This window comes from Nonomuraea sp. NPDC005983 (assembly GCF_040614375.1).
Taxonomy (GTDB): Bacteria; Actinomycetota; Actinomycetes; order Streptosporangiales; family Streptosporangiaceae; genus Nonomuraea.
In genome coordinates, this window is record NZ_JBEXUP010000001.1 from 183,199 (window position 1) to 273,278 (window position 90,080).

Consider the following 90,080-nt stretch of genomic DNA (forward strand, 5'->3'; position numbering starts at 1 on the left):
GTAGTTGTCGGCTGAGGAGTAGAGGGTGTAGGACAGGCCGCTGGCGTGTTCTTTGGTGAGGATGGTGTGGTAGCCGCCGGTGGTGGTGGGGTTGACCCAGGCTTCCAGGGTGAGGGTGTTGAGTTGGAGGCTGGGGCTGTTGGCGATGGTGATCCAGGCGTTGGTGCCGTTGAATGACAGGGCTTTGCCGTATTTGCCGCTGTTGGTCCAGGTGGTGTTGCTGGTGGTGCCGTTGTTGTTGCTGCCGGAGGAGTCGGCCACGGTGGTGCCGGTGCCCTCGTTCATCGCGTACGCCGCCACCAGTCCCGCGCCTCCCGACGTGGGCGCGTACGTCGCCGTATAGGTCGCCGCCGAGGCCGGGGCCGTGATGTTGTGGCTGGCCGCGCCGCCGTCCGACCACGAGCCGAACGTCAGGCTCTGCCCTGACGACGTCTGCGGCGACGGTGCCGAGATCGAGTTGCTCGACCCCACGATGACCGTCCGGGTGAACGGCGTGGTCGTCTGCTCGCTGTTGAACCCGAGCTGCAGGCCCGGCGGGGTGGACTGGAAGGTCAGGTTCACCGTCCTCGGCTGCAGGAGCACGCTCTTGGTGTCGGTCAGGCCCTGCGTGTCCGTCACCGTGAGGCGCAGCTCCAGGTGCGAGGGGTAGTCGTGGTCCGGGGCCTGGAACGAGCCGCTCGCCCCGGTGAACGTGGTGATCTCGTGCTCGTGGCAGGTGCTCGGGCAGTGGTGCAGCACCAGCGTCCACTTCATCCGTGCGCCAGGGACGGTGCCGTCCTGGGCGTCCGTGCCCGTGCCCGAGAAGGTGATCGTCTGCCCGACCGCCCAGGTCGTGGTGGCCGTGGGGGAGTTGATCGTGGCCGTCGGCGCGGTGTTGTTCACGTTGACCGTGACGGACGCGTCACCCTGGCCGCCCTTGCCGTCGCTGGCCCGCAGCCGTACCACGTAGGAGCCCGGCTGGGCGTAGGTGAACGACGGCGAGGCCGAGGTCGAGTCGTCCAGTTCGCCGTCGCCGTCCAGGTCCCAGGCGTAGCTGAGCGAGTCGCCGTCGGCGTCCGTCGAGCCCGTCGCGGAGAAGCTCACCGCCAGCGGGGCGGTGCCCGAGGTGGTGCTCGCGCCGATCACCGCGGTCGGCGGGGTGTTGTTGTAGAGGTAGCGGACGACGGTGCCGTTGTTGTAGTCCACCGCGAACAGGTCGCCGCCCGGGCCGATCTCCAGCTCCGTCGCGCCGATGCCGGAGTCGAAGTTCCTGATGGTCGCCGGGTCGGGAAGGCCCGTCGGGCCCGCGGTCATCACCCAGATGCAGGAGCGGCTGTAGTCCGACAGGAACAGCGCGCCGTCGTAGGAGTCCGGGTAGGCGCCGCCGGTGTAGAACGCCACGCCGCTCGCCGACGAGCCGCCCGCCGGGCAGGGGTCGTTCGGGGCGGGCTGGGTGCTGTGGTTCCAGGAGAAGAACGGCTGCACGTTCGCCCCGGCCCCGGCCGCATAGAGGTTCTCGCACAGCGTCAGGTTGAGGTTGTCGTAGCCGCCCTGCCTGCCGGGGCCCTCGTAGCAGGGCCAGCCGAAGTTGGAGACCGCGGACGTGGGGCTGGCTACCCGGTTGATCTCCTCGAAGGTGTTCCAGCCGACCTCCGACAGCCAGATCTCCGGCGAGCCCGGCCGGTTCGTGATGCGGAACGGGTTGCGCAGGCCGTGGGCGACGATCCTGGCGACGTTGGGGTCGGTGCTGCCGGCGTTCGGATTGCCGGCCGCAGCAGCCCCCGTATCCGGATTTATGCGGATCAGGGTGCCGTCCAGGCCGGCTGGGTCGCCGGACGTGCGCACGTCCTGGGCGCGGAGTGCGCCGCCCTCCGCGGCGGGAGGCGACAGGGCGGTGCCGACGGGCGACGGCGGGTCGCCGCACGGGTTGTCAGGGGTGACGTCCGAGCTGGTCAGATTGTCCTGGCCGTAGTCGGCGAAGTTGAAGCTGGCGCCGTCGCCGCCCGAGGCGTAGAGCATGCCGTCCGGGCCGAACTGCAGATCGCCGATCGAGTGGCTGGGGTGCTGCTGGCACCAGTCGGTGATCAGCGGCGTTTCCGCGCCCGTGGGCGAGATGACCGACAGACGGCCGGTGATCAGGCAGCCGTCCCCCGTCGGTCCCGGCGGGGTCGGGCACGGGTCGTCGGTGGCGCCCGCCGTGCCCCAGCGCGGCGCCACCCCGCCCGGAACCGCGTCGTAGGAGTACAGGACGTACAGCCGCGGGTCCGCCGGGAAGTTCGGGTGCAGCGCCATGCCAAGCAGGCCCCGGTCCCAGAAGTTGTGCACCTGGGTGCGCAGGTCCGCGTAGACGGACGGGGTGGTGTCCGTGAGGGAGTCGAAGACCTTGATCAGGCCGCTCTTCTCAGCGACGAAGACTCGTCCGTCACTGGAGAACTCCAGGTTGGTGGGGTGGTTCAGGCCGCTGAAGACCGTCTGTTTCTGGAAGGCGCCGGGCAGCGCCTGGGCCGCCGGGCTCGCCAGGACCACCAGGCCGACGGTCAGGAGAAGGATCGATGCCAGGGCGCTGCCAAGCCGACTCACGGTTACCCCCAGGTAAGCGCAGCGTCACCCGTGGCGCCCCCGCCGCCTTGGGCCTGATCGATGTATCGCAGTAAATCGATCAGTTGTCACGTGCCATGTCCGATCCCGGACAGGTCGAATTTCGGGGGGTTACGAGCCTGGGGCGTGCATGGGCAGGCGGTGCGGGGGCGGGCTTGGAAGGGCGGCCAGGCGTGGGCTTGGCAGGGCCGCCCTGGGCGGGCCTAGGGAAGCGCGGCCCGGATCGAAAGGACGTCAGGGCTTGGCGCCGTCGACGAGCTTGCGCTTGCCGAGGGGGGACTTGAGGGTGACCGTCGTGGTCTTCTCGATGGCGATCATGATGCAGGAGACGTTCTTCGCCTTCGGGGCGGTGCCCTCGTACAGGGTGATCGTCACCTGCTTCGGCGTCTCCTTGACCTTGACCCGGCCCAGGACGGTGCACGGGGCCACACCTGACCACCAGGTCAGCGCGATCTTGCGACCGTTCGCGATCGGCTTGGCCTTGGTCCAGCGGACCTTGTGGGTGTTGATCGTCTCACCCGTGGGCTTGACCGGCTCCGGTCCCTTGGGCCCGGTGGTGGGCGTCGTCGTCACCGGGGTCGCGACCACGGACGTCGCAGGACCGGAGGACGCCGCGCCCTGCCCGGCGGCGGCATCGGCCCCGCAGCTCGTCGCGAGCGCCAGGCATCCGGCGAGAAGAGTCGCTGTCATAGTCCGCATACTTCTACGACGGACGCGACCGCCGCCCGGTTCAGCACGCCGCCAGGGACCGTCGGGTCGAGCACGCCGAGTGGACTGATTCGGCGTCCAGATAGAGCCGTCGTCCCGCCGGGACGGCTAGGGTTGGGACGTGCTTCGTCAGGCCATGCTCGCCGTCGCCAGGAACGAACGCGCGGAGCGCGTCGTGTCCACCTCGCCGCTCACCAGGGACGTGGTCAGGCGCTACGTCGCCGACGACGTGCACGCCGTCGTGGCCGAGCTGGCCCGCGAGGGCCTGCTCGTCACCGTCGACCACCTCGGCGAGGACGTCACCGACCGGGCCAAGGCCGAGGGCGCCGTCCGGGCGTACCTGGCGCTGCTCGACCGCCTGCCCGCCGGGGCCGACGTGTCGGTCAAGCTCACCGCGCTGGGCCTGCGGCTGTCGGAGCAGCTCGCGCTCGACAACGCGGCAACCGTCTGCGAGGCGGCCTCCGTCCGGGGCGTCACGCTCACGCTCGACGCGGAGGAGCACGACACGATCAACGGGCTGCACTCGGTCCACGCCACGCTGCGCAAGGAGCACCCGGACGTGGCCGTCGTCGTCCAGGCGTACCTGCCCGACTCGGAGGAGCGCTGCCGGAAGCTCGACGGCGCGAGGGTGCGGTTGTGCAAGGGTGCCTACACCGCGCCCGGCGGTTACGGCTCGGCCGCCGACGTCGACCGCTCGTACGTCCGGTGCCTGAAGGCGCTGATGGCGGGCACCGGCTACCCCATGGTGGCCACGCACGACCCGAGGCTGGTGGAGATCGCGTCCGCGCTGGCCGTGCTGAGCGGGCGCGACGCGACGGCCTTCGAATACCAGATGCTGTACGGCGTCCGGCCGGACGAGCAGCGCCGCCTGGCGGCGCTCGGCGCGCAGGTGCGGGTCTACGTGCCGTACGGGTCCGACTGGTACCCGTACCTGATGCGACGCCTGGCCGAGCGGCCCCGCAACCTGGCCGTCTTCGCCCGGTCCCTGCTGAGCCGGTCCTGAGGGGGCGCCACCGGCCTGAGCCCGCGGCAAGGCGTCGCACCAAGGCCTCGCGCGTTAGCCGGGTGAACGCCCGACCGGTAGATGGGTCTTGCAAACGGTCGTTTGTTGGACCCTTCGCACCGTGGGCGCGGCGGGCTGCGGTCTGGGGGGGCGTGTCCATGCCGGGGTCGCGGCAGCACGCCGACCCGGCGATCCACCCGTACACCCCGGCGCAGTACACCCGGCGCCGTGCCGGCACGCCTACTGCGGGGGGGACGCGGTCGGAGTGCCAACCGCTTCGAGGGCGATGACCTGTTCCAGAGCGCGCCGCAGCATGGTGACCTGGTCCCTACCGAGAAGCCGAGACCATCGCTGCTCGACGTCCGCGAGGATCCGGGCGGCTGCGGCCTGGGCCATCCTGCCTTGGTCAGTGAGCCGGATGATCTTCGCGCGGCGGTCGGCCTCGTCGGCGACCCGCTCGAGGTAACCGTGATCCTCTAGTTCGCCGACAAGTTCGCCGATCGCCTGCTTGGTGAGTCCGGAGCGTTCGGCGAGCGTGGTCAGCCGCGAACCTTCGGCGTCGATGTACCGGAAGACCGAGCCGTGGACATACCGGATTCCCTCGAACCCTTCGTCGGCCAGCTGCTGGTGAAGTCCCTCGAGCGCAATATCCCTGACCTGTGTGAGCAGGGTGGGGAGTGGCAGCTTCGGCTCATGTCGCCGCTGCCGCGTTCCTGAACGCGTCGTCATAGTCGTGCGGTCCTTCTTTCAGGCGAGTTCGTCAGGCTGCTTGACAATATTAGCCGGCATGGTGGTAAGGTCACCTGACTGTTAGGGAGCTTGACTAATTTCTGGGGGACGAAATGCCCAGCATTGCCGAACGGCGCGAGCAGTTCGCGGCGATGTTCACCCGGCCCTTGCCTGCGGACGTCGACTCGTCGGCGACGACACTCGGCGGGCGGTCGGCACTGGAGCTGCGGAGGGCGGCGCCCAGCACGGCGGGCGAGGACGTGCTGCTGTATCTCCACGGCGGCGGGTTCGTGGTCGGGTCGGCGCGTGTCACCGCCCACGTCTCCGCCGCGCTGCTGCGGCACTTGGACGGCCGGGCGGTCTCGCTCGACTACCGGCTGGCGCCCGAGCATGCGTTCCCGGCCGCGCCCGATGACTGCCTGGCGGCCTACCGCGAGTTGCTGGACTCCGGTGTCGACCCGCAGCGGTTGGTGGTCGCGGGCGACTCGGCCGGTGCCGCTCTGGCTGTCGTCACCATGATGCGCGCCCGGGACGCGGGCCTGCCGATGCCGGCGGCGGCGGTCCTGTTCTCGCCGGCGGTCGATCTGACCCTCAGCGGCGCGAGCATGCGGTCCAAGGACGGGGTGGACCCGTTCTTCGCTCCGGCCGATCTCGAGTGGCTCTTCGATCGGTACCTCGCCGGCGGTGACGGTGCGGCGCCTGAGGCGAGCCCGGTCTTTGCCGATCTCACCGGGCTGCCGCCCCTGCTGATCCAGGTCGGCTCGAGCGAGCTCCTGCTGGACGACGCCGTACGGCTGGCCGGCCGTGCCGGGGCCGACGAGGTCGCGGTGACGTTGGAGGTGGTTCCGCGTCAACCGCACGTGTTCCAGCTCGACGACGAATCGGCCGAGGCGGCAGCGGCGCTGGAGCGTGCCGGCCGGTTCCTGGCCACCCGGCTCGGCGGCGAGAAGGAGGAATCATGAACCGGCTGGCCGATCAGGTGATGGGGCCGGTACTCGCGCCCCGCGACGAGGGGTACGACGAGGAACGCGCCGGTTGACAGACCGCCCGCCGGCATCGTCCCGACCTGGTGGTGGGCGCCGCCGGACCCGCTGACGTGCAGGTGGCGGTGACGTACGCGAGCGGCCGCGGGCTCCCGGTGGCGGTGCAGGGCACCGGGCATGCCTCGGCGGCCGTCGCCGCCGAGGGCGGAGTGCTGATCACCACCGCGCGGATGAGCGCCGTCCGAGTGGACGCCTATGCCGGCACCGCATGGGTGGCCGCGGGAACACGCTGGGATCAGGTGATCCACAGGGCGGCACCGGCCGGGCTGGCACCCCTGTCCGGTTCGGCCCCGCGCGTGGGCGCGGTCTCCTACACCCTCGGCGGTGGCCTGGCCGTGCTGTCCCGGACCTTCGGTTACGCCGCCGACCACGTGCGCGGCCTCGACGTCGTCACGGCGGACGGCCGCCTGCGGCACGTCACCCGGGACTGCGAGCCGGACCTGTTCTGGGCTCTGCGCGGCGGCCGGGACAACTTCGGCGTGGTGACCGGAATGGAGATCGATCTGATGCCGGTCACCACGCTGTATGGCGGAGTACTGGTCTTTCCCGTTGAGAAGGCCGCCGATGTGTTCGGCACCTACCTGCAATGGGCGGCCACAGTGCCGGAGGCGATGAACTCCTCGGTCGCGCTGATCTCCCTGCCGGACGTTCCAGCGATCCCGGAGCCGTTGCGCGGCCGTCACACCGTCCATATCCGCATCGCCTGCGCGGCCGGCGATCCCGGAGCCGGCGAGCGCCTGGTGGCGCCGCTGCGGGCCATCGGCCCGATGAGAGACACCCTAGGTGAGCTGGCCTATGCCGAAGCCGGGTCGATCTACAACGACCCCGTCGCACCGGGTGCGGTCGAGTCGGGCACGGCCATGCTCGGCGAACTCGACGCCACTGCCGTGCAAGCCATCCTCGACCTGGCAGGCCCCCATGCGCCGGTGCCGCACATCGTCGAACTGCGTCACCTCGGCGGCAGGCTCGCCCACCCGCCCGCCGTGGACAATGCCGTCGGCAACCGCGATGCGCGATACCTGTTCAACGTGGTGTCCCGGCTGGAACGCGCCGACATCACCCAGATCCGGCCGGCGCACGCGCGCATGTTCGAGGCGATCGCGCCATGGAGCACCGGCGGCCAGTTCCTCAACTTCATGAACGGCGAGAACGCCGCCACTCAGGTGCGCTCCGCCTACAACGCCACGGACTACCGGCGGCTGACCGGCCTTAAAGCCGTCTACGACCCGGAGAACATCTTCCGTCTCAACCACAACATCCCACCCGGTCGAGGGCCAATCCGGGATTGAGGGGACTACTCATGGTCAGCAACATCGCCACTGTGCTCGCCCGGACGCCCAGCAGCGGCCCGGCGTGCGGGTAGCGCTTCCCGATCTCGGTCGGCGTGTCGTCGCGGACCAGCGTGACGCGGGTCAGGTCCCGCATCCGGGGCGTCAATGCCTTGCCGACCAGGTCGAACAACGCAAAGTTGATGAGCGTGGTTATGTGGACAAGTCAAGGGGGCGTCGTTGGCGGCCTTGCCGAGGTCCGGCATCCGCATCTGGCCCCCGCACTCAGTCACTGGCCACGGGCAGACCTTGGCCGTCGCCGAGAATGGCGGCGGCCTCCTCCAGGATTCCAGCGAGCTCCACAGCCGGGAGTTCGGCCACGAAGACTGTTCCTGCATGCTCAGGATGCTTGAGCAGGTGCGCCTCGCGCCAGAACTCCAACGTGATCACCAAGTCGTCCTCATCGCGCCAGAGGAACGATGTCACGTTGTCGGTCGTGGGTCCCCAGCCCCAGCGGCCGAAGAATCCGAACTGCTCATACTCCTGTTCGCCGTCCATGATCTCGGCCAGGAGCCACCGGTGGGTGGCCGCTGGAGACAATTCGGCGAAGGGCCGGGCAGGAACATGTCCGGAGCGCACCCCGGCTGCGGTGCGCGCCACGTAGTGGCGGAACTGATTGACATAGGCCATGTTGTCGTCGCACGTCAACCACTGACCGGCGGCCCACAGGTCCACACGGCGCAGCGCCTGGCCGTCCCAGTCGCCGACCTCTACAGCAAACCGGTGCTTGTCACCCAGAAGTCCAGCCACCCGAGCACCTCGACAAATTATCGCCCCACACACAAACGAGACTCGCCCCGTCCGGAACCCCTAAGGCAGGCGCAATGTCGACATCACGCCCGGGATTGATGGCAAGCCTAGATTTGCCGATGATCGAGATCCTCGACAACCTGGACATGTTGTTCCTGCCCCACCTCGACCTCACGACGGTCGAGATGGGTGGGATAACCCTGGGGGCACCGGCGGCCAGGGTTCCACGCCGGAGCATCATCGAGGCTCAGTCCTCCGTAGTCACCCGATACCACAGCGGGGCCGGCTCGCATGGACCCTCGGCGGGCAGACGCAGGCAGTGGCCGAGCTCGAGCTCGGTCTTGAAGAAGTTGGTCTTCAGCCAGTGCACCGCTTCCTCGGGCAGGACGCCGGACTTCACGTCGAGCGCGGCCGGCCCGGCGATGACCGCGCCGGGGGCCAGGACGGACTTGTAGTCGCGCAGGACCTCCTGGTCGCTGATCTGGGCGTAGACGAGCGCCATGGAGACCGAGGAATGACCGAGGACCTTCATGATCGTGTGGAGCTTGGCGCCGCGCTCGGCGAGCTGGGTGTCGACCGTGTGCCGGAAGCGGTGGGCGGAGATGGTGCCCCGGACGCCGGTGCCGTTCTTCTTGCCGCCCGGGACGACCAGCCCGACCTGCATGCAGGCTTGCTGGATCGGGGTGTTGAACAGGTAGTAGAGCGACAGCAGCTTGCCGTGGTTCATGAACAGGTAGCGGACCTGCTCACCGGTGCGAGGGTCGGTGAAGGGACGCTCCGGGCCGTTCTGGCGCAGCTCGATGAGCCTCTGGAGCGCGTCGGCGGCGTCCTGGTGCAGCGGGACCATCCGCTCCTTGTAGGCCTTGCGGCCGGGCAGCCGCAGCCGCGGGGTTCCGTCCGGGTAGTGGTCGAGGCAGTCGACCGGCAGGTGCCGGATCTCATCGCGGCGGGCTCCGGACCAGCGGGCGATCAGCAGTGCCGCCCGCTGGAACGGGCAGGTGATCTGGTTAATGACGGGCATCACCAGGTCGAGTTCGTGGTCGGGGATGAAGCGCGGGATCCGCTGTTGTGTCCTGGGCGCATCGCGCGGGGTGATGGGTGCAAAGCCGGGGACGTCGTCATACTCCCAGGCTGAGGCGTCCCGGAACATCAGGGACAGCGCGGAGATGCGCTGGTTTCGGGTGACCGGGCCCAGTGGCTTGCCTGTCTTCTCGGCGGGGGTCTGCGCCAGCGACTCGGCCCAGGCCAGGCAGTGATCGCGGGTGACGTCGGCATAGGAGACGATGCCGGGATGATGCTCGGCGAGCCACTCGCCGAACTTGCGCAGGGCGATCTCCAGCTTCTCCACTGTCAGGGGTGCGTCGGTGAGCCGCCGGGCGGCCAGCCACTTGTCCGCCACCGCCTCCTCGGCGTCGGCGGTGAAGACCTCGATCGAGAAGCTGACCTGATTCCGCAATATCGACGGCCACCTGCTGGATCTAACCGGGACCCCGAAAGAAGTCACTGAGCGCGTCCCGAATGCTTTTCCCCAGATCTGTGTGAGCGTCGCCGCCTTCCAAAGATGCGACGATAAGCTTTCTGATCAGCAGGGCGTCCGCGTTCAGCCATCGCTCAGGGGCCGCTCTGACAGGCGAAACGCGGGTCGGAGGGATCGGCTGCGTCGCGGCGAGAGATTTCTCCGGGGCCGTGTTGATCCGCGGGCCGCTCGTTCGACGTGTGGGTGCGAGGGCCGAGAGGCGGCCCCGCCGGACGAGGAGAACGCGATGCCGAAGTACCTGCTGATCATGCGGGGCACCGACGAGTCGAACGCGGCCATGATGGCCAACATCGACGAGATGATGGCCATGACCCGCCAGTTCATCGAGGAGATGGCCAAGGCCGGCGTTCTCCTCGCGGCGGAAGGGCTGGACGATCCGGGTCAGGGCGTCGTGGTCGACTTCAGCGGCGAGGCCCCGGTGGTCACGGACGGGCCGTACGGCGAGACCAAGGAACTGTTCGGGGGCTTCTTCCTGCTCGACGTCGCCTCGAAACAGGAGGCGGTTGAGTGGGCCAAGCGGGTCCCGGTGGCCCCCGGCTCCAAGATCGAGGTCCGGCGGGTGCCCGGGAGCAACGAGGTCCCGCAGGTCGACGAGTGATCATCAAGGACTGGGCCGGGCGCGAGAGCAACGGCCAGATCTGATGGGTACGGCCGATGTCGAGGCCGTCTGGCGGATCGAGTCGGCGCGGATCGTCGCCGCGCTGACCCGGTTCACCGGCGATTTCGGGCTGGCCGAGGACGCGGCCCAGGAGGCGGTGGCCGAGGCGCTGGTGTCGTGGCCGCTCGCCTCTCCGGCCAATCCGGCCGGCTGGCTGATGGCCACGGCCCGGCGGCGGGCGATCGACGCGATCCGCCGCCGGACCGCCCTCCAGAACCGATACGCCCTGCTGGCGGTCGACTCGGCGGCTGACGAAGAAATCGATCCCGACAAGATCGATGACGACGTGCTGGCGCTGATGTTCGTCAGCTGCCACCCGGTGCTCTCCCCCGAGGCCCGGGTGGCGCTGACCCTGCGCGTGGTCGGCGGCCTGTCCAGCGAGGAGATCGCCCGCGCGTTCCTCGTACCCGTGCCGACCGTGCAGGCCCGCATCACTCGGGGCAAGAAGACGATCGCGGCGGCCGGGGTGCCGTTCGAGCTGCCGCCGGCCGCCGAGCGCCGGGAGCGGCTGGGCGGCGTGCTCAGCGTCCTCTACGTGATCTTCACCGAGGGGTCGACGGCCACGTCGGGCGATCGGCTGCTGCGCCCCGACGTCGCGTACGAGGCGATCCGGCTGGCCCGTACGCTGGCCGCGCTGCAGCCGGACGAGCCGGAGGTGCACGGCCTGCTGGCGTTGTGCGAGCTGACGGCCGCGCGTTTCCCGGCCCGGACCGGCCCGGACGGTTCGCCGGTCCTGCTCGACGAGCAGGACCGGCGGCGGTGGGACTTCTCGGCGATCCGCCGTGGGCTGGCCGCGCTGGCCAAGGCATCGACTCGCGGCCTCGGCCCCTACGGCCTGCAGGCCGCGATCGCCGCCACCCACGCGTCGGCGCCGTCGGTGGAGGCGACCGACTGGGACCGGATCGTGGTGCTCTACGAGGCACTCGGCCGGGTCGCACCCTCGCCGGTGGTCGAGCTCAACCGGGCCGTCGCCGTTGCCATGGCCTCGGGCCCGGCGCAAGCCCTGGCCATCGTGGACGAGCTGATCGCCTCGGACCGGCTCCACGGTTCGCATCTGATCCCGACCGTACGCGGTGAGCTGCTGGCTCGACTCGGACGGCGACCGGAAGCGCGCGCCGAACTGGAGCTGGCGGCCCGGCTGTGCGCCAACCAGCGCGAACGCTCAGTGCTGCTGCGCAAGGCGGCCACGCTGAGCTGACTTCTCCAGCTCGGCCAGTCGGGACTCAAGCGCGGCCCGGATGCCGTCGATCGCATCGGCCCCCGACGGGCGAATCCCCGAATGCGGACGGCGGGAGCGCGGCGAACCCGGAGAGAAACTCGCCCACGGTCGGCGCGTAGACCTCGTCCGGGACCGACCGTGGCTCAGGTGCTTGTCAGGCCAGGGTGGCGCGATGTCGGTGGCTGAGGCCACTGGATCGTCCCGTAAATGCGTTTCCGGGACGGCCTTGTGGAGGACGGACCGGATTCATCCGGCCGACAGAGCACCCTCTCGCGCTGCGAGTCAGCGCGCCGAGCGCCAAAAGCTACACCGGACAGATTGGGCGCACTGCGCCGTTGCTGGCGAGTAACAGCGGTGGAGGTCAACCGCTCGCACCGCGCGGCTCTGCTAACAGGACTTTTCGTTTGGATGCTCGTAATGCCCCGAGTCGAGGATCGCGATCGCCTTGCTCACCGACATCTGCACGAGGACCAACGCGGTCTCTCAGCAGTCAATCCTGAGGAGTCGGGCGGCCGACCAGGCGCGGGCGAGCCCGAATTCGGCTACGCCGCGGAGAAGGTCGTGAAGGGTCTCCTCGCTCGCTCCGGCGGCGCTGGCGAGCTGGGCGTGGAGCTGGAAGGACTCCTCGAGCGTCTGGTAGAAGACATCAACGACCATGCATGCGAGCGCTCGTTCGCGGACGCTGAGGTAGGGGCGAGCCCATCGCTGGGCGAGTTGCTGCTCGCTGAAGGCGGCAAGTCCCGGGGCGGCGGCTTTCAAGCTCTGTACGACTCCGGCCAACGTGCCGTCCAACGCTCCGCCTCTCAGCGGCTGGTGGTCCCTCGCCTCGGGCAGGCCCAACTCTGTCAGGCGCTGAAAGGCGGTAACCACGATGGGGTAGCCCACGTACGGTGCCAGATGCCGATAGAGCTCCCTGATCGATTCGGGGTCGACCCCGCTGGTCAACGCCATTTGAACGTGCATGGCCAACGGGGTTCCCAGGTGCGGGTGGCACAGGTCGGCGGTCAGGCAGATGAAGGCCTTCTCACGCGTGGTCAGGTTCGGCAGGCCCCACAGGTTATGGCCCGCGCTCAAGGCCATCTGCGCGAAGACAGGGTCGAGTTGCGCGAGGCCGTCAGCTCCGGCGAGTTGCTGCTGCGTCATTGTGGTCTCCTCAGGGAGCGCTGGGTGTTCAGGACAGGCCGAGTGCGCGCATGCGCAGAGTGTCGAGTGCGCGTTGGGGTAGCCAGCGGCCGAGAGTGCTCATCAGCCGGGAGCCCTTGCCCACGGGGTAGCGGACGCGGGGGCGGCGTGCGGTCAGGGCGTGCAGGACGGCGCGAGCGACCACATCGGGGCTGGAGCCAGCGCGCTCCTGCTTGAGGCCGGCGGCGACCATGGTCTGGTAGGCATCGCCGTACAGTCGCCTGCCCTGCTCGCCGAGCGAGGCCAGGCGCGGCTCGACCTCGCCTTCGAGCTTGTCGACCGCGTCGGTGTGGATGGAGCCGGGCTCGATGAGGATCGCCTCGATCCCCCACGGCTTGACCTCCATGCGCAGCGCGTCGTTGAGCGAGCGGATGGCGTGCTTGGAGGAGCACAGCGGGCCACCGAAGGGCAGTGTGATCCAGCTGCCCACCGAGCCGACGGTGACCACGCGGCCGCGTGCGGCGCGCAGCAGGGGCAGCATCGCCTGGGTTACCGCTACCTGGCCGAACACGTTGACCTCGTACTGCCAACGCAGCGCGTCCAGCGGGGCGAACTCCATCGGTCCGGTGACGCCGATACCGGCGTTGTTCACCAGCGCGTCCAGGCGGCCGATGCGCTCGACGGCGTCGACGATCTGGTCAGGGTTGGTGACATCGAGCGTGATCGGGGTGACGGTGGGGCCGAGCGCTTCCCCGTCGGCGTCCTTGCGCACTCCGGCATAGACGGTGAACCCCTTGTGCGCCAACAGCAGGGCGGTGGCCCGGCCGATTCCGGTGGAGGCGCCGGTGACCAGCACGGTCTTGGACATCTTTGGGCCCTTCAATAGTTATGCCAACAGCCGTTGGCATAACTATTGCTGGCCGCGGTCCTGAAGTCAACAAGTGTTGGCCTACACTTGTGGGCATGAGGAGATCGGCAGAAGTCACCAAGGCGGCCATCCTGGCCGCCGCCCGCGAGCGCTTCGCCACCGACGGGTATGAGAAAGCCACCATCAGAGCCATTGCCACCGACGCCAACATCGATCCCTCGATGGTGATGCGCTACTTCGGCAACAAGGACAGGCTCTTCGCCGCCGCGGCCGAGTTCGACCTGGACTTGCCCGATCTGAACGCGACTCCGCGAGACCAGGTGGGCACCGCCCTGGTCAGGCATTTCCTCACTCGCTGGCAAGCCGACGACGCCCTGCAGATTCTCCTGCGCACGGGTGTGACCAACGAAGCCGCAGCCGAGAGGACCCGTGTCGTCTTCGCGGCCCAGCTCGCACCGCTCATCATCCACCTGGTCGGCGACCCCGACCAGGCGCCGACCCGGGCGGCGCTGGTGGCCTCCCAGATGCTCGGGATGGCGCTGTGCCGCTACATTCTGAGATTCCCGCCGGCGGTGGCCATGTCCGACGACGAGGTCATTGCCTGGCTGTCTCCAACCATCCAGAGCTACCTCACCGGAGAACGCCCCGACCCTCATCCCTTATCCCGTACATCAAGCGGGACCTCCAACGCGCCATTTACCGCCGAGTACCGCGCGCCGTTCAACTCCGCGAGTCACAGCTCTGACCTGCGTATCCGTTGAAAATTTCGCCGATACTACCGAAACCCCTGGAAGCGACCAGACCGCCTCCCGGCCCTCGACTGCCGGGGAGGCCGAGATCGGCGCTCAGTGGGCCTCGCAGGCCGCCGATGCGGCGCCCGTGCCCGCCTGGATCATGACCGAGCCCAAAGAGGTCTTCGAGCGGGAGGTACGGCGCCGCCACGAGCTCCCGCACCGGCCTGGCCGGGCCCCGATTCCCGACGACGCCCCGACAGCGGCCATGGACCGGGCTTGGCCGGCCCGTGTGGTGGCGGTCCAGCGAGTGAGGGCGGCCCGGGCCGGGGACGGCCGGTGAACCGCCCGGCATTTGGTCGCACCAAGGCAGCGGGTTGTCAGCCGATGAGTGCTGCCCGCCTACAGCGGCCGGGTCATCGGGGAGATGGTCACCACTTCTCCCACTCGCTCGTCTTGAAGCACTTCATCGCCCAGTAGGCGAGCTTGGACGGCCCCGTCCACCCCACGTAGGGCGCGTGTCCCTGCACGCAGCGCATCTTCTTGATCGTGACGGGCTCCCACCTGCCGTTCGTGCACGCCGGGATCAGCTTCTTGATGACCGGCTTGCCGCACAGCCACCGGATGCTGGGACGCGGGCTGGCGGCTTGTGTCCACGCGGCCGTGACGGTCTGCGCGGAGACCGGGGCGGCGGAGACGGTGGCACTCGCCGCCGCCGTGGCCGGCGTCCCCGCGGACAGCGCCAGCGTGAACGCTCCCGCCGCGACCGCCGTCCCGAGCTTGGTGATCGCCCTCATGACTTCTTCCTCCCTTGTCGTGCCGGACGTTGTGCGAGCACGTTAGGACGGCGGAAGTTGAGTTTCTGTTGAGAATCCGTGCAGGACCGAGTCGGCGGTGCCGTGCCGGGGGAGGACACGGCGCCGGGGATCAGCGCAGCGCGTCCCCAGAGAGCGATGTACGGCCCGCTCAGCACGTCCGAAAACATCGGCCGGACGGTAAGCGGGAAATCTCGGCCGGATATGACCAGCACCCGGGTCAGCACGGACCTGGCGATGTCGTACAGCCGCTGGGGAAGCTGAACCACCTGCGCTCCGTCGGTGGCCCGCGGCTTGGGCGGTCAGTTCTCCTCCAGCGCGTCTGGCAGGTGCAGCCTCTGCTCCCTGGCCAGCTCGAGCAGCGTGGAATGCCGCATCGATCCCGTGAAGTGCAGGTGAAGATGTGCCTTGCGGAGCTTGCCACTCAACCTCGGGCGGGCCTCGTGCGTTGAGGAGGGGCGAAAGGGGACCCTCACTCATGACAGATGACGACGAAGCGGCGTTCGACGACTTCCTCGCCGCTCGGAGCACCTCGCTGCTGCGCACCGCGATCCTGGTCTGCGGAGCGACCGAGCACGACGCTGAGGACCTGGTGCAACACGCGCTGGAGAAGGTCTACCGGCACTGGCCGCGGATCAGGCACGGCAGCCCCGAGGCGTACGCGAGGAAGATCGTCGTGAACGCGGCGATCAGCAAGGCGCGGCGGCGCAAGATCGTTCAGGAGATCGCCTTCGCCCGGCCGCCGGAGACCGCCGCCGACGATCCGGACCTCGACCTGCGCGACACGCTCATCAGGGAGTTACGCAGGCTGCCGCCCAAGATGCGGGCCGTGCTCGTGCTGCGCTACTGGGAGGACCAGACCGAATGGAACACCGCCGCCCTGCTCGGCTGCTCTCTCGGGACCGTGAAGAGCCAGGCGGCACGGGGGCTCGCCAGGATCCGCCGGTTTCCTCATGAAGGGGGCCGAGAGCGTGGACATCAACGGCAAGCAGGCGCGACTGGCTACCCTCTCCGAAGACGGCGAGATCGAACCGCGCTACACGGACAAGGGCACGCTCGCAATGGCCTGGAAGCTCCGCGACGGCTTGGCCGTCAAGCTGTTCTTCAGCATCGACCGCTACATCTGGGCCGGAGGCTCGGCCGAGCTGAAGAAAATGGCGGAAGGCATCCGGGCGACCAAGTGATGGGCGGGGCGTAACCGGGGATCAACAATGCGTGATCTTTGAGGAGCCGGCTTGCCGGCCGGCCGCCGCGACTGCGCACGTCAGACCAGGGGGGCGGCGTGCAATTGTCAGAGAAAAGTCACGCGGGTCGCTTCCTGCTTGCCCTGGGCGAAACCGGCACGGGCGGCGGGGACGCGGGTTGCCGGATCCACCAGGTCGACGCCGGAATCGTGGTCGAACGCAGCCAACTCACCTTGCCAGTCCAGCGCGCGAGGTTGCGCTGTGTGGTCAAGGCGTCGGGGTGGTCGGCGTCGAGGATGCGTTCGCAGCGTCGGGGTGGGGTGTCGCCATCGGTAGGCTGCTTGGGGGAGGTGCGACGTGATCGCGATTCTGGGCGCCGGAAAGATGGGCGAGGCCCTGCTGTCCGGGCTGTTGCGGGCGGGGTTCAAGCCGGGCGACGTCATGGCGACGGTACGCAGGCCCGAGCGGGCGCAGGCGCTGCGCGAGACGTACGGCGTGCGGACGGTGTCCAACTCCGAGGCCGCCAAGACCGCCGACACGCTGATCCTGGCAGTCAAGCCGCAGGACATGGCGACGCTGCTGGCCGAGATCGGTCCTTACGTCCCGGCCGATCGGCTGGTGATCACCGCTGCGGCGGGTATCACGACCGGGTTCGTCGAGCAGCGGCTGGGCGCCGATGTGCCGGTGGTCCGGGTGATGTCCAACACGCCGATCCGCTTCGACGAGGCGATGAGCGTGATCTCCGCAGGCGCGCACGCGGGCGAGGAGCACCTCAGGCACGCCGAGTCGCTGCTGAAGCCGGTCGGCAAGGTGCTGCGCATCCCCGAGTCACAGCAGGACGCCGCCACCGCGCTGTCCGGCAGCGGCCCCGCCTACTTCTTCTACCTGGTCGAGGCCATGGTCGACGCGGGCATCCTGCTCGGCATGCCGCGGGCCGCCGCGCTCGACATGGTCACTCAGTCGATCGTCGGGGCCGCGGTGATGCTGCGCGACTCCGGGGAGCATCCGGTGATCCTGCGCGAGGCCGTCACCTCGCCCGGCGGCACCACGATCGCCGCGATCGCCGAGCTGGAACGGCACAGCGTCCGCGCCGCCTTCCTGGCCGCCATCGAGGCTGCCCGCGACCGCGGCCGCGAACTCGCCTCCGGCTGAGCCCACGAGCTGGTCCCACGAGCTGGTCCCACGAGCTGGTCCCACGAGCTGGTCCCACGAGCTGGCCCCACGAGCTGGCCCCACGAGCTGGCCCCACGAGCTGGCCCCACGAGCTGGCCCGGCGAGCCCGCTCGACGGCGTGGCTCGTTCCTGCGGGTTCCGCTGCGCCTGGTGGCGTGGCCAGTCGGGGGCTCGTGGGGTGGGGCGGATGGGGCTGTCCCTACGATGGGTCGGGTGACGCTCCGTCGCGGCTTACCCCCGCTGCTCGTCCTGCTAACGCTCGCCGGATGCACGGCCGACCAGCCGGCCGCCGTCCAGCTCGGCGACGTCACCCGCGCCCCTGTCACCGAGGTCGTCGAGGCGCCCGCCACGATCGGGGCCAGGGCCACGGCGACCCTGCGCTCGCCCGCCCAGGGCACGATCGCCAAGCTGTACGTGCGCGACGGCGACAAGGTCCGCAAGGGCCAGATCCTGGCCCGCATCCGCTCGCCGCAGGCCGAGGCCCAGCTCAAGCAGGCCCGCCAGGCGGCCAAGCCTCCCGCGGTTCCCCGGACGTCGCTCGGCGTTCCGAACGTCCGGCTGGCGGCGTTCGACGGCCGGGCGTTCGACCGCAAGGTGGCCGTGCACTTCGCCAGGGCCCGCGCGGAGGCGCGGAAGGTCCGCGACGCGCAGGCCCGCAAGCAGCTGCTCAGCGCCATCGACCTGGCGCAGGCCCAGCACAGGGCGCAGACCAAGGCCCTGGCGCAGATCACCGCCCAGCTCAACCGCTCGATCACCAGCGTGCTGTCCGGCGTGACGAGCGGCTTCAGCGGCCTGACCTCGTCGATGAGCTCCCTCCAGGCGGCGTCCGCGTCGCAGGCCAGGGCCGCGGTGAAGGCCGCGGAGAGCACGGTGAAGGGGCTCACGGTCAGGGCGCCGTTCGGCGGCGTCGTCACGCTCGGCCACGCCTCGGGCGGCGGTGGCACGGGCGGCCTGAACGGACTGCTCAGCCAGCTGCCCGGCGGCGCGCAGCAGCAGCTTCCCGCCACCGGCTCGGGGACGGGCGGCACGCCGGTAGCGGCGGGCGTCCCGGTCTCGGCGGGCGACTCGATCGTCACCGTCACGGACGTCTCCAAGCTGACGCTCGCCGCCGACATCGACGAGACCGACGTGCTCCTGGTCAAGCCGGGCACCAAGGCGGCCGTCGAGCTGGACGCGGTGCCGGGCGCGAGCTACGCGGCGAAGGTCACGGGCGTCGGCGTCACCCCGATGGAGGGCACGACGGGCGGCGTCAGCTACCCCGTCCAGCTCACGCTCGGCGCGGGCACCTTCGACGACGGCGCCAAGGCTCCCACCCCGAAGCCCGGCATGAGCGCCGTGGCGCGGCTGACCGTCCGCGAGTCGCCCGCCGCGGTCGCCGTCCCGGCCTCGGCGATCGTCTCCAGTGGGCGTGAGAGCGTCGTCTGGCTGGTCGGCAACGGGACTGCGCAGCGCCGCGTGGTCAAGCTCGGCGCCCAGGGCGAGGCGGTGGTCGAGGTGCTGAACGGCCTGTCGGTGGGCGACCGCGTCGTGGTCAAGGGCGCCGACTCCGTACGGCAGGGCCAGCGCCTGCCATGACCGCCGCCCTGGAGGCAGTGGACCTCACCAGGCGTTACCAGCTCGACGGGGTCACCGTCGAGGCGCTGCGCGGCGTCTCGCTCCGCATCGACCAGGGCGAGTTCGCGGCCATCCTCGGGCCGTCGGGGTCGGGCAAGTCCACGCTCATGCACCTGCTCGGCTGCCTGGACCGGCCCACCTCGGGGGTGCTGCGGGTGAACGGGGTGGAGATGTCCGGCCTGTCCGACACGGAGCTGGCCGAGCTGCGCAACCGGACGATCGGCTTCGTCTTCCAGTCCTTCCACTTGCTGGCCAGGACGTCCGCGCTGGAGAACGTGGCCCTGCCGCTGGTCTACCGGGGAGTCGGCAAGGCCGAGCGGCGGGCCAGGGCGCGGGCCGCGCTGGAGTCGGTGGGGCTCGGGCACCGGATGGACCACCGTCCTTCGCAGATGTCCGGTGGTGAGCAGCAACGGGTGGCGATCGCCAGGGCGCTGGTGGGCGAGCCCAAGGTGCTGCTCGCCGACGAGCCGACCGGCAACCTCGACACCCGCAACGGGGCCGAGGTGATGGCCATGCTGGACCGGCTCAACAGCGAGAGCGGGGTGGCGGTCGTGCTCGTCACGCACGAGCCGGAGATCGCCCAGCACGCCAGGCGGCAGATTCACGTCCGCGACGGGCTGATCGAGCTGGACACGGCGGGAGAGCAGCGGTGAGGGGGCGCGAGGCGTTCGGGATGGCGCTGGAGGCGCTGCGGGTCAACCGGCTGCGCAGCGTGCTGACCATGCTCGGCGTCATCATCGGCGTGCTGGCCGTGGTGGTGCTGGTGGCCATCGGCACCGGCGCGAAGGACACGATCGAGCGGGAGATCTCCGGCCTCGGTACCAACATCATCCTGGTCGTGCCCGGCCAGCTCAGCGTGGGGGCCGCGCCGACGCAGAGCAGGCTGAACCTGGCCGACGTGGCGTACGTCAGGCGGGTGGTGGGCGACCCGGCCAAGGTGACGGTCTCGCTCCAGTCGGGCGAGACCGTCCGGGTCGGACGCACCGAGGCGTTCGTCACCGTCGTCGGCACCGACCAGAACCTGACCAACATCTTCGACCGGCCCGTCGGCAGGGGCCGTCACCTCAGCGAGACCGACGTCGACACCCGCCGCAGGGTGGCCGTGCTCGGCTCGGAGGTGGCCGACAAGCTGTTCGGGGACGTCGACCCGGTCGGCCGTCAGGTGTCGGTGGCCGGGGCGCGGTTCCGCGTGGTCGGCGTCTACGCCAAGGTGGGCCAGACCTTCGGGGTCGCCCGCGACCAGGAGGTGCACATCCCGGTGACGACGGCCCAGCGGCTGCTCGGCATCGCCAGGGTCAACGGCATCGCGGTCGGCGCGTCGGGGCCCGACGAGATCGAGCCGCTCCAGGCCAGGGTGGTGGCCGCGCTCGGCACGCGGTATCCGGGCGAGAAGTTCTCCGCCGTCACCCAGACGCAGCTGCTGGGCACGATCGGCAGCGTCCTCGGCATGCTGACGGGCGTGCTGGCCGCGATCGCGGGCGTCTCGCTGCTGGTCGGCGGGGTGGGTGTGTCGAACATCATGCTGGTCAGCGTGCGCGAGCGGACCCGTGAGATCGGGCTGCGCAAGGCGCTCGGTGCCAGGCAGCGGGACGTGCTGGCCCAGTTCCTCATCGAGGCGGTGCTGCTGACCACGATCGGCGGTGTGGTCGGCATCCTGCTCGGCGTCGGCGGCGCGCTGGCCATCCAGGCGCTCACTCCGGTGCCTGCCTCGATCACCTGGTGGTCGATCGCGCTGGCCTTCGGGGTGTCGGCGGCGGTCGGGGTGTTCTTCGGTGTCGCCCCGGCTCGGAGGGCGGGCAGGCTCGACCCTGTCATCGCCCTCCGAGCCGAGTGACCGTTCACGCGTCGCGCCGCTTCAGCAGAACCGCCGCTGCGATCATCGTGACGGCGATCCAGCCGAGGTAGACGCCGTAGCCCGCCCAGGGGCCGAGCGCGTCGCCTCCGGTCGGCGTCGCCACCTGGATTCCGGCGTTGGTCGTGAAGTACTTGTGCACGGTCGCGCCCCACGTGCCCGGCAGCATGGTGGTGACCTGGGGCAGCACCAGCATCAGCATCATGGCCGCGACGACCGCGCCCGGCGTGTGCCGTACCAGCGCGCCGAGCGCCAGGCCGAACAGCCCGCTCGCCGTCAGGTACAGGCCGACCCCGACGACGGTCCGGAGCGCGCCCGGGTCGCTCAGCGTGGCGGCCCCGAGGATCGCCTGCCCCACCCAGAACGTGACGAAGGCGGTGGCCATGCTGACCACCAGCGACACCGCGGTGAAGACGACGACCTTGCCGGCCAGCAGTTTCAGCCGTTGCGGCACGGCCATGAGGGAGACCCGGATCGCGCCCGTCCGGTACTCGCTGGAGATCACCAGCACTCCGAACGTGGCGATCGCCACCGGCGCGAACATGACGCCCGCGAGGGGGAGCCGGACGCCCGCCGCCGCGTCGGGCGGTGGGGAGGACGAGTTGACCACGGCGACGCACAGCAGGACGCCGATCCCCAGCATCAGCAGCGCGGTGGCGGCCAGCGTCCACACCGTGGACCGGACAGAACGGATCTTGGTCCACTCGGACCGGATGATCTCCATCATGACGAGTACTCCAGGCTGTCCTTGGTCAACTCCATGTAGGCGGCTTCGAGCGAGGGCTGCACGAAGGTCAGCTCCTCCAGCGGCAGACCGGCGCGCGCGGTCATCGTGCCGATCTCCAGCGCGGTCACCCCGGTCACGCGCAGGTGGTCGGGGTGCAGCTCGCCCACCTTGACCAGGTCGGCGACCTCGGCCAGGCGGGGCGAGCGCACCCGGATGTAGCCCTGCGAGCTGCGCCCGATGAACTCGTCCACGCTGGTGTCGGCGATGAGCCTGCCCTTGCCGATGACGACCAGGTGGTCGGCGGTTTGCGCCATCTCGCTCATCAGGTGGCTGGAGACGAACACCGCGCGGCCCTCGGCGGCCAGTTTCCGCATCAGCGTGCGGATCCACAGGATGCCGTCGGGGTCGAGCCCGTTGACGGGCTCGTCGAAGAGCAGGATCTCCGGGTCGCCGATCAGCGCGGCGGCGATGCCCAGCCGTTGCGACATGCCGAGCGAGAATCCGCCGATCCGCCGCCCGGCGACCTCGCGCAGGCCGACCAGGTCGAGGACCTCGTCGACCCGGCCGGCGGCGATGCCGTTGCTCTGCGCGATGGCCAGCAGGTGGTTGCGGGCGCTGCGTCCGCCGTGCACCGCTCTCGCGTCGAGCAGCGCGCCGATCTTGCAGAGCGGACGCCTCAACTGGGCGTAGGGGCGGCCGTCGACGAGGACGGAGCCGCCGGACGGCCGGTCGAGGCCGAGGATCATGCGCATCGTGGTGGACTTGCCGGCCCCGTTCGGCCCGAGGAACCCGGTCACCCGGCCGGGCTCGACGTCGAACGACAGGTCCGACACGGCCACGGTCCGCCCGTAGCTCTTGGTCAGGTTCGTTGCCCGAATCGCGGTCATGTGTCCAGCGTGGCCGCTGGAGAGGGCTTTCTCGTCCTGCTGGAGGACCGTTCCGTCGCGCGGTCTCTGGGAGCCTGCTCCTACTCTCCAGGGGTGATCAGGGCCGCCTCGTAGGCCACGATCACGGCCTGCGCCCGGTCTCTGACGCCGAGCTTGGCGAACAGGCTCGTCACGTGGTTCTTGACCGTGGAGGGGGAGACGTCCAGCGCGTCGGCGATCTCCGGGTTGGACCTGCCGCGGGCGATCAGCACGAGGACCTCCCGCTCGCGCTCGGTGAGCCCGGCCAGCTCCGACGGGCCCGACCCGCGCTTCGGCCCGGACACCCGGACGAAGCGGCCGATCAGGCGGGTGAGCAGGCGCGGCGCCACCGCGGACTCTCCCCTGTGCACCACCCGGACGCCCTCGACCAGTTCCTCCGGCGAGACGTCCTTGGGCAGGAACCCGTCGGCGCCGGCCCGCAGCGCCGCGATCACGTTCTCGTCGAGGTCGAAGGTGCTGAGCGCGAGCACCCTGACGTCGGGCTGCTCGCCGGTGATCCGCCCGGTGGCGCTCACCCCGTCGAGGCCCGGCATGTGCAGGTCCATCAGCACCACGTCCGGGCCGAGCTCCTTGCTGAGGCGCACCGCCTCCGCGCCGTCGGCGGCCTCGCCGACCACGCTGATGTCGGGCTGGGCGTTGAGGATGAGCCTGAAGCCCATGCGCGCGAGCGCGTGGTCGTCCACCAGCAGGACTGTGATCATGCCTTCTCCAGGGGGATGCGGGCGAGCACGCGGAAGCCGCCCTCGGGCCGGGGGCCGGTCCACAGCCGGCCGCCGCAGAGCGCCACCCGCTCGGCCATGCCGCCGAGCCCGAAGCCGGGCGCGCCGGCGGGCTTGGCGACGCCGTCGTCGAGGACCTCCACCTCGACCGCCTCGGGTTCGTAGGCTAATCGGACGCTGGCTCTGGCGCTCAGCGCGTGTTTGCGGGTGTTGGTCAGCGCCTCCTGGACGATCCGGTAGACGGCGTGGTCGACGGCCGTGGGGAGGGGCACGGCGTCGCCCGTCACGGTCAGGCTGGCGGGCAGCCCGGCGGTCTCGGCCTCCTGGACGAGCGACGGCAGCCGGGCCGCGCCCACGCCCGTCGCGGCCCCGGCGGCGCTGCCGTCGTCGGCCCTGAGCACGTCGAGGAGCTGGCGCATCTCGGCCAGCGCCTGGCGGGCCGTCTGCTCGGCGCTGCTCAGGGCGTCGCGGGTGACGTCCTGCTCGGGCTGGAGGGTGGCCCTGGCGCCGCCGACCAGCGCGTTGATCACGCTGAGGTGGTGTGCGACGACGTCGTGCAGCTCCCTGGCGATCCGCCGGCGCTCGGCGCGGACCGCGCTGTCGGCCAGCTCGCGCTGCCTGCGCTCGTTGAGCTCGGCGCGGATCCTGAGGAACTGACCCAGCCCCATGGTGAGCACGGGGTTGACGAGGCCCGCCGCCCAGCTTCCGTGGTTCGGGTTGGTCACCTCGAACAGGACCGAGTAGCCGACCGCCGCCAACCCCGCGGTGATCGCGGTGGTGCGGCCGTGCGTATGGCGCCCCACGCTGTAAAAGGCGATCGACGAGAGCGGGCTGGTGACGCTCGCCATGCCGGTGACGAGGGAGAGGGCGTCCAGCGTGAACTCGACCGCGGCCACGGCGACCGGTCTGCTCCGGCGGACGAGCAGGGGGAGCGTGCCGGCCAGGAAGAGCGACAGGTAGACCACGTCGGCCCGCGTCGCGGAGCTCTGGACGATCGCGAACCTCAGCGCGATCGCCAACGGCACAGCGAGGACGATCACGAGCGTGATGTCCTGGACCTTGGGACGCCGGAAGAATCGCCATGCGGCCTGGAAGGGTCGCACGAAGCGCATGCCCTGAGGCTACGCGAATTTTCCCCGCCGTAAGGGCCGGGACCGTTAGGAGCTTCGCCGTTGACGCTGCGGTAACGTCGGCGCAAGGGCGAGGGACGGGAGCGCGCATGAGCAAGACCGCACGGGTCATCTGGGACGACGCACTCACCTCCTACGACTTCGGCCCGAGCCATCCGCTGGCCCCTGTCAGGGTGGAGCTGACGATGGCGCTCGCCCGCGATCTGGGCGTGCTCGACCGGGTCGAGGTGGCAGGCTGCGCGCCCGCCACCGACGACGAACTGGCGCTCGTGCACAAGCGCGGCTACATCGAGGCGGTCAAGCGCGTGTCCGTCTCGGGGGCCGCCGACCTGTCGGCTGGGCTCGGCACGTCCGACAACCCCGCGTTCGCGGGCGTCCACGAGGCGTCGGCGCTGATCGCAGGCGCGTCCATCGCCGCCGCCCGCGCGGTCTGGGAGGGCGCGGCCGAGCACGCGGTGAACATCGCGGGCGGGCTGCACCACGCGATGGCCGACACGGCCAGCGGCTTCTGCGTCTACAACGACCCGGCGCTGGCCATCGCCTGGCTGCTGTCGCAGGGCGCGGGCCGCGTCGCGTACGTGGACGTGGACGTCCACCACGGCGACGGCGTCCAGGCGGCCTTCTACGACGATCCGCGCGTCCTGACCATCAGCCTGCACGAGAGCCCGCTCACGCTGTTCCCCGGCACCGGGCTGCCCCAGGAGACCGGGGCCGGAGGCACGGCGGTCAACGTGGCGCTCCCGGCGGGGTGCGGCGACTCGGGGTGGCTGCGCGCCTTCGACGCGGTGGTGCCGCCGCTGCTGCGCGAGTTCCGTCCGGAGATCCTGGTCACCCAGCACGGCTGCGACAGCCACGCGCTCGACCCGCTCGCCCATCTGATGCTCAGCGTCGACGGCCAGCGAACCGCGTACGCCGCCCTGCACCGGCTGGCGCACGAGACGGCGGGCGGCCGCTGGGTCGTCACGGGCGGTGGCGGCTACGAGCTGGTGCAGGTGGTGCCGCGAGCCTGGACGCACCTGGTCGCCGAGGTGTCGGGCCACCCGCTCGACCCGGACACGGCGACGCCGGAGAGCTGGCGCCGGTTCGTCAGGGAGCGGACGGGCGAGCTGCCCCCGCTGACCATGACAGACGGTAGAAGCCCGGAATTTACTGGTTGGTCCGCTGGTTATGACCCTGCGGACCCCATTGACCGTGCGGTCATGGCGACCCGGCGCGCGGTGTTCCCCCTGCACGGCCTCGATCCGATGCCCTAGCGAGGAAAGCTGTGCTGAGCCGCGACCAACTCCGCGAACACCTGATCCAGACCCGCATCGCGGGCGACGTCGCGACCCCCCGCGAGAACAACCTCGACCACTACAGCTCGGTGGCCAACCGCGACGCGTACTACATGCTGGGCCTCACCTTCGAGCAGCCGTGGTCCTTCCGCGACGTCCTCGCGCTGATGGCCAAGTCCGCCGGCGTGGTCTCAGACCCGGGGCACCGCTGGGGCCAGGACACCATCGACCCCGACCGGACGATCGACGCGCTCGACGCGATGGCCGACAGCATCGCCGGGGCGCTGTCGCTCGACTCCCCGAGGCTGCTGTTCGCCACCGGCCACCCCACCGGGCTGCTCGCCGTCCACCTGCCGCTCGCCAGGTTCGCCGCCGAGCGCGGTGCGAGGCTGCTGACGCCCGCCGAGGGCTGGGTGTACTCGGGGGCGGGGTTCGGCCGCCCACGCCACATCCGCTACCTGGAGGAAGTGGCGATGCTCAACGAGAAGGGCGGTTTCGTGCACACCCACGACTCGGCCCCGATGGAGCGGATGCTCAGCGAGCTGGACACGCCTCCGGACCTGGTCATCGCCGACCACGGCTGGGCGGGCGCCGCCGGCGAGGCGGGCGTGCCGACGGTGGCGTTCGCCGACAGCAACGACCCGGCCCTGTTCCTCGGGGAGGCGGAGGGCAAGATCGCGGCCTGCGTGCCACTCGATGACAATGTGCTACCGCGTCATTACGCTCCGCTGGTCGAGCGCATTGTCACACGAGTCTCACGAGCCCTTTGAGTCGAATTCGGTCCTCCCGATACCGTCTTTTCGCGCCTGCATTCCAAGAGGCGCGCTGTCCCTTTGCCAACTTTTGAGTCGGCCTGGGCGACTCTAATGATGAGAAGTTGGACAGTTCCAACCGGCTGGGCGAGGGGCTCGAACCGGGTGCTGGCCAGCGACTTTGCTGGTTTGACTGACAGGTGGCTCCGCCGACTGAGAAAATAGGGGGTTTGCGCGCTCGGAGTCCCGACTTACGCTAACGGCAGTACACGTGCGTGAGCAATGGCACCAGTGGGGATAATCCGGATACACGTGCGGAAGAGGCGTCCGATGGGTGCAGGCGAAAGACCTCTCAGCGAGGTGAAGTTCCTGACGGTGGCCGAAGTGGCCACGGTCATGAGGGTCTCCAAGATGACGGTGTACCGACTCGTGCACTCGGGCGAGTTGCCGGCCATCCGCGTCGGCCGGTCGTTCCGAGTGCCGGAGCAGGCGGTGCACGACTATCTCCGGGAGGCCTACATCGAGGCAGGCTGATGGCGGAGTAGCGGCGTTCCCGTACGCCGTGAATACGGTCGCGGGAGAGACCCGGTCGCCGCGGCGCGGCCGGGCTCACCCCCCAAGGGGCGATCTACCGTCGATCGCCGGTAGTCTGTGAGCCGGTGTGCGCTCGCACATCGATTCAGACTTGCTATCAGTACCTGGGGGTCCCGTGGGCTCTGTGATCAAGAAGCGCCGCAAGCGGATGGCCAAGAAGAAGCACCGCAAGCTGCTCAAGAAGACGCGCATCCAGCGGCGTAACAAGAAGTAGACGACGCAGCTGCGAGGCGCTGATGACCCACACCGTGCTCGTCACCGGGGTCTCGCGCCACATCGGCGCCCGGGTGGCGAGCGTTCTCGCTGCGGATCCGGACATCAGCCGCGTCATCGGAGTGGACACTGTGCCGCCGCCCTCGCTGACTCGTGATGGCGGCGCCTCTCTCGGCCGGACGGAGTTCGTCCGGGTCGATCTGCGCAGCCCCGACATCGCTCAGGTGATCGCGGCCGCCGACATCGACACCGTTGTGCACATGAGCCTGGTGAGCGCTCCGTCGCGGAGCGCGGGCAGGGCCGTGATGAAGGAGCACAACGTCATCGGCGCCATGCAACTGCTCGGCGCCTGCCAGCGGTCGGCGACCGTCCGCAGGGTCGTGGTGCGTTCGACCACGGCCGTGTACGGCTCGTCGCCCAGGGATCCGGCGGTGTTCACCGAGGATCTGGAGCCGCAGGACGGCCCCAGCCACGGTTACGCCAAGGACGCGGTCGAGGTCGAGGGCTACGTGCGCGGTTTCGCGCGCCGCCGTCCCGACGTCACCGTGTCGTTGCTGCGCTTCGCCAACTTCATGGGCCCGCGGGTCGACTCGCCGCTGACCCGATACTTCACCCAGCCGGTGCTGCCGACCGTGTTCGGCTTCGACCCTCGGCTGCAGTTCGTCCACGAGGACGACGCGGTCGAGGTGCTGCGGCGGATGGCGACCGAAGACCACCCCGGCACGTTCAACGTGGCCGGGGCGGGCGTGTTGCTGCTCTCCCAGTGCGCGCGCAGGGCGGGGCGGCTGTCGCTCCCGCTGTTCGCGCCCGCCTTCCGGCTGCTCGGCAGCGCCGCGCGCCGGGCCGGCCTGGTCGAGTACTCGCCGGAGCAGCTCAGGCTGATGAGCTACGGCCGCGTCGTCGACTCAGAAAAGCTGGAGTCCGAGCTTGGCTGGAAGCCCAAGTTCACGACCGGCGCGGCGTTCGACGACTTCCTGCGCTCACGGGACCTGCACCCGCTCGGAGGCATCTGGTGACGGAGGAACCCGATCCGCTAGCCGGCGCGCTGGCCTTCCTGCGCAGGCGCATCACGGGCGAGTACGAGGTCGACGACTTCGGCTACGACGCGGAGCTGACCGACAAGGTGCTGCTCGAACTGATCAGGCCGCTCTACCGGCACTGGTTCAGGGTCGAGACCCTCGAGCTGAAGAACGTGCCCGACGAGGGCGGCGCGCTGGTGGTCGCCAACCACTCGGGCACGCTGCCGGTCGACGCGCTGATGATGCAGGTCGCGCTACACGACGAGGTGGGCAGGCCGCTGCGGCTGCTCGGCGCCGACCTGGTCTACCAGCTTCCGGTGCTCGGCCACCTGTCACGCAAGACCGGCCACACGCTCGCCTGCCCCGAAGACGCCGACCGCCTCCTGCGCAAGGGCGAGCTGGTCGGGGTGTTCCCCGAGGGTTTCAAGGGCGTGGGCAAGCCGTTCTCCGAGCGTTACCGGCTCCAGCGCTTCGGCAGGGGCGGGTTCGTGGCCTCGGCCATCCGCGCCGGCGTCCCGATCGTGCCCACCGCGATCGTGGGGGCCGAGGAGATCTACCCGAAGATCGGCGATCTGCCGTCGCTGGCCAGGCTGCTCGGCCTGCCGTACCTGCCGATCACCCCGTTCTTCCCGCTGCTCGGGCCGCTCGGCCTGGTGCCGCTGCCGTCCAAGTGGATGATCGAGTTCGGCGAGCCGATCCGCACCGACGAGTACGAGTCGTCGGCCGCCGACGACCCGATGCTGGTGTTCAACCTCACCGACCACGTGCGCGAGGTCATCCAGCAGCTGCTGAACGAGCTGAGGCTGCGCAGGGGCCACGCGTTCCCGCCCTTCCTCTGACGCAACCGGCGGGGCCGTGCCGGTGTTCTCCACACGTTGGTTGAAACACCGAGCACGGAAGAGGAACCCCCTCATGGATCTGCAACTGTCCGGCCGCGTCGCCGTCGTCACCGGCGCGTCCAAGGGCATCGGCCTGGCCATCGCCCGCACCCTGGCCGACGAGGGCGCCCATGTCGTGGCCGTCTCCCGGACCCGCACCGGCGAGCTGCCGGAGAAGGCGGTGCACGTCGCCGCCGACCTGATGGACCCGCAGGCGCCCGCCCAGGTGATCGACCACGCGGTGCGGGAGTTCGGCGGGCTGGACATCCTGGTCAACAACGCCGGTGGCCCGCCGCCCGGCGTGACCCTGCCCCGCTTCGGCTTCCTGCCCCTGGAGGACGCCGACTGGCAGGCGATGTTCGAGTTCAACCTGTTCTCGCCGATCCGGCTGATCCGCGCCGCCCTGCCGGTGATGGTGGGGCGCGGCGGCGGCTCGATCGTCAACGTCTCCAGCAGCCTGGCCTGGCAGCCGGGCGCGCTGAACGTCGACTACGGCGCCGCCAAACTGGCGCTGGCCAACGTGGGCAGGGCGGTCGCCGAGGAGTACGGCCCGCAGGGCATCCGGGTGAACACGGTCACTCCCGGGCCCGTCCTCACCGACTGGTGGACGAAGGAGGGCGGCGCGGCCGACGTCATGTCCGGGATGGTGGGAACCGACAGGGACAGCGTCATCAACCAGGTCGCCCCCGAGATGATGAAGCTGTCCACCGGCCGCCTCGTCGACCCGCAGGAGGTGGCTGACGCCGTCGCGCTGCTCGTCTCACCCCGTTCCGGCAGTACGACGGGCGCGGACCTCGCCATCGACGGAGGAGCGCGCAAGGAGCTGTGAACCACAAGGGCGGGTTGTGGCGAGACATCCTTGACCGGCTCCCCACAGAAGGGCGGAGATGATCACGCAACCCGCCACCAGGAGTGTGGACTCGGACCTCGTCAGCGCCTCGTTAACGGAACCCGAGGCGTTCGCCGAGCTGTTCGACCGCTACTCCGCCATGCTCTACAGGTACGTCTCCAAACGGCTCGGCCCCGAGCCCGCCGAGGACCTCGTCGGCGAGACGTTCCTGGTCGCCTTCTCCCGCAGGAAGAGCTACGACCTGGCCTACCCCGACGCCAGGCCGTGGCTCTTCGGCATTCTCACCAAGCTCATCTCCCGGCACCGCCGCACCGAGGGAGCCCGCTACCGCGCGTTCCAGCGTGCCCCGGTCGACGCCGAGGTGGAGTCGCCCGCCGACCGGGTGGCCGCCGGGGTCACCGCGCAGGCGTCCAGGCCGGAGCTGGCCCGCGCCCTCGCCGCGCTGCCCGCCAAGGACCGCGACGTGCTGCTGCTGATCGCCTGGGGCGATCTCAGCTACGAGGAGGTCGCACGGGCGCTCGACATCCCCGTGGGCACCGTGCGCTCCCGCCTCAACCGGGGCAGGCGGAAGGTGCGCGCCGCCCTGGGCGACACCAACCCCATGCTGGAGGAGGCGTGACCATGGACGACCTGAAGATGCTCCGCGACCTCGGCAGAGACCTGGAGCACGAGCCTCCGGTCACGCTGGCGCGCCAGCGGCAGCGCCTGCTGCGGGAGCGCCCGCGCCGGCTGCGGATGGGCTGGTTCATGGCCGGGCTGGTCGCCGTAGCCACCGCGCTGGCGGTCGCGGTTCCCACGCTGGTGCTGAGCGGGCGCCAGACCGTGCCGCCGCCGGTGGGCGCGCGTCCCGCGAAGCTGACGGGCGCGTTGAACGTGCTGGTGATCGGCTCCGACACCCGCCAGGGCGAGGGCAACACCAGGTACGGCCCGGCGCAGGCCCGTTCGACCGGAGGCGGGGGCGCGCGGTCCGACACCATGATGCTCGTGCACCTGCCCGAGGGCGGCGGCGGGGCGACCGTGATCAGCTTCCCGCGCGACTCGATGGTGCAGATCCCCTCGTGCGGATCCGCGCCCCCCAGAAGAGACATGATCAATTCCGCGTTCGACACCGGTGGGGTGTCGTGCGCCGTCGCCACGGTGGAGAAGCTCACGAAGGTTCGCGTGGACCACTTCGTCGTGGTGGACTTCACCGGCTTCAAGAACGTGGTCGACGCCCTGGGCGGAGTGGAGGTCAAGCTCAGGACGCCGGTGAGCGACAAGGCGTCCAGGCTGAAGCTTCCGGCGGGCACCAGCCACCTGAACGGCGAGCAGGCGCTGGGGTACATGCGGCTGCGGCACTACGGCGACGGATCCGACATCCAGCGGATCAAGCGGCAGGTGACGCTCCTGCGCGTGATGTTGGCGAAGGCGAGGAAGGGGCTTACCGACCCGGCCAAGCTCCGGCCCTTCCTCGACGTGGTCAGCCGGTCGGTCGTCACCGACGGGGACCTCGATCTGGAGGTGATGTACGGTCTCGCGAGCAGGTTGGGGCGCGGCCAGCCGTCGTTCGTCATGGTCCCGTGGCTCCCCGATCCCAAGGACCAGAACAGAATCGTGTGGAAGCAGCCGGACGCGCAGAAGTTGTTCGACCGGCTGAAGTGAGGCATGCCGGGGTGGCCCGCCCAAAGGCGCCCCGGCGCCTGCACAGGCGGGCGCCTTTCCGGTGCCGTCGGGCGTGAGACGCGGCGCTACTGGGGGGTGCGGTAGTGCCTGCGGAGCGCGATGCCCGCGGCGATGCCGCCCGCCACCGCGCCGATGCCCGCGGCGATCGGCAGCGCGGTCAGCGTCGCTTTGCGGCCGGTGCGGAAGTCCTTGACGGGCCAGCCGTGCTTCCTGGCGTGCTCGCGCAGCTCGCCGTCGGGGTTGATGGCCACGGCGTGGCCGACCAGCGACAGCATGGGCAGGTCGTTGGCCGAGTCGCTGTAGGCGGTGCACCTGGTCAGGTCGAGGCCCTCGCGGCGGGCCAGCGCGCGCACCGCCTCGGCCTTGGCGGGGCCGTGCAGCAGGTCGCCGACCAGCCGCCCGGTGTAGACGCCGTCGCTGGTCTCGGCGACCGTGCCGAGCGCGCCCGTCAGGCCGAGCCGCTGGGCGATCACCCGGGCCAGCTCGACGGGCGTGGCGGTCACCAGCCACACCCGCTGGCCGGCGTCCAGGTGGCTCTGGGCGAGCGCGCGGGTGCCGCCCCAGATGCGGTCGGCCATGACTTCGTCGTAGATCTCCTCGCCGAGCCGCACCACGTCGTCGACCTTGGCGCCCGCGACGAACGCCAGCGCCGTCTCGCGGGCGACCTTGATGTGCTCGGGGTTCTCGTTGCCGCCGAGCCTGAAGACCGCCTGCCCGACCGCGAACTTGAGCAGGTCGGACGTGGTGAACAAGCCGCGCGTGGCCAGCCCTCTGGCGAAGTGGTAGATCGAGGCGCCACGCATCATCGTGTTGTCGACGTCGAAGAAGGCCGCCGCCTGCAGGTCGGGCTCGGCCGGGGGAGCCGTGACAGCGGCAGCCGCGGCTGCTTCGCCGGCGATCTCCGCCTCCACGTCATGCCGTCGTCGAATTAGCCGCCACATGCGCCTCAGCTTACCTAGCCCGGCGCCTCCAGCCCCTGGATGTAGTCCAGGTAGCCCGTGGCCTGGTCGTGCTGTACTTCGTTGAGCTGTTCCAGCATCGGCTCGACCATGTTCTTCTGGTCCCGGGCGAAGCGCTTGATCTTGGGGGAGCGCGGTTCGACCCGTTCCAGCCTGTTGATGCCGGAGCGGGTGGACTCGTCCATGTCCTTGAGCGTCTTGGTGACCAGGGGGCCGTCGTTGGACGAGCCGAGGAGCCGGGCGACCTCGGAGGCCCTGCTCTTGGCCGAGTCGAGCTCGCGCTGCGCCCGTTCCACGTCGTCGTGGCTGAGCCGCACGAGGGTGCTCTCGGCGGCGCGCTTGAGCGGGTAGAGCGTGTCGCCGGGCACCGACTGGTAGGTGGCGAAGGCCGACACCATCATGACGGCCGCCAGAGCGAACGTGGCGAGCTGGGAGAACGGGGACAGGCGTCGTCTGGCGGGGAGGCGGTGGCCGTGCCTGGCGGGCCTGACGGGGTCGGGGGCCTGCGCCGAAAGGAGCTCGTGACGCAGCCGGTCGCGGAATGCGGCCTCCGGGCCGCCGCCGAGCGGCCGCCTTCCCAGCTCCGACAGCTGGTCCAGCACGCGTTCGCGCGATCTGCGCGCCCTACCCATGACTGCTCCCTGAGGCCCCCGCGAGAATACCCGGCCGTGACACCTGCCTAACGAAGCGCCTCAGGGGGAGGTTACGCGGCGTGTCCCTGGACGCTCCCGGCCGCGGCCGGGACGGGTCATTCGAGGTCGTTCTTGAGCGCTCTGGCCAGCGCGCGGATCGCCCGGAACTGCAGCGCTTTGATCGCTCCACTCTTCTTCCCCATGATCAACGCGGTCTCCGCCAGTGACAGGCCGTGCAGGAACCGGAGGACGACGCACTCCTGCTGCTCCGGGTTGAGGTCCCGGACGGCGCGCAGGATCCGGTCGTTGACGATCGCCGTGACCACGGCGTTCTCCGGGATGTGCGCGCCGTCGAGCGGGACGTCGATCACCTCTCCGGTGGAGATCTCCAGCCGGTAGCGCCCGGACTTGAAGTGGTCGGTCACCAGGTTCCTGGCGATGGTCACGAGCCAGGCGCCGAAGTCGCGTCCCTGCCAGGTGAAGTCGGTGATGCGGCGAAGCGCGCGCAGGAAGGTCTCGCTGGTCAGGTCCTCGGCGAGCTGGTGCGAGCCGACCCGGAAGTAGATGTAGCGGTAGACGAGGTCCACATAACGGTCGTAGAGCGTGCCAAAAGCCTCCGTGTTTCCGGTCTTGGCGCGCAGCACCAGCGTGCGCTGGTCGTCGGAGACCACCTCCGCGCTGCTTTCTGCGCGGACGTCTTCGCGCACGGCAAGCTCGCTCGTCCGGGCGGGGCCAGCGAGCGCTGGAGTGAGTAGCCCGGCGAACGGCCACGAGTCAGGCATCCGGTATCCCTACGGGGTAAGGGGTGCGGCTGCTCGAACACTCTAGAAATCAACCGGAAATTCCACAATCCGCTTGGGCTAGGCAGGACTAGCCGTAATCGGCGGATACCGTGTTGGACCGACCCGTTCCCTCTTCGGCTACCGGCTGGGAGGCATCGTCCGGCAGCATTGGAGTCACCATGGAGATCCTTGTCGCTGTCATCGCCTTCGCCGGTGCCCTTCTCGCCGCGATCGCCGCGGGTGCCCTGATCAGAAGGTTGCGTGACGACCCTGAGGGGTGGCTGATCGCCTGGACCGTTGCAGCCGTGGCGCTCTGCGTGTCACTGGGCGTGATCGGTGTCGGCTACCTCATGGGGTTCGGCACGGCCACGTTCAAGATCTATCAACTCACCGGATCGCTGCTCGCTCCCCTCTGGCTGGGAATCGGGCTGATCCAGCTCCTGAGCGAAAAGGCCCCCCCGAAATTCGCGGCCTGGCTCTACAGCATCGCGATCACCATCACCGCCTCGGTGATCCTCGTCGCCGACCCGCTGCTCAACAGCGGCAAGATGACCAAGCTGCTGCCCACGGGCTCCGGTCACTGGGGGTTGATCCCCGACAAGCTGCTGCTCGGCGTGCACATCGTCGACGTGCTGGTCCTGCTCGCGGCCGCGGTGTTCGCCGGGCTCAAGTGGCGCAACGGCGACGAGTACGACACCGACAACCTGCACGCCGTCGCCGTCATCGCGCCCTCGGGCATCGCGCTGATCGGCGCGGTGCGGTTCTCCGTGCCGGGGATCTTCACCACCGCGCTGTTCGTGGTGGCCGCCGCCGCCATCTGGTACTGCGTGCTGCGCCCGCTGGCCCCGTACGAGGACGACGAGGACGAGGTCGAAGTCGAGCAGGAACGGCGGCCGTCGCCGCGCCGCGCCGCGGCAGCGGAGCAGCAGGCGCCCACCGTGTCGTCGAGATCGCCCATGCCTCCGCCCGTCGTCGCGCCCGAGATGCCGCCGCCGGCCGTGCAGCCCCGCAGGTCGGGCCTGGGCGACCTGGTGGCCGAGTACCGGGCGGGCGACCAGGAGGTCGACTACGCGGCCCGGATGACGTCCCCGCCCGAGGCCGGCCCGTCGACGGGCTACATCATGAACGGCAGGCACGGCGGCCCCGCCCAGCAGGACGTGCCGCGCCAGGAGTACTCCATGCCCGGCGCCGACGCCGTCTACCCGGGGGCCGAGCTCTTCTCCACCGGCCCGCACCAGGCGCAGCAGCGCCAGCAGCCACAGCAGCAGCCCGATTCCGGCAGGCCCTCGCCGAGCATCTACGGCCTGCTGACCGTCTTCACCCTCATGGACGGCTCGGGAGCCGCGTTCGACCGCCTCGCCGAGCAGACCGTGGAGGTCGTGCGACGTAGCGAACCCGACACACTTGTCTACGCCTGCCACGCGGTCAAGTCGGCGCCGTTGCAGCGCATCGTCTACGAGCTCTACCGCGACGAGGTGGCCTACCGCGACCACCAGCGCCAGCCGCACGTCGAGCGGTTCCTCAACGAGCGCCAGGCGATGGTGCTGGCCACCAACGTCATCGAGCTGAACGTCAACGCGGCCAAGGTGGTGCCGCTGCCGACCGCGATGTACTAGGCGAGCTGACTAGGCGAGCGGACTAGCTAGGCGAGCGCGGCCCGCAGCCGGTCCTCCGAGACGCGCCAGAAGTCGTGCTGGACCCCGTCGACCAGGGTGACGGGGATCATCTCGCCGTACTTGTCGCGCAGCTCGCCGGAGGAGTCGATGTCGATCTCCTCCCATGTCACTCCCAGCTCGTCAGCCACTTTGGCGATGACCTCGCGGGCGTCCTCGCAGAGGTGACAGCCGGGCCTGCCGAGCAAGGTGATGTGGTGCATGGCTCCCACCGTAGCGCCCCTGCCTCGGTGACTTTGTGCATCGCTTCACAAAAGGATTAACCTGAAAGGCGGTTCGCTTCCATTCACGCGGCCCCCAAGGCCGCCCGTTCCCCTGGAGCTCCGGCACGTGAAGAGCCCGACGCAGTCCCGTGACCGTGGCATACCCGAGGCAACGGTCGCCAGGCTCCCGTTGTATCTGCGGGCGCTGCACGGGATGGCGGAGCGCGCGATCACGACGGTGAGCTCCGAAGACCTGGCATCGGCAGCCGGGGTCAACTCGGCCAAGCTTCGCAAGGACCTGTCGCACCTGGGCTCGTACGGCACCCGTGGTGTCGGCTACGACGTCGAGTACCTGGTCTACCAGATCTCCCGCGAGCTCGGCCTGACCCAGGACTGGGCGGTCGCCATCGTCGGCGTCGGCAACCTCGGCCGCGCGCTCGCCAACTACGGCGGGTTCGTCTCCCGTGGCTTCCGCATCGCCGCTCTGGTCGACGCCGACCCCGAGGTCGTAGGCGACGACATTGCGGGGTTGAATGTTGAGCACATCGACGAACTGGAAGCCGTGATCAAACGGCGTGGAGTTTCGATCGTGGTTCTGGCGACGCCGGCGGAGGCGGCTCAGGGGCTGTGTGACCGCGTGGTAGCGGTAGGGGTGACCAGCATCCTGAACTTCGCCCCCGTCGTGCTCGCCGTGCCTGAAAGCGTCGATGTCCGTAAAGTCGACCTATCCATAGAACTACAGATCCTTGCGTTCCACGAGCAACGCAAAGCTGGGGGGCCGCTCATGGCCGTGGACAGTCAATGAGTGTTCTGACCATCGGACTCAGCCACCGGACCGCTCCCGTGGCTCTGCTCGAACGCGTCTCGGTAGCCGGTGACGCGCTCGTCAAACTGCTGCACGACGTGCAGCAGGACGTCTGCGTGGCGGAGACCATGGTGGTCTCGACCTGCAACCGGGTCGAGGTCTACACCGCGGTCGACCGCTTCCACGCGGCCGTCAACTCCGTCAGCCATCTGCTGAGCGTCCATTCGGGCGTTCCGCTCGACGAGCTGACCCCGCACCTGTACGTCCACTACGAGGACCGCGCCGTCGAGCACCTCTTCTCGATGGTGTGCGGCCTCGACTCGATGGTGGTGGGCGAGGGCCAGATCCTCGGCCAGGTGCGCCAGGCGCTCAAGCTGGGGCAGAAGCAGGGCACGGTCGGCGCGACGCTGAACGAGGTCGTCCAGCGGGCGCTGCGCGTCGGCAAGCGCGCCCACACCGACACCAGCATCGACCACGCCGGGGCCTCGCTGGTGACCGCCGGGCTCGCGCTGGCGGGCGAGCTGGCGGGCCGCCGGGCGCTGGTGGTGGGCGCGGGCTCGATGAGCTCGCTCGCCGCCGTCACTCTGGCACGGGCGGGCGTCACCGACATCGTGGTGGCCAACCGGACGTACCAGCGCGGCGTGCGCCTTGCCGACCAGGTCGGCGGCAGGGCGGTGGAGTTCTCCGCGGTTCCCCGAGAGCTTGCGGCGGCCGACCTCGTCATCACCTGCACCGGCGCGGGCCACCACCTGATCACCCCCGACATGCTCAGCAGCGGCGTGTTCCTCCTCGACCTGGCGCTTCCCCACGACATCGACCCCGAGGTCCGGGCCGTCCCCGGCGTGACGCTGGTCGACCTGGAGACCATCCAGCAGTCGGGCATCGGCTCGCGTGAGGGCGACTCCGTCGCCTCCGTCCGGGAGCTCGTCGCCGAGGAGCTCGCCGCCTACCTCGGCGCGGAGCGCGCGTCCAAGGTCACCCCGACCGTGGTGGCGCTGCGCACCAAGGCGGCCGACGTGGTGGAGGCCGAACTGGGCCGTCTCATGATGCGCATCCCCCACCTCGACGCGAAAACCCGGGACGAGGTGACCCTGACCGTGCAGCGTGTCGTCGACAAGCTGCTTCACGAGCCGACTGTGCGTGTCAAACAGCTCGCCACCTCCCCGGGAGGCGATCATTATGCGGAAGCGCTGCGCGAGCTGTTCGACCTGGATCCGAAGATGCCCGAGGCCGTGAGGGAGATGGAGCTGTGACCCTACGACTCGGAACCAGACGCAGCCTGATGGCGACCACGCAGTCGCAGATGGTCGCCGACGCCTACACCGAGCGCACCGGGCGGGCTGTGGAGCTGGTCGGCGTCACGACCTTCGGGGACGTGACCAAGGCCCAGCTCGTCCAGCTCGGCGGCACCGGCGTGTTCGTCAGCGCGCTGCGCGACAAGCTGGTCGAGGGCGGCATCGACTTCGCCGTCCACTCGCTCAAGGACCTGCCGACCACCCAGGACCCACGCTTCACGCTGGCCGCGATCCCCGCCAGGCACGATCACCGCGACGCGCTGGTGGGCCCCGTCAAGTTCGACGACCTGGCGCCCGGCGCCAGGGTCGGCACCGGTTCGCCGCGCAGGATCGCCATGCTGCGCGCCCTCAGGCCGGACCTGGAGTACGTCCCGATCCGGGGCAACGCCGACACCCGCATCGGCAAGGTAACCTCAGGCGAGCTCGACGCCGTCGTGCTCGCCTCGGCGGGCCTGACCAGGATCGGCCGCGACTCCGAGATCTCGCAGATCTTCGAGATCGAGGAGCTGCTGCCCGCCCCTGGCCAGGGTGCGCTGGCCGTGGAGTGCCTCGCGGACCGCGCCGACCTGGTCGGCTTCCTCGGGGTGCTCGACGACCCGCGGACCCGTTCCGCGGTGACCGCCGAGCGTACGGTGCTGTCCGCCCTCGAAGCCGGGTGCTCTGCTCCTGTGGGTGCTTTCGCGGTCGATGACGGGCACACTTTGAACCTGACCGCCACTGTCGTCGCTCTCGACGGCAGGCAGGCGGTCCGCAAGTCCACCGCCGGTGCACCTTCGGCGGCTGAGAGCCTGGGGCGCCTGCTGGCGGCCGAGATGATCGCCGAAGGGGCCGACAGATTGATGGGGGAGCAGTCTCATTGAGCTCCGATAGTCCAACCTCCGGTTTCGTCGCGTTCGTAGGCGCGGGTCCCGGCGACCCGAACCTGCTCACGCTTCGCGGCGCCGAGCTCCTCGCCAAGGCCGACGCGGTCGTCCTCGACGAGGAACAGTTCGGCCCGCTGCTTCGTCACTGCCGCGAGGGCGTGGAGGTCGCGCGCGGCGACCTCGTCAAGCGCGCCCTGGCGGGTCAGCTCGTGGTCCGTCTGTGTGAGGGCGACCCGATGCTGTTCTCCTCGATCACCGAGGAGGTCGCGGCGTGTGCCGCGGCGGAGGTGGACTTCGAGATCGTGCCCGGCGTGCCGCCTGCCACGGCGGTGCTCACCTACGCGGGCATCCCGCCGGCGACCGCCGTCCCCGAGTTCCGGGTCGTCGACGCCGCGCAGGAGCAGGACTGGTCCGCGCACGCCGCCTGCCGCGGCACGCTGGTCATCTACAACGGCATCGGCGAGGCCGTCCCGATCGGCAAGGCGCTGATCGCGGGCGGCAAGCCCGACAGCACGCCCGTCGCCGTCAGCAGCGGCGGCACCACCACCGAGCAGTACACGGTGGTCTCCACGCTCGGCCGCCTGCAGGCCGACCTCAAGCACGCGGGCTTCACCGAGCCCGCGCTGATCGTCGTCGGCGAGGCGGTCGGGCTGCGCGAGAAGCTCTCGTGGTTCGAGACCAAGCCGCTGTTCGGCTGGCGGGTCCTGGTGCCGCGCACCAAGGAGCAGTCCAAGAGCCTGTCGGAGCAGCTCACCTCCTACGGCGCGGTGCCCGAGGAGGTGCCGACCATCTCGGTCGAGCCGCCGCGCACCCCGCAGCAGATGGACCGCGCCATCAAGGGCCTGGTCACAGGGCGCTACGAGTGGGTGGCGTTCACCAGCGCCAACGCGGTCAAGGCGGTGCGTGAGAAGTTCGAGGAGTACGGGCTCGACGCCCGTGCCTTCGCCGGGCTCAAGGTCGCGGCCGTGGGCGACGCCACGTCCAGGGCGCTGGTGGAGTTCGGGGTGAAGCCCGACCTGCTGCCGTCGGGTGAGCAGTCGTCCGAGGGGCTGGTGGCCGAGTGGCCGCCGTACGACTCGATGCTCGACCCGATCAACCGGGTGCTGCTGCCGCGCGCCGACATCTCCACCGACACGCTCGTCGCCGGGCTGACCGAGCTGGGCTGGGAGTGCGACGACGTCACCGCCTACCGCACCGTGCGGGCCGCGCCGCCGCCCGCGCCCATCCGCGAGGCGATCAAGGGTGGCGGGTTCGACGCGGTGCTGTTCACCTCGTCCTCGACGGTGCGGAACCTGGTGGGCATCGCGGGTAAGCCGCACAACGTCACCGTGATCGCGGTCATCGGGCCGCAGACGGCCAAGACGGCCGAGGAGTTCGGGCTCCGCGTCGACGTCATGGCGGACCGTCCGTCCGCTTCCGCCCTCGCCGCCGCGCTGGCGGAGTACGGTGCGAAACAGCGGCACGCCGCCGTCGCCGCCGGCGACACCCCGCGCCGGCCTTCTCAGAACCGCCGAGGCGCCAGGAGGAGAGCCAAGTGAGTGCCGAGTTCCCCGTCGCCCGTCCTCGCAGGTTGCGCCGTACGGCGGCGCTGCGGCGGATGGTGGCGGGTACCAGGCTGCACCCCGCCGACCTGATCCTGCCCATGTTCGTGAAGGAGGGCATCACCGAGCCGCACCCTGTCGCCTCGATGCCGGGCGTGGTGCAGCACAGCCGCGACTCCCTGCGCAAGGCCGCCCGCGAGGCGGCCGAGGCCGGCGTGGGCGGGCTGATCCTCTTCGGCATCCCGGCCGTCAAGGACGCCCGCGGCTCGGCCGCCGACGACCCCGACGGCGTGCTGCAGGTGGCCCTGCGGGACGTGATCGCGGAGGTGGGCGACACCACCGTGGTGATGGCCGACACCTGCCTCGACGAGTTCACCGACACCGGGCACTGCGGCATCCTCACCGAGTCCGGAGACGTCGACAACGACGCGACCCTGGAGCGGTACGCGTCCGTCGCGGTGGCCCAGGCCCGTGCCGGGGCGCAGATGGTGGCGCCGAGCGGCATGATGGACGGCCAGGTCGGCGCGATCCGGGCGGCGCTCGACGCCGACGGCCACGCCGACGTGCCGATCCTCGCCTACACCGCGAAGTACGCCTCGGCCTTCTACGGCCCGTTCCGCGACGCCGCCGAGTGCGCGCCGCAGTTCGGCGACCGCAGCTCGCACCAGCAGGACCCCGCGGGCCCGCTGGAGGAGGCGCTGCGCGAGGTCCGGCTGGACATCGCCGAGGGCGCCGACGCCGTCATGGTCAAGCCCGCGCTGCCCTACCTCGACGTCATCAGCCAGTTCCGCGCGCACGTGGACGTGCCCGTCGCCGCCTACCAGGTGAGCGGCGAGTACTCGATGATCGAGGCCGCCGCCGCCAACGGCTGGATCGACCGCGAGCGGATGATCATGGAGTCGCTGGTCTCGATCAAGCGGGCCGGCGCCGACCTGATCCTCACGTACTGGGCCACCGAGGTGGCACGCCGCCTCTGACACGTCGTCCCCCTCGGCACGCCGAGGCGGACCCGGCGAGGCCCTTTCCCCAGGCCATCGAGGTGGCTCGGGTCTCCAACCGGGGGGTTTCCCGCTAACTCCTGAGGTCTGTGCGGTAAACTGTGATAGCAGGTGCTGGTGTGTCCCGTGTGTGCGTGCAGCCCGGGAGACGGGGCCGCTTCAGGCACCGCGATCGACGGGAGACACACCATGGTGGGGGTACCACTCGCTCGGCGTACCAAAAAGCGGTCGCGCCCGACCCGGATCGACTCCGTGCTCGGCTACGCGGCCCTGGGCTGGCCGAGCGTGCCCGGTGCCTACCCGCTGCGCAGGGGCGCCCGCGCGTGTTCCTGCGACCGCATCGGCTGTCCCGACCCGGGCGCGCACCCGCTCTCCCCGGCCTGGAGCCTCCAGGCCACCACTGACGCCACCCAGCTCACCCGCTGGTGGCAGCGTGAGCCCGAGGCCAACGTGATCCTCCCCACCGGTCGCGTGTTCGACGTCTTCGACGTACCCCTCGGCACCGGCCTGTCGGCCCTCACACGGATCGACAACGCCGGGGCAGACTCAGGCCCGGTCGCCGCCAACGGCGACCGGGTCTTGTTCTATGTGGCCACCCGCGGCAACCCCGAGGACGAGGACGAGTGGTGGTCCTGCCAGCTCGACTGCGACCCGGCCACCATCGACGACACCCCGGGCCTGCGCTGGCACTGCCGCGACAGCTACGTGCTCGCGCCGCCGTCCACGCTGCCCACGGGCCAGCCGGTCTCCTGGCTGCGCCCTCCCGACGGCCGGCCGCTCCCCGACCCGCTCCGCGTCCTGGAATGGCTGGCCGACTAGCCGTCTCCGGGGCGGCGGGTGGCCGGGGCTAACCTGGAACCCGTGACCCGTACACAGCACTCCGAAGGCCTGTTCGCCCGCGCCCGCGCCGTCGTGCCGGGAGGTGTCAACTCCCCGGTCCGCGCATTCGGCGCCGTAGGGGGCACGCCGCGCTTCATGGCCTCTGGGCAGGGCCCCTACATCACCGACGTCGACGGCAACCGCTACGTCGACCTGGTCTGCTCGTGGGGTCCGATGATCCTCGGCCACCGCCACCCCGCGGTCGTCGAGGCGGTCTCCGACGCGCTCGCCCGCGGCTTCTCGTACGGCACGGCCACGCCCGGCGAGGTCGAACTGGCCGAGGAGATCGTCTCCAGGGTCGCCCCCGTCGAGAAGCTGCGCCTGGTCAGCTCGGGCACGGAGGCGACGATGAGCGCCGTGCGGCTGGCGCGCGGCTTCACCGGACGGTCCAAGGTGATCAAGTTCGCGGGCTGCTACCACGGGCACGTCGACGCGCTGCTCGCCTCGGCCGGCTCCGGCGTGGTCACGTTCGGCCTCCCCGACACGCCGGGCGTGACGGGCGCCTCCGCGGCGGACACGATCGTCCTGCCGTACAACTCGATCGAGGCGGTGGAGGAGGCGTTCGCGTCCGCCGAGATCGCCTGCGTGATCACCGAGGCGTGCCCGGCGAACATGGGCATCGTCCCGCCGCTCGACGGCTTCAACGCCCGCCTGCGCGAGCTGTGCACGGCCAACGGCGCGCTGCTGATCGTCGACGAGGTGCTGACGGGCTTCCGCGTCTCCCCGTCAGGCTGGTACGGCCTCGACCAAGTCGACGCCGACCTGATGACGTTCGGCAAGGTCATGGGCGGCGGCTTCCCGGCGGCGGCCTTCGGCGGCCGGGCCGACGTCATGGCCCGCCTCGCCCCCGAGGGCCCCGTCTACCAGGCGGGCACGCTGTCGGGCAACCCGCTGGCTTGCGCCGCGGGCCTGGCGACCCTCCGTGCCCTCGACACCGAGGTGTACGCCAGGGTCGACGCGGCGGCCGCCACGGTGGCCCAGGCCGCGACCGAGGCGCTGACGGCGGCGGGGGTCCCGCACCGCCTCCAGACGGCGGGCAACCTGTTCTCCGTCTTCTTCACCGACCGCCAGGTGCGCGACTTCGCCGACGCGCAGACCCAGAACACCGACGCTTTCAAGGCGTTCTTCCACGCCATGCTCGACCAGGGCGTCTACCTCCCGCCCTCGGCGTACGAGGCCTGGTTCCTGTCGGGCGCGCACGACGAGGAGGCCCTCACCCGGGTCGCCGACGCGCTCCCCGCCGCCGCCAAGGCCGCCGCCGCGACCCTGTGACGGTCACGCGGCGGGTTTGATCTCCGTGCCCTGAGCGGAGAGGAGCCGCCATCCCGCGCCCGGGGTGGCGGCGAAGACGTGGGTGTACCGGCTCCCGGCGGTGAAGGTGGTGCCGTCGGGGCCGGTGAAGTCCATGCCGGTGCGTCCGACGACGATGCCGACGTCTCCGGCACGGCGGACGACGGCCTCGTCCGGGTAGGAGTGGATGGCCGGGAACCGGAGCGTTCCGGCCGCCATCAGGCCGAGCAGGTCGGCCCTCGTCGCGACCGCGCCGTCGCCGACGCCGACCAGCAGGAAGTCATCCGCCAGCAGGGCGTCCAGGGTGGCGAGGTCGGCGGCGACGAGGGCGTCGAAGAAGCGCCGGTCGTGCCGGAGCAGCGATGCGCGATCGTCAGGGGAGGTCATGGCGGTCCGTTCCGTTCCGTGAGAGGAGGACTCCCGACGCTAAACGTTGACACCGGTGGCAAGGCAAGCCACGATTTTTCACATCGGGTATGCAGAAGGTCAGACAGATGTCTGTAAAGATCTGCTCTCGCTCCGTACCTTGGTGATCAGTAAATAACGATCACCGGAAGGGTACGACATGCGGGTCGCACAGGTGTTACTCACCGCACTGATGGCATCGACCCTGGTCACGGCGCCTGCCCAGGCCGCCGTGCGAGCGGAGGCGCCGCCCGAGGTGTACGGCGGGGCCTGGTCCTCGGGGCACGTGCAGGGCATCGCCGTCGACCAGAAGAAGGGGTACATGTACTTCTCCTTCACCAACCTCCTGGTCAAGACGGACATGAAGGGCCGCCCCGTGGGGTCCGTCACCGGGTTCACGGGCCACCTCGGCGACCTCGACTTCAACAGCCATGACGGCCGTGTCTACGGCTCTCTGGAGTACAAGGACGCCAAGGCGTTCTACATCGCCATCTTCGACGTCGACCGCATCACCAGCCTCGACATGAACGCCGAGAGCTCCGACGTGGTGTCCGCCGTCTACCTGAAGGAGGTGGTCGACGACTACAGCGCCGACATGGACGGCGACGGCGTCTTCGACGGCGACACGGCCAAGACCGCCGACCACCGCTACGGGTGCAGCGGCATCGACGGGGTCTCCTTCGGGCCGGAGTTCGGCAGGCGGCACGGCAAGCAGAAGCTGACCGTGGCCTACGGGATCTACGCCAACGCCGACCGCCAGGACAACGACTATCAGGTCCTCCTGCAGTACGACATCGACAACTGGCGCAGGTACGAGCGCCCGCTGAGCCAGGCGGAGTCGCACACGTCCGGCCCCGGGCGGGTCGACGGGAAGTACTTCGTCCGCACCGGAAACACCACGTACGGCGTGCAGAACCTGGCGTACGACGGGTACACCGGCAACTGGTTCATGGCCGTCTACAAGGGCGTCAAGCCGCAGTTCCCGAACTACTCGTTCTTCGTCGTCGACGGATCCAGGCCCGCGGTGCGGGGGCCGGTCGAGGGGCAGCGGCAGCCCGAGCAGGGCGAGCTGCTCTCCCTGCTGCACAAGGGGCTGCACGACGCGGCGTCGGACGTGTGGGGGTGGGAGTTCGGCGGCCAGTACGGCCTGGCCTCGCTCGGCGACGGCCGCTACTACGTCACCAGGCAGGGCACGACCGTCGAGGACGGGGTGACCAAGCAGACCGCCACGTCCGAGCTGTACCGCTGGACCGGCCGGACCCCGGCGCCGTTCGAGCGCGTCCAGTAGGGGTCAGCGGTCGAGGACGGGCTGGAGCGCCCGGGGGCGGCTGCCCGCGTACAGCACACCGGCCACGATGAGGGCCGCCGCCCCCACCTTCACCCAGGAGATCGGCTCGCCCGTCATCAGGGCGGCCGAGGACATCCCGAACACCGGCACCAGCAGCGTGTAGGGCGCGACGGTGGACGCGTCGTAGCGCCGCAGCAGCCACCCCCACAGGCCGAACCCGCCGAGCGTGGAGACGAACGCCACGTACGCCAGCGACACCCAGCCCTCCATCGGCGAGCTGAGCGTGGGTGCGCCCTCCACCAGCAGCGAGAGCAGCAGCAGCGGCGGGGCGGAGAAGGCGCTCACCCAGACCATGAAGCGCAGCGAGTCGGGCGGCGCGGCCCGGCGCTGGAACACGTTGCCGAGCCCCCAGGCGGCGGCCGCCGCAACGCAGAGGGCGAAGGCGCCGACGGGCCCCGAGAGGCCGAAGTCGAGGGCCACCAGGATCAAGCCGCCGAAGGCGACGCCCAGCCCGATGACGCGGCGGGCGGTGAGCCGCTCACCGAGGAGCGTGACCGCGAACAGCACCGTGAACAGGGCCTGCACCTGCAGGACCAGGGAGGTCAGCCCGGCGGGCATGCCGGCCCGCATGCCGATGAGCAGCAGGCCGAACTGGCCGACGCCGATGGTGGAGGCGACCGCGGCGACCCAGCGCCACGGCACCCCGGGCCGGCCGACGAACAGCAGTACGGGGAAGGCGGCCAGGGTGAATCTGAGCCCCGCGTAGAGCAGCGGCGGGAAGTGTCTCAGGCCCACCTGCATGACGACGAAGTTGAACCCCCACACGGCCGCGAGGCCGACGGCGAGTGCCAGGTGGCGCGGCCTCACGCAGAAGCGGGCTTCTGGTAGCGGATGCGCTGCTCGCGCGCCTGCTCTGCCAGCACCTTGAGATAGGAGGACGGGGTGGGCTGGATCTTCTTCAACTTAATGATTCTCATGCATATATTTTCCGATGCTACAGAGTGAAGGACAAGCGAGACTTTCTACGCTTAACCCTTTAGGCTGGCTTACATGTTGGACTTGAACCGCCTCAAGGCCCTTCACGCCGTGCACGTCTACGGCTCGGTCGGCGCCGCCGCCGACGCGCTCATGGTCACCCCCTCCGCCGTCTCCCAGCAGATCGCGAAGCTGGAGCGGGAGACGGGTGCGCGGCTCATGGAGCGCAGCGGGCGCGGCGTCAGGCTGACCGACGCGGCCGGGCTGCTCGCCGAGCACGCGGAGCGCATCCTCGCGCTGGTGGAGACCGCCGAGGCGGACTTCGAGGCGCTGCGCGGCGAGGTCGTGGGGCGGCTGCACGTGGGTGCGTTCCCGACGGCGGCGCGCGGCCTGATGCCCGTCGCGCTCTCCCAGCTCCGAGATCGGCACCCCGACCTGCTGGTGCAGCTCAACGAGCGCGAGCCGGAACGCGTGGTGCGCGAGGTCGCCAGAGGCGAGCTGGACCTGGGCGTCGTCCAGGACTGGCAGAACCGTCCGATGGCCATCCCGGACGGGCTGTCCAAGGCGACCCTGCTCGACGACATCGCCGACGTGGCCGTGCCCGCCGACCACCCGCTCGCCGACCGCAGGGAGGTCGAGCTGGCGGAGCTCCAGGGCGACCAGTGGATCAGCTCCTCGCCGGGCACCGTCTGCCACGACTGGCTGGTCTTCACGCTGCGCAACGCCCAGGTCGAGCCCGAGATCTCCTGCATGGCCGACGAGTACCCGACCCACATGGCGCTGGTCGCCGCCGGGATCGGCTGCTCGATCATCCCCAGGATGGGCCGCGGCCCCATCCCCGAGGGCGTGCGGATCATCCCGCTGATGCCCAGGCAGACGCGCCGCATCTACGCCGTCTGGCGGACGGACGCGGCCCGCCGCCCCGCCATCAGGGCGGCCGTCGAGGCGCTCACCCAGGCCAGCCGCACCCAGGAGAACGCCTGGGCCGTCAGCTGAACGCGATCGCCACCACGCCGCCCAGGATCACGGCCCCCGCCAGCAGCCTGCGGCGCAGGTCGCCCTCGGCGAGCAGCCGTCCGCCCAGCACGACCGCGATCAGCACGCTGACCTCCCGCGCCGGAGCCACCACGGTCACCGGCGCCATCGTGAACGCGAACAAGACCAGCAGGTACGACACGAAGATCAGCACGGCCGCGCCGATGATCTGGAACCTGTGCTCGCGCCAGGTCGGCGCGATCAGCTCCCTGCGCCGCCCGCCCAGCACGGCAGGGGCCAGCACGAGGGCGCGCCCGGTCTCGCCGAGATAGTTCAGCACCAGCGGAGGAACCGCGAACGCGCTCACCACCCGCGAGTCCCAGACCGTGTACGCGGCGATGAACAGCCCCACGGCCAGGCCGAACGCCAGCCCCTTCAGATCGCCGCTCCTGCCGCCGCTCATCAGGAACACGCCCACGCCCACCAGCACGATTCCGGCGACGCCGATGGGGCCGGGGCGCTCGCCGAGGAACATCACCGCCACCAGGCTCGCCAGCATCGGGCCCGTGCCCCGCGCCACCGGATAGACGACCGACAGGTCGCCGGCGCCGTACCCGCGCTGGAGCAGCACGAAGTAGCCCAGGTGGATCGCCGCGCTGCAGCCGGTCACGGCCAGCTCGGTCCAGGTCACCCGCGCCCCCGTCACCAGCAGGAACCCGGCGAACAGCGGGCTCCACAGCACTGTGGACGTGGCGGCGACCAGCCACAGGAAGACCAGGCCGTCGGCCTGCGACGCCTTCTTGGCCAGCAGGTTCCAGCAGGCGTGGGCGACGGCGGCGACGAGCACGAGAACGAGGGCCCAGGGACTCACCCGGCGGACTCCTTCCGGATATGCGGATAGGAGCCTCCAGGCTTTTCTCCCGTCAGCTGTGCGGCCCTGCCGGGCCGGGGCGCCGCTCGGACCTGGCTTCCGGCCCTGATTGTGGTGAGCAACATGGGGCAGGCCGGAACGCGGAACCCTAGGCGCAATCAGGCTCGACCCTATCTCGGCCCCAGTTCAGGGACCAGCCGGGTGCTGCCGATCCGTCCGACCGCAGCGGATAGGCTGTGCGACACCATGGCTGAAACCACCGTCGTCCACCTGCTGCGCCACGGTGAGGTGCACAACCCGCTCGGCGTCCTGTACGGCAGGCTGCCCGGCTACCACCTGTCCAAGACAGGGCATCTGATGGCGGAGACGGTCGCGAAGGCGGTCGCCGACCGCGACATCGTCGCCATCTACAGCTCGCCCCTCGAACGGGCCCTCGAGACCGCGGCCCCGCTCGCCTCGACCCTCGGCCTGGACGTGCGCGACGACGAGCGGCTGATCGAGGCGGGCAACCTGCTCCAGGGGCGCAGCGTGGGCCAGGGGCTGGCGATCCTGCGCGACCCGAGGAACTACCGCTACTTCTACAACCCGATGCGTCCCTCGTGGGGCGAGCCGTACCCGGCGATCGTGGAGCGGATGCGCACGGTCGTCGACGACGCCAGGGCGCGGGCGCGCGGCCACGAGGCGGTTCTGGTCAGCCACCAGCTCCCGATCTGGACCATCAGGATGGCCGCCGAGGGCCGCAGGCGGCTCTGGCACGACCCCAGGCGCAGGCAGTGCGGGCTGGCCAGCCTCACCAGCTTCACCTTCGACGGCGACCGCCTGGTCAGCATCGGCTACAGCGAGCCCGCCGGCTCGCTCGCGAAGGGCCCGTCGCTTCCCGGAGCCTGAGACCGCGCCCGGCACGGCGAGCCGGCACCCGGCGCGGCGCGTTTCCCCCGATGTGCCGGGCGGGCCGACCCGCCGGTAGAGTTACAAGCTCTACCGGTTGTAGTACAAGGAGATCTTCCTCCGTGCGCGCGAAGTTCGTCTTCCTCGCCCTGCTGGGCGTGCTGCTCGCCGGATGCGCGGGCAATCAGGGTGGCCAGCCGCAGGCGGGCGACACCCGTTTCGTCGCGGGCGACGGGAAGATGCAGGTGTTCGCCGTGGCCGACCGCAAGCCGGCCCCCGCCGTGGAGGGCCCGACCCTCGACGGCGGCAGCGCGTCCCTGGCCGCTTACAAGGGCAAGGTCGTGGTGCTCAACTTCTGGGCGTCCTGGTGCGGGCCGTGCCGGGCCGAGGCGCCGGTGCTGAAGGAGGTCGCCGCCAAGACCAAGGCGAGCGGCGTGCAGTTCCTCGGCGTCGACTTCAAGGACCGCCAGGCCGACGCGCAGGCGTTCGAACGCACCGAGCAGACCGGTTACCCGCACATCTTCGACCAGCCGGGCAAGGTGGCGCTGTCCTTCCAGGGCACGGTGCCGCCCGCGGCCATCCCGTCCACGCTGATCATCGACAAGCAGGGGCGCGTCGCCGCCAGGGCGCTCGGCGCGGTCAAGTACACCGACCTGATGAACACCGTCACCAAGGTCCGCGATGAATGACGTGGTCGCCTCCGGCTCGCTGCTGCTGGCGGTGCCCATCGCGATGCTCGCCGGGGTGGTGTCGTTCCTGTCGCCGTGCGTGCTGCCGCTGGTGCCCGGCTACCTGTCGTACGTGACCGGCATGAGCGCCGAACCCAAGCGCGGGCGGCTGGTGCTCGGCGCGGTGCTGTTCGTGGCCGGGTTCGCGGCCGTGTTCGTGCTCAGCGGCGCGCTGTTCGGCGGGCTCGGCTCGGTCCTGCTGGGCCACGCCGAGGTCATCACCAGGGTGCTCGGCGTGGTGACGATCCTGCTCGGGCTGGCCTTCCTCGGCGTGCTGCCGGGGCTGATGCGCGACGTGCGGATCCACAAGCTGCCGAACGCCGGGCTGGCGGGCGCGCCGCTGCTCGGCGTGGTGTTCGGGCTGGGCTGGACCCCGTGCATCGGGCCCACCCTGGCCGTCGTGCTCGCGCTCGGCCTGAACGAGGGCAGCGCCGCGCGCGGCGCCCTGCTCGCGGTGGCGTACGCGCTGGGGCTCGGGCTGCCGTTCGTGGCCGCCGCGCTCGCCTACAGCAAGGCACTGCGGACCTTCCGCGCCATCCGCCGCCACTCCCAGCTGATCACCAGGATCGGCGGCGGGATGATGGTGGCCGTGGGGGTCCTGCTCGTGACCGGACTCTGGGGAGAGATGATCGCCACCCTGCAGGGGCTCATCGGCGCGTACCGGCCGGTGATCTGATTGAGCGTCGACGAACTGCGCAAGGAGCAGACGTCCAAGCCGGTCGGCATGGGCGTGGTGGGCTGGCTGCGCTGGGGCTGGCGCACGCTCACCTCGATGAAGACGGCGCTGATCCTGCTCTTCCTGTTCGCGCTGGCGTCCGTGCCCGGTTCGCTGGTGCCGCAGCGCGGCGTCGAACCCGACAAGGTGGCCCGGCTCTACCAGACCGACCCGACGCTCGCCGAGTGGTACGACAGGTTCCAGCTGTTCGAGGTCTTCACCTCGCCCTGGTTCGCCGCGATCTACCTGCTGCTGTTCACCTCGCTGATCGGCTGCATCGTCCCGCGCACCGCGACCTACCTGCGCGAGCTGCGCCGCAGGCCCCCCGCCGCGCCGCGCAACCTGTCGCGGCTGCCGCACCACGCGCGGATCGACGGGCCGCTGACGGTCGAGGAGGCCGCGCGCAGGCTGCGCAAGCTCCGCTTCCGCGTCGAGGTCGGCGACGGCTGGGTGGCCGCCGAGAAGGGCTACCTGCGCGAGACCGGCAACCTGTTCTTCCACATCGCGCTGCTCGGGCTGCTGGTCGCCGTCGGCGTCGGCTCGCTGTTCGGCTACCGGGGCAACGTCCTGGTCGTCGAGGGCGATGGGTTCGCGAACACCGTCGCCGCCTACGACCGGTTCATCCCCGGCAGCCAGGTGTCGGCCGAGTCGCTGGAGCCGTTCTCGTTCCAGCTGACCGACTTCAAGGCCTCCTACCAGGTGGGGGGCGACCCGAAGAAGAGGGGCCAGGAGCTCGACTACTCCGCCTACCTGAAGGTCAACGACTCCCCGGGCGCGCCGGTCCGCGACTACGAGCTCAAGGTGAACGAGCCGTTGGAGGTCGGCGGCACGCAGACGTACCTGATCGGCCACGGTTACGCGCCGGTCTTCAAGATCACCGACGGCAAGGGCCAGGTCGCGTTCGACGGGCCGGTGCCGTGCCTGGTCGAGAACAAGCCCACGCTCACCTCGGGCTGCGTGGTCAAGGCGCCCGACGCGCAGCCGGCCCAGCTGGGGTTCCTGCTGCGCTTCCTGCCGACCAGCGCGCGGCTGACCGACGGCAGCTACGCGTCGGCCTTCCCCGGCGAGCTCAACCCCGAGGTGCAGGTCATCGGGGCCTTCTCCGGTGACCTGGGGCTGCGTTCCGGCGAGCCGCGCTCGGTGTACGAGCTGGCGCCGCCCGAGCTGATGAAGAAGCTCAAGCCGCTGGTCATGGGCGCCAGCGTGCCCAAGCCGCTCGCCGTCGGGCAGTCGCTCGACCTGCCGCAAGGGGCGGGCAAACTGCAGTTCACCGGCGTCAAGGAGTGGATGACGCTCCAGATCGCCTACGACCCTGGGCGGGTCCCCGCTCTGGTCGCCGCCGCGACAGCCGTGATCGCCATCGCGATGTCGCTGATGATCCGCCGCCGCCGGGTGTGGGTGCGGGTCAAGGACGGCGCGGCCGAAGCCGGCGGGCTGACCCGCACCGAGGGCTCCGCGGCGGGCTTCGCCGAGGAGTTCGCCGAGATCGTGAAGGTCCTATCAGCAGGAGACAAGGATGTCCGCTGAGCAACTGGCCGAGCTGAGCGACCTGTTCGTGCTCGCCGCCGTCCTGCTCTACCTCTTCTCCATGATCGCGTTCGCCGCGGAGCTGGCCTTCGGGCGCGCCCGCAGCAACGCGGCGGGCGGGCAGAGCCGGGCCGCGGTCCCGGTGAGCGCGTCCGACGCCGCGGTCTCCGACGGCGCCGCCCTGGACGCGGCCCTGGAGGCCGTGACCGCGGAGGCCGCCGTCAAGGTCGGGGCGTCGGTCCCGGCCGGTGCGGCGCGCGGCGCCGGGCTGCCGGCGGAGCCGGGCGACGAGCCCGGTGGCGTGCCGGCCACCGACGGGCCGCGAGAGGTCGAGCCGCCGCGCTGGGTGGCCAGGGCCGGGCAGGTCGCCATCGTGCTCGGGTGGCTCGGCTGGGCCGCCAACCTCGGCGCCATCGTCACCCGCGGCCTGGCCGTCGACCGGTGGCCGTGGGCCAACATGTACGAGTTCGTCGTGGCGATCTGCTTCGCCGCGGTGACCGCCTTCCTCACCACCCAGCTTCGCCAGAACGTGCGCTTCCTGGGGCCGTTCGTCATGGTCACGGCCACACTCGGGCTCGGCTTCGCGGTCAAGGTCCTCTATACGGCGGCCGGCCCCGTGGTGCCGGCGCTGAACTCGTACTGGGTGGCGATCCACGTCACGGCGGCGATCCTGGCGAGCGGGCTGTTCATCCTGGCCGGCGTGGCGGGCATCCTCTACCTGCTGCGCGGCGACGGCCTGTCGCGCCTGCCCGCCCGCGCGGACCTGGAGCGGGTGGCGCACCGCGCGATCGTGCTCTCCTTCCCCATCTGGACGTTCGCCGTCATCGCGGGCGCCCTCTGGGCCGACAAGGCGTGGGGCCGCTACTGGGGCTGGGACCCCAAGGAGGTCTGGGCCTTCATCACCTGGGTCGCGTACGCCGCTTACCTGCACGCCAGGGTCACCGCCGGCTGGCGCGGGCGGGCGGCCACGATCGTGCAACTCCTCGCGTTCGGCTGCCTGCTGTTCAACCTGGTCGGCGTGAACATGCTCCTCGGCGGCCTGCACAGCTACGCCGACGTGCCATAACGGCCGCCGCCTACAGGCAGCCCGGCCCGGGGTCTGGTACGGCCACCCGCCGGCGGGTGGGAGCGCGGTTCGTCACGGCCACCCGCCGGTAGCGGGGCAGGCGGCCGTCGCGCGGTGAGGGGTCAGTCCTCGCCGCGCATCCGGCGGTCGAGGTCGCGAAGGAAGTCGGGGTCGTCGTCGGGGCCCTTGGGGGCGGGCTGCCTCGACGCGGGCTGCCGCTGCGCCTGCCAGGCCTCGCCGGGGCCGTTGGGACGGCCGTACATCAGCCAGAAGATGCCACCGAGCAGCGGGATCAGGGCGACGATCAGCAGCCACAGCGTCTTTGGCACGTTCCGCACGTCGTCCTCGGGCGTCGTGATGACGTCGAACACCGAGTAGAGCCAGAAGGCCAGCAGCGCCAGGCCGATTAGCACACCTGCCATGCCCGAACTGTAAGCCATCCGCGACGTGATCGTGTCGGCCTCATGCCCCTTTTCGGGTGACTCAGATACATCCGCGTCGTACGGTGGAACACAATCCTGCCCGGCCTGGACGTCTCGGGTGTGGGCGCCACGGGCGTTGAGGGGTGCGATGGCGTTTTCTAACGACAAAGGCCGCCACCGGCGGGGTCGTTGGTGGCGGCGCGGGTCGTACCTCTTCTCCCGCCGCAAAGAGGCGCCCCCCGACGCCGACCGCTCGTTCTGGTCCCTGGACCGCGCCAACGGCTCCGATGGTGCCCCTGAGCGCCGTCCCGAGGGCACGGGCCGCAGGGAGCCCGGACGGCCCCAGGAACGGCTCGCCCGCTGGGAGCGGCCCGAGCGGCCCGAGAGACCTGAGCGGTTGTCCGCCGCCGTGGCGGAGCGACCGCAGTACACCTGGCAGGACTTCGAACTGGACGACGCACGGCCTCGCGCGCGGCCCAACCCGCCGGACGCGCCGCCGCGGGGCGACGGGTTACGGCACTGCGGGAGGCTGGAGAGCATCCTGCACCGCCAGTGGGACGCCCGGCTGGGTCCCCCCTCGGCCGACGTGGTTCGGGCCGTGGAGAGCCTCGCCAGGCTTCCCGAGGGGCTGAAGGAGAAGCTCGCCAACGAGCTGAAGGGCATCTACGTCGGCGCCGGGGGCGTACCGGACCTGGACGACATGGGGTACCTGCGCGGCGCCCCGCTCCCGTCCGGCAGGGCCTCCTGGGACGTCTGCGCGGGAGCGTACGGCGAACGCAAGATCGTGGTGGGCGACCGGCCCTCCCCGACGCCGGACGTGATGATGCACGAGGTCGGGCACGCCATCGACGACGTCGACTCCGCGTATGGCGATTGGGTCTCGGACTCGCCGGAGTTCGTGAGACTCTACGAGCAGGCCATGCCCCTGCTGGTCTCGGCGTTCCACCGGCAGCAGGGTGGGCTGGGGCGCAAGGAGTTCTTCGCCGACGCGTTCGCCGCGATCGCCTCACGCCAGCGTCCGGCGCTCGTCGACATGCTGGGCGGCGACACGCGGATGGCGCTCAACGTCATGCTGTTCTTCAACCGTCGCTACGGAATCTAGGTGATCGGCCATGTACGTCATCCGGCTCGCTGACGGGACCCTGCGCGTGCCGCAGAGCCTGACCAGCGAAGACGGGCGTCTCATCGGCAACGCGTACCTGGAACTGGAACCCGGCCACCCCGACTACGCGAGATGGCTGCCCGAAGCGCTGACAGAGGAGGAGCTGGCCGAACGGCAGCGGCGCTGGCAGGCGGAGAACGACGACCTGGAGCGCGAGTTCCTGGCCTTCAAGGCGGACCAGGACGAGGCCTGAGGCATGCGAGCGGTTGAGGTCCCGCCGCGGTGATCCTGGGTTACAGGATCACCGACTGGACGGAACGTCAGACGCGCGGGGACTCGCCCGTCGGCCTATCGGCCGTAAGAACGTCCTCGCCTCGAAGAAGGGCGTGCACTTCCGACTCGCGGAAGCGCCGGTGCCCTCCGGGGGTGCGGATACTGCTGATGCGGCCTGCCGCAGCCCAGCGCGTAACCGTCTTTGGATCTACCCGGAAGAGGGCGGCAACCTCTCCTGGGGTCAGCAGACGCTCGCTGCTACTCTCCACCAATCTCTCCCCCTCGCATCCCGCTTCCTGCCAGCGGGCGGACAGGTACCAGTGTGTCGAGCGAAGCCTGATTTATCCGTGGTTTTCTACAAAGATCACGGGTTGTTATCAGCTGACTGCCCGATTGTTATATGATAGAGCCTCTTTGGGGCTCTCGTGGGTGTTTCTTTACGAAACTCCCTGACTGGGAACACTAGCAGTGCTCGCGCCTGATGCGAAGAGCGACCGCTACGCCCGGGCGAGTAACCTCGACCTGTGCGTCCTGTTCTCGTTTACACCGCGTCGCGGATCGGGCTGTTTCTCGTGACCCTCGGTGTTCTGTACCTACTTGGCATGCAATACATCCCGGTGCTGATCCTGGTGTCTTTCGTGATCAGCGGCATAGCCAGCTACGTCTTGCTGTCGAAGCAGCGTGACGCCTTGAGCACACGTATCAGCGGCAAGATCAACCACCCGAAGCCGCACGGCGACTAGGGGAGGGGGAACATGCCAATCCGGGCATGGTACTCCCGTCCGAGTCTCGTTGTGTCGCTACCAACGAGTAGTCCGCCGTTGTGTGCCAGAAATGCCTTGACCCCGATCCCGCGCTCTCGTCCGGGATTCCAACTCAGCGCCTTTCCCGTGCGCGGGTGAATGGCGCCGATCCCCTCGCGCGGCACCGCCCCCGGCCCGGCCGAGTCGTGGCCCTGCGGATTGTCCAGCCACCGCAGGTGCCCGCCGACGTAGACCGCCGCGCCGGTGACCGCGACCGAGTAGAGCGAGTCGCCCCCCGTCTTGTTCACCCACGTGGGCTTGACCTGCTGGCTCGTGGCGTACGTCTCGAACCGGGCGGCGCTGTCGCACAGCCGGGCGCCCCCTCTGGGGCCGCCCGTCGTGACGACGACGAAGTAGCTGCCATCGGGCGCGAAGTCCAGGCCGCGCACGTACGACGGGAACGTTCCCATACAGGCCGGGACGTACGCCCCGGTACGCCAGTCGGCCACCTTGGCCGTCGCGCCGCCGATGTCGATCAGCCCGACCTGGGGCCTCGACCGGCCGCCGAGCGTGGTGAACGAGCCGTCGACCAGCAACCTGTCGCGGGAGACCGCGAGCGCGTTGACCTTCACCCTGGGGGTCAGCGGCGCTCCCGGCGTGATCGCGAACCTCGGGTCGGCGGCGCCTGTCGTGGTGTCCAGTCTGGCCAGTGCCGTGCGCGGCCTGGTGAAGTCGCCGCCCGCGTAGAGCCGTGAGCCCTGCCTGGCCAGGCTGGTGACGGTGCCGCCCGAGACGCCGGGCGCGAAGCCCGCGACGGGCGAGCCGTCGGCCAGGCTCAGCCGGGTCAGCGCCCCGGAGAAGTCGCCGCCCGCGTAGACGGAGCCGCCGTCGCCGGCGGCGAGGCCGTAGACGGCCCCGTCGAGGTCTGGAGCGAAGTCCGGCAGGACCTGCCCGGTGGCCAGGTCGTAGGCGAACAGGTTGTCGCGGGCGTAGGTGGTCGTCCGGGCTGAGTCGGAGACCTCGCTGAACGAGCCGCCGACGACGACGGTGCCGCCGACCAGGGTGATGGCGTTGACGATGCCGTCGAGGACGTGAGGGGTGTTGTCGACCGGATCGGCGGAGACGACGCGGGGGTGCGCGGTCGGCGCCATGGCGATGATCGCCGCAAGAGTGGCATGCGCAAGCATTTGCCAAGTTCTAGCAGACACTACGTAGCAGTACCGCTACTTTCCGTTGATTGTCCGAGATAGCCCTAGGCTTGGGGCATGACGCGCGCTCAGTTGGACAAGCAGCCCGGCGAGGTCGCCGCGATGTTCGATCGCACGGCCCGCCGCTACGACCTGGTGAACGATGTGATCTCGATGGGCCAGGTGCGCCTCTGGCGCAAGGCGGTGGCCGCCGCCGTCGACGCCGGCCCCGGTGAGGTCGTCCTCGATCTGGCGGCGGGCACGGGCACGTCCACCGACACCTTCACCACGCTCGGCGCGCGCGCGGTCGCGTCGGACTTCTCGCTCGGCATGCTCCGCACCGGGATCCAGCGGCACGGCGGCAACGCGCTGAGCGGCCCGGGGATCCCGTTCGTCGCGGGCGACGCGATGCGGTTGCCGTTCGCCGACGACGCCTTCGACGCGGTGACGATCTCGGTGGCGCTGCGCAACGTGCACAACACCGGGCAGGCGCTGCGCGAGATGCTGCGGGTGACCAGGCCGGGCGGGCGCCTGGTGATCCTGGAGTTCTCGCACGTCACGTGGGGCGCGTTCGACCTGGTCTACCGCGAGTATCTGATGAGGCTGCTGCCGAAGGTGGCCAAGGTCTTCGGCTCCAACGACGACTCCTACGAGTACCTGGCCGAGTCGATCCGCGACTGGCCCGACCAGCCCACGCTGGCCCGCGAGATCCAGCGGGCGGGCTGGGAGCGGGTGGCCTGGCGCAACCTCACGATGGGCATCGTCGCGATGCACAGGGGGTTCAAGCCAGCGTAGCGGGTTCGCCGGGCCTCTGTTTGGTCAAAGCACATGCCCCCGACTGCCACTATGTACAGGAAAAGGGTTAGACTGCGGGCCGACAAGTTTGTGAAGGGGTTCACAAAGGAACGAAGGCGCGACACCCCGAGGCCTTCGAGCGTGTAGGACAGGACAGTCCAGTGACCGTGCCAACAGCCATACAGGCTGACGCCGACGTCATCGTCGTCGGCGCCGGTCCCGCCGGTTCCGCAACCGCCTTTTACCTCGCTCAGGCCGGCCTCGACGTGCTGCTCCTGGAGAAGACCCGGTTCCCCCGGGAAAAGGTGTGCGGCGACGGCCTGACCCCCCGAGCGGTCAAGCAGTTGCTGCAGATGGGCGTCGACATCGACGCTCCCGGCTGGATCAGGAACAAGGGCCTGCGCGTCGTCGGCGGCGGGCTCAGGTTCGAGCTCGACTGGCCGAAGCTCGAGCGCTTCCCCGACTTCGGGCTGGTGCGCACTCGCCAGGACTTCGACCAGATCGTCGCGGCCAACGCCGTCAAGAACGGCGTGCGGCTGATGGAGGGCGTCACCGTCACGTCCCCGATCCTGGACGACCGCAGCGGCCACATCGTCGGCGTGAACACCAAGAACGGGCAGGAGTACCGCGCCCGGCTGGTCGTCGCCGCCGACGGCAACAGCACCAGGCTGGCCCTGGGCATGGGGCTGCACAAGCGGGAAGACCGGCCGATGGGCGTGGCCGTGCGCACCTACTTCGAGAGCCCGCGCCACGACGACGACTACCTCGAGACCTGGCTGGAACTGTGGGACGGCGACACGCTGCTGCCCGGCTACGGCTGGGTGTTCGGCGTCGGCGACGGCACCGCCAACGTGGGGCTCGGGCTGCTCAACACCAGCGCCCAGTTCAAGAACATCGACTACCGCGACCTGCTGAAGCGGTGGTGCCGGGCCATGCCGGCCGACTGGGGCTTCACCGAGGAGAACATGACGGGCCCCATCCGGGGCGCCGCGCTCCCCATGGCCTTCAACAGGCAGCCGCACTACACGCGCGGCCTCATGCTCGTCGGCGACTCCGGCGGTTCGATCAACCCGTTCAACGGCGAGGGCATCGCCTACGCCATGGAGACGGGTGAGATCGCGGCCGAGGTCATCGTGAACGCGCTCAGGAACACCACTGCCGCGCAGCGGGAGCGGATCCTGCGCACGTACCCGAGGGTGCTCAAGGACGCCTACGGCGGCTATTTCACCCTGGGCAGATGGTTCGTCGAGGCGATCGGGAGACCGGGCGTGATGAGCTTCGGGACGAGGCACGGGCTGCCTCACCCCAGGCTGATGCGCTTCGCGCTCAAACTCCTTGGTAACCTCACCGACCGGCGAGGCGATGCGTCGGACCTCATCATCAACGCGCTCTCGAAGGTCGCCCCACCAGCATGAATCCCACACTCACCCGGCAAATTCACAGATCTGGCTGCGCGCCCGCGCGCGCGGCGACTCCAGAGGAGGCGTAGCGATGGACCTATACGTGCCCATCCTGGTGCTCGCCGTTCTCGCGGGGGGTTTCGCGATCTTCTCGGTCGCCATCGCCCCCTTCACCGGTCCCAAGCGCTGGAACCGCGCCAAGCTTGACGCCTACGAATGCGGCATCGAGCCGACGCCCCAGCCTGTCGGTGGCGGACGGTTCCCGCTCAAATACATGATCACCGCGATGCTCTTCATCGTGTTCGACATCGAGATCATCTTCCTTTACCCGTGGGCTGTCTCCTTCGCGCCGCTCAAGAACGACGCGGGCAGCGTGATCTCCTCGGGTCTCGGCGTGTTCGCGCTCGTCGAGATGCTCCTGTTCATCGTCACCGTGCTCGTCGCGTACGCGTACGTCTGGCGTCGCAAGGGTCTGGACTGGGACTGAAAATGGGACTTGAAGAGAAACTCCCCAGCGGGTTCATCCTCAGCACGGTCGAGCAGGCCGCCGGCTGGGCGCGCAAGAACTCGGTATGGCCGGCCACGTTCGGGCTCGCCTGCTGCGCCATCGAGTTGATGGCCACCGGTGGCCCCCACTACGACCTGGCGCGCTTCGGCATGGAGCGCGCTTCGGCGTCTCCTCGCCAGGCCGACCTCATGATCGTCGCCGGGCGCGTGTCGCAGAAGATGGCTCCCGTCCTGCGGCAGATCTACGACCAGATGGCCGAGCCCAAGTGGGTCATCTCGATGGGCGTCTGCGCGTCCAGCGGCGGGATGTTCAACAACTACGCCATCGTGCAGGGCGTCGACCACATCGTGCCCGTCGACATCTACCTGCCCGGCTGCCCGCCGCGCCCGGAGATGCTGATCGACGCGATCGTGAAGCTGCACGACAAGATCCAGAACATGAAGTTCGGCGCGCACCGGGCCAAGCAGATCGAGGACCTCGAACTGCAGGCACTGCGTTCGCTGCCGCTGATCGACCAGGGGGTGTCCAAGTGACCTCCGACAACCTGCCCGAGGTCCCGGAGGTCCCCGAGGTCCCCGAGCTCCGCGAGCCCCCGGTCGCCCGCCACGGCATGTTCGGCGCCGCAGACTCCGGCGACACCTCCGGCTACGGCGGCCTCGTCGTCCGGCGGGCGCCCCAGCTGGCGACGCCGCGCCCCTACGGCGGCTACTTCGACGAGCTCGTCGACACCCTCGGCCTCGACGACGCCATCGAGCGCGTCGTCGTCGACCGTGGCGAGCTGACGCTGCACGTCAAGCGTGAGCGGCTGGTCGAGGTCTGCCAGAAGCTCCGCGACGACCCGGCGCTGCGCTTCGAGCTCTCGCTCGGCGTCTCCGGCGTGCACTACCCGCACCTGGTGGGCGAGGAGCTGCACGCGGTGATCCACCTGTGCTCGATCACGCACAACCGGCGCGTCCGCGTCGAGGCGAGCGCGCCCGACGCCGACCCGCACATTCCATCGACCGTCGGGGTTTACCCTGGTCACGACTGGCACGAGCGCGAGACGTACGACTTCTTCGGCATCGTTTTCGACGGGCACCCCGCGCTCACCCGCATCATGATGCCGGACGACTGGGACGGCCACCCGCAGCGCAAGGACTACCCGCTCGGCGGCATCCCGGTCGAGTACCGCGGCGCCACGATCCCCGCGCCCGACCAGAGGAGGTCCTACTCGTGACAACCGGTTATGACGAGGCGACCGAAGGCAAGGTGTACTCGGTCACCGGCGCCGACTGGGACGAGGTCGTCACCGGGGTCCGCGACTCCGAGGAAGAGCGCCTGGTCGTCAACATGGGCCCGCAGCACCCGTCGACGCACGGAGTGCTCAGGCTGGTGCTGACCCTCGACGGCGAGACGGTGACCGAGGCGCGCAGCGTCATCGGCTACCTGCACACCGGCATCGAGAAGAACATGGAGTTCCGGACGTGGACGCAGGGCACCACGTTCGTCACCCGCATGGACTACCTCTCGCCGATCTTCAACGAGACCGCCTACTGCATGGGCGTCGAGAAGCTGCTCGGCATCGAGGACCGCGTCCCTGACAGGGCACAGGCCATCCGCGTGATGATGATGGAGCTCAACCGCATCTCCTCGCACCTGGTCGCGATGGGCACGTTCGGCATGGAGCTGGGCGCGACCACGCCGTTCCTGTTCGGGTACCGCGACCGCGAGATGGTCATGGACCTGTTCGAGTACATCACCGGGCTGCGGATGAACCACGCCTATGTCAGGCCGGGCGGCGTCAGCGTCGACCTGCCCGCGGGCGCGGTCGACAAGGTGGGCGAGTTCCTCAAGGAGATGCCCAAGCGGATCAAGGACATCCGCAAGCTCCTCGACGCGAACCCGGTCTACGTGCGCCGCACCAAGGACGTCGGCTACCTCGACCTCACCGGCTGCATGGCGCTCGGCATCACCGGCCCCATCCTGCGCTCCGCGGGCCTGCCGTGGGACCTTCGCAAGTCGCAGCCCTACTGCGGCTACGAGACCTACGAGTTCGAGGTGGCGACGGAGCGCGGCTGCGACGTGTACTCCCGCTACCTGGTCCGGATGAAGGAGATGGAGGAGTCCCTCAAGATCATCGAGCAGGCCCTGGACCGGATCGCCGGCCCGCTCAAGGGTGACCCGGTGATGATCGAGGACAAGAAGATCGGCTGGCCGGCGCAGCTCGCGCTCGGCCCCGACGGCTTCGGCAACTCCCCCGACCACATCGCGCACATCATGGGCAGCTCCATGGAGGCCCTCATCCACCACTTCAAGCTGGTGACCGAGGGGTTCCGGGTGCCCGCCGGGCAGGCGTACGCCTCGATCGAGTCGCCCAAGGGCGAGCTCGGCGCGCACGTGGTGAGCGACGGCGGCACCCGCCCCTACCGCGTCCACTTCCGCGAGCCGTCCTTCACGAACCTGCAGGCCTTCCCCGCCATGGCGGAGGGCGGCCAGGTCGCCGACGTGATCGCCGCAGTGGCATCTATCGACCCCGTCATGGGAGGTGTGGACCGGTGACCTACTCACCGGAAGTCCGGGAGCGTCTCGAGCGTGACGCCAAGGAGATCATCGGCCGTTACCCCAAGGCACGGTCGGCCCTGCTGCCGCTGCTGCACCTCGTGCAGTCGGAGGACGGCCACGTCTCCGACGCCGGGCAGGAGTTCTGCGCGGAGATGCTGGGCCTGAGCAAGGCCGAGGTCGTCGGCGTCGCCACGTTCTACACCATGTACAAGCGCAAGCCGGTCGGCGATTACCACGTCGGCGTGTGCATCAACGCGCTGTGCGCGGTCATGGGCGGCGACCAGATCTGGGACGAGCTTTCTGAGCACGTCGGCGTCGGCCACGACGAGGCGACCCCCGACGGCAAGGTCTCGCTGGAACGCCTCGAGTGCAACGCGGCCTGCGACTTCGCCCCCGTCATGATGGTCAACTGGGAGTTCTTCGACAACCAGACCCCCGAGTCGGCCAAGCAGCTCGTCGACGACCTGCGCGATGGCAAGGACGTGCGGCCGACCCGCGGTCCGAAGAAGCTGTGCACCTTCAAGGAGGCCTCCCGCGTCCTCGCCGGCCTGCCCGACGAGCTGGCGGGTGAAGGCCCGTCGGCCGCGGGCGCCTCGCTGGAGGGCCTCAAGGTCGCCAAGGCCCACGGATGGAAGGCCCCAGAGGCATGAGCACCACCCTTACCCCGGTCCTCACGGCCAACTGGGATCTGCCCAACTCCTTCACCCTCGACGGCTACGGCCCGTACGAGGCGGCCAAGAAGGCGCTCGGCATGGACCCCGACGCCGTGATCCAGGCCGTCAAGGACTCGGGCCTGCGCGGCCGCGGCGGCGCCGGCTTCCCGACCGGTATGAAGTGGGGCTTCATCCCCCAGGGTGACGGCAAGCCGCACTACCTCGTCGTCAACGCCGACGAGTCGGAGCCGGGCACCTGCAAGGACATCCCGCTGATGATGGCCAACCCGCACTCGCTGGTCGAGGGCGTCATCATCACGGCGTACGCGATCCGCGCCAACCACGCCTTCATCTACGTGCGCGGCGAGGTGCTGCACGTCATCCGACGGCTGCACGCGGCCGTGCGCGAGGCGTACGAGAAGGGCTACCTCGGCACCGACATCTTCGGCTCCGGCTACGACCTCGAACTGGTCGTGCACAGCGGCGCGGGCGCCTACATCTGCGGCGAGGAGACGGCGCTGCTCGACTCGCTGGAGGGCTTCAGAGGTCAACCGCGACTCAAGCCCCCGTTCCCGGCCGTGGCGGGCCTGTACGCCTCGCCGACTGTTGTGAACAACGTGGAATCTGTGGCCAGTGTTCCCTCGATCATCGCCAATGGGGCCGACTGGTTCGCCGGGATGGGCACCGAGAAGTCGAAAGGCTTCGGCATCTTCTCGCTGAGCGGGCACGTCACCCGGCCCGGCCAGTACGAGGCGCCGCTCGGCATCACGCTGCGCGAGCTGCTGTCGATGGCGGGCGGGATCCGCGCGGGGCACCGGATCAAGTTCTGGACCCCCGGCGGCTCGTCCACGCCGATCTTCACCGACGAGCACCTGGACGTGCCGCTCGACTTCGAGGCGGTCGGCGCGAAGGGCTCCATGCTCGGCACCCGCGCGCTGCAGATCTTCGACGAGACCACCTGCGTGGTCCGCACGGTGCTGCGCTGGACCGAGTTCTACGCGCACGAGTCGTGCGGCAAGTGCACGCCGTGCCGCGAGGGCACCTACTGGCTCAAGCAGGTGCTCAAGCGGCTCGAAGCCGGACAGGGCACCGAGGACGACCTGGACACCATCACCGACATCGCCGACAACATCCTGGGCCGCTCGTTCTGCGCCCTCGGCGACGGTGCGACCAGCCCGATCCACTCCTCGGTGAAGTACTTCCGCGACGAGTACCTCAAGCACTTCGAGGTCGGCGGCTGCCCGTTCGACGCGAAGAAGTCCACTCTCTGGAGTGACCAGTGACCGTTGTTGAGACCGAAACCACCCTGGTGACCCTGACGATCGACGGGTTCCAGGTGAGCGTGCCCAAGGGCACGCTCATCATCAGGGCCGCCGAGCTGCTGGGCATCCAGATCCCCCGGTTCTGCGACCACCCGCTGCTCGACCCGGCGGCCAACTGCCGCCAGTGCCTGGTCGACATCCCCGACGCCGGCAATGGGCGCGGCTTCCCGAAGCCGCAGCCGTCCTGCGCGATCGAGGTCGCCGAGGGCATGGTGGTGCAGACCCAGCTCACCTCGCCGGTCGCCGAGAAGGCGCAGCGCGGGGCCATGGAGCTGCTGCTGATGAACCACCCGCTCGACTGCCCGGTCTGCGACAAGGGCGGCGAGTGCCCCCTGCAGAACCAGGCGATGTCGAACGGCCAGGGCGAGTCCAGGTTCCAGGAGCAGAAGCGGACCTTCCCCAAGCCGCTGCCGCTGTCGACGCAGGTGCTGCTGGACCGTGAGCGCTGCGTCCAGTGCGCGCGCTGCATCCGCTTCTCCGACCAGATCGCCGGCGACCCGCTCATCGACTTCTTCGAGCGCGGGGCCAAGGAGCAGGTGGGCGTCGCCGACGGCAAGCCGTTCGACTCCTACTTCTCCGGCAACACGGTGCAGATCTGCCCGGTCGGCGCGCTGACCGGCGCCGCCTACCGGTTCCGGGCCCGCCCGTTCGACCTGGTGTCCACGCCGAGCGCGTGCGAGCACTGCGCGTCCGGGTGCAGCATGCGCACCGACCACCGCCGCGGCCGGGTCACCCGCCGACTGGCGGGCAACGACCCCCTGGTCAACGAGGAGTGGAACTGCGACAAGGGCCGCTGGGCGTTCTCCTACGCCACGCAGCCCGACCGGCTGAAGACGCCGCTGGTCCGCAACGAGGAGGGCGTGCTTGAGCCCGCCTCGTGGCCGGAGGCGCTCAGCGTCGCCGCGCAGGGCCTCGCCGCCGCCCGCGGCAAGGCCGGCGTGCTGGTCGGCGGCAGGGTCACGGTCGAGGACGCGTACGCGTACGCGAAGTTCGCCAGGCTCGCCCTCGGCAGCAACGACATCGACTTCCGCGCCAGGCCGCACTCCGCCGAGGAGGCGCAGTTCCTGGCGCACGCGGTGGCCGGCAAGGGCATCGAGATCTCCTACACCGAGCTGGAGAACGCCCCCGCGGTCCTGCTCGTCGGGTTCGAGCCCGAGGAGGAGTCGCCCATCGTCTTCCTGCGCCTGCGCAAGGCCTGGATGAAGAGGGGCCTCAAGGTCACCGCGGTCGCGCCGTTCGCCACCAACGGCCTGGCCAAGATGGGCGGCACGCTCATCCGCACCGCGCCGGGCGCGGAGGCCGACGCGATCGGCGACCTCGTCGGCTCGCTCGCCGAGGGCACGATCGTGCTCGCCGGTGAGCGGCTCGCCACCGTCCCCGGCGCGCTGTCGGCGCTGGTGCGGCTCAGCGCCGCGTCGGGCGCCAGGGTCGCCTGGATCCCGCGCAGGGCAGGGGAGCGGGGCGCCGTCGAGGCGGGCGCGCTGCCCAACCTGCTGCCGATCGGCCGCCCGGTCGACGACGAGAGCGCCAGGGCCGAGGTGGCCCGGGTGTGGAACGTCACCTCGCTGCCCGGCGCGCCCGGCCGCGACACGGCGGGCATCCTCGCCGCGGCCCGCGACGGCGAGCTCGACGCGCTGGTCGTGGCCGGGGTCGACCCGTACGACCTGCCCGATCCCGCCGCCGCGCTCGACGCGCTGGAGCACACTCCGTTCATCGTCAGCCTGGAGATCCGGGCCAGCGCCGTCACCGACAGGGCCGACGTGGTCCTGCCGGTCGCCGCCGTCCAGGAGAAGGCCGGCACGTTCGTCAACTGGGAGGGCCGCGGCCGCTCCTTCGACGCGCCGCTCAGGGTGCCCGGCCTGCAGAGCGACCTCGCGGTCGTCGGCAGCCTGGCCGACCGCATGGACGTGCACCTGGCCCTGCCCGACGCCAAGGCCGCCCGCCGCGAGCTGAGCAGCCTCGGCTCCTGGCGCGGCACCCGCGTCGCCGCGCCCAGCACCGCCACCCGCTCGGTGGCCGCCCCCGCCACCGGCGAGGCCCTGCTGGCGACCTGGCACCTGCTGCTCGACGACGGCCGGCTGCAGGACGGCGAACCATACCTCGCGGGCACCGCCCGCGCCGCCGAGGCGCTTCTGTCCGAGAGCACGGCCGCGGAGATCGGCGTCACCGACGGCGACAAGGTCGTCGTCGGCGGCACCGTGACCCTGCCCGTCCGTGTCGCGGACCTGCCCGACCGCGTGGTCTGGGTGCCCGCGAACTCCGGCGGCTGCTCGGTCACCCGCGACCTTCGCGCGGTGGCCGGCGACATCGTCACGATCGGGAGCGCCTCATGATCCACGTTCTCGCGGCCGATCCGACCCTCGCCGACTTCGGCAAGGACCCGCTCTGGATCACCATCATCAAGGCCGTGCTGCTGTTCGTCTTCCTGATGCTGTGCATCCTGTTCGGCGTCTGGTTCGAGCGCAAGCTCATCTCCAGGATGCAGAACCGCTACGGCCCCAACCGGGCGGGCAAGTTCGGCCTGCTGCAATCGGTGGCCGACGGCCTGAAGATGGGCCTGAAGGAAGACCTGTTCCCGCGGACCGTCGACAAGGTGCTCTACCTGCTCGCCCCGGTCATCATGGTGATCCCGGCCTTCCTGGCCTTCTCGATCACACCGTTCGGGCCGATGGTGAACCTATTCGGCGTGCAGACCCCGCTGCAGCTGGTCGACCTGCCGGTGGCCGTGCTGTTCATGCTGGCCATGGGCGCCATCTCGGTGTACGGGGTGGTGCTCGCCGGATGGTCGTCGCGCTCGCCGTACGCGCTGCTCGGCGGGTTGCGGTCGGCCGCGCAGGTGGTCTCGTACGAGATCGCGATGGGCCTGTCGTTCGTCGGGGTGTTCCTGTTCGCGGGCACGCTGTCGACGTCCGAGATCGTGAAGGCGCAGGCGTCGGGCGGCGAGTTCTTCGGCATCACGATGCCGTCGTGGTACGTGGTGCTGCTGCTGCCGTCGTTCCTGATCTACGTGGTCTGCGCGTTCGGCGAGGCCGCGCGTATCCCGTTCGACCTCCCCGAGGGTGAGGGCGAGCTGGTCGGTGGCTTCCAGACCGAGTACTCCTCGTCGCTGAAGTTCGCCCTGATCATGATGGGCGAGTACCTGCACACGTTCGTCGCCTCGGCGATGGCCATCACGCTGTTCCTCGGCGGGTGGCGGGCACCGTTCCCGATCTCGCTCTGGGCGGGGGCCAACGAGGGCTGGTGGCCGCTGCTGTGGTTCTTCATCAAGTTCGTGCTGGTGTTCTGCTTCGTGGTGTGGGTGCGCGCGTCGCTGCCCCGCGTCCGCTACGACCAGCTGATGAAGCTCGGCTGGAAGGTCCTCATCCCGCTCAACCTGGCCTGGATCATGCTCGTGGCCGCCGTCAGGGCCGTCATGTACGCGAAGAACGACGAGGCGGGCTTCCAGGGCCACATGGGCGCCGTCCTGACCATCACCGCGATCGTGGTCATCGGCGCGCTCGGCATCTGGGCCCGGTTCGACACCGTGAACCAGCGCCGCAAGGAAGCCGCGAAGGCCGAGATCGAGGCGGAGTTCGAGGAACTGTCCATCGAACCAACGGCCGGCGGCTTCCCGGTGCCGCCGCTCGACCTGCCGCACTACCACGGGGTGCAGCACAAGGAGGTTCCCAGTGGGACTAACTGATTGGCTGAACCCCGTCAAGGGCTTCGGCGTCACCTTCCACACCATGTTCAAGAAGCCCGTCACGACGAACTACCCGGAGGTCAAGAAGCCGACGGCTCCTCGCTTCCACGGTCGTCACCAGCTCAACCGCTGGCCCGACGGGCTGGAGAAGTGCGTCGGCTGCGAGCTGTGCGCCTGGGCCTGCCCCGCCGACGCCATCTACGTCGAGGGCGCCGACAACACCGAGGAGGAGCGCTTCTCGCCCGGTGAGCGGTACGGCAAGACGTACCAGATCAACTACCTGCGGTGCATCCTCTGCGGGCTGTGCATCGAGGCGTGCCCGACTCGCGCGCTCACCATGACGAACGAGTACGAGCTCGCCGACACCAACCGCGAGAGCCTGATCTACACCAAGGAGATGCTCCTCGCGCCGCTGACCCAGGGCATGGAGCAGCCGCCGCACCCCATGCGCCTCGGAGAGACGGAAGAGGACTACTACCGGCTGGGACGGACCAATGGGTGAGACCATCACATTCTGGGTGCTCGCCGTGGTCTCGGTCGGCGCGGCACTCGGCATGGTCTTCAACCGGAAGGCCGTCTACTCCGCGCTGATGCTCGGCACGGTGATGCTCTGCCTCGCCGTCCTCTACGCCGTGCAGGACGCGCCGTTCCTCGCCGCCGTGCAGATCATCGTCTACACCGGCGCCGTCATGATGCTCTTCCTGTTCGTGCTCATGCTGGTCGGCGTCGACTCGTCCGACTCGCTGGTCGAGACGCTGAGAGGGCAGCGCTTCTGGGCCGCGGTCGCCGCCATCGGCTTCGCGGTCCTGGTCATCCTGGCCTTCGGCAACGCGATCTTCACCGCCCCGACCGGGCTCGCCGCGGCCACCCAGCAGGGCGGCTACGTCCGGTCGCTGGCGCTGCTGCTGTTCACCAAGTACGTGTTCGCGTTCGAGATCACCTCGGCGCTGCTGATCACGGCCGCGCTCGGCGCGATGGTGCTGGCACACCGCGAGCGGCTCACCGCCAGGCCCTCGCAGAAGGACCTGGCCCGGGAGCGGTTCGTCACCGGCCGTCCGGCGCTGCCCGGCCCCGGCACCTACGCCAGGAACAACGCCATCGACATGCCGGCGCTGCTGCCCGACGGGTCGGTCTCGGAGGCCTCGGTCAACCGCTACATCGCGCGCTTCGACGTCGAGAAGGGCCACCTTCCCGAGGACGCCAAGCTCGCCGAGGCCATCAAGCACTCGGTCGAGGCGGTCGAGTCGGTTGAGGAGGAGTCCAAGTGACGACCCAGTACCTCGTCCTGTCGGGCCTGCTGTTCGCCATCGGCGCGATGGGCGTGCTCATCCGGCGTAACGCGATCGTGGTGTTCATGTGCGTCGAGCTCATGCTCAACGCCTGCAACCTCGCGTTCGTCACCTTCGCCCGGCAGAACGGCAACCTCGAAGGCCAGATCATCGCGTTCTTCGTGATGGTGGTGGCCGCGGCCGAGGTCGTCGTCGGCCTGGCCATCATCGTGACGATCTTCCGAACCCGCAGGTCCGCGTCCGTCGACGACGCCAACCTGCTGAAGTACTAAGAGGTGACTGGTGGAATCTCCTGTTGAGATCGTCCAGCACACCACCGGTGGCGTAATCGGTGTCTCCTGGCTGATGATCCTCCTCCCCCTGCTGGGAGCGGGCATCATGCTGGTGTTCAACCGGTTCACCAACCGGTGGGGCCATCTGCTGGGCGTGGCCATGTCCCTCGCCTCGTTCGTCGTGGCGGTGCTGGCGTTCTTCGAACTGATCGGCCTGCCCGCTGAGCAGCGCCGTCAGGCCGTACACCTGTACGAGTTCATTCCCGGCATGGTCGACATGGGGTTGCTCATCGACCCGCTGTCGATCAGCTTCGCGCTGCTGATCACCGGTGTCGGATCGCTGATCCACATCTACTCGATCGGCTACATGGCGCACGACCCCGAGCGGCGCAGGTTCTTCTCCTACCTGAACCTGTTCGTCGCCGCGATGCTCCTGCTGGTGCTGGCCGACAACTACGTGGGCCTGTTCATCGGCTGGGAGGGCGTCGGTCTGGCGTCCTACCTGCTCATCGGGTTCTGGCAGTTCAAGCCGTCGGCCGCGGTCGCCGCGAAGAAGGCGTTCATCGTCAACCGCGTCGGCGACTTCGGGCTGCTCGTCGCCATGTTCATCATCTGGACCTCGTTCGGCACCCTCGCCTTCGGCGACCTCGGCGCCAAGGTCGGCACCGCCTCCAACGGCACGCTGACCGCGATCGGCCTGCTGCTGCTCCTCGGCGCGTGTGGCAAGTCCGCCCAGCTCCCGCTGCAGTCCTGGCTGCTCGACGCGATGGAGGGCCCGACCCCGGTCTCGGCCCTCATCCACGCCGCGACCATGGTCACCGCGGGCGTCTACCTGGTGGTCCGCTCGGGCGCGTTCTTCTTCCCCGAGGGGTCGGCGCAGGCGCTGGCCGTCGCCATCGTCGGCGCCGCCACGCTGCTCGCCGGTGCCATCATCGGTTGCGCCAAGGACGACATCAAGAAGGGCCTCGCCGGCTCGACGATGTCGCAGATCGGCTACATGATGCTCGGCGCGGGCCTCGGCCCGGCGGGCTACGCCTTCGCGATCGGCCACCTGATCACGCACGGCTTCTTCAAGGCCGACATGTTCCTCGGCGCCGGATCGGTCATGCACGGCATGAACGACGAGGTGAACATGCGCAAGTACGGCGGGCTGCGCAAGGCGATGCCCGTCACGTTCGCCACGTTCTTCATCGGTTACCTGGCGATCATCGGCTTCCCGCTGCTGTCCGGCTACTTCACCAAGGACGGCATCATCGAGACGGCCGTCCACCACCAGCCCGTGCTGGGCTGGCTGGCCGTGCTCGGCGCCGGCATCACCGGCTTCTACATGTCGCGGATGGTCTTCATGACCTTCTTCGGCGAGAAGCGCTGGGACTCCGAGGCGCACCCGCACGAGTCGCCGGCCGTGATGACCTGGCCGCTGATCATCCTGTCGATCGGCTCGGTCTTCCTGGGCGGTTACCTCATCCTGAGCAACACGCTGATGAAGTTCCTCGGCCCGGCAGTCGGGATGCCCGAGGGCCCCCTGCCGACGTTCGACTTCCTCAGCACCCCCGGCCTCGCCACGCTGGCACTGGTCGCGGTCGGCGCCGCGTTCGCCTGGATGCGGTACGGCAGGGCCGAGGTGCCGGTCGTGGCTCCCCGCGGTTCGTTCCTCACCACGTTCGCCCGCCGTGACCTGTACGGCGACGCGCTCAACGAGTCGCTGCTCATGCGTCCCGGCCAGTGGCTGACGCGACTGGCGGTGTTCTTCGACAACCGGGGCGTCGACGGCCTGGTCAACGGCCTGGCCGCCGGCATCGGTGGGAGCTCAGGGCGGCTGCGGCGGCTCCAGACGGGCTTCGCCAGAACGTACGCGCTGTCCATCCTGATCGGCGCCGCCCTGCTGACAGGCGCCCTGCTCCTCGTTGGGAACATCTGATGTCGTCACTCTGGCTCCCGATACTCATGGCGGTGCCCGTCCTGGGCGCCATCGTGGTGGCGCTGCTTCCCAAGGGCAGTGACAACCTCGCCAAGCAGGTCACGCTGGTGGTCTCGCTGGTCGTGATGGTGCTGACGATCGTCATGGCCGTGCTGTTCGCCCAGGACAAGAGCCCCGACAGGTTCAGGTTCGCGGCCGAGTACGACTGGATCCCGAGCTTCGGCGTGAAGTTCGGCGTCGGGGTCGACGGCATCGCGGTCGTGCTGATCGCGCTGTCGGCGGTGCTGGTGCCCATCGTGGTGCTCGCGTCCTGGCACGACGCCGACGGCGTCAAGACCGCCGACGGCACGCTCGTCACGCCCAAGCGGTCGGTCAAGACGTACTTCTCGCTGCTGCTCGTCCTGGAAGCGATGATGATCGGCGTCTTCGCGGCGACCGACGTCTTCCTGTTCTACGTCTTCTTCGAAGCCATGCTGATCCCGATGTACTTCATGATCGGGTCGTACGGTGGCGCGCAGCGGTCCTACGCGGCCGTCAAGTTCCTGCTGTACTCGCTGTTCGGCGGCCTGCTCATGCTGGTCGCGGTCATCGGCCTGTACGCGATCGCCGGCAAGCACACGTTCATGTTCCCCGAGCTGATCGGGGCCATCCAGGACCCGACCACGCAGAAGTGGCTGTTCGCCGGCTTCTTCATCGCCTTCGCGATCAAGGCGCCGCTCTGGCCGGTGCACACCTGGCTGCCCGACGCCGCCGCGCAGGCCCCGGCGGGCGCCGCCGTCCTGCTCGTCGGCGTCCTCGACAAGGTCGGCACCTTCGGGATGCTCCGCTTCTGCCTGGAGTTGTTCCCCGACGCCGCCAAGGCGTTCACGACGCCGATCGTGGTGCTCGCGGTCATCAGCATCATCTACGGCGCGATCGTGGCGATCGGGCAGAGCGACATGAAGCGGCTCATCGCGTACACGTCGATCTCCCACTTCGGCTTCATCGTGCTGGGCGTGTTCGCGATGTCGCAGGTCTCCCAGGCCGGCGCGACGCTGTACATGGTCAACCACGGCTTCGCCACCGGCGCGCTGTTCCTCGCGGCCGGGTTCCTGATCGCCAGGCGCGGGTCGCCGCACATCGCCGACTACGGAGGCGTCCAGAAGGCCGCCCCGCTGCTCGCGGGCTTCTTCCTGGTCGCCGGTCTGGCGGGGCTGTCGCTGCCCGGTCTGTCGTCCTTCGTCAGCGAGTTCATGGTCATGATCGGCGCCTACTCGAGCACCGCCTTCGGCGCGGGCGCGCTGTCGGTCGCCTCGATCATCTCCGCGGTGGCCGTGATCCTCGCCGCCGTCTACATCCTGTGGATGGTGCAGCGGGTCATGAACGGGCCGACCGCCGAGCCCGTCAAGGCGTTCAAGGACCTGAACGTGCGCGAGGTGTTCGTGCTCGCGCCGCTCGTCGCGCTGATCATCGGCTTCGGGATCTTCCCCAAGCCGCTGCTCGACGTCATCAACCCCGCCGTGACCCACACGCTGACCAGCGTGAAGGTGGACACGGCCATCGCTGAGAAGGGGCCCGGACAGTGAACGAGATCCAGGCGCCGACGATCGAGTACGGCACCCTGGCGCCGATGCTGCTGGTCTTCGGCGCGGCGGTCATCGGCGTGCTCGTGGAGGCGTTCGCGCCGCGCTACCTGCGCAAGTCGATCCACGTGCCCATCACGCTGCTGAGCCTGGCCGGCGCGTTCGCGCTGGTCCTCCTGCAGGTCGTCAAGGGCGATGTGGCCACCGCGCCGGTCGCCATGGGCGCTGTCGCCGTCGACGGGCCCGCGCTGTTCATCTGGGGCGTGATCCTCGTCCTGTCGTTCGTCTGCGTGCTGCTGATCAACGACGAGGGCCACTTCGTCGCCTCGGCCGCCGCGGTGCCCGGCAGCGCCGACGAGGAGGAGGCCGAGACCGCCGGTGGCGCGCACACCGAGGTGTACCCGCTGGTGCTGTTCGCCGTCGGCGGCATGCTGCTCTTCCCCGCTTCGCATGACCTGCTGACGATGTTCGTCGGCCTGGAAGTCATGTCGCTGCCGCTGTACCTGCTGTGCGGCCTGGCCCGGCGTCGCCGCCTGCTGTCGCAGGAGGCGTCGATGAAGTACTTCCTGCTCGGCGCCTTCTCCTCGGCGTTCTTCCTGTACGGCACCGCCATGATCTACGGCTACGCCGGCACCGTCAGCCTGACGGGGATCAGCCAGGCCATGGCCACCGGCGCCATGCTCGACCCGCTGCTGCTGCTCGGGTTCTCGCTGCTCGGCGTCGGCCTGCTGTTCAAGATCGGCGCGGCGCCGTTCCAGGCGTGGAAGCCGGACGTCTACCAGGGCGCTCCGACGCCCATCACCGCGCTCATGGCGTCCGGCACGCTGGTCGCGGCCGTGGGGGCGCTGCTGCGGGTGTTCTGGGTCGCGCTGGGCAACCTCGACTGGAACTGGCGTCCGGTCATGTGGGGCGTCGCGGCGCTCACCATGGTGGTCGGCGCGGTGCTGGCGATCACGCAGACCGACATCAAGCGGATGCTGGCCTACTCGTCGATCGCGCACGCGGGCTTCCTGCTGATCGGCGTCATGGCGACGTTCGACAAGAGCACCGGCAACGTGGTCTCGCTCCAGGCGATCCTGTTCTACCTGCTGGTCTACAGCATCGCCACGGTCGGCGCGTTCGCCGTCGTCACGCTGATCCGTGACCCGGGGGGCGAGGCAGGGCACCTGTCGCGCTGGGCGGGGCTGGGCAAGCGTTCGCCGGTGCTGGCGGGCGTGTTCGCCTTCTTCCTGCTCGCGTTCGCCGGTATCCCGCTGACCAGCGGCTTCTTCGGCAAGTACGCCGTGTTCGCCGCCGCGCTCGCGAGCGGCACCGAGACCGGCGACTCGCTGGGCGGTTGGATGACCGGGTTGGTCGTGCTGGGTGTCGTCGCCTCGGCGGTGGCGGCGTTCTTCTACGTCCGCGTGATCGTGCTGATGTTCTTCAGCGAGCCCGCCGCAGACGGCCCGTCGATCGCGGTGCCCACAATGGGGACCGTGGCCGTCATCGCCGTTTCGCTGCTGGTTACGGTAGGGGTCGGGCTCTACCCTGAGCCCGTGCTCAACCTCGCCCACACGGCCGCCAACGGCCTGTTCATCAGATAGGGGATCTGTATGTCCGCGCCTCCCGTTGTTGACCTTCCCATCGAGGACGAGCGGTTGGCGCAGGACGTGGCCACCGGACTGGCGGCGGTCGAGAAGCTGCTGCGCTCATCGGTCGAGAGCGAGGACGCCTTCGTCACGGAGGCGTCCAAGCACCTCATCGAGGCGGGGGGCAAGCGCTTCCGCACGCTGATGGTCCTGCTGGCCGCCCAGTTCGGCGACCCGTCGGCGCCGGGCGTGGTGCCCGGCGCCGTGGTGATCGAGCTGACCCACCTCGGGTCGCTCTACCACGACGACGTCATGGACGAGGCCCCGGTCCGGCGGGGCTCCCCGTCGGCCAACGCCCGGTGGGACAACACCGTGGCCATCCTCACCGGCGACTATCTGTTCGCCCAGGCGTCGGACCTCCTCGCGGACCTCGGCCCCGAGCTGATCCGCATCCAGGCGCAGACATTCTCCCGCCTCGTGCAGGGGCAGATCCGCGAGACCATCGGCCCGCGCGCCGGTGAGGACGCTGTTGCGCACTACATCGACGTGCTGGCCGACAAGACCGGTTCGCTGATCGCCGCGTCCGGGCGGTTCGGAGCGCTGCTGTCCGGGGCCCCCGCCGACGTCGAGGAGCGGCTGAGCCGGGCCTGCGAGGCGATCGGCGTGGCCTGGCAGCTCGGCGACGACCTGCTGGACGTCGCCTCGACCTCCACCGAGTCGGGCAAGACTCCCGGAACCGACCTGCGAGAGGGCATCCGCACGCTGCCGGTGCTCTACATGCTCGCCTCCGACACGCCGTCGCGGCTGTCGGAGCTGCTGTCGGGGCCGGTCGCGGAGGAGGACGTCGAGGAGGCGCTGACCCTGCTGCGGGCGCATCCGGCGATGGAGCAGGCGCGGGCCGAGCTGAAGGCGTGGGTGGACCGGGCCCGTCTCGACATCTCCGGCCTCCCCGACATCCCGGCCAAGGCCGCTTTTTCGGCGCTATGTGACTACGTGGTCGAGCGTTCGGGCTGATTTCCGGACGCGAGCCAAGCGGGCCGTCCGGATGCTGTCGTAGGTGAAGATCGCCAACGCCAGCCAGACGATCGAGAACCCGATCCACCGGCTCGACGGCATCGTCTCCTTGGCGACCAGCACACCGCAGAGGAACTGCAGCATCGGCGCGATGTACTGGAGCAGCCCGATCGTGCTCAGCGGCACCCTGATCGCGGAGGCCGTGAAGAAGAGCAGGGGCACCGCCGTGATCACCCCCGCCCCTGCCAGGAGCAGCGCGTGGCCCGCCCCCTGGTGCCCGAACGTCGCCTGCCCCGCCTTCTCCACGTAGACCAGGTACGCCAGCGCCGGGCCGAGCAGCACCAGCGTCTCGACCGTGAGGCTCTCGGCCGCGCCCACGTTGGCCTTCTTCTTGACCAGCCCGTACAGGGCGAAGCTCAGGGCCAGGACGAGCGCGATCCAGGGCAGGCGACCGTAGTCGAAGGCCAGCACGAGCACGGACAGCGTCCCGAACCCGACGGCCGTCCACTGCAGCGGACGCAGCCGCTCCCGCAGCAGCACCACCCCGAACAGCACGCTGACCAGCGGGTTGATGAAGTACCCGAGCGCGCCCTCGACGACGTGGTTGCTGTTGACGGCGTAGATGTAGACGCCCCAGTTGACCGTGATGATCAACGCGGCGAGCGCCAGCAGGCCCAGCTTTCTGGGCTGCGCGAGCAGCCCCCGGAACCACGCCCAGTGCCTGCGCACGGCGAGCACCGCCACGACGGCCACCAGGGACCAGACCATCCGATGGGCCAGGATCTCCACGGCTCCCGCCGGTTTGAGCAGCGGCCAGTACAGGGGGAACAACCCCCACATCGAGTAGGCAGCAATCCCGAAGAGCACACCACGTCGAGTGTCAGGCATGTCCCCTATTTTCGGGCATTACCACCTTTAAACACAAATGTGTATTGCTATCTGGGATGATGTAGCAGCTCTTAAGCGTTGCAGCGTCTGTATCGTAGACAGCAGCTGTGGAGGTGGCACGATGGGTTGGCTGTTCGGCGGCAACAAGACATCGATGGTCCGTCCCGAGGAGGCCCTGCCGGGGCGCTCGTCGGCGATCCCCGTCCCGTCCAGGCACGCGGTCCTCGACGCGCCGCTCGCCCCGCCGTACCCGGAGGGGCTGGAGATCGCGGACTTCGCTCTCGGGTGCTTCTGGGGCGCCGAGCGCAAGTTCTGGCAGACGCCGGGCGTCGTCACGACCGCGGTCGGCTACCAGGGCGGCTACACGCCCAACCCGACCTACGAAGAGGTCTGCACCACCCAGACGGGCCACGCGGAGGCCGTCCGCGTCGTCTTCGACCCCGCCAAGATCTCCTACGAAGAGCTTCTCAGGATCTTCTGGGAGGCCCACGACCCCACCCAGGGCATGCGCCAGGGCAACGACGTGGGCACCCAGTACCGCTCGGCCATCTACTACCACTCGCCGGAGCAGCAGAAGGCGGCGGAGGCGTCACGCGACGCGTACCAGCGCGTCCTGACGGCGGCGGGCTACGGGCCTATCACGACCGAACTCGCCCCCGCGGGCCCGTTCTACTTTGCTGAGGAGTATCACCAGCAGTACCTCCACCGCAACAAGAACGGGTACTGCGGCCTCGGTGGGACCGGCGTGGCCTGCCCGGTTGGTCTGACGTCCGGCGAGGCGTAGACCTGCGGATACAGCTAGATCCTGGCATTTGATCGCCCGGCCTGTCCGTGGTCGATCAAGGGCCAGAGCCGCTTTCGGCGACAACGGAGGCCGCGATCACGCGTGAGGGAGATGGTTCTCGCGACGCGCCTGCGGTGCGGGCCTCAGGCGCGAGGCGATGGCCATCGCTGGCATCGGGACGGCGTTTCTGGTAGCAAGCCCAGCATGGCCGAGGACCGTACCAAGGCCGCCGTCGAACGTTGCACCGGTTCGTCTACGCCGCGTCACGTCGCAGAAGGTTTGCGATCAGGTCGCGAAGGCGGCCAAGTGGCCTCACGTTGACTAGCCTCACTGGCATGCCCCTTGCCTCGATTCCCAGCCCTTCCGAAGGGGTCTGGTATATCGGAATCATCCCGATCCGGGCCTATGCATTGTGCTTCATCCTTGCGATCGGCTTCGGCGTCTGGCTGAGCGAGCGCCGCGGGCGCGCCCGCGGCGGCGAGAAGGGCGCGATCAGCGACATCGCCGTCCCCGCAGTGATCTTCGGCCTGATCGGCGCTCGCCTCTACCACGTCATCACCGACTGGCAGACCTACTTCGGCCCGCGTGCGATCAAGGAGCCCTACCAGGCGCTCTTCATCTGGGAAGGCGGGCTCAGCATCTGGGGCGCGGTCGCCCTGGGAGGCGTGGGCGTGTGGCTGGCCTGCCGCCGCCGGGGGCTGTCTCTGGGCGCCATGGCCGACACGGTCGCGCCCGGCATCGCGTTCGGGCAGGCGATCGCCCGCTGGGGCAACTGGTTCAACCAGGAGCTGTACGGCAGTCCAACCACGTTGCCCTGGGGCCTGGAGATCGACCAGACCCATGGCGGCGAACCAGGCGTGCTCTACCACCCGACGTTCCTCTATGAGTCGCTGTGGGACGCGGCCCTCGGGTTCGGACTGATCCTGGCCGGCAGGCGGTTTACGCTGCGCCACGGCCGCCTGTTCGCCCTCTACGTCGCCGGCTACACATTCGGGCGGTTCTGGATCGAGGGGCTGCGGATCGACCCGGTCGGCGGGGTGGACCACGCGGTGACGCTCCTGGGGCTGCGGATCAACCAGTGGACCTCGATTGTGCTGTTCATCGCCGCGCTGGTCTATCTCTGGGTGACTCGTAACAAGGACACCGAACAGATCGTGGTGCCGGTCTCACAACACGAGGCCTCGCACGAGGAGAATGGCGGGCAGGCCTCCGATCCGATCGAGAGCACTTGACAACGCTGACGACAACGTCGGCCACCATGAGCGCGCGTCGACATCTGAACAGCACCACTGCCTCGGGATGGACGGGGGGCAGGGTGGATTGCTCCCCCTGAAAGCGGAAGGTCAAGCTGTGGGGTCGGACCGAAGCGCGGTTTCAGCCTTGCGGCTGGTCCGTTTCTCCGGCGGTGTGCCATGCGTAGATCGCCCGCTGCCTGTGCGGGTTCCAGCCTGTGCGCCACCAGTACATTCCCTCGTCGGGATCAGACCTGGCTGCTGAACCGGGCGTAGGCCGCGGGTGGCATGCCGACCGCGGCGGTGAAGTCGCGGGTCAGGTGGGCCTGGTCGGTGTAGCCGAGCTCGGCGGCCAGTGTGGCGAGGTCGAGGCCCTGGTAGACCCGCTCCGCGGCCTCGTGCAGCCGGAAGCGCCGGATCACCCACTTAGGGCCGATACCGACGTAGTCCCGGAACAGGCGCTGCAGCGTGCGCACCGACCGCCCCGATCTGGCGGCCAGCTCGTCGACCCTGGTCACGGAGACGTCGCCCTCCACCATCGCCACCAGTGCCGCGACTTCGTCCACCAGCGGATCCCGATCCGGCCCCAGACTCAGCAGGAACGTCTCGATGAGCGCGACAGCGGCCCGGGCGTCGGGCTCAGCCAGGACGTGCTCGACCATGGTCGCGCCCGCTGCGGCGTACATCTCGCTGATCTCCAGGAAGCGGCCGGTCAGGAGGGACACCGGACCGTTGAGGAACGGCCGGAAGCCGCCGGGGCGGAAGCGCGTGCCGAGCACGCGGCCGCTGCCCCGCATCGTGTAGGAGAACCCGCCCTTGATCACTCCCGCGATCCGATGGAAGTCCTGGGCGATCGCCATGTTCACGGTGGGGTGCGAGACGATGCGCTGTTCGTACGGCTCGGCGAGGTCGGCCCATGTGACGACCCAGAAGTGATCCACGTACGCCGCGATCTCGGGCGATGGCGCCTGCCGGACGAAATCGAAGGCGTTGAGCCCTGCGTACGGGTTGACCCAGCCACGCTGTCGCGTTTCTACAAGCCGTGCCTCGGGCGGACGAGGCACGCTGGCTGCCGTGGAAGACATGGTGCCAATGATGACGCGCGCTACCGAACAGACCGTGGGATTGGTGCGGGCGGTGCGGCAAGAGCAGTTCGGGTTCTCGACGCCATGCGAGAAGTTCGACGTCAAGGACTTGATCAACCACCTCGAGTGGGTGGCGGAGATGTTCGAGTCGCTGGGGCGCACGGGGCCGAGCGTCGTGCAGGGGCCTTACAGGGGCGACTTTCCCGAGCGAGCAAAGCGCACGCTGGCCGCCTGGTCGCGGCCCGAGGCATGGGAGGGGACCAGCCCCGCCATGGGCCTGCCGATGACCGCGCTGGCCCACATGTACCTCGTCGACATGATCGTGCACGGCTGGGACCTGGCCAGAGCCACCGGTGAGGAGTACGAGCCGGACCCTGAGGCCGTCTCGCGGGCGCTGCACTTCACTGAGCAGATGGTGGAGACGGGCAGGCAGCGCGGCGTGTTCGGGCCGGCAGTGACGGTGCTGGACGATGCCCCGCCGTTCGACCGCCTGCTCGGCGTCATCGGTCGGGATCCGGCCTGGACACCGTGATCTGCTTCTGCCTCGGGCGCCGTCGCGTGCCCTGCGGGACTGACATCCGGTGAGGCGTGAGGAGCTCAGGCAGAGGCCTGACCGCCCGCGTGCTTGCGCATGGGAACTGCGCTTGGAATACGTGTCTTCTAGCCTCGGTGTATGAGCGTGATGCGCGAGGAACTCCATCACTTGGTGGACCGGCTACCAGAGGAGAAAGTCGCCCCTCTGCTCCGTCTGGTCCGTGACCAGCTCGAGGAGCCGGAAGCGGTTCGTGAGCTGCCGTTCATCGGGATGTTGGAGGCGGAGCCGGACTTCGCGGAACGTGCCGAGGAAATCCTCCGGTCGGAGGACAATCACTCCCTGTGATCGTCCTTGACTCCGGGTCGTTGGTCGCTGCGGTTAACGGCCGCGACAACCATCATGGTCTGCGTGAGACTCTTGCGGACCCATCCTGGTCCGCTGCTCGTCCCGCCCACCGTGGTCACCGAGGTGTGTCAGCTTGTCGAGAGGAGACAGGGCAGCAAGGCGGAGGCGGCGTTCCTTCAGTCCTTCGGGTCGGGTCTGACACTGATCGACCTCGCCGCTGAGGACTTGGCTCGGATGGGCCACCTGGTCGAGACGTCCCACGTCTGCTACTCGGAGTAGTAAACCGGGCAGCATGAGCGTGCCCGAGCTGAAAGACGGCTCACCGCTCCGAGGATCGCGGTTCTGTGCAGAAAGATGTACAGTTTATGTATGACTGTTCTGCACGACGCGACTGAGCTGAGCGTCACAGAGGCGGCCCAGCGGGGGGTTGCCCGCCTGGTGGCTGATGCGGAGCAGGGGGCCGATCTGGTGGTCACCCGTCGACATCAGCCGGTGGCGGCCGTGGTAAGCATTCGCCGGCTCAATGAGTTGGAGGAAGCGGCGGCTGATCTGCGTGATCTGGCGCTTGTGCTTGCCCGGTCGGTCACGGACACGGGTGAGCGTGTCTCGCTCGATGAGGTGCTGGCCGCTTTCGGGCATACTCGCGAATCGCTGGCCGCCATCCCGGACGACGAGTAAACGTGTCCGACGTCGTCTTCACGGCGCCAGCGGTCGATGACCTCCGACGCATCGGCCCAGACGCGGTGCCCAAGGTGCTCAAGAAGATTCTTCTCCTACTGGACAACCCTGAGGCTGGTTACCCGCTCGGCGGGGAACTGACCGGATTCCGGAAGCTGGTGGTCGGTCGCAACACTTGGCGTGTCGTCTACTGCATCACCGAGGACAAGTCGGTGGAGATCTGCGAGGTGTGGGCTGTGGGCGAGCGGGCCGACGCGGAAGTGTACGCGGAGGCGACAGCGAGGGTTCGCGAGGCGGGTGCTAGCCGTCCCGAGATCGTCCAGCTCGGCCAGGTGATCGAGCGCCTTGGCGCGCTGGCCGATCACATTCGGGTGGAGAAGGCACCCCCTAGAGAACCGGTTCCGGATTGGCTCGCAGATCGGTTGATCTACACAGTCGGGATGGCCCGCGAGGACGTTGCTGCTCTTGATCTCCAAGAGGCCGTCGACTTGTGGGCTGAGTACCGATCGAAGGTCCATTAGGTTGCACATCTATTGCCTGGAGCGAAGCGCTACCGTCAGCAGTATCTTCACAAAGTTCCCAATGGGTACTGCGGGATCGGTGGCACAGGCGTTGCCTGTCCGGTGGGCCTGACGTCCGGTCATCTTCCAGGGGCGTACACCGAGGTCCGGGGACGTTGTTAGCAACAGCGTTAGCAAGATCGATACTTATACCTCCGCTCTCGGTCTCGCCGAACTCTCGTCTTCCGTCTTCTTGTGCTTGGTCGACCCGGCCGAAGGAATGGCGCTGTGTGCCGATCGTCCGGCGGCACGGTCTTGACGCCTGAGTCGAACCGGAAGGCCGGACCCGTCATCCGGCGGAGGTCTATCCTGACGTTTACGCGATCCGGGCATCTGCCCTCAGCAACTCAAGGGCTTCGGCCACCTACATCGGGCCTTCGACCTGCGATTCTAGGAGGGAAAGGGTGTAGTGGAGTCGGTAGCGTGGAGGCGTACAGCTTGGAGGTCAACGATGTCCCCCCGCATCAGGACGGCGAGGCACTGATCCTCGCCCGCCACGGACCACCGCTGCTCTCCGGGCGGCAGTTGCTCAGATCGCTCCGGCCTACCTCGGCCAGTTTGTTGAGCATCTCGACCAGGCGACAGAGCAGGCGGCGCGGCAGAGCACCGTCGCGCCTCTGCAGAACTTCTTGCAGCAATGGGGCGAGTTTGTAGCGATTCAGCGCCATCCTGCCCGAGCGGCCCGCCTGCAGGCGTTGGAGGCAGAAGTCGCTGCGGCCACCGACAGAGTCAAGCTGGGTGCGGCCTTGGCCGAAATCACCGAGATCACGACATCCGCGCGCCGAGAGGCCGTCGGCGAGTGACGCCTGGACCTGGGAGTACAACCCCGACGCCGAGCATGTCATTGCTGGGCTCCCGCCGACCGTCATCCTTGAGGTTGAGCGGCTTGCCGACCAACTCGCAGTCCTTGGAAGGACGCGATCCGCGCCGGTAGAGGTCCGCTGCATGGGGGAGGTCTTCGAACCCTCGATCTGTTCGGCGGCACGGGGGTCGCCTGCCCGGTCGGCTTGACGTCCGGCGAAGCGTAGAGCCACGGCGACATCCCGACCCCGGCCCTCGATCATCTTGCGCCCCGCTACGACGGAAGACGCAGAGTGAACGTCGTGCGGACACCTGGCACGCTGGTGACCGTGGCTGTGCCGCCGTGCGCCTCGGCCAGGTTGCGCACGATGGCGAGCCCGAGCCCGCTGCCGCCGGTCCGCCGGTTGCGGGACTTCTCGGCCCGCCAGAACCGGTCGAAGACGTGAGGGAGGTCCTCGGCGCGGATCCCGATCCCCGTGTCGGTCACCTCGATGACGACCTGGTTGCCCTCCTGACGGGCGCCCAGCGTGATGTGCCCGCCGCGTGGCGTGTAGCGCAGGGAGTTGGTGACCAGGTTGCCGATGGCCTGGCGGAGCCGTACTGGATCCGCGGTCAGCGAGGGGTCATCGATGATCGCGGTGGTCAGCGTGAGCCCTGCGGCTTCGGCCCGGCCTCGGTGAGCGGTGGTCACCTGGTCGAGAAGGTCGCCGAGGTCGACGGGTTCGACGTGCAGACGGAGCTTGCCCGCGTCGGCGAGGGCGAGCTCCTGAAGGTCGTCGACGATGTGCTGCAGCAGCAGGATCTCCTCGACCAGCGAGGCGATCAGCGCGGGGTCCAACTCGGCGACGCCGTCCTGGGCGGCCTCCAGCCAGCCCCTGAGGTTGCTCAGCGGTGTGCGCAGCTCGTGGGAGACGTCGCTGACCATGGCCTTGCGCTGCTCCTCCATGCGCTGGAGGTGCTCCGACATCTCGTTGAACGCCGTGGCGAGCTCGCTGATTTCGCGGGTGGTCCTGACCGCGACGCGGGCGGAGCCGTCCCCGTCCCGCATCCGTCGAGTGGCGTGCGTGAGCGCGTTGACGGGCTTGACCAGGTGCCTGGCCGCCATGACGCTCACGCCCACGGTCAGCACGAGCACAAGCAGAGCGGCACCTGCGATCGAGGGCAGCGGGATGCGCTGGGCGGTCCCCTCGGTGGGGGAACCGATGTACAGATAAGCCGCCGGGGCGACATAGGAGTCGAGCTGTTCCTTGCGGGCGCTGACGATGCAGGACGAGATCGTCTGATCGGGCTCGGCGCCGGCAGGCTGCTTCTCCTTGGACACCCAGGTGAAGTCGAGGCCGACCGAACCCTTCTCCGCGCTCTTGCCCTTGAGGCACCTGCTGACCAGGAGGTTGAGCTGTTTCAGCGCGGCCTTCTCGGTGCGCGTCGGCGTGCTGAAGCTGGTGGCGTCGCAGGGGCCTATCACCACGGGCACCGGGCGCGGCTCCTGGCTCGCCTCCTTGCTCGCCTCCCTGTTGGTCGTCGTCACGACAGGCCGGCCGGTGTTCGAGACGGTCACCTGTACGGACTGCCCGGTACGACCGGCGCAGGCGGCGTAGGTGTTGGCGGCCTTCGTCAGCCGCGCGCGATCGCGGCCGGACAGCAGGAATGGACCCACCGCGCGCGGATCAATCCGGTCCCTGGCCGCCCCCGGCACCAGGGACACGTCCACGGCCAGCGGGTCGACCACGGCCGACACCCTGGCGGGCAGTTGGGTCCCTGCGACCGCCGAGTCCGCGATGAGGGTGCCATTCTCGGTGGTCAGCGCGATGCGGCGGCTGTTCCGGGCGGCGAGATCGCGCACGGTGGCGGCGACGCCCGACCAGTTCGGATGGCGGGAGGCGTAGCCGAGCAGGCTGTTGTTGATCTGGGCGTCGCTGGCCAGCGTCTGACCCTGCTCGCGCTGGATGGCGCCGGAGGTGCTGCTGGCAGCCAGCCACGCCGTCGCCGTGATCGAGCAGACCGCCACGACGGCCGAACTCGTGAGCAACCTGACGAACAGCGACCTCATGCGTGGGTCAGTTTGTAGCCGACGCCGTACACGGTCAGCAGCCGGACCGGGCGGCGCGGATCGGGCTCGATCTTCTTGCGCAGGTTCATCACGTGCACGTCGACCGTGCGTTCTGTGATGAACCGGTCGAAGCCGTGGATGCGCTCCAGCAACTGCTTCCTGGTGAACACCCGCTCCGGCTCTGCGGCCAGCGTCTCGATGATCCGGAACTCCGCCAGTGTGCACTCCACCAGCCTGTCCGCCGCGGTGACGGTGTGCCTGACCGGGTCCACGACGAGATCGCCCGCCTGGAACAGCTGCCGGTCGGCGTCCTGGGACTTGCCGGTACGGCGCAGCAGCGTCCGCACGCGGGCCATCAGCTCGCGCGGACTGTACGGCTTGGCCACATAGTCGTCAGCGCCGAGGTCGAGCCCCAGCAGCAGGTCATCCTCGGTGGACCTGGCGGTCAGCATGAGGATCGGCAGATCGGACTCGGCGCGCAGCACGCGGCAGACGTCCAGCCCGTCGACCTTCGGCATCATCACGTCGAGCACCACGAGGTCGGGATCCACCCGCCGCGCCTCGTCGATCGCGGAACGCCCGTCGTGCACGACGAGGACCTCGTGGCCCTCCCGCTCCAGATACCGCCTGAGCAGCTCGGCCTGCTTGGGGTCGTCCTCGGCGACCAGCACGTACGCGCACATGGCCTGAGGCTATGTCCACGTCATGGGTGCATAAGGGATCTGCATGACGAGCTAACAGGTTTCACACATTCTGTCGCCAGGCTGCGGCGGGTGAGAACCAACCTGCTTCGTACGGCTGCTGCGGTCTCCGTCGCTTTCCTGCTGACGGGGTGTGCGGGGAGCGCGCGCAGTGCCGTACGGGATGAGCCTGCCAGCAGTGGTGCGCGATCCGAGCCCGCGAGCAGCGCCACATCGAAGATCGCGACCGTCAAGGGATCCCGGATCACCGTCTACCGGAGCAAGGAGGGGCAGTCGCAGAGGACGATCACGAGCCCCAACGGCTACGGCGCGACCCGCGTCTTCCTGGTGGAACGTGACGAGGGCGAGTGGTTGCAGGTGCTGCTGCCGATCCGCCCGAACGGCAGCAAGGGCTGGATCAAGACCGCCGACGTGGTGCTCGCGGAGACCTCCCACCGGGTGGAGATCGATCGCGGGGCGTTCAGGTTCACGGTCTACGACGGCGACCGGCCCGTCAGGACCGGAAAGGTCGCGACGGGCGAAGCAGGGACGCCCACGCCTCCAGGCCGCTTCTTCTTCACCGAACTGGTGAAACCCGCCGACGCGGCCGGAGCCTACGGCGCCTACGCCTTCGGGTTGAGCGGCTTCTCGCCGGTACTGAAGAGCTTCGCCGGCGGCCCCGGCCAGCTGGCGATCCACGGGACGAACAAGCCTTCCGCCATCGGCACGCGTGCCAGCCACGGCTGCGTTCGCATCAGCAACGCCGACATCACCTGGATGGCGAAGAACCTGGCGATCGGAACCCCGGTCGTCGTCAAGGGCTGAAGCCCACCTCGAAATGAACAGGGGACCCCATATGAAGACCAAAGCCACCCTCATCGGCATCACCGCCGCCCTGGCCCTGACCGCGGGCCTCGCGGCCCTCTCGGGATCAGCCCTGGCCGACCCCAAGCGGCCCGGCCCCTCGCCCTCCCCGGTACCGGCCGACCACCGCCCCACGGTCAGCCCGTCGCAGAAGCAGCCCGTCGTCATCAACCCGGCCTACACCGGCTGATCGTGGTACGTCGCCGCAGCCCCGGGGCCTGCGGCGGCGTATCTCGGTGCCCACGGTGATCCCGGCCGGCATCAGGCCCGAGGCGGGGGCGGCGATGCCGCGGCGGAGCGCGTCGGCCGGTCGTACCTCCTCTCCTGCCCGCAGTCGCGTCAGCGACCAGGCCATGGCGGGCAGGAGCGGGACCCCACGCGTCATGACCCGCCCTCCAGGGGTCGGTGTCAGGCGGCGCCTGAGACCGGTCAACGGGCGTTGCTGGATGCGGCCTCACGGAGCATGATCAGCCTCTTCCCGTCCTGACGGACAACTGCTCTGCCTCGGGCAGGACGCTGAGGTGGCCCTCGCAAATGAACCCGTAGGTCAGGGTGCGCCTACTCGAACGTCCAGGAACACCGGGCGCTTGTGCGGGAACAGTTCCTGGCCCTGCGCATCGGTCATCTTCCAGTAGATGCGGCACTTCCCTGGCTTGTTCGGAGCCTGCACCTCCACGGCGATGTCCGCGGTCCGGCCGGGCGCTGTCGGCGGTATCGCCACCGTCTTGGGTGATCGGCATGGCCCGGTGTTGATGCGCGCCAGATGCCTGCCCTCCCAGGACGTCGTCCCGGTGTTGCGAATCCTCCACACCTTCGTGAACGGCAGGCCCTGCCGCACTTCCGAGCCGTCCGGGTACGTCACGTCGCCCACGAATTCGGAGTCGTCCCTGGCTGGCGTGCTCGCTGTCGGCGCTGCTGGGGGATCAGCCTGGCCCGTGTTCGTCGTCAGATAGAAGGACGTCGATCCGACCATGAGGATCGCGGCCGCGGCCAAGCCTCCTACGAGGGCGCGGTTCCACCGCGCAGGTTTGGGCGAAGGGTCGGCTGTGGTGGCCGGCGGCGCCGGTGCGGGCTGGTCGCCGGACGTGATGGCCGCCGCGTCATCGCTCGCGCTGTCAGGGACCGCCTTGGCACGTTCCCAGAGCTCTCGCCACTCGCGTTCGGTCTCTTCGAGATCATGCCCCAGCCGGCTAACCGCGAGGACACGTACGAACTCCCACGTCGTCTCCCAACTCGGCAGCTTTCGCCCCTGGGCGGCGCTGGCCAGCGACGACTTCGAGGCCGCCGCGCCGAGTCGGGACGACATCTCGGCGTACGAGGGATCGCCCGCTTCCTCTTTCAGTCTCAGGAGCCGGTCGGCGAAGGCCCCCACCGCGCCCGACTCCGGATCGGGCCGTACCGGCTGACGTCCCCGACGCTTCGCACGATCCTGAGCCTGCATCTTGGCCCCACTTCCTCCGTTCGCCGCAACCCTGTTGGCGCCTCTGCAGCTGTCAAGCGCCTCCAAACTATCCGACGACACAGATCGACGATCAGTTCAGATCGCCCCAGGTCGACGCTCAGGGCTGATTTGTCCAACGTCCAGCGGACCAACCTTGGACGGAGAGCGCTGGGTGGCCCGCCCTGCTGGTGGCATCGTGGCGGATGCCCCCCTGACGAACACATCGCCGTGGCCCGGGCACTCGTGGCCCCAGACCACTGCAGAGAGGGAGATTTGCATGTCCACCAGCTCTCGTAGGCCGAGCCTGCGCACCCGAGTCGCTGTCGTTGCCGCCGCGTCCTTCGCCGCCGCCAGTCTCGGAGTCGGCGTTGGCGCAGCTCCGGCGTCGGCGGACGTCCACCGTGGTGTCAACGGCTGCTTCGCCTGGTCCTGGGGGGACGGCAACACCTCGGTGACGGTGTACTGGCACAACCGGTGCCGGAACAAGCGCAAGCTGAACATCAAGTACAGCCTTGGCTGGACCACCAAGAACTACACGGCGGTCGTGGGGTCCGACGGGAAGGGCCACAAGAAGTTCCAGACCGCTTCGATCGTGTCCATCACCGACGGGGGCCGCGCCTAGCCTGCTGGGGGCAGGCACTGGGGGTGCGGCGCGTGGCCGCGCCGCACCCCGGCGCGTACCAGGTCCTCCGTGGCACGCTCAGGTGTGGGTGAGCGGCTCCAGCAGCAGTTCGGTCAGCGGGTACGGGGTCTACTGCCTGAGCGAGGAACTTAGGGCTGAGCTTCCCCGATGCTCTGCGAGCAGTCGAGATCCACGGTGAGCCTGTCGCGTGGCTCCGGGCGGCGGAACAGGGCAGTCAGGAGGAAGGGGACACCGAAGACGGGGGCGTCGGGCGGCTGCTCCTCCATCTGGTGCAGCTCGACCTCCGTGTAGCCGGAGAAGATCCAGCGCAGTTCGTCGAAGGTGTACGCCAGGCCGCCCTGCAGGTGGCCTTCCCGGTAGAACTCCTCGTCGCGTAGTTCGGAGCCCATGGCCCCGGCGGCGAAGCAGGTCAGAGCGAGGTGGCCGCCGGGGGCCAGCAGCCGGTCCAGCAGGTTCAGGTAGCTCACCCTGCGGTGCGGCGGCAGGTGGTGCAGGCAGCCGGAGTCGTAGACCAGGTCGTACCGGCCGGGCTGGAGGTCGGCGGTGAAGGCGTCGCCGCAGTGGAAGCGGACGTCGGCGCCCGCCTCCCGGGCGCGCTCCTCGGCCCAGGCGACAGCCGTGGGGGAGAGGTCGACGGCGTCGACCTCGAAGCCGAGCGAGGCCAGGTGGATGGCGTTGCGGCCGGGTCCGCAGCCCAGATCGAGAGCGCGTCCCGGTTCGAGCATCCCCCGCTCGAGGTAGGACACGAGGCTCTCGTCCGGCTTGCTCGCGAAGAAGGGGACCGGTTTTGAGCGGTCGGCGTAGAAGTGGTCCCACCAGGGCGACGCGTTTCCCGTCCATCGGTCCGCGTCTGATGCGAACAGCCGATCGAGCAGGTCCATGACGTCATCCATGGTGCGGATGGTTCGGTTCACGCGGTCTCCCCAAGAGATGGTCGGCGTCTCTGATCTTATTGAGTGACCGCCGCATCAGTGCTGGTCAGAGGCCATTTTTTGGTCCCTCTGGTGAGGGCGGAGAGGGCCGTGGAGGGGTACGCGTGACACCATTGGCACACTCCCATCAGGCGTGCGGTCCGCGCTCGGCAGGCCGCCTCCGAGGGGCCGCTGCGGGCAGCTGAGAGTGCCCTCGGAACCCGTCCGGGGAGGGCGAAAAGTGTCCTTGGTCACATGTGCGCGCAGCAAGGTGACCAGGCCACGCTGGCGCGTCTCTGGCTGATGTTCCGTCATGACATGTCGGAGTTCCACGGCCTGCTCCCCGGCCCGGACGGGACGCTCCGCAGCGAACGGCTTCAGTCCGCGTTCGATGTAAGGTGTGTGACTGACGTTAGAGGTTTTGTCAGTTACAGGAGGTGTGGATGCAGGTACTCGCGCACGCCGAGCCGCTGCCGCGCAGCGTCCGGCTGCTCATCGTGGCACGGGCAGTCAACCGGCTCGGGGCGTTCTCCCTGTCGTTCCTCACCGTCCTGATCACCGCCGAGTTCGGCGTGAGCGCGACCACGGCCGGGCTCGTCTCGTCCGCGTTCGGGCTCGCGACGATCCCCTCACGCCTCTTCGGCGGCCATCTCGCCGACCGGCTGGGCCGGCGCCGCACGATCGTGCTCGGGCTCTCCGGCTGCGCCGTCGCGCAGCTAGGCATCGCGGCCTCCGGGTCGCTGGCCGTGGTCGCGGTGTTCGCGGTCCTGCTCGGGCTGGCCTTCGAGCTGTACGAGCCGCCGAGCCAGGCGATGATCGCGGACGCCGTCGGCCCCTCCGCGCGGACACGTGCCTACAGCCTGCTCAACGCCGCCCTGGCCGCGGCGGGCATGGGGGCCGGGCTGATCGCGGCCGGCGTGGGGCGGTGGGACCTTCGCTGGCTGTTCGTCGTCGACGCGCTGACATGCCTGGCGTGTGCGATCGTCATGCGCGTCGTCCTGCCGGCGGACCGACCCGGAGCCCGGCGCGCGCAGGCCCCGGCGTCCGCCTCGACCTCGCCCTGGAGGGACCCCGCGCTGATCGCCATGCTCGCCTGCGGCACGCTGTTCGCGCTTGTCTACATGGGGATCATGGTCGCGCTCCCGCTCTCCCTGCCGCGGCGCGGCCTGGAGGCCGCGGACGCCGGCATCCTCTTCACCGTCTCGGCCGTCATCACCGTGGCCGGGCAGCCTCTCCTGCGCCTGAGAAAGGTGGCGGCGTGGTCGGCGCCCGCGGCTCTGGCCGCGGGGGGCGCCCGCCAGGCCGGGGGGGGGGGC

General features: G+C 69.5%; 94 protein-coding genes and 4 pseudogenes. 68 read left to right on the forward strand and 30 right to left on the reverse strand.

From position 1 onward, the window contains the following. Together ABZ297_RS00885 and ABZ297_RS00890 are read right to left on the reverse strand one after the other, a co-directional pair. Positions 1 to 2,559 (reverse strand): PQQ-dependent sugar dehydrogenase (locus ABZ297_RS00885; protein ID WP_355337251.1); only part of this gene is annotated, 2,559 nt, incomplete at its 3' end. A gap of 252 nt (positions 2,560 to 2,811) precedes the next feature. Next, positions 2,812 to 3,267 (reverse strand): hypothetical protein, encoded by a 456-nt coding sequence (locus ABZ297_RS00890; RefSeq protein ID WP_355337254.1) that lies wholly within the window; start codon positions 3,265 to 3,267, stop codon positions 2,812 to 2,814. A 139-nt stretch (positions 3,268 to 3,406) separates the two neighbouring features. Between ABZ297_RS00890 and ABZ297_RS00895 the strand changes: the two genes are divergently transcribed. Beyond that, positions 3,407 to 4,288, forward strand: coding sequence for a proline dehydrogenase family protein (locus ABZ297_RS00895; RefSeq protein WP_355337257.1), 882 nt, complete (start codon positions 3,407 to 3,409; stop codon positions 4,286 to 4,288). 240 nt (positions 4,289 to 4,528) lie between these two features. Here the strand turns inward: ABZ297_RS00895 and ABZ297_RS00900 are convergent, their stop codons facing one another. Continuing rightward, positions 4,529 to 5,017 carry a MarR family winged helix-turn-helix transcriptional regulator gene (locus tag ABZ297_RS00900; RefSeq protein ID WP_355337260.1) on the reverse strand — a complete coding sequence of 163 codons (489 nt, stop codon included), beginning with the start codon at positions 5,015 to 5,017 and terminating at the stop codon, positions 4,529 to 4,531. Between the two features lie 113 nt (positions 5,018 to 5,130). Here ABZ297_RS00900 and ABZ297_RS00905 point away from each other — a divergent pair, with 113 nt between their 5' ends. Together ABZ297_RS00905 and ABZ297_RS00910 are read left to right on the forward strand one after the other, a co-directional pair. Continuing rightward, positions 5,131 to 5,979, forward strand: a complete 849-nt coding sequence (locus ABZ297_RS00905; RefSeq protein ID WP_355337263.1) for an alpha/beta hydrolase — start codon at positions 5,131 to 5,133, stop codon at positions 5,977 to 5,979. 110 nt (positions 5,980 to 6,089) lie between these two features. Next, positions 6,090 to 7,349, forward strand: a complete 1,260-nt coding sequence (locus ABZ297_RS00910; RefSeq protein ID WP_355337499.1) for an FAD-binding oxidoreductase — start codon at positions 6,090 to 6,092, stop codon at positions 7,347 to 7,349. Here ABZ297_RS00910 and ABZ297_RS00915 read toward each other — a convergent pair. From ABZ297_RS00915 to ABZ297_RS00925, 3 genes are all read right to left on the reverse strand, one after another. After that, positions 7,306 to 7,521 (reverse strand): hypothetical protein, encoded by a 216-nt coding sequence (locus ABZ297_RS00915; protein ID WP_355337265.1) that lies wholly within the window; start codon positions 7,519 to 7,521, stop codon positions 7,306 to 7,308. The two genes, ABZ297_RS00910 and ABZ297_RS00915, sit on opposite strands and share 44 nt — an antisense overlap. Positions 7,522 to 7,613: 92 nt before the next feature. After that, the gene (locus ABZ297_RS00920; RefSeq protein WP_355337267.1) at positions 7,614 to 8,138 is read right to left on the reverse strand and encodes a hypothetical protein; all 525 of its coding nucleotides are present in this window, start codon (positions 8,136 to 8,138) and stop codon (positions 7,614 to 7,616) included. Positions 8,139 to 8,385: 247 nt separating this feature from the next. Further along, a complete protein-coding gene (locus tag ABZ297_RS00925) occupies positions 8,386 to 9,594 on the reverse strand; it encodes a site-specific integrase (RefSeq protein WP_355337269.1) in 1,209 nt (402 codons plus the stop codon). 307 nt (positions 9,595 to 9,901) lie between these two features. Here ABZ297_RS00925 and ABZ297_RS00930 point away from each other — a divergent pair. Beyond that, a pseudogene (locus ABZ297_RS00930) lies at positions 9,902 to 10,317 on the forward strand (YciI family protein). After that, a complete protein-coding gene (locus ABZ297_RS00935; RefSeq protein ID WP_355337272.1) occupies positions 10,317 to 11,531 on the forward strand; it encodes a sigma-70 family RNA polymerase sigma factor in 1,215 nt (404 codons plus the stop codon). Before ABZ297_RS00930 ends, ABZ297_RS00935 begins: the two are co-directional and overlap by 1 nt. A 504-nt stretch (positions 11,532 to 12,035) precedes the next feature. On the opposite strand, the gene ABZ297_RS00940 is transcribed toward ABZ297_RS00935, so the two are convergent. Beyond that, positions 12,036 to 12,695, reverse strand: a complete 660-nt coding sequence (locus tag ABZ297_RS00940) for a carboxymuconolactone decarboxylase family protein (RefSeq protein WP_355337275.1) — start codon at positions 12,693 to 12,695, stop codon at positions 12,036 to 12,038. A 28-nt stretch (positions 12,696 to 12,723) separates the two neighbouring features. Continuing rightward, complete coding sequence (locus tag ABZ297_RS00945; protein ID WP_355337278.1) at positions 12,724 to 13,542, reverse strand: SDR family oxidoreductase; 819 nt, start codon at positions 13,540 to 13,542, stop codon at positions 12,724 to 12,726. A gap of 95 nt (positions 13,543 to 13,637) precedes the next feature. Between ABZ297_RS00945 and ABZ297_RS00950 the strand changes: the two genes are divergently transcribed. Beyond that, positions 13,638 to 14,303 carry a TetR family transcriptional regulator gene (locus ABZ297_RS00950; protein WP_355337502.1) on the forward strand — a complete coding sequence of 222 codons (666 nt, stop codon included), beginning with the start codon at positions 13,638 to 13,640 and terminating at the stop codon, positions 14,301 to 14,303. Between the two features lie 401 nt (positions 14,304 to 14,704). Here the strand turns inward: ABZ297_RS00950 and ABZ297_RS00955 are convergent, their stop codons facing one another. Then, positions 14,705 to 15,070: a hypothetical protein gene (locus ABZ297_RS00955; RefSeq protein WP_355337281.1), complete on the reverse strand. Its 366-nt coding sequence runs from the start codon at positions 15,068 to 15,070 to the stop codon at positions 14,705 to 14,707. Between the two features lie 233 nt (positions 15,071 to 15,303). Continuing rightward, a pseudogene (locus ABZ297_RS00960) lies at positions 15,304 to 15,564 on the reverse strand (hypothetical protein); the annotation flags it as partial. Between the two features lie 2 nt (positions 15,565 to 15,566). On the opposite strand from ABZ297_RS00960, the pseudogene ABZ297_RS00965 reads away from it, so the two are divergent. From ABZ297_RS00965 to ABZ297_RS00990, 6 genes and pseudogenes are all read left to right on the forward strand, one after another. After that, positions 15,567 to 16,025: pseudogene (locus ABZ297_RS00965) on the forward strand (SigE family RNA polymerase sigma factor); the annotation flags it as partial. 34 nt (positions 16,026 to 16,059) lie between these two features. After that, positions 16,060 to 16,272 carry a hypothetical protein gene (locus ABZ297_RS00970; RefSeq protein ID WP_355337515.1) on the forward strand — a complete coding sequence of 71 codons (213 nt, stop codon included), beginning with the start codon at positions 16,060 to 16,062 and terminating at the stop codon, positions 16,270 to 16,272. Between the two features lie 357 nt (positions 16,273 to 16,629). Continuing rightward, positions 16,630 to 17,424 carry a pyrroline-5-carboxylate reductase gene (gene proC / locus ABZ297_RS00975; RefSeq protein WP_355337284.1) on the forward strand — a complete coding sequence of 265 codons (795 nt, stop codon included), beginning with the start codon at positions 16,630 to 16,632 and terminating at the stop codon, positions 17,422 to 17,424. 234 nt (positions 17,425 to 17,658) lie between these two features. Then, complete coding sequence (locus ABZ297_RS00980; protein WP_355337287.1) at positions 17,659 to 19,020, forward strand: efflux RND transporter periplasmic adaptor subunit; 1,362 nt, start codon at positions 17,659 to 17,661, stop codon at positions 19,018 to 19,020. Then, on the forward strand, positions 19,017 to 19,712 hold the full coding sequence (locus tag ABZ297_RS00985; RefSeq protein ID WP_355337290.1) for an ABC transporter ATP-binding protein: 696 nt from the start codon (positions 19,017 to 19,019) through the stop codon (positions 19,710 to 19,712). The genes ABZ297_RS00980 and ABZ297_RS00985 overlap by 4 nt, the downstream gene beginning before the upstream one ends. After that, the gene (locus ABZ297_RS00990; protein ID WP_355337293.1) at positions 19,709 to 20,893 is read left to right on the forward strand and encodes an ABC transporter permease; all 1,185 of its coding nucleotides are present in this window, start codon (positions 19,709 to 19,711) and stop codon (positions 20,891 to 20,893) included. Before ABZ297_RS00985 ends, ABZ297_RS00990 begins: the two co-directional genes overlap by 4 nt. Before the next feature lie 4 nt (positions 20,894 to 20,897). Here ABZ297_RS00990 and ABZ297_RS00995 read toward each other — a convergent pair whose 3' ends face one another. The 4 genes from ABZ297_RS00995 to ABZ297_RS01010 form a co-directional block, all read right to left on the reverse strand. Beyond that, entirely contained in the window at positions 20,898 to 21,638 is a 741-nt protein-coding gene (locus ABZ297_RS00995; protein ID WP_355337296.1) for an ABC transporter permease subunit, read from the reverse strand. Then, complete coding sequence (locus ABZ297_RS01000; protein WP_355337299.1) at positions 21,635 to 22,525, reverse strand: ATP-binding cassette domain-containing protein; 891 nt, start codon at positions 22,523 to 22,525, stop codon at positions 21,635 to 21,637. The genes ABZ297_RS00995 and ABZ297_RS01000 overlap by 4 nt, the downstream gene beginning before the upstream one ends. 80 nt (positions 22,526 to 22,605) lie before the next feature. Beyond that, positions 22,606 to 23,265 (reverse strand): response regulator transcription factor, encoded by a 660-nt coding sequence (locus tag ABZ297_RS01005; RefSeq protein ID WP_355337302.1) that lies wholly within the window; start codon positions 23,263 to 23,265, stop codon positions 22,606 to 22,608. Then, positions 23,262 to 24,395 (reverse strand): histidine kinase, encoded by a 1,134-nt coding sequence (locus ABZ297_RS01010; protein WP_355337305.1) that lies wholly within the window; start codon positions 24,393 to 24,395, stop codon positions 23,262 to 23,264. Before ABZ297_RS01010 ends, ABZ297_RS01005 begins: the two co-directional genes overlap by 4 nt. Before the next feature lie 107 nt (positions 24,396 to 24,502). Here ABZ297_RS01010 and ABZ297_RS01015 point away from each other — a divergent pair, with 107 nt between their 5' ends. The 9 genes from ABZ297_RS01015 (at position 24,503) to ABZ297_RS01055 (ending at position 31,634) form a co-directional block, all read left to right on the forward strand. Then, positions 24,503 to 25,666 carry an acetoin utilization protein AcuC gene (locus ABZ297_RS01015; protein ID WP_355337308.1) on the forward strand — a complete coding sequence of 388 codons (1,164 nt, stop codon included), beginning with the start codon at positions 24,503 to 24,505 and terminating at the stop codon, positions 25,664 to 25,666. Positions 25,667 to 25,677: 11 nt separating this feature from the next. Further along, positions 25,678 to 26,457 (forward strand): phosphatase, encoded by a 780-nt coding sequence (locus ABZ297_RS01020; protein WP_355337311.1) that lies wholly within the window; start codon positions 25,678 to 25,680, stop codon positions 26,455 to 26,457. A 312-nt stretch (positions 26,458 to 26,769) separates the two neighbouring features. After that, complete coding sequence (locus tag ABZ297_RS01025) at positions 26,770 to 26,973, forward strand: helix-turn-helix domain-containing protein (protein WP_026214222.1); 204 nt, start codon at positions 26,770 to 26,772, stop codon at positions 26,971 to 26,973. Positions 26,974 to 27,148: 175 nt separating this feature from the next. After that, on the forward strand, positions 27,149 to 27,247 hold the full coding sequence (locus ABZ297_RS01030; RefSeq protein WP_018654693.1) for an AURKAIP1/COX24 domain-containing protein: 99 nt from the start codon (positions 27,149 to 27,151) through the stop codon (positions 27,245 to 27,247). A 22-nt stretch (positions 27,248 to 27,269) separates the two neighbouring features. After that, positions 27,270 to 28,262, forward strand: coding sequence for an NAD-dependent epimerase/dehydratase family protein (locus ABZ297_RS01035; RefSeq protein WP_355337315.1), 993 nt, complete (start codon positions 27,270 to 27,272; stop codon positions 28,260 to 28,262). After that, on the forward strand, positions 28,259 to 29,104 hold the full coding sequence (locus ABZ297_RS01040) for a lysophospholipid acyltransferase family protein (RefSeq protein ID WP_355337318.1): 846 nt from the start codon (positions 28,259 to 28,261) through the stop codon (positions 29,102 to 29,104). Before ABZ297_RS01035 ends, ABZ297_RS01040 begins: the two co-directional genes overlap by 4 nt. A 73-nt stretch (positions 29,105 to 29,177) precedes the next feature. Beyond that, positions 29,178 to 29,972 carry an SDR family NAD(P)-dependent oxidoreductase gene (locus ABZ297_RS01045; protein ID WP_355337321.1) on the forward strand — a complete coding sequence of 265 codons (795 nt, stop codon included), beginning with the start codon at positions 29,178 to 29,180 and terminating at the stop codon, positions 29,970 to 29,972. A 58-nt stretch (positions 29,973 to 30,030) separates the two neighbouring features. Then, on the forward strand, positions 30,031 to 30,612 hold the full coding sequence (locus tag ABZ297_RS01050) for an RNA polymerase sigma factor (RefSeq protein ID WP_355337324.1): 582 nt from the start codon (positions 30,031 to 30,033) through the stop codon (positions 30,610 to 30,612). A gap of 2 nt (positions 30,613 to 30,614) precedes the next feature. Continuing rightward, positions 30,615 to 31,634: an LCP family protein gene (locus ABZ297_RS01055; RefSeq protein WP_355337327.1), complete on the forward strand. Its 1,020-nt coding sequence runs from the start codon at positions 30,615 to 30,617 to the stop codon at positions 31,632 to 31,634. Positions 31,635 to 31,720: 86 nt separating this feature from the next. On the opposite strand, the gene ABZ297_RS01060 is transcribed toward ABZ297_RS01055, so the two are convergent. The 3 genes from ABZ297_RS01060 to ABZ297_RS01070 all read right to left on the reverse strand — a co-directional run bounded on the left by ABZ297_RS01060 (position 31,721) and on the right by ABZ297_RS01070 (position 34,028). Then, complete coding sequence (locus tag ABZ297_RS01060; RefSeq protein ID WP_355337330.1) at positions 31,721 to 32,596, reverse strand: HAD-IB family hydrolase; 876 nt, start codon at positions 32,594 to 32,596, stop codon at positions 31,721 to 31,723. Between the two features lie 14 nt (positions 32,597 to 32,610). Further along, positions 32,611 to 33,246 carry a DUF5667 domain-containing protein gene (locus ABZ297_RS01065; protein WP_355337333.1) on the reverse strand — a complete coding sequence of 212 codons (636 nt, stop codon included), beginning with the start codon at positions 33,244 to 33,246 and terminating at the stop codon, positions 32,611 to 32,613. 116 nt (positions 33,247 to 33,362) lie between these two features. Then, the gene (locus ABZ297_RS01070; protein ID WP_355337336.1) at positions 33,363 to 34,028 is read right to left on the reverse strand and encodes a sigma-70 family RNA polymerase sigma factor; all 666 of its coding nucleotides are present in this window, start codon (positions 34,026 to 34,028) and stop codon (positions 33,363 to 33,365) included. A 179-nt stretch (positions 34,029 to 34,207) separates the two neighbouring features. Here ABZ297_RS01070 and ABZ297_RS01075 point away from each other — a divergent pair, with 179 nt between their 5' ends. Beyond that, positions 34,208 to 35,644, forward strand: coding sequence for an antibiotic biosynthesis monooxygenase (locus ABZ297_RS01075; protein WP_355337339.1), 1,437 nt, complete (start codon positions 34,208 to 34,210; stop codon positions 35,642 to 35,644). A gap of 26 nt (positions 35,645 to 35,670) precedes the next feature. Here the strand turns inward: ABZ297_RS01075 and ABZ297_RS01080 are convergent, their stop codons facing one another. Then, complete coding sequence (locus ABZ297_RS01080) at positions 35,671 to 35,904, reverse strand: glutaredoxin family protein (protein ID WP_355337342.1); 234 nt, start codon at positions 35,902 to 35,904, stop codon at positions 35,671 to 35,673. 127 nt (positions 35,905 to 36,031) lie between these two features. Between ABZ297_RS01080 and ABZ297_RS01085 the strand changes: the two genes are divergently transcribed. From ABZ297_RS01085 to hemL, 7 genes are all read left to right on the forward strand, one after another. Further along, entirely contained in the window at positions 36,032 to 36,709 is a 678-nt protein-coding gene (locus ABZ297_RS01085; RefSeq protein WP_355337344.1) for a redox-sensing transcriptional repressor Rex, read from the forward strand. Continuing rightward, a complete protein-coding gene (locus ABZ297_RS01090; RefSeq protein WP_355337347.1) occupies positions 36,706 to 37,962 on the forward strand; it encodes a glutamyl-tRNA reductase in 1,257 nt (418 codons plus the stop codon). The genes ABZ297_RS01085 and ABZ297_RS01090 overlap by 4 nt, the downstream gene beginning before the upstream one ends. A 29-nt stretch (positions 37,963 to 37,991) precedes the next feature. Then, positions 37,992 to 38,864, forward strand: a complete 873-nt coding sequence (hemC, locus tag ABZ297_RS01095) for a hydroxymethylbilane synthase (protein ID WP_355337505.1) — start codon at positions 37,992 to 37,994, stop codon at positions 38,862 to 38,864. After that, a complete protein-coding gene (locus tag ABZ297_RS01100) occupies positions 38,861 to 40,405 on the forward strand; it encodes a bifunctional uroporphyrinogen-III C-methyltransferase/uroporphyrinogen-III synthase (RefSeq protein WP_355337350.1) in 1,545 nt (514 codons plus the stop codon). Before hemC ends, ABZ297_RS01100 begins: the two co-directional genes overlap by 4 nt. Continuing rightward, positions 40,402 to 41,385: a porphobilinogen synthase gene (hemB, locus tag ABZ297_RS01105; RefSeq protein ID WP_355337353.1), complete on the forward strand. Its 984-nt coding sequence runs from the start codon at positions 40,402 to 40,404 to the stop codon at positions 41,383 to 41,385. The genes ABZ297_RS01100 and hemB overlap by 4 nt, the downstream gene beginning before the upstream one ends. A 210-nt stretch (positions 41,386 to 41,595) precedes the next feature. Continuing rightward, a complete protein-coding gene (locus tag ABZ297_RS01110; protein WP_355337356.1) occupies positions 41,596 to 42,225 on the forward strand; it encodes a bifunctional DNA primase/polymerase in 630 nt (209 codons plus the stop codon). A 42-nt stretch (positions 42,226 to 42,267) separates the two neighbouring features. Next, entirely contained in the window at positions 42,268 to 43,557 is a 1,290-nt protein-coding gene (gene hemL / locus ABZ297_RS01115) for a glutamate-1-semialdehyde 2,1-aminomutase (RefSeq protein ID WP_355337359.1), read from the forward strand. 3 nt (positions 43,558 to 43,560) lie between these two features. Here the strand turns inward: hemL and ABZ297_RS01120 are convergent, their stop codons facing one another. Beyond that, the gene (locus tag ABZ297_RS01120; RefSeq protein ID WP_355337362.1) at positions 43,561 to 43,962 is read right to left on the reverse strand and encodes a nuclear transport factor 2 family protein; all 402 of its coding nucleotides are present in this window, start codon (positions 43,960 to 43,962) and stop codon (positions 43,561 to 43,563) included. Between the two features lie 178 nt (positions 43,963 to 44,140). Here ABZ297_RS01120 and ABZ297_RS01125 point away from each other — a divergent pair, with 178 nt between their 5' ends. Beyond that, positions 44,141 to 45,268 (forward strand): hypothetical protein, encoded by a 1,128-nt coding sequence (locus ABZ297_RS01125; protein WP_355337365.1) that lies wholly within the window; start codon positions 44,141 to 44,143, stop codon positions 45,266 to 45,268. A 3-nt stretch (positions 45,269 to 45,271) separates the two neighbouring features. On the opposite strand, the gene ABZ297_RS01130 is transcribed toward ABZ297_RS01125, so the two are convergent. Next, on the reverse strand, positions 45,272 to 46,135 hold the full coding sequence (locus ABZ297_RS01130; protein WP_355337368.1) for an EamA family transporter: 864 nt from the start codon (positions 46,133 to 46,135) through the stop codon (positions 45,272 to 45,274). Between the two features lie 183 nt (positions 46,136 to 46,318). Here ABZ297_RS01130 and ABZ297_RS01135 point away from each other — a divergent pair, with 183 nt between their 5' ends. Further along, a complete protein-coding gene (locus ABZ297_RS01135) occupies positions 46,319 to 47,239 on the forward strand; it encodes a LysR family transcriptional regulator (protein WP_355337371.1) in 921 nt (306 codons plus the stop codon). Here the strand turns inward: ABZ297_RS01135 and ABZ297_RS01140 are convergent. Next, complete coding sequence (locus ABZ297_RS01140; protein WP_355337374.1) at positions 47,232 to 48,089, reverse strand: DMT family transporter; 858 nt, start codon at positions 48,087 to 48,089, stop codon at positions 47,232 to 47,234. The two genes, ABZ297_RS01135 and ABZ297_RS01140, sit on opposite strands and share 8 nt — an antisense overlap. A gap of 246 nt (positions 48,090 to 48,335) precedes the next feature. Between ABZ297_RS01140 and ABZ297_RS01145 the strand changes: the two genes are divergently transcribed. The 5 genes from ABZ297_RS01145 (at position 48,336) to ccsB (ending at position 53,013) form a co-directional block, all read left to right on the forward strand. After that, positions 48,336 to 48,977 carry a histidine phosphatase family protein gene (locus ABZ297_RS01145; protein WP_355337376.1) on the forward strand — a complete coding sequence of 214 codons (642 nt, stop codon included), beginning with the start codon at positions 48,336 to 48,338 and terminating at the stop codon, positions 48,975 to 48,977. Between the two features lie 122 nt (positions 48,978 to 49,099). Then, positions 49,100 to 49,666, forward strand: coding sequence for a TlpA disulfide reductase family protein (locus ABZ297_RS01150; protein ID WP_355337379.1), 567 nt, complete (start codon positions 49,100 to 49,102; stop codon positions 49,664 to 49,666). After that, entirely contained in the window at positions 49,659 to 50,381 is a 723-nt protein-coding gene (locus ABZ297_RS01155) for a cytochrome c biogenesis protein CcdA (RefSeq protein WP_355337382.1), read from the forward strand. Before ABZ297_RS01150 ends, ABZ297_RS01155 begins: the two co-directional genes overlap by 8 nt. Then, entirely contained in the window at positions 50,382 to 51,947 is a 1,566-nt protein-coding gene (locus ABZ297_RS01160; RefSeq protein WP_355337385.1) for a cytochrome c biogenesis protein ResB, read from the forward strand. It begins immediately after the preceding gene. Continuing rightward, complete coding sequence (ccsB, locus tag ABZ297_RS01165) at positions 51,937 to 53,013, forward strand: c-type cytochrome biogenesis protein CcsB (protein WP_355337388.1); 1,077 nt, start codon at positions 51,937 to 51,939, stop codon at positions 53,011 to 53,013. Before ABZ297_RS01160 ends, ccsB begins: the two co-directional genes overlap by 11 nt. A gap of 122 nt (positions 53,014 to 53,135) precedes the next feature. Here the strand turns inward: ccsB and ABZ297_RS01170 are convergent, their stop codons facing one another. Then, the gene (locus tag ABZ297_RS01170) at positions 53,136 to 53,435 is read right to left on the reverse strand and encodes a PLD nuclease N-terminal domain-containing protein (protein WP_355337391.1); all 300 of its coding nucleotides are present in this window, start codon (positions 53,433 to 53,435) and stop codon (positions 53,136 to 53,138) included. 148 nt (positions 53,436 to 53,583) lie between these two features. On the opposite strand from ABZ297_RS01170, the gene ABZ297_RS01175 reads away from it, so the two are divergent. After that, positions 53,584 to 54,537, forward strand: a complete 954-nt coding sequence (locus ABZ297_RS01175) for a hypothetical protein (RefSeq protein ID WP_355337394.1) — start codon at positions 53,584 to 53,586, stop codon at positions 54,535 to 54,537. Between the two features lie 10 nt (positions 54,538 to 54,547). Continuing rightward, a complete protein-coding gene (locus ABZ297_RS01180) occupies positions 54,548 to 54,790 on the forward strand; it encodes a hypothetical protein (RefSeq protein ID WP_355337397.1) in 243 nt (80 codons plus the stop codon). Positions 54,791 to 54,857: 67 nt separating this feature from the next. Here ABZ297_RS01180 and ABZ297_RS01185 read toward each other — a convergent pair whose 3' ends face one another. After that, on the reverse strand, positions 54,858 to 55,079 hold the full coding sequence (locus ABZ297_RS01185; protein ID WP_181616591.1) for a BldC family transcriptional regulator: 222 nt from the start codon (positions 55,077 to 55,079) through the stop codon (positions 54,858 to 54,860). A gap of 255 nt (positions 55,080 to 55,334) precedes the next feature. On the opposite strand from ABZ297_RS01185, the gene ABZ297_RS01190 reads away from it, so the two are divergent. Continuing rightward, positions 55,335 to 55,553, forward strand: a complete 219-nt coding sequence (locus ABZ297_RS01190) for a DUF4229 domain-containing protein (RefSeq protein WP_350804422.1) — start codon at positions 55,335 to 55,337, stop codon at positions 55,551 to 55,553. Here ABZ297_RS01190 and ABZ297_RS01195 read toward each other — a convergent pair. Beyond that, entirely contained in the window at positions 55,550 to 56,740 is a 1,191-nt protein-coding gene (locus ABZ297_RS01195; RefSeq protein WP_355337401.1) for a hypothetical protein, read from the reverse strand. The genes ABZ297_RS01190 and ABZ297_RS01195 overlap by 4 nt on opposite strands. A gap of 78 nt (positions 56,741 to 56,818) precedes the next feature. Between ABZ297_RS01195 and ABZ297_RS01200 the strand changes: the two genes are divergently transcribed. The 17 genes from ABZ297_RS01200 (at position 56,819) to ABZ297_RS01280 (ending at position 75,267) form a co-directional block, all read left to right on the forward strand. Next, the gene (locus ABZ297_RS01200; protein WP_355337404.1) at positions 56,819 to 57,535 is read left to right on the forward strand and encodes a demethylmenaquinone methyltransferase; all 717 of its coding nucleotides are present in this window, start codon (positions 56,819 to 56,821) and stop codon (positions 57,533 to 57,535) included. A gap of 161 nt (positions 57,536 to 57,696) precedes the next feature. Beyond that, positions 57,697 to 58,950, forward strand: a complete 1,254-nt coding sequence (locus tag ABZ297_RS01205; protein ID WP_355337406.1) for a geranylgeranyl reductase family protein — start codon at positions 57,697 to 57,699, stop codon at positions 58,948 to 58,950. A 76-nt stretch (positions 58,951 to 59,026) separates the two neighbouring features. Next, positions 59,027 to 59,422 (forward strand): NADH-quinone oxidoreductase subunit A, encoded by a 396-nt coding sequence (locus tag ABZ297_RS01210; RefSeq protein ID WP_350804418.1) that lies wholly within the window; start codon positions 59,027 to 59,029, stop codon positions 59,420 to 59,422. Positions 59,423 to 59,424: 2 nt separating this feature from the next. Next, entirely contained in the window at positions 59,425 to 59,976 is a 552-nt protein-coding gene (locus ABZ297_RS01215; protein WP_355337410.1) for an NADH-quinone oxidoreductase subunit B family protein, read from the forward strand. Beyond that, positions 59,973 to 60,659, forward strand: coding sequence for an NADH-quinone oxidoreductase subunit C (locus ABZ297_RS01220; RefSeq protein WP_355337413.1), 687 nt, complete (start codon positions 59,973 to 59,975; stop codon positions 60,657 to 60,659). The genes ABZ297_RS01215 and ABZ297_RS01220 overlap by 4 nt, the downstream gene beginning before the upstream one ends. Next, a complete protein-coding gene (locus ABZ297_RS01225) occupies positions 60,656 to 61,981 on the forward strand; it encodes an NADH-quinone oxidoreductase subunit D (protein ID WP_355337416.1) in 1,326 nt (441 codons plus the stop codon). Before ABZ297_RS01220 ends, ABZ297_RS01225 begins: the two co-directional genes overlap by 4 nt. Then, positions 61,978 to 62,634 carry an NADH-quinone oxidoreductase subunit NuoE gene (nuoE, locus tag ABZ297_RS01230; protein ID WP_355337419.1) on the forward strand — a complete coding sequence of 219 codons (657 nt, stop codon included), beginning with the start codon at positions 61,978 to 61,980 and terminating at the stop codon, positions 62,632 to 62,634. Before ABZ297_RS01225 ends, nuoE begins: the two co-directional genes overlap by 4 nt. Beyond that, positions 62,631 to 63,920 carry an NADH-quinone oxidoreductase subunit NuoF gene (gene nuoF, locus ABZ297_RS01235; RefSeq protein ID WP_355337421.1) on the forward strand — a complete coding sequence of 430 codons (1,290 nt, stop codon included), beginning with the start codon at positions 62,631 to 62,633 and terminating at the stop codon, positions 63,918 to 63,920. The genes nuoE and nuoF overlap by 4 nt, the downstream gene beginning before the upstream one ends. Continuing rightward, complete coding sequence (locus ABZ297_RS01240) at positions 63,917 to 66,292, forward strand: NADH-quinone oxidoreductase subunit G (RefSeq protein ID WP_355337424.1); 2,376 nt, start codon at positions 63,917 to 63,919, stop codon at positions 66,290 to 66,292. The genes nuoF and ABZ297_RS01240 overlap by 4 nt, the downstream gene beginning before the upstream one ends. Beyond that, the gene (nuoH, locus tag ABZ297_RS01245) at positions 66,289 to 67,641 is read left to right on the forward strand and encodes an NADH-quinone oxidoreductase subunit NuoH (RefSeq protein ID WP_355337427.1); all 1,353 of its coding nucleotides are present in this window, start codon (positions 66,289 to 66,291) and stop codon (positions 67,639 to 67,641) included. The genes ABZ297_RS01240 and nuoH overlap by 4 nt, the downstream gene beginning before the upstream one ends. Continuing rightward, the gene (nuoI, locus tag ABZ297_RS01250) at positions 67,628 to 68,143 is read left to right on the forward strand and encodes an NADH-quinone oxidoreductase subunit NuoI (protein WP_355337430.1); all 516 of its coding nucleotides are present in this window, start codon (positions 67,628 to 67,630) and stop codon (positions 68,141 to 68,143) included. The genes nuoH and nuoI overlap by 14 nt, the downstream gene beginning before the upstream one ends. Continuing rightward, positions 68,136 to 68,909 (forward strand): NADH-quinone oxidoreductase subunit J, encoded by a 774-nt coding sequence (locus ABZ297_RS01255; RefSeq protein WP_355337433.1) that lies wholly within the window; start codon positions 68,136 to 68,138, stop codon positions 68,907 to 68,909. Before nuoI ends, ABZ297_RS01255 begins: the two co-directional genes overlap by 8 nt. Beyond that, positions 68,906 to 69,202 carry an NADH-quinone oxidoreductase subunit NuoK gene (nuoK, locus tag ABZ297_RS01260; RefSeq protein ID WP_350804407.1) on the forward strand — a complete coding sequence of 99 codons (297 nt, stop codon included), beginning with the start codon at positions 68,906 to 68,908 and terminating at the stop codon, positions 69,200 to 69,202. The genes ABZ297_RS01255 and nuoK overlap by 4 nt, the downstream gene beginning before the upstream one ends. A gap of 73 nt (positions 69,203 to 69,275) precedes the next feature. Further along, positions 69,276 to 71,123: an NADH-quinone oxidoreductase subunit L gene (gene nuoL / locus ABZ297_RS01265; RefSeq protein ID WP_355337508.1), complete on the forward strand. Its 1,848-nt coding sequence runs from the start codon at positions 69,276 to 69,278 to the stop codon at positions 71,121 to 71,123. Then, the gene (locus tag ABZ297_RS01270) at positions 71,123 to 72,688 is read left to right on the forward strand and encodes an NADH-quinone oxidoreductase subunit M (protein WP_355337436.1); all 1,566 of its coding nucleotides are present in this window, start codon (positions 71,123 to 71,125) and stop codon (positions 72,686 to 72,688) included. Before nuoL ends, ABZ297_RS01270 begins: the two co-directional genes overlap by 1 nt. A gap of 44 nt (positions 72,689 to 72,732) precedes the next feature. Continuing rightward, a complete protein-coding gene (gene nuoN, locus ABZ297_RS01275; RefSeq protein WP_350804591.1) occupies positions 72,733 to 74,268 on the forward strand; it encodes an NADH-quinone oxidoreductase subunit NuoN in 1,536 nt (511 codons plus the stop codon). Positions 74,269 to 74,277: 9 nt separating this feature from the next. Continuing rightward, on the forward strand, positions 74,278 to 75,267 hold the full coding sequence (locus ABZ297_RS01280; RefSeq protein WP_355337439.1) for a polyprenyl synthetase family protein: 990 nt from the start codon (positions 74,278 to 74,280) through the stop codon (positions 75,265 to 75,267). On the opposite strand, the gene rarD is transcribed toward ABZ297_RS01280, so the two are convergent. After that, positions 75,235 to 76,155 (reverse strand): EamA family transporter RarD, encoded by a 921-nt coding sequence (rarD, locus tag ABZ297_RS01285; RefSeq protein ID WP_355337442.1) that lies wholly within the window; start codon positions 76,153 to 76,155, stop codon positions 75,235 to 75,237. The genes ABZ297_RS01280 and rarD overlap by 33 nt on opposite strands. Positions 76,156 to 76,276: 121 nt before the next feature. Between rarD and msrA the strand changes: the two genes are divergently transcribed. Continuing rightward, on the forward strand, positions 76,277 to 76,939 hold the full coding sequence (gene msrA, locus ABZ297_RS01290) for a peptide-methionine (S)-S-oxide reductase MsrA (RefSeq protein ID WP_355337445.1): 663 nt from the start codon (positions 76,277 to 76,279) through the stop codon (positions 76,937 to 76,939). A gap of 335 nt (positions 76,940 to 77,274) precedes the next feature. Beyond that, positions 77,275 to 78,171 carry a prolipoprotein diacylglyceryl transferase gene (gene lgt / locus ABZ297_RS01295; RefSeq protein ID WP_355337512.1) on the forward strand — a complete coding sequence of 299 codons (897 nt, stop codon included), beginning with the start codon at positions 77,275 to 77,277 and terminating at the stop codon, positions 78,169 to 78,171. Positions 78,172 to 78,419: 248 nt separating this feature from the next. Here lgt and ABZ297_RS01300 read toward each other — a convergent pair whose 3' ends face one another. After that, complete coding sequence (locus ABZ297_RS01300; protein ID WP_355337448.1) at positions 78,420 to 79,256, reverse strand: helix-turn-helix domain-containing protein; 837 nt, start codon at positions 79,254 to 79,256, stop codon at positions 78,420 to 78,422. Positions 79,257 to 79,266: 10 nt separating this feature from the next. On the opposite strand from ABZ297_RS01300, the gene ABZ297_RS01305 reads away from it, so the two are divergent. The 6 genes and pseudogenes from ABZ297_RS01305 to ABZ297_RS01330 form a co-directional block, all read left to right on the forward strand. Beyond that, positions 79,267 to 79,788: a TIGR03086 family metal-binding protein gene (locus ABZ297_RS01305; protein WP_355337451.1), complete on the forward strand. Its 522-nt coding sequence runs from the start codon at positions 79,267 to 79,269 to the stop codon at positions 79,786 to 79,788. A gap of 141 nt (positions 79,789 to 79,929) precedes the next feature. Then, entirely contained in the window at positions 79,930 to 80,136 is a 207-nt protein-coding gene (locus tag ABZ297_RS01310; protein ID WP_355337454.1) for a hypothetical protein, read from the forward strand. Between the two features lie 63 nt (positions 80,137 to 80,199). Then, positions 80,200 to 80,415 (forward strand): hypothetical protein, encoded by a 216-nt coding sequence (locus tag ABZ297_RS01315; protein WP_355337457.1) that lies wholly within the window; start codon positions 80,200 to 80,202, stop codon positions 80,413 to 80,415. Positions 80,416 to 80,505: 90 nt separating this feature from the next. Further along, a complete protein-coding gene (locus ABZ297_RS01320) occupies positions 80,506 to 80,814 on the forward strand; it encodes a type II toxin-antitoxin system prevent-host-death family antitoxin (RefSeq protein ID WP_349458270.1) in 309 nt (102 codons plus the stop codon). Positions 80,815 to 80,816: 2 nt separating this feature from the next. Beyond that, the gene (locus ABZ297_RS01325) at positions 80,817 to 81,335 is read left to right on the forward strand and encodes a type II toxin-antitoxin system RelE/ParE family toxin (RefSeq protein WP_355337460.1); all 519 of its coding nucleotides are present in this window, start codon (positions 80,817 to 80,819) and stop codon (positions 81,333 to 81,335) included. Positions 81,336 to 81,871: 536 nt separating this feature from the next. Next, positions 81,872 to 82,177, forward strand: a pseudogene (locus ABZ297_RS01330) (hypothetical protein); the annotation flags it as partial. Between the two features lie 272 nt (positions 82,178 to 82,449). Here ABZ297_RS01330 and ABZ297_RS01335 read toward each other — a convergent pair. Next, complete coding sequence (locus ABZ297_RS01335; RefSeq protein WP_355337463.1) at positions 82,450 to 84,225, reverse strand: ATP-binding protein; 1,776 nt, start codon at positions 84,223 to 84,225, stop codon at positions 82,450 to 82,452. Beyond that, positions 84,222 to 84,908 carry a response regulator transcription factor gene (locus tag ABZ297_RS01340; RefSeq protein ID WP_355337466.1) on the reverse strand — a complete coding sequence of 229 codons (687 nt, stop codon included), beginning with the start codon at positions 84,906 to 84,908 and terminating at the stop codon, positions 84,222 to 84,224. Before ABZ297_RS01340 ends, ABZ297_RS01335 begins: the two co-directional genes overlap by 4 nt. Before the next feature lie 90 nt (positions 84,909 to 84,998). Between ABZ297_RS01340 and ABZ297_RS01345 the strand changes: the two genes are divergently transcribed. Together ABZ297_RS01345 and ABZ297_RS01350 are read left to right on the forward strand one after the other, a co-directional pair. Further along, positions 84,999 to 85,730 (forward strand): L,D-transpeptidase, encoded by a 732-nt coding sequence (locus ABZ297_RS01345; protein ID WP_355337469.1) that lies wholly within the window; start codon positions 84,999 to 85,001, stop codon positions 85,728 to 85,730. 31 nt (positions 85,731 to 85,761) lie between these two features. After that, a complete protein-coding gene (locus tag ABZ297_RS01350) occupies positions 85,762 to 85,959 on the forward strand; it encodes a hypothetical protein (RefSeq protein ID WP_355337472.1) in 198 nt (65 codons plus the stop codon). Positions 85,960 to 86,316: 357 nt separating this feature from the next. On the opposite strand, the gene ABZ297_RS01355 is transcribed toward ABZ297_RS01350, so the two are convergent. Then, positions 86,317 to 87,141: an NBR1-Ig-like domain-containing protein gene (locus tag ABZ297_RS01355; RefSeq protein ID WP_355337475.1), complete on the reverse strand. Its 825-nt coding sequence runs from the start codon at positions 87,139 to 87,141 to the stop codon at positions 86,317 to 86,319. A gap of 346 nt (positions 87,142 to 87,487) precedes the next feature. On the opposite strand from ABZ297_RS01355, the gene ABZ297_RS01360 reads away from it, so the two are divergent. Then, positions 87,488 to 87,832, forward strand: coding sequence for a hypothetical protein (locus tag ABZ297_RS01360; protein WP_355337478.1), 345 nt, complete (start codon positions 87,488 to 87,490; stop codon positions 87,830 to 87,832). 149 nt (positions 87,833 to 87,981) lie between these two features. On the opposite strand, the gene ABZ297_RS01365 is transcribed toward ABZ297_RS01360, so the two are convergent. Continuing rightward, positions 87,982 to 88,767: a class I SAM-dependent methyltransferase gene (locus ABZ297_RS01365; RefSeq protein ID WP_355337481.1), complete on the reverse strand. Its 786-nt coding sequence runs from the start codon at positions 88,765 to 88,767 to the stop codon at positions 87,982 to 87,984. Positions 88,768 to 89,207: 440 nt separating this feature from the next. On the opposite strand from ABZ297_RS01365, the gene ABZ297_RS01370 reads away from it, so the two are divergent. Continuing rightward, the coding region (locus ABZ297_RS01370) for an MFS transporter (protein WP_355337484.1) at positions 89,208 to 90,080 on the forward strand (873 nt) is incomplete at its 3' end.

Bases quoted from the DNA above. Each gene is read 5' to 3' on its own strand.
- ABZ297_RS00890 (WP_355337254.1), bottom strand. From the start codon at position 3,267: ATGACAGCGACTCTTCTCGCCGGATGCCTGGCGCTCGCGACGAGCTGC.
- ABZ297_RS00900 (WP_355337260.1), bottom strand. From the start codon at position 5,017: ATGACGACGCGTTCAGGAACGCGGCAGCGGCGACATGAGCCGAAGCTG.
- ABZ297_RS00905 (WP_355337263.1), top strand. From the start codon at position 5,131: ATGCCCAGCATTGCCGAACGGCGCGAGCAGTTCGCGGCGATGTTCACC.
- ABZ297_RS00935 (WP_355337272.1), top strand. From the start codon at position 10,317: ATGGGTACGGCCGATGTCGAGGCCGTCTGGCGGATCGAGTCGGCGCGG.
- ABZ297_RS00940 (WP_355337275.1), bottom strand. From the start codon at position 12,695: ATGACGCAGCAGCAACTCGCCGGAGCTGACGGCCTCGCGCAACTCGAC.
- ABZ297_RS00945 (WP_355337278.1), bottom strand. From the start codon at position 13,542: ATGTCCAAGACCGTGCTGGTCACCGGCGCCTCCACCGGAATCGGCCGG.
- ABZ297_RS00950 (WP_355337502.1), top strand. From the start codon at position 13,638: ATGAGGAGATCGGCAGAAGTCACCAAGGCGGCCATCCTGGCCGCCGCC.
- ABZ297_RS00955 (WP_355337281.1), bottom strand. From the start codon at position 15,070: ATGAGGGCGATCACCAAGCTCGGGACGGCGGTCGCGGCGGGAGCGTTC.
- ABZ297_RS00985 (WP_355337290.1), top strand. From the start codon at position 19,017: ATGACCGCCGCCCTGGAGGCAGTGGACCTCACCAGGCGTTACCAGCTC.
- ABZ297_RS00995 (WP_355337296.1), bottom strand. From the start codon at position 21,638: ATGATGGAGATCATCCGGTCCGAGTGGACCAAGATCCGTTCTGTCCGG.
- ABZ297_RS01000 (WP_355337299.1), bottom strand. From the start codon at position 22,525: ATGACCGCGATTCGGGCAACGAACCTGACCAAGAGCTACGGGCGGACC.
- ABZ297_RS01005 (WP_355337302.1), bottom strand. From the start codon at position 23,265: ATGATCACAGTCCTGCTGGTGGACGACCACGCGCTCGCGCGCATGGGC.
- ABZ297_RS01010 (WP_355337305.1), bottom strand. From the start codon at position 24,395: ATGCGCTTCGTGCGACCCTTCCAGGCCGCATGGCGATTCTTCCGGCGT.
- ABZ297_RS01015 (WP_355337308.1), top strand. From the start codon at position 24,503: ATGAGCAAGACCGCACGGGTCATCTGGGACGACGCACTCACCTCCTAC.
- ABZ297_RS01025 (WP_026214222.1), top strand. From the start codon at position 26,770: ATGGGTGCAGGCGAAAGACCTCTCAGCGAGGTGAAGTTCCTGACGGTG.
- ABZ297_RS01035 (WP_355337315.1), top strand. From the start codon at position 27,270: ATGACCCACACCGTGCTCGTCACCGGGGTCTCGCGCCACATCGGCGCC.
- ABZ297_RS01045 (WP_355337321.1), top strand. From the start codon at position 29,178: ATGGATCTGCAACTGTCCGGCCGCGTCGCCGTCGTCACCGGCGCGTCC.
- ABZ297_RS01050 (WP_355337324.1), top strand. From the start codon at position 30,031: ATGATCACGCAACCCGCCACCAGGAGTGTGGACTCGGACCTCGTCAGC.
- ABZ297_RS01055 (WP_355337327.1), top strand. From the start codon at position 30,615: ATGGACGACCTGAAGATGCTCCGCGACCTCGGCAGAGACCTGGAGCAC.
- ABZ297_RS01060 (WP_355337330.1), bottom strand. From the start codon at position 32,596: ATGTGGCGGCTAATTCGACGACGGCATGACGTGGAGGCGGAGATCGCC.
- ABZ297_RS01065 (WP_355337333.1), bottom strand. From the start codon at position 33,246: ATGGGTAGGGCGCGCAGATCGCGCGAACGCGTGCTGGACCAGCTGTCG.
- ABZ297_RS01070 (WP_355337336.1), bottom strand. From the start codon at position 34,028: ATGCCTGACTCGTGGCCGTTCGCCGGGCTACTCACTCCAGCGCTCGCT.
- ABZ297_RS01075 (WP_355337339.1), top strand. From the start codon at position 34,208: ATGGAGATCCTTGTCGCTGTCATCGCCTTCGCCGGTGCCCTTCTCGCC.
- ABZ297_RS01080 (WP_355337342.1), bottom strand. From the start codon at position 35,904: ATGCACCACATCACCTTGCTCGGCAGGCCCGGCTGTCACCTCTGCGAG.
- ABZ297_RS01090 (WP_355337347.1), top strand. From the start codon at position 36,706: ATGAGTGTTCTGACCATCGGACTCAGCCACCGGACCGCTCCCGTGGCT.
- hemC (WP_355337505.1), top strand. From the start codon at position 37,992: ATGGCGACCACGCAGTCGCAGATGGTCGCCGACGCCTACACCGAGCGC.
- ABZ297_RS01110 (WP_355337356.1), top strand. From the start codon at position 41,596: ATGGTGGGGGTACCACTCGCTCGGCGTACCAAAAAGCGGTCGCGCCCG.
- ABZ297_RS01120 (WP_355337362.1), bottom strand. From the start codon at position 43,962: ATGACCTCCCCTGACGATCGCGCATCGCTGCTCCGGCACGACCGGCGC.
- ABZ297_RS01125 (WP_355337365.1), top strand. From the start codon at position 44,141: ATGCGGGTCGCACAGGTGTTACTCACCGCACTGATGGCATCGACCCTG.
- ABZ297_RS01135 (WP_355337371.1), top strand. From the start codon at position 46,319: ATGTTGGACTTGAACCGCCTCAAGGCCCTTCACGCCGTGCACGTCTAC.
- ABZ297_RS01145 (WP_355337376.1), top strand. From the start codon at position 48,336: ATGGCTGAAACCACCGTCGTCCACCTGCTGCGCCACGGTGAGGTGCAC.
- ABZ297_RS01155 (WP_355337382.1), top strand. From the start codon at position 49,659: ATGAATGACGTGGTCGCCTCCGGCTCGCTGCTGCTGGCGGTGCCCATC.
- ccsB (WP_355337388.1), top strand. From the start codon at position 51,937: ATGTCCGCTGAGCAACTGGCCGAGCTGAGCGACCTGTTCGTGCTCGCC.
- ABZ297_RS01170 (WP_355337391.1), bottom strand. From the start codon at position 53,435: ATGGCAGGTGTGCTAATCGGCCTGGCGCTGCTGGCCTTCTGGCTCTAC.
- ABZ297_RS01175 (WP_355337394.1), top strand. From the start codon at position 53,584: ATGGCGTTTTCTAACGACAAAGGCCGCCACCGGCGGGGTCGTTGGTGG.
- ABZ297_RS01180 (WP_355337397.1), top strand. From the start codon at position 54,548: ATGTACGTCATCCGGCTCGCTGACGGGACCCTGCGCGTGCCGCAGAGC.
- ABZ297_RS01195 (WP_355337401.1), bottom strand. From the start codon at position 56,740: ATGCTTGCGCATGCCACTCTTGCGGCGATCATCGCCATGGCGCCGACC.
- ABZ297_RS01200 (WP_355337404.1), top strand. From the start codon at position 56,819: ATGACGCGCGCTCAGTTGGACAAGCAGCCCGGCGAGGTCGCCGCGATG.
- ABZ297_RS01210 (WP_350804418.1), top strand. From the start codon at position 59,027: ATGGACCTATACGTGCCCATCCTGGTGCTCGCCGTTCTCGCGGGGGGT.
- ABZ297_RS01215 (WP_355337410.1), top strand. From the start codon at position 59,425: ATGGGACTTGAAGAGAAACTCCCCAGCGGGTTCATCCTCAGCACGGTC.
- nuoF (WP_355337421.1), top strand. From the start codon at position 62,631: ATGAGCACCACCCTTACCCCGGTCCTCACGGCCAACTGGGATCTGCCC.
- nuoH (WP_355337427.1), top strand. From the start codon at position 66,289: ATGATCCACGTTCTCGCGGCCGATCCGACCCTCGCCGACTTCGGCAAG.
- ABZ297_RS01255 (WP_355337433.1), top strand. From the start codon at position 68,136: ATGGGTGAGACCATCACATTCTGGGTGCTCGCCGTGGTCTCGGTCGGC.
- nuoL (WP_355337508.1), top strand. From the start codon at position 69,276: ATGATCCTCCTCCCCCTGCTGGGAGCGGGCATCATGCTGGTGTTCAAC.
- ABZ297_RS01270 (WP_355337436.1), top strand. From the start codon at position 71,123: ATGTCGTCACTCTGGCTCCCGATACTCATGGCGGTGCCCGTCCTGGGC.
- nuoN (WP_350804591.1), top strand. From the start codon at position 72,733: ATGCTGCTGGTCTTCGGCGCGGCGGTCATCGGCGTGCTCGTGGAGGCG.
- ABZ297_RS01280 (WP_355337439.1), top strand. From the start codon at position 74,278: ATGTCCGCGCCTCCCGTTGTTGACCTTCCCATCGAGGACGAGCGGTTG.
- rarD (WP_355337442.1), bottom strand. From the start codon at position 76,155: ATGCCTGACACTCGACGTGGTGTGCTCTTCGGGATTGCTGCCTACTCG.
- msrA (WP_355337445.1), top strand. From the start codon at position 76,277: ATGGGTTGGCTGTTCGGCGGCAACAAGACATCGATGGTCCGTCCCGAG.
- lgt (WP_355337512.1), top strand. From the start codon at position 77,275: ATGCCCCTTGCCTCGATTCCCAGCCCTTCCGAAGGGGTCTGGTATATC.
- ABZ297_RS01300 (WP_355337448.1), bottom strand. From the start codon at position 79,256: ATGTCTTCCACGGCAGCCAGCGTGCCTCGTCCGCCCGAGGCACGGCTT.
- ABZ297_RS01305 (WP_355337451.1), top strand. From the start codon at position 79,267: ATGACGCGCGCTACCGAACAGACCGTGGGATTGGTGCGGGCGGTGCGG.
- ABZ297_RS01310 (WP_355337454.1), top strand. From the start codon at position 79,930: ATGAGCGTGATGCGCGAGGAACTCCATCACTTGGTGGACCGGCTACCA.
- ABZ297_RS01320 (WP_349458270.1), top strand. From the start codon at position 80,506: ATGACTGTTCTGCACGACGCGACTGAGCTGAGCGTCACAGAGGCGGCC.
- ABZ297_RS01335 (WP_355337463.1), bottom strand. From the start codon at position 84,225: ATGAGGTCGCTGTTCGTCAGGTTGCTCACGAGTTCGGCCGTCGTGGCG.
- ABZ297_RS01340 (WP_355337466.1), bottom strand. From the start codon at position 84,908: ATGTGCGCGTACGTGCTGGTCGCCGAGGACGACCCCAAGCAGGCCGAG.
- ABZ297_RS01350 (WP_355337472.1), top strand. From the start codon at position 85,762: ATGAAGACCAAAGCCACCCTCATCGGCATCACCGCCGCCCTGGCCCTG.
- ABZ297_RS01360 (WP_355337478.1), top strand. From the start codon at position 87,488: ATGTCCACCAGCTCTCGTAGGCCGAGCCTGCGCACCCGAGTCGCTGTC.